99 protein-coding genes, 3 pseudogenes and 1 CRISPR repeat array (2 of these 103 only partly in view) are annotated in these 113144 nt (G+C 68.4%); of the genes and pseudogenes, 49 read left to right on the top strand and 53 right to left on the bottom strand.

Features of this window, described 5'->3' with window-relative positions:
- Position 1, top strand: a 1-nt sliver of a protein-coding gene (locus DTPSY_RS00740) for a LysR substrate-binding domain-containing protein (RefSeq protein WP_041838923.1). 914 nt of this gene lie to the left of the window's left edge; just 1 of its 915 coding nucleotides falls inside the window; its start codon lies off the left edge, out of view; its stop codon straddles the left edge of the window (only 1 of its three bases is visible, at position 1).
- Between the two features lie 76 nt (positions 2-77).
- Here the strand turns inward: DTPSY_RS00740 and DTPSY_RS00735 are convergent, their stop codons facing one another.
- From DTPSY_RS00735 to DTPSY_RS00680, 13 genes are all read right to left on the bottom strand, one after another.
- Entirely contained in the window at positions 78-500 is a 423-nt protein-coding gene (locus DTPSY_RS00735; protein ID WP_012655253.1) for a PaaI family thioesterase, read from the bottom strand.
- Positions 497-1654: an acyl-CoA dehydrogenase family protein gene (locus DTPSY_RS00730; protein ID WP_012655252.1), complete on the bottom strand. Its 1158-nt coding sequence runs from the start codon at positions 1652-1654 to the stop codon at positions 497-499. The genes DTPSY_RS00735 and DTPSY_RS00730 overlap by 4 nt, the downstream gene beginning before the upstream one ends.
- Before the next feature lie 26 nt (positions 1655-1680).
- Entirely contained in the window at positions 1681-2889 is a 1209-nt protein-coding gene (locus tag DTPSY_RS00725) for a thiolase family protein (RefSeq protein WP_012655251.1), read from the bottom strand.
- Positions 2886-3269, bottom strand: coding sequence for a Zn-ribbon domain-containing OB-fold protein (locus DTPSY_RS00720; protein ID WP_012655250.1), 384 nt, complete (start codon positions 3267-3269; stop codon positions 2886-2888). Before DTPSY_RS00720 ends, DTPSY_RS00725 begins: the two co-directional genes overlap by 4 nt.
- Positions 3270-3364: 95 nt before the next feature.
- Positions 3365-4342, bottom strand: a complete 978-nt coding sequence (locus DTPSY_RS00715) for a tripartite tricarboxylate transporter substrate binding protein (protein WP_012655249.1) — start codon at positions 4340-4342, stop codon at positions 3365-3367.
- Positions 4343-4360: 18 nt separating this feature from the next.
- Positions 4361-5875 (bottom strand): class I adenylate-forming enzyme family protein, encoded by a 1515-nt coding sequence (locus DTPSY_RS00710; RefSeq protein WP_012655248.1) that lies wholly within the window; start codon positions 5873-5875, stop codon positions 4361-4363.
- 1 nt (position 5876) lies between these two features.
- Positions 5877-6851 (bottom strand): Bug family tripartite tricarboxylate transporter substrate binding protein, encoded by a 975-nt coding sequence (locus DTPSY_RS00705; protein ID WP_012655247.1) that lies wholly within the window; start codon positions 6849-6851, stop codon positions 5877-5879.
- Between the two features lie 259 nt (positions 6852-7110).
- Positions 7111-8319 carry an acetyl-CoA C-acetyltransferase gene (locus DTPSY_RS00700; RefSeq protein WP_012655246.1) on the bottom strand — a complete coding sequence of 403 codons (1209 nt, stop codon included), beginning with the start codon at positions 8317-8319 and terminating at the stop codon, positions 7111-7113.
- Positions 8320-8385: 66 nt separating this feature from the next.
- Positions 8386-9666: an acetyl-CoA hydrolase/transferase family protein gene (locus DTPSY_RS00695; protein WP_012655245.1), complete on the bottom strand. Its 1281-nt coding sequence runs from the start codon at positions 9664-9666 to the stop codon at positions 8386-8388.
- 1 nt (position 9667) lies between these two features.
- Positions 9668-9841, bottom strand: coding sequence for a hypothetical protein (locus tag DTPSY_RS18500; protein ID WP_187148591.1), 174 nt, complete (start codon positions 9839-9841; stop codon positions 9668-9670).
- Positions 9838-10632 (bottom strand): enoyl-CoA hydratase/isomerase family protein, encoded by a 795-nt coding sequence (locus DTPSY_RS00690; RefSeq protein WP_012655244.1) that lies wholly within the window; start codon positions 10630-10632, stop codon positions 9838-9840. The genes DTPSY_RS18500 and DTPSY_RS00690 overlap by 4 nt, the downstream gene beginning before the upstream one ends.
- Before the next feature lie 78 nt (positions 10633-10710).
- Entirely contained in the window at positions 10711-11604 is an 894-nt protein-coding gene (locus DTPSY_RS00685) for a MaoC family dehydratase (RefSeq protein WP_012655243.1), read from the bottom strand.
- A 189-nt stretch (positions 11605-11793) separates the two neighbouring features.
- Positions 11794-12711, bottom strand: coding sequence for an SDR family NAD(P)-dependent oxidoreductase (locus DTPSY_RS00680; protein WP_012655242.1), 918 nt, complete (start codon positions 12709-12711; stop codon positions 11794-11796).
- A 193-nt stretch (positions 12712-12904) separates the two neighbouring features.
- Here DTPSY_RS00680 and DTPSY_RS00675 point away from each other — a divergent pair, with 193 nt between their 5' ends.
- From DTPSY_RS00675 to DTPSY_RS00640, 8 genes are all read left to right on the top strand, one after another.
- On the top strand, positions 12905-13810 hold the full coding sequence (locus DTPSY_RS00675) for an HTD2 family dehydratase (protein WP_012655241.1): 906 nt from the start codon (positions 12905-12907) through the stop codon (positions 13808-13810).
- 71 nt (positions 13811-13881) lie between these two features.
- Positions 13882-15042: an acyl-CoA dehydrogenase family protein gene (locus DTPSY_RS00670; RefSeq protein WP_011803587.1), complete on the top strand. Its 1161-nt coding sequence runs from the start codon at positions 13882-13884 to the stop codon at positions 15040-15042.
- Positions 15043-15210: 168 nt separating this feature from the next.
- Entirely contained in the window at positions 15211-16401 is a 1191-nt protein-coding gene (locus tag DTPSY_RS00665; RefSeq protein ID WP_012655240.1) for a CaiB/BaiF CoA transferase family protein, read from the top strand.
- A gap of 50 nt (positions 16402-16451) precedes the next feature.
- Positions 16452-17816: an MmgE/PrpD family protein gene (locus DTPSY_RS00660; protein WP_012655239.1), complete on the top strand. Its 1365-nt coding sequence runs from the start codon at positions 16452-16454 to the stop codon at positions 17814-17816.
- An 88-nt stretch (positions 17817-17904) separates the two neighbouring features.
- Positions 17905-18912: a tripartite tricarboxylate transporter substrate binding protein BugD gene (locus DTPSY_RS00655; RefSeq protein WP_012655238.1), complete on the top strand. Its 1008-nt coding sequence runs from the start codon at positions 17905-17907 to the stop codon at positions 18910-18912.
- A gap of 63 nt (positions 18913-18975) precedes the next feature.
- Positions 18976-19353 carry a VOC family protein gene (locus tag DTPSY_RS00650; RefSeq protein ID WP_012655237.1) on the top strand — a complete coding sequence of 126 codons (378 nt, stop codon included), beginning with the start codon at positions 18976-18978 and terminating at the stop codon, positions 19351-19353.
- A 29-nt stretch (positions 19354-19382) separates the two neighbouring features.
- Complete coding sequence (locus DTPSY_RS00645) at positions 19383-20252, top strand: HpcH/HpaI aldolase/citrate lyase family protein (protein WP_012655236.1); 870 nt, start codon at positions 19383-19385, stop codon at positions 20250-20252.
- Between the two features lie 82 nt (positions 20253-20334).
- The gene (locus tag DTPSY_RS00640; protein ID WP_012655235.1) at positions 20335-21558 is read left to right on the top strand and encodes an MFS transporter; all 1224 of its coding nucleotides are present in this window, start codon (positions 20335-20337) and stop codon (positions 21556-21558) included.
- Positions 21559-21594: 36 nt separating this feature from the next.
- On the opposite strand, the gene DTPSY_RS00635 is transcribed toward DTPSY_RS00640, so the two are convergent.
- From DTPSY_RS00635 to DTPSY_RS00600, 8 genes and pseudogenes are all read right to left on the bottom strand, one after another.
- On the bottom strand, positions 21595-22707 hold the full coding sequence (locus tag DTPSY_RS00635; protein WP_012655234.1) for a CaiB/BaiF CoA transferase family protein: 1113 nt from the start codon (positions 22705-22707) through the stop codon (positions 21595-21597).
- 43 nt (positions 22708-22750) lie between these two features.
- Positions 22751-23539, bottom strand: coding sequence for an IclR family transcriptional regulator (locus DTPSY_RS00630; protein WP_012655233.1), 789 nt, complete (start codon positions 23537-23539; stop codon positions 22751-22753).
- Between the two features lie 40 nt (positions 23540-23579).
- Positions 23580-24372 (bottom strand): annotated as a pseudogene (locus tag DTPSY_RS00625) (enoyl-CoA hydratase/isomerase family protein).
- Positions 24369-25175, bottom strand: coding sequence for an SDR family oxidoreductase (locus DTPSY_RS00620; protein WP_012655232.1), 807 nt, complete (start codon positions 25173-25175; stop codon positions 24369-24371). Before DTPSY_RS00620 ends, DTPSY_RS00625 begins: the two are co-directional and overlap by 4 nt.
- 12 nt (positions 25176-25187) lie before the next feature.
- Complete coding sequence (locus DTPSY_RS00615; RefSeq protein ID WP_012655231.1) at positions 25188-26186, bottom strand: Bug family tripartite tricarboxylate transporter substrate binding protein; 999 nt, start codon at positions 26184-26186, stop codon at positions 25188-25190.
- A 100-nt stretch (positions 26187-26286) separates the two neighbouring features.
- Positions 26287-27051 carry a crotonase/enoyl-CoA hydratase family protein gene (locus tag DTPSY_RS00610; RefSeq protein ID WP_012655230.1) on the bottom strand — a complete coding sequence of 255 codons (765 nt, stop codon included), beginning with the start codon at positions 27049-27051 and terminating at the stop codon, positions 26287-26289.
- A 173-nt stretch (positions 27052-27224) separates the two neighbouring features.
- Positions 27225-27992: an SDR family NAD(P)-dependent oxidoreductase gene (locus DTPSY_RS00605; RefSeq protein ID WP_012655229.1), complete on the bottom strand. Its 768-nt coding sequence runs from the start codon at positions 27990-27992 to the stop codon at positions 27225-27227.
- 63 nt (positions 27993-28055) lie between these two features.
- Complete coding sequence (locus tag DTPSY_RS00600; protein WP_012655228.1) at positions 28056-29234, bottom strand: thiolase family protein; 1179 nt, start codon at positions 29232-29234, stop codon at positions 28056-28058.
- A 208-nt stretch (positions 29235-29442) separates the two neighbouring features.
- Here DTPSY_RS00600 and DTPSY_RS00595 point away from each other — a divergent pair, with 208 nt between their 5' ends.
- The 4 genes from DTPSY_RS00595 (at position 29443) to DTPSY_RS00580 (ending at position 34508) form a co-directional block, all read left to right on the top strand.
- Positions 29443-31002: an AMP-binding protein gene (locus tag DTPSY_RS00595; protein ID WP_041838921.1), complete on the top strand. Its 1560-nt coding sequence runs from the start codon at positions 29443-29445 to the stop codon at positions 31000-31002.
- 72 nt (positions 31003-31074) lie between these two features.
- Positions 31075-32229, top strand: a complete 1155-nt coding sequence (locus tag DTPSY_RS00590) for an acyl-CoA dehydrogenase family protein (protein WP_012655226.1) — start codon at positions 31075-31077, stop codon at positions 32227-32229.
- A gap of 44 nt (positions 32230-32273) precedes the next feature.
- Positions 32274-33260 (top strand): Bug family tripartite tricarboxylate transporter substrate binding protein, encoded by a 987-nt coding sequence (locus DTPSY_RS00585; protein ID WP_012655225.1) that lies wholly within the window; start codon positions 32274-32276, stop codon positions 33258-33260.
- Positions 33261-33488: 228 nt separating this feature from the next.
- The gene (locus tag DTPSY_RS00580; RefSeq protein WP_012655224.1) at positions 33489-34508 is read left to right on the top strand and encodes a Bug family tripartite tricarboxylate transporter substrate binding protein; all 1020 of its coding nucleotides are present in this window, start codon (positions 33489-33491) and stop codon (positions 34506-34508) included.
- 16 nt (positions 34509-34524) lie between these two features.
- Here DTPSY_RS00580 and DTPSY_RS00575 read toward each other — a convergent pair whose 3' ends face one another.
- The 8 genes from DTPSY_RS00575 to norR all read right to left on the bottom strand — a co-directional run bounded on the left by DTPSY_RS00575 (position 34525) and on the right by norR (position 44476).
- Positions 34525-34992, bottom strand: coding sequence for a PaaI family thioesterase (locus DTPSY_RS00575; protein WP_012655223.1), 468 nt, complete (start codon positions 34990-34992; stop codon positions 34525-34527).
- Between the two features lie 163 nt (positions 34993-35155).
- Entirely contained in the window at positions 35156-36151 is a 996-nt protein-coding gene (locus DTPSY_RS00570; protein ID WP_012655222.1) for a Bug family tripartite tricarboxylate transporter substrate binding protein, read from the bottom strand.
- A gap of 27 nt (positions 36152-36178) precedes the next feature.
- On the bottom strand, positions 36179-37759 hold the full coding sequence (locus DTPSY_RS00565) for a class I adenylate-forming enzyme family protein (RefSeq protein WP_012655221.1): 1581 nt from the start codon (positions 37757-37759) through the stop codon (positions 36179-36181).
- A 45-nt stretch (positions 37760-37804) separates the two neighbouring features.
- Complete coding sequence (locus tag DTPSY_RS00560) at positions 37805-38755, bottom strand: Bug family tripartite tricarboxylate transporter substrate binding protein (RefSeq protein WP_012655220.1); 951 nt, start codon at positions 38753-38755, stop codon at positions 37805-37807.
- Between the two features lie 178 nt (positions 38756-38933).
- Positions 38934-40142: a pyridoxal phosphate-dependent aminotransferase gene (locus DTPSY_RS00555; protein ID WP_012655219.1), complete on the bottom strand. Its 1209-nt coding sequence runs from the start codon at positions 40140-40142 to the stop codon at positions 38934-38936.
- Positions 40143-40200: 58 nt separating this feature from the next.
- The gene (locus DTPSY_RS00550) at positions 40201-41589 is read right to left on the bottom strand and encodes an L-serine ammonia-lyase (RefSeq protein WP_012655218.1); all 1389 of its coding nucleotides are present in this window, start codon (positions 41587-41589) and stop codon (positions 40201-40203) included.
- Between the two features lie 82 nt (positions 41590-41671).
- Positions 41672-42721 carry a hypothetical protein gene (locus DTPSY_RS00545; RefSeq protein ID WP_012655217.1) on the bottom strand — a complete coding sequence of 350 codons (1050 nt, stop codon included), beginning with the start codon at positions 42719-42721 and terminating at the stop codon, positions 41672-41674.
- A 144-nt stretch (positions 42722-42865) separates the two neighbouring features.
- Positions 42866-44476, bottom strand: a complete 1611-nt coding sequence (gene norR, locus DTPSY_RS00540) for a nitric oxide reductase transcriptional regulator NorR (RefSeq protein ID WP_012655216.1) — start codon at positions 44474-44476, stop codon at positions 42866-42868.
- A 273-nt stretch (positions 44477-44749) separates the two neighbouring features.
- Here norR and DTPSY_RS00535 point away from each other — a divergent pair, with 273 nt between their 5' ends.
- The 7 genes and pseudogenes from DTPSY_RS00535 to DTPSY_RS00510 all read left to right on the top strand — a co-directional run bounded on the left by DTPSY_RS00535 (position 44750) and on the right by DTPSY_RS00510 (position 54528).
- Positions 44750-47056, top strand: coding sequence for a nitric-oxide reductase large subunit (locus DTPSY_RS00535; protein ID WP_012655215.1), 2307 nt, complete (start codon positions 44750-44752; stop codon positions 47054-47056).
- Between the two features lie 74 nt (positions 47057-47130).
- Complete coding sequence (locus DTPSY_RS00530) at positions 47131-47556, top strand: hemerythrin domain-containing protein (protein WP_012655214.1); 426 nt, start codon at positions 47131-47133, stop codon at positions 47554-47556.
- A gap of 277 nt (positions 47557-47833) precedes the next feature.
- Positions 47834-50221 (top strand): annotated as a pseudogene (locus DTPSY_RS00525) (MASE3 domain-containing protein); the annotation flags it as partial.
- Positions 50169-51164, top strand: a complete 996-nt coding sequence (locus tag DTPSY_RS18610; protein WP_350303891.1) for a putative bifunctional diguanylate cyclase/phosphodiesterase — start codon at positions 50169-50171, stop codon at positions 51162-51164. The pseudogene DTPSY_RS00525 and the gene DTPSY_RS18610, both read left to right, overlap by 53 nt.
- A gap of 294 nt (positions 51165-51458) precedes the next feature.
- Positions 51459-53486, top strand: a complete 2028-nt coding sequence (locus DTPSY_RS00520) for a ribonucleoside triphosphate reductase (RefSeq protein WP_012655213.1) — start codon at positions 51459-51461, stop codon at positions 53484-53486.
- 90 nt (positions 53487-53576) lie between these two features.
- Positions 53577-53768 (top strand): anaerobic ribonucleoside-triphosphate reductase, encoded by a 192-nt coding sequence (gene nrdD, locus DTPSY_RS00515; protein WP_011803556.1) that lies wholly within the window; start codon positions 53577-53579, stop codon positions 53766-53768.
- Positions 53758-54528, top strand: coding sequence for an anaerobic ribonucleoside-triphosphate reductase activating protein (locus tag DTPSY_RS00510; RefSeq protein ID WP_012655212.1), 771 nt, complete (start codon positions 53758-53760; stop codon positions 54526-54528). The genes nrdD and DTPSY_RS00510 overlap by 11 nt, the downstream gene beginning before the upstream one ends.
- Here DTPSY_RS00510 and recQ read toward each other — a convergent pair.
- Positions 54446-56317 carry a DNA helicase RecQ gene (recQ, locus tag DTPSY_RS00505; RefSeq protein ID WP_012655211.1) on the bottom strand — a complete coding sequence of 624 codons (1872 nt, stop codon included), beginning with the start codon at positions 56315-56317 and terminating at the stop codon, positions 54446-54448. The two genes, DTPSY_RS00510 and recQ, sit on opposite strands and share 83 nt — an antisense overlap.
- Positions 56318-56480: 163 nt before the next feature.
- Between recQ and DTPSY_RS00500 the strand changes: the two genes are divergently transcribed.
- The 6 genes from DTPSY_RS00500 (at position 56481) to DTPSY_RS00480 (ending at position 63819) form a co-directional block, all read left to right on the top strand.
- Positions 56481-57515 (top strand): homocysteine S-methyltransferase family protein, encoded by a 1035-nt coding sequence (locus DTPSY_RS00500; RefSeq protein ID WP_012655210.1) that lies wholly within the window; start codon positions 56481-56483, stop codon positions 57513-57515.
- Between the two features lie 47 nt (positions 57516-57562).
- Positions 57563-58225 (top strand): hypothetical protein, encoded by a 663-nt coding sequence (locus tag DTPSY_RS00495; protein ID WP_012655209.1) that lies wholly within the window; start codon positions 57563-57565, stop codon positions 58223-58225.
- A gap of 152 nt (positions 58226-58377) precedes the next feature.
- Entirely contained in the window at positions 58378-60033 is a 1656-nt protein-coding gene (locus tag DTPSY_RS00490; RefSeq protein WP_012655208.1) for an isovaleryl-CoA dehydrogenase, read from the top strand.
- Between the two features lie 111 nt (positions 60034-60144).
- Positions 60145-61344, top strand: coding sequence for a threonine ammonia-lyase (locus tag DTPSY_RS00485; RefSeq protein WP_011803550.1), 1200 nt, complete (start codon positions 60145-60147; stop codon positions 61342-61344).
- A gap of 107 nt (positions 61345-61451) precedes the next feature.
- Positions 61452-61613: a hypothetical protein gene (locus tag DTPSY_RS18495; RefSeq protein WP_012655207.1), complete on the top strand. Its 162-nt coding sequence runs from the start codon at positions 61452-61454 to the stop codon at positions 61611-61613.
- Positions 61614-61947: 334 nt separating this feature from the next.
- A complete protein-coding gene (locus DTPSY_RS00480; protein ID WP_012655206.1) occupies positions 61948-63819 on the top strand; it encodes a phosphoenolpyruvate carboxykinase (GTP) in 1872 nt (623 codons plus the stop codon).
- Positions 63820-63998: 179 nt separating this feature from the next.
- Here the strand turns inward: DTPSY_RS00480 and DTPSY_RS00475 are convergent, their stop codons facing one another.
- The gene (locus DTPSY_RS00475; protein WP_012655205.1) at positions 63999-64439 is read right to left on the bottom strand and encodes a hypothetical protein; all 441 of its coding nucleotides are present in this window, start codon (positions 64437-64439) and stop codon (positions 63999-64001) included.
- Between the two features lie 123 nt (positions 64440-64562).
- Between DTPSY_RS00475 and DTPSY_RS00470 the strand changes: the two genes are divergently transcribed.
- From DTPSY_RS00470 to DTPSY_RS00460, 3 genes are all read left to right on the top strand, one after another.
- Positions 64563-65534 (top strand): LysR family transcriptional regulator, encoded by a 972-nt coding sequence (locus DTPSY_RS00470; protein WP_012655204.1) that lies wholly within the window; start codon positions 64563-64565, stop codon positions 65532-65534.
- Between the two features lie 16 nt (positions 65535-65550).
- On the top strand, positions 65551-66396 hold the full coding sequence (locus DTPSY_RS00465; protein WP_012655203.1) for a metallophosphoesterase: 846 nt from the start codon (positions 65551-65553) through the stop codon (positions 66394-66396).
- Positions 66397-66508: 112 nt separating this feature from the next.
- On the top strand, positions 66509-66931 hold the full coding sequence (locus DTPSY_RS00460) for a universal stress protein (RefSeq protein ID WP_012655202.1): 423 nt from the start codon (positions 66509-66511) through the stop codon (positions 66929-66931).
- Here the strand turns inward: DTPSY_RS00460 and DTPSY_RS00455 are convergent, their stop codons facing one another.
- Complete coding sequence (locus DTPSY_RS00455) at positions 66932-67564, bottom strand: TetR/AcrR family transcriptional regulator (RefSeq protein ID WP_012655201.1); 633 nt, start codon at positions 67562-67564, stop codon at positions 66932-66934.
- Between the two features lie 70 nt (positions 67565-67634).
- Positions 67635-68546, bottom strand: coding sequence for a LysR family transcriptional regulator ArgP (locus DTPSY_RS00450; protein WP_011803542.1), 912 nt, complete (start codon positions 68544-68546; stop codon positions 67635-67637).
- 87 nt (positions 68547-68633) lie between these two features.
- Here DTPSY_RS00450 and DTPSY_RS00445 point away from each other — a divergent pair, with 87 nt between their 5' ends.
- Positions 68634-69974, top strand: a complete 1341-nt coding sequence (locus DTPSY_RS00445) for a D-amino acid dehydrogenase (RefSeq protein WP_012655200.1) — start codon at positions 68634-68636, stop codon at positions 69972-69974.
- Between the two features lie 12 nt (positions 69975-69986).
- Here DTPSY_RS00445 and DTPSY_RS00440 read toward each other — a convergent pair whose 3' ends face one another.
- Positions 69987-71177, bottom strand: a complete 1191-nt coding sequence (locus DTPSY_RS00440) for an ABC transporter substrate-binding protein (protein WP_012655199.1) — start codon at positions 71175-71177, stop codon at positions 69987-69989.
- Positions 71178-71315: 138 nt separating this feature from the next.
- The gene (locus DTPSY_RS00435; protein ID WP_012655198.1) at positions 71316-72098 is read right to left on the bottom strand and encodes an alpha/beta fold hydrolase; all 783 of its coding nucleotides are present in this window, start codon (positions 72096-72098) and stop codon (positions 71316-71318) included.
- A gap of 108 nt (positions 72099-72206) precedes the next feature.
- Between DTPSY_RS00435 and DTPSY_RS00430 the strand changes: the two genes are divergently transcribed.
- Positions 72207-72767: a flavin reductase family protein gene (locus tag DTPSY_RS00430; RefSeq protein WP_012655197.1), complete on the top strand. Its 561-nt coding sequence runs from the start codon at positions 72207-72209 to the stop codon at positions 72765-72767.
- Between the two features lie 76 nt (positions 72768-72843).
- Here the strand turns inward: DTPSY_RS00430 and minE are convergent, their stop codons facing one another.
- From minE to DTPSY_RS00400, 6 genes and pseudogenes are all read right to left on the bottom strand, one after another.
- A complete protein-coding gene (gene minE, locus DTPSY_RS00425; protein ID WP_011803537.1) occupies positions 72844-73110 on the bottom strand; it encodes a cell division topological specificity factor MinE in 267 nt (88 codons plus the stop codon).
- A gap of 5 nt (positions 73111-73115) precedes the next feature.
- The gene (gene minD / locus DTPSY_RS00420) at positions 73116-73931 is read right to left on the bottom strand and encodes a septum site-determining protein MinD (RefSeq protein ID WP_011803536.1); all 816 of its coding nucleotides are present in this window, start codon (positions 73929-73931) and stop codon (positions 73116-73118) included.
- Positions 73932-73984: 53 nt separating this feature from the next.
- Positions 73985-74752, bottom strand: a complete 768-nt coding sequence (minC, locus tag DTPSY_RS00415) for a septum site-determining protein MinC (protein WP_011803535.1) — start codon at positions 74750-74752, stop codon at positions 73985-73987.
- 229 nt (positions 74753-74981) lie between these two features.
- Positions 74982-75605 carry a CDP-diacylglycerol--serine O-phosphatidyltransferase gene (gene pssA / locus DTPSY_RS00410; protein WP_011803534.1) on the bottom strand — a complete coding sequence of 208 codons (624 nt, stop codon included), beginning with the start codon at positions 75603-75605 and terminating at the stop codon, positions 74982-74984.
- 57 nt (positions 75606-75662) lie between these two features.
- Positions 75663-76004, bottom strand: a pseudogene (locus DTPSY_RS00405) (enoyl-CoA hydratase-related protein); the annotation flags it as partial.
- A 68-nt stretch (positions 76005-76072) separates the two neighbouring features.
- Positions 76073-77053, bottom strand: coding sequence for a tripartite tricarboxylate transporter substrate binding protein (locus DTPSY_RS00400; RefSeq protein WP_012655196.1), 981 nt, complete (start codon positions 77051-77053; stop codon positions 76073-76075).
- Positions 77054-77258: 205 nt separating this feature from the next.
- Here DTPSY_RS00400 and DTPSY_RS00395 point away from each other — a divergent pair, with 205 nt between their 5' ends.
- The 5 genes from DTPSY_RS00395 to DTPSY_RS00375 are packed head-to-tail and all read left to right on the top strand — an operon-like array spanning position 77259 to position 82498.
- On the top strand, positions 77259-78059 hold the full coding sequence (locus DTPSY_RS00395) for a crotonase/enoyl-CoA hydratase family protein (RefSeq protein ID WP_012655195.1): 801 nt from the start codon (positions 77259-77261) through the stop codon (positions 78057-78059).
- Positions 78060-78068: 9 nt separating this feature from the next.
- The gene (locus tag DTPSY_RS00390) at positions 78069-79211 is read left to right on the top strand and encodes an acyl-CoA dehydrogenase family protein (RefSeq protein WP_012655194.1); all 1143 of its coding nucleotides are present in this window, start codon (positions 78069-78071) and stop codon (positions 79209-79211) included.
- Positions 79208-80299 (top strand): acyl-CoA dehydrogenase family protein, encoded by a 1092-nt coding sequence (locus DTPSY_RS00385; protein WP_012655193.1) that lies wholly within the window; start codon positions 79208-79210, stop codon positions 80297-80299. The genes DTPSY_RS00390 and DTPSY_RS00385 overlap by 4 nt, the downstream gene beginning before the upstream one ends.
- Before the next feature lie 12 nt (positions 80300-80311).
- The gene (locus DTPSY_RS00380; protein ID WP_012655192.1) at positions 80312-81541 is read left to right on the top strand and encodes a CaiB/BaiF CoA transferase family protein; all 1230 of its coding nucleotides are present in this window, start codon (positions 80312-80314) and stop codon (positions 81539-81541) included.
- A gap of 48 nt (positions 81542-81589) precedes the next feature.
- A complete protein-coding gene (locus DTPSY_RS00375; protein ID WP_012655191.1) occupies positions 81590-82498 on the top strand; it encodes a LysR family transcriptional regulator in 909 nt (302 codons plus the stop codon).
- 85 nt (positions 82499-82583) lie between these two features.
- Here DTPSY_RS00375 and DTPSY_RS18325 read toward each other — a convergent pair whose 3' ends face one another.
- The 3 genes from DTPSY_RS18325 to DTPSY_RS00365 all read right to left on the bottom strand — a co-directional run bounded on the left by DTPSY_RS18325 (position 82584) and on the right by DTPSY_RS00365 (position 85485).
- Entirely contained in the window at positions 82584-83027 is a 444-nt protein-coding gene (locus tag DTPSY_RS18325; RefSeq protein WP_148215354.1) for an SMP-30/gluconolactonase/LRE family protein, read from the bottom strand.
- The gene (locus DTPSY_RS00370; RefSeq protein WP_012655190.1) at positions 83017-85104 is read right to left on the bottom strand and encodes an acetoacetate--CoA ligase; all 2088 of its coding nucleotides are present in this window, start codon (positions 85102-85104) and stop codon (positions 83017-83019) included. The genes DTPSY_RS18325 and DTPSY_RS00370 overlap by 11 nt, the downstream gene beginning before the upstream one ends.
- Before the next feature lie 141 nt (positions 85105-85245).
- Positions 85246-85485, bottom strand: a complete 240-nt coding sequence (locus tag DTPSY_RS00365) for a DUF6139 family protein (protein WP_012655189.1) — start codon at positions 85483-85485, stop codon at positions 85246-85248.
- Positions 85486-85657: 172 nt separating this feature from the next.
- Between DTPSY_RS00365 and ubiM the strand changes: the two genes are divergently transcribed.
- The 5 genes from ubiM to DTPSY_RS00340 all read left to right on the top strand — a co-directional run bounded on the left by ubiM (position 85658) and on the right by DTPSY_RS00340 (position 92891).
- The gene (ubiM, locus tag DTPSY_RS00360) at positions 85658-86923 is read left to right on the top strand and encodes a 5-demethoxyubiquinol-8 5-hydroxylase UbiM (RefSeq protein ID WP_012655188.1); all 1266 of its coding nucleotides are present in this window, start codon (positions 85658-85660) and stop codon (positions 86921-86923) included.
- A gap of 87 nt (positions 86924-87010) precedes the next feature.
- Positions 87011-88021 (top strand): GGDEF domain-containing protein, encoded by a 1011-nt coding sequence (locus DTPSY_RS00355; RefSeq protein ID WP_012655187.1) that lies wholly within the window; start codon positions 87011-87013, stop codon positions 88019-88021.
- A gap of 78 nt (positions 88022-88099) precedes the next feature.
- Positions 88100-90007 carry a B12-binding domain-containing radical SAM protein gene (locus DTPSY_RS00350; RefSeq protein WP_012655186.1) on the top strand — a complete coding sequence of 636 codons (1908 nt, stop codon included), beginning with the start codon at positions 88100-88102 and terminating at the stop codon, positions 90005-90007.
- Between the two features lie 96 nt (positions 90008-90103).
- On the top strand, positions 90104-91402 hold the full coding sequence (locus DTPSY_RS00345) for a methyl-accepting chemotaxis protein (RefSeq protein WP_012655185.1): 1299 nt from the start codon (positions 90104-90106) through the stop codon (positions 91400-91402).
- 202 nt (positions 91403-91604) lie between these two features.
- Positions 91605-92891 (top strand): solute carrier family 23 protein, encoded by a 1287-nt coding sequence (locus DTPSY_RS00340; protein WP_012655184.1) that lies wholly within the window; start codon positions 91605-91607, stop codon positions 92889-92891.
- 135 nt (positions 92892-93026) lie between these two features.
- Here DTPSY_RS00340 and DTPSY_RS00335 read toward each other — a convergent pair whose 3' ends face one another.
- Complete coding sequence (locus DTPSY_RS00335) at positions 93027-93758, bottom strand: TFIIB-type zinc ribbon-containing protein (RefSeq protein WP_012655183.1); 732 nt, start codon at positions 93756-93758, stop codon at positions 93027-93029.
- Positions 93759-93957: 199 nt separating this feature from the next.
- On the opposite strand from DTPSY_RS00335, the gene scpC reads away from it, so the two are divergent.
- The gene (gene scpC, locus DTPSY_RS00330) at positions 93958-95478 is read left to right on the top strand and encodes a succinyl-CoA:acetate CoA-transferase ScpC (protein WP_012655182.1); all 1521 of its coding nucleotides are present in this window, start codon (positions 93958-93960) and stop codon (positions 95476-95478) included.
- 246 nt (positions 95479-95724) lie between these two features.
- Here scpC and DTPSY_RS00325 read toward each other — a convergent pair whose 3' ends face one another.
- A complete protein-coding gene (locus DTPSY_RS00325; protein ID WP_012655181.1) occupies positions 95725-96882 on the bottom strand; it encodes an ABC transporter substrate-binding protein in 1158 nt (385 codons plus the stop codon).
- A 223-nt stretch (positions 96883-97105) separates the two neighbouring features.
- Here DTPSY_RS00325 and DTPSY_RS00320 point away from each other — a divergent pair, with 223 nt between their 5' ends.
- A complete protein-coding gene (locus DTPSY_RS00320; RefSeq protein ID WP_012655180.1) occupies positions 97106-97528 on the top strand; it encodes a hotdog fold thioesterase in 423 nt (140 codons plus the stop codon).
- Positions 97529-97886: 358 nt separating this feature from the next.
- Here DTPSY_RS00320 and DTPSY_RS00315 read toward each other — a convergent pair whose 3' ends face one another.
- The gene (locus DTPSY_RS00315; RefSeq protein WP_012655179.1) at positions 97887-98459 is read right to left on the bottom strand and encodes a cob(I)yrinic acid a,c-diamide adenosyltransferase; all 573 of its coding nucleotides are present in this window, start codon (positions 98457-98459) and stop codon (positions 97887-97889) included.
- A gap of 155 nt (positions 98460-98614) precedes the next feature.
- Between DTPSY_RS00315 and DTPSY_RS00310 the strand changes: the two genes are divergently transcribed.
- From DTPSY_RS00310 to cas2, 5 genes are all read left to right on the top strand, one after another.
- Positions 98615-98995 (top strand): EF-hand domain-containing protein, encoded by a 381-nt coding sequence (locus DTPSY_RS00310; RefSeq protein ID WP_012655178.1) that lies wholly within the window; start codon positions 98615-98617, stop codon positions 98993-98995.
- Between the two features lie 251 nt (positions 98996-99246).
- Entirely contained in the window at positions 99247-100671 is a 1425-nt protein-coding gene (locus tag DTPSY_RS00305) for an FAD-binding oxidoreductase (protein WP_012655177.1), read from the top strand.
- Between the two features lie 195 nt (positions 100672-100866).
- Positions 100867-104262 (top strand): type II CRISPR RNA-guided endonuclease Cas9, encoded by a 3396-nt coding sequence (cas9, locus tag DTPSY_RS00300; protein ID WP_012655176.1) that lies wholly within the window; start codon positions 100867-100869, stop codon positions 104260-104262.
- Positions 104249-105157, top strand: a complete 909-nt coding sequence (cas1, locus tag DTPSY_RS00295; RefSeq protein ID WP_012655175.1) for a type II CRISPR-associated endonuclease Cas1 — start codon at positions 104249-104251, stop codon at positions 105155-105157. Before cas9 ends, cas1 begins: the two co-directional genes overlap by 14 nt.
- A 42-nt stretch (positions 105158-105199) precedes the next feature.
- Entirely contained in the window at positions 105200-105502 is a 303-nt protein-coding gene (gene cas2 / locus DTPSY_RS00290; RefSeq protein ID WP_238526554.1) for a CRISPR-associated endonuclease Cas2, read from the top strand.
- 64 nt (positions 105503-105566) lie between these two features.
- Positions 105567-106526: a CRISPR direct-repeat array (repeat unit 36 nt; unit sequence AGTGTAGCTATCCGGGGTGAGAGAGGGAGCTACAAC).
- 269 nt (positions 106527-106795) lie between these two features.
- Here the strand turns inward: cas2 and wrbA are convergent.
- From wrbA to DTPSY_RS00275, 3 genes are all read right to left on the bottom strand, one after another.
- The gene (gene wrbA, locus DTPSY_RS00285; RefSeq protein ID WP_012655173.1) at positions 106796-107398 is read right to left on the bottom strand and encodes an NAD(P)H:quinone oxidoreductase; all 603 of its coding nucleotides are present in this window, start codon (positions 107396-107398) and stop codon (positions 106796-106798) included.
- Between the two features lie 138 nt (positions 107399-107536).
- The gene (locus DTPSY_RS00280) at positions 107537-108280 is read right to left on the bottom strand and encodes a gamma-glutamylcyclotransferase (RefSeq protein WP_012655172.1); all 744 of its coding nucleotides are present in this window, start codon (positions 108278-108280) and stop codon (positions 107537-107539) included.
- Between the two features lie 315 nt (positions 108281-108595).
- Complete coding sequence (locus DTPSY_RS00275) at positions 108596-109843, bottom strand: MFS transporter (RefSeq protein WP_012655171.1); 1248 nt, start codon at positions 109841-109843, stop codon at positions 108596-108598.
- A gap of 59 nt (positions 109844-109902) precedes the next feature.
- Here DTPSY_RS00275 and DTPSY_RS00270 point away from each other — a divergent pair, with 59 nt between their 5' ends.
- Positions 109903-110823: an AraC family transcriptional regulator gene (locus tag DTPSY_RS00270; RefSeq protein ID WP_012655170.1), complete on the top strand. Its 921-nt coding sequence runs from the start codon at positions 109903-109905 to the stop codon at positions 110821-110823.
- 65 nt (positions 110824-110888) lie between these two features.
- Here DTPSY_RS00270 and DTPSY_RS00265 read toward each other — a convergent pair whose 3' ends face one another.
- The 3 genes from DTPSY_RS00265 to DTPSY_RS00255 form a co-directional block, all read right to left on the bottom strand.
- Positions 110889-111605 carry an N-acetyltransferase gene (locus tag DTPSY_RS00265; RefSeq protein ID WP_012655169.1) on the bottom strand — a complete coding sequence of 239 codons (717 nt, stop codon included), beginning with the start codon at positions 111603-111605 and terminating at the stop codon, positions 110889-110891.
- A 244-nt stretch (positions 111606-111849) separates the two neighbouring features.
- Positions 111850-112890, bottom strand: coding sequence for a peptidoglycan-binding domain-containing protein (locus DTPSY_RS00260; protein WP_012655168.1), 1041 nt, complete (start codon positions 112888-112890; stop codon positions 111850-111852).
- 165 nt (positions 112891-113055) lie between these two features.
- A protein-coding gene (locus tag DTPSY_RS00255) for a class I SAM-dependent methyltransferase (protein WP_012655167.1) crosses the window boundary here: on the bottom strand, positions 113056-113144 show its 3' portion. It continues 709 nt past the right edge of the window; the window shows 89 of its 798 coding nt (coding positions 710-798); its start codon lies beyond the right edge, outside the window; the stop codon is at positions 113056-113058.

Raw genomic sequence — 113144 nt, 5'->3', positions numbered from 1 at the left:
ACCGCCGCAGCGGCAGCGGCCCGTGCGATCTTTGAATGAAATTGGCCTCTAGCCCTTGCTAGACAAGCGCTAACAGCTCACTTTTTTGAATCAAGCGTGGTCGGCGCCAGCCAGTACTTGAAGGTGCCGTGTGCGGTGGCCACGAGCTGGCCGTCCTCGTCCAGCAGTTGGCCCGCGCAACTGCACAGGCTGCGCGTGGCATGCACCACCCAGCCTTCGGCCAGCAGCGCGCCGCGCCCCGGGCGGTGAAAGCGGCTGCTCATCTCCACCGTCACCGCGGTCTGCGAGGGCGCCTCGGGCAGCTCGCCCGCGGCGCGCGACATCACGGAATCCAGCAGCGCCATGACCACGCCGCCATGCGCAGCGGGTAACTGGTTGAGCAGTTCCTCGCGCAGGTGCGGCAGGCGCACCTGCACCTTGCCCGGCGGCGCCGGCACCTGCGCGGCGCCGATCAGGCGCAAGAAGGCGCTGCGGTCCACCAGCGGCGGAGCCCCGCTCATGCGGCGCGCGCCTCACGCACCATGTTGCGCGCGATGATGATCTGCTGGATCTGCGTCGTGCCTTCGTACAGGCGGAACAGGCGCACGTCGCGGTAAAAGCGCTCGATGCCGTACTCGGCCATGTAGCCTGCGCCGCCCAGGATCTGCACCGCGCGGTCGGCCACGCGGCCGCACATCTCGGTGGCAAACATCTTGGCGCACGAGGCCTCGGTGGAGACGTTGTGCCCGTCGTCGCGGCGGCGCGCGGCGTCGATGGTCATGCACTCGGCGGCGTACAGCTCGGCCTGGCTGTCGGCCAGCATGGCCTGCACCAGCTGGAAGTCGCAGATGGGCTGGCCGAACTGCTTGCGCTCCAGGGCATATGCGAGTGCGTCGCGCAGGATGCGCTGGGCCACGCCCACCGCTACCGCGGCGATGTGGATGCGGCCCTTTTCCAGCACCTTCATCGCGGTCTTGAAGCCGCGGCCCTCCTGCAGGCCGATGAGGTTGGCCGCCGGCACCTTGACGTTGTCGAAGATCACGTCGCAGGTGTGGGCGCCGCGCTGGCCCATCTTTTTGTCGTACTTGCCAAAGCTGATGCCGGGCGTCTTGGCGTCCACGATGAACGAGGACACGCCGCCCGCGCCCTTGTCGGCCGGGTTGGTGCGTGCCATCAGCGTGAACATGCCGGCGTGCGGCGCATTGGTGATGTAGCGCTTGGTGCCGTTGACGATGTAGTGGTCGCCGTCCTTGATGGCCGTGGTGCGCAGCGATGCGGCGTCCGATCCCGCCTCGGGTTCGGTCAGCGCGAACGACGCGATGACCTCGCCGGTGGCCAGCTTGGGCAGCCACTGGGCCTGCTGCTCGGGCGTGCCATCCATCAGGATGCCCTGCGAGCCGATGCCCACGGTGGTGCCGATGATCGAGCGGAAGGCCGGCGCCGTCTGGCACAGCTCGAACAGTACGCGGCACTCCTCCTCCATCGTCAGCTCCAGGCCGCCGAACTTCTCGGGAATGGTCATGCCGAACAGGCCCAGCTCGCGCATCTCCTGCACGATGGACTCGGGAATTTCATCGGTCTCGGCCACTTCGTTCTCGGCCGGCACCAGGCGTTCTCGCACAAAGCGGCGCACGCTGTCGAGCAGGGCTTCCAAGATGTCTGGGTCGCGGATCATGAGGGTTCTTTCTTCGGTATGCGGGTTCAGAGGGTGTCGGCGGTGCCGAGCACGGCGGTGGACTGGCTGGACAGCGTGCCGCCGTTGCCATGCACCACGGCGGTGTCATGACGCGATAGCTGGCGCGCGCCGGCCTCGCCGCGCAGCTGGCGCACGGCCTCGATCAGCGCAAAGATGCCGTACATGCCCGGGTGCACGCACGACAGGCCGCCGCCGTTGGTGTTCACGGCCAGGCGCCCGCCGGGCGCGATGCCGCCGTTCTGCACGAAGGCGCCGGCCTCGCCCTTGGCACAGAAGCCCAGGTCTTCCAGGAACAGCAGGGTGTTGATGGTGAAAGCGTCGTACACCTGGGCCATGTCCATGTCTTTGGCCTGCAAACCCGCCATCGCGAAGGCCTGGGCGCCCGACTGCGCTGCCGCGGTGGTCGTCAGGTCGGGCATGCAGGAGATCTGGCGGTTCCAGATGGCCGTGGCATTGCCCAGCACATAGACGGGCGGGTTGGGCAGGTCGCGCGCGCGCTCGGCGCGGGTGAGCACGAGAGCGCCGCCACCGTCCGTCACCAGGCAGCAGTCGCGCACGGTGAGCGGGCTGGCGATCGGCCGGGCCGCCAGCACATCCTCGATGGTGAGCGGGTCGCGCATGAACGCCTCGGGGTTCTGCTGCGCCCAGGCACGTGCGGCCACGGCCACCTCGGCCAGTTGTTCGCGCGTGGTGCCGAATTCGTGCATGTGGCGCGCGGCGGCCAGCGCATAGGCGGACACGGGCAGCACCGGCTCATACGGGAATTCGTACGGCTGCGGGTCCAGGAAGCGGCGTGCGGCCACGCTTTCCTTGCGCCCGAAGGTGGCCGAGCGCTGCGCGCTGCCGTAGCACACCAGCACGGCCTTGCACTGCCCGGCCTCCAGCGCGCGGATGGCGGGCAGCAGGTGGGCGATGAAGCTGGAGCCACCGATCATCGTGCCGTCCACATAGGTCGGGTTGATGCCGAGGTGTTCGATCACCGGCATGGTCCACATGCTGGCGTTCACACTGCAGGTGGCCAGGCCGTCGATGTCCTGCATGGTCAGCCCCGCGTCGGCCACGGCCGCGTGTGCTGCACGCACCAGCAGCGTCATGTCGTCCATGCCGGGCGCCTCGCCGCAGCCGTAGGTGGCGGCGCCGACGATGGCTGCGCGGCCGCGCAGCGGCCGGTTCACGGCGGCGGCGTCCAGGGGGGATTGCGGAACGCGGCTCATGCGGCACCCCCTTGCGCTGCGGGCTGGAACAGCACCAGGCCACGCCCGTCCTTCTGCGCCACGCGGGCCTGCACCCGCTGGCCGATGCGCACGTCTTCGGGCGCCACGCCCTCCACGCGGCTCATCATGCGCACGCCTTCATCCAGATCGATCAGCGCGACGTTGTAGTTGCCCCCCGCGTCCGCCTTGCGTGCGATGGTGGTGGCGGAATACACGGTGCCCAGGCCGCTGGCGCGCACCCAGCGCAGCGGGCTGGCGCCGCAATGCGGGCACAGCTCGCGCGGCGTGAATACGTGGTTCTTGCACTGCGGACAGTGCTGCAGGCAAAAGCGGCCGGCATCCAGCTCGGCCTGGTAGTGGGTCTGTGCGCTCAGGTGCATGGGATTCTTCGAGTCTTCGGAGGACGAGGCACAGCATGCCCCGGCCACCGCATCACTTCAATTCGACAATCTGAAAGGGCGTCTTCGCCGCGGCATCAACCCGGCGTGATCCCCGCCGTCTTGATCACCTTGGCCCACTTGTCCAGCTCGCCGCGCAGACGCTGGCGCATCTGCTCCTGCGTGCCGGGATCGGCCTCGGCGCCGGCGTCCAGCAGGCGCTGGCGCACGGCGGGGTCTTTCATCGCGGTGTTGAAGTCGGCGTTGATCTTGTCCAGCACGGCCTGGGGCGTCTTGGCGGGCGCGAACAGCGCGGCCCACGAATACGCCTCATAGCCCGGCAGACCCGATTCCACGCCCGTGGGCACGTCGGGCAGCATGGCCGAGCGCTGGCGGCTGGCCACGCCCAGCACCTTCACGCGGCCGCTCTTGATGTGCTGCAGCGCCGTGGGTGCGTCGCTGAACATGAGCTGCACCTGGCCGCCCAGCAGGTCGTTCATCGCGGGGGCGCTGCCCTTGTAGGGAATGTGCTGCAGCTTGGTCCCCGCCTCCATGTTGAACAGCTCGCCCGCCAGGTGCGTGCCGCCCCCGTTGCCCGACGAGCCATAGGCCAGCGGCGTGCCCTTCTTGGCCAGCGCGATCAGCTCCTGGATGGTGTTGGCCGGCACCGAGGGGTGCGCCACGATGAACACGGGGAACATGGCCGCGAAGCTGATGGGCGCGAAGTCCTTCTCGATGTCGTAGGGCAGCTTGCCCATCAACGAGGGGTTGACCGAGTGGTGGATGGCACCCACGAAGAGGCCGTAACCGTCGGGTGCCTCCTTGGCGGCGGCCGTGGCGCCCACCACGCCGCCCGCGCCGGCGCGGTTGTCGATGACGGTGGGCGTCTTCCAGATCTCGGACAGCCTGTGGCTGAAGACGCGGGCGGTGGTGTCCACCGGGCCGCCGGGCGGGAACGGCACGATGAAGCGCACGGGCTTGCTGGGCCAGGGGTCGGCCGCGAGCGCCGCCAGCGGATGGGCGGCGGCAAGCAGGCTGCCGGCGATGAAGCTGCGGCGGGAGGTGGTGGAATGCATTGGTGTGTCTCCTATCGTTCAGGTGGTCAGGCACAAGGCCTGGTCTTTCAAGGTGCGCTTGAGCACCTTGCCGTTGGTATTGGTGGGCAGTTCGCTCAGGGCGACGATGTGGGACGGGCGCTTGTAGGGCGCGAGCAGCTCGCGCAAATGGGACTGCATGGCATCGGCATCCAGCGCGGCGCCGGGGCGCAACTCCACAAAGGCCACGATCTCCTCGTTGCCGTCCTCCACCGTGCGGCCCACCACGGCCGAGCGCTGCACGCTGGGGTGGGTGTTGAGCGCGGTCTCCACCTCGGCCGGGTAGACGTTGAAGCCCGAGCGGATGATCATTTCCTTCAGACGCCCCACGACGAACAGCGCGCCGTCGGCATGCATCTCGCCCAGGTCGCCGCTGGCGTACCAGCCGCCCTCGCGCATCACCGCGGCCGTGGCCGCGGGGTCGCGGAAGTAGCCGGGCATCAGCCCCCGGCCGCGGATCCACAGCTCGCCGCGCTCGCCCAGCGGCAGCGGCTCGCCCGTGGCCGGGTCGGTCACACGCACCTCGGCCTCGGCCACGGCGTAGCCGGCACTGGTGTCGGTCCGCTGCTCGCCCAGGCGCGTGAGGTGCACCGAACCCGCGTATTCCGACAGGCCGTAGCCGTGGTGCAGCGCCTGGCCGAAGGCGGCCTCCACGCGCTGCTTGAGCGCCAGGTCCAGCGGGCCCGCTCCGGTGTAGAGGTAGCGCAGCGCTGGCGCCTCGGGCCGCTGGATGCCGCGCTCCTGCAGATGCGCCAGCAGGCGCGAGAACAGCGCGGGCGGCCCCTGCAGCTGCGACACGCCATGGTGGGCCAGCGCATCCAGCAGGTCGTCGGGATCGAACTGCGGGCGCATCACGAGCTGCGCACCGGCCAGCAGCGAGCTGATCAGCACCGTGCCCAGACCGAAGATGTGGGTCATGGGCACAAAGGCGTAGCTGCGGTCCTGCGGACCCAGCGCACGCGATGCCCCCGACACACGCGCGAAGTGGATCAGCGCATCGTGCGTGAGCATCACGCCCTTGGGCTGGCCCGTGGTGCCCGAGGTGAAGATCAGCGAGGCGACCGTATCGCGCAGCGCACCTGCCTCGGGCTGCGCGTCCTGGAGAACCGCGCCGTGCTGCATGCCCGGCAGCGCGGAATCGACCGCCGTGAAGCGCTGGGCATGCGCGGCGGCGCTGCGCGATGCCGCTGCCGTGAAGAACACCACGCGCGCATCGGCCTTGCCGACGAAGGCGTCGATCTCGGCGGGCGCCATGCGTGCGTTCACGCCACAGGACCAGGCGCCCACGCGGCTGCAGGCCAGGATCAGCGCAGCATGCTCGGGGCAGTTCTCGGCCACCACCAGGACGCGGTCGCCAGGGCGCACATCCAGGGCCCGCAGTTCGGCCTCGGCCGTGTCGGTGAGCGCGCCCAGGTCGGCAAAACTCAGGCTGCGGCCGTCCGGCAGATGAATGAAGGGCCGCGCGGGCGCCTCGGCCAGCCAGCGGTCCAGCAGGTGATGGATGCGCTCTGCCATCTCAATCCACGGTGATGCCCTGGGTCACCGTGGCCCACATGGCGCGCTCCTGGGCGCCGCGCTCGGCCAGCTTCTGCGGCGCGCCGGTCCACTCGTCGTAGCCCAGCTCCTTGTACCGCTTCTTCAGATCGGGTTGCTGCAACGCGGCATTGACGGCCTTGTTGAGCTTGGCCACCAGCTCGGGCGACATGCCCTTGGGACCATAGACGCCGTACCAACCACCCACGTCGAAGCCCTTGAGGCCGTCGATGCCCGACTCGGCGAACGTGGGCACGTCCGGCAGCGAGGCATTGCGCTGCGGCGAGGTGACGGCAATGGCGCGCACCTTGCCACTGTGGATGTAGGCGCTGGCGGTGCTGATGATGTCCAGCATCATGTTGAGCTGGCCGCCGATCACGTCCGTCATCGCCGGGGCGTTGCCCTTGTAGGGGATGTGGTTCATCTCGATGCCGCTGCGCTTGGCGAACAGCAGCGCGCCCAGATGGTTGGAGCCGCCCACACCGGCCGAGCCGTAGGCGAGCTTGCCCGGATTGGACTTGGCGGTGGCCACCAGCTCGCGCACGCTCTTGTAGGGCTCGTTGTTGTTCACCACCAGCACGTTGTAGTAGCTCAGGATGGGCGCCACGGGCGTCAGGTCCTTGGCCGGGTCGAACGGCATCTTGGTCATCACATTGGGGCTGATGGTGATGGTGGGGCTGGCGGCAAACCACAGCGTCATGCCATCGGGCTTGGACCGCACTACCTCGCTGCCGGCAATGGTGGCGTTGGCGCCGGTCTTGTTTTCCACCATGACCGGCATGCCCAGTTCCTTGGACAGCGCCGGTGCGAACAGGCGCGCCCCCTGGTCCACGGGGCCGCCCGCGGCATAGCCCACGATGAGGCGCACGGGCTGGCCGTCCTGCGCGGCGGCAGGCAGAGCGAAGGCGAAAGGCGCCAGGGCCAGGGCGGCCGTGGCGAGACGACGGGAAGCGGGCATGGTGTGTCTCCTGATGTTGTAGGTAACGCGGGCACCGCTGGGGCGGAGGGCCAGCACGTTGGCAGCAATGGTGCGGCCCGGTGCGCACGCTGGGAATCTGCTTTTGCCAAAGCCGGGGTTCAGGTGTCCTTAGGGCCTGGCCAACAACGCGCACGCTGGCGCACGCCTTGCACCGCAGCCGTGCAAGGCGTCAGGTCACGCAGTCACACACGGCGATCTGCGGCGGCGCAGATCCACCGCTCAGTGCAAGCGCCGCGCGTCAGACGCGCTCGAACACCGCGGCGATGCCCTGGCCGCCGCCGATGCACATGGTCTCCAGGCCGTAGCGGCCCTTGCGACGCTGCAGCTCGTGCAGCAGCGTCGCCAGGATGCGCACGCCCGTGGCGCCGATGGGGTGGCCCAGCGAGATGCCCGAGCCGTTGACGTTGAGCTTGTGCGCGATGGCATCCTGGTCCCGCCATTCCCAGCCCTTGAGCACGGCCAGCACCTGGCAGGCGAAGGCCTCGTTGAGCTCCACCAGATCCATGTCGTCGATGCGCAGGTTCAGCCGCGCGAGCAGCTTCTTCACGGCCGGCACCGGGCCGATGCCCATGTGCGAGGGCTCGCAGCCCGCGGCCGCCCAGCCCACCAGCGTGGCCATGGGCGTGAGGCCCAGCTCGGCCAACTTGTCCTCGGCCACGATCAGGCAGGCGGCCGAGGCATCGTTTTGCTGGCTGGCATTGCCGGCGGTCACGGTGCCGTTCGGCATCAGCACGCGCAGCTTGGCCAGGCTCTCGGGCGTGACGTCGGGGCGAAAGCCCTCATCGCGGGCAAACGTGACCGGCTCGCCCTTGCGCTGCGGCACCTGCACGGGAACGATTTCGTCGGCAAAGCGGCCCGCCTCCCAGGCGGCGGCCGCACGCTGGTGGCTGCGCAGCGCGAAGGCATCGGCCTCCTCGCGCGTAATGCCATAGTCGCGCGCCAGGTTCTCCGCCGTCTCGATCATTCCGGAGATCTTGCCGAAGCGCTCCACCGGCTGCGAGCGCTCGCGCCCGCGGTCCAGGCGGTCGTAGAAGCGCACGTTGCCCGAGCGCGCGCCCCAGCGCATGTCGGTGCTGTAGTACTCGATGTTGCTCATGCTCTCCACGCCGCCGGCGATCACCACGTCGGCGGCGCCGCTCTGCACCATCATCGACGCGGTGACGATGGCCTGCAGGCCGCCGCCGCAGCGCCGGTCCAACTGCATGCCCGGCACCGACACCGGCAGGCCCGCCTGCAGCGCGGCCCAGCGGCCCACGCAGGGCACCTCGCTGTTGGCGTACGACTGGGCCATGACCACGTCGTCGATGCGCGCGGGGTCGATGCCGCTTCTCTCGACCACGGCGCGCACCGTGGTGGCGGCCAGCTCCTCGACGGGCACGGGCCGCAGGCTGCCGCCAAAGGTGCCGACGGGGGTGCGGACGGGGGTGACGATGGCGGCTCTGCGCATGGTGTTGCTCCTTGAAATATGAATGAAAATGGCCGCTAGCGCTTATCTGACATGCGCTAATAGCTATCAAATTTGAAATACCGCGCCACAGCGGCGCAGCGTGTCGTGGGCCTGGCGCTCCAGGTCGGCGCGGTGTTCGGGGGCGGCGATGTCGATCAGCCGGCGCACGCGGCGCGACAGCGTCTGGCCGCGCAGGTCGGCCACGCCATGCTCGGTGACGATCAGGCCCGCGTCGCTACGCGGCGTGCTCACCGGGCCCGAGAGCTGCGCCACGATGCGCGTCTTGCCCTTGGCGGTGGCGGGCAGCGCCACGATGGGCAGGCCGCCTTTGCTGCGGGCAGCGCCGCGCAGGAAGTCCACCGCGCCGCCCACGGCGCCCACGTAGCAGCCGGCAGCCACCTCGGCGTTGATCTGGCCCGTGAGGTCTACCTCGATGGCCGCGTTGATGGCGGTGAGCTTGTGGCTGGCGGCCAGCACCGCGGGGTCGTGCGTGTAGTCGGTGCCGCGCAGCTCGATCTGTGGGTTGCGGTGCGCCCAGCGGCGCAGGCGCTCGCCGCCCATGAGGATGCCGCCGATACCCACGCCGGTGTCCAGGCTCTTCCTGGCGTTGGTGAGCACGCCGGCTTCGGCCAGAGCGGCAATGCCGTCGCCTACCGCGCCGCTGTGCAGGCCCAGGTCGCGGTGGCCGTGCAACGCGGCCAGCACGGCCTCGGGCAGGTTGCCGATGCCCAGCTGCAGCGTGGCGCCGTCCTCCACCCACCCCGCCACATGGCGCGCAATGGCCTGCTCCACCGGGCCGGGCGCGCTGCGGCTCTGGTCCAGCGGCGGGTGCTCGGCGTCGATGAGCAGCGCGAAGTCGCTGGCCTGCAGGTGCAGGCCGCCGTGCGTCCAGGGCACGTCGGGGTGCACCTCGGCGATCACCACACGCGCGCGCTCGATGGCGGCGGGCAGGTATTCCTGCACCAGCCCCAGGCTGTAGCGGCCCTGTGCATCGGGCGGCGACACCTGCAGCAGCACCACGTCGACCGGCAGCACCCCCGCGCGGATCAGACCCGGCAGATGGGAATAGTGGCTGGGCAGGATGTCCAGCACGCCGGCCTGGGCCAGGGCGCGATGCGGCCCGCCCGCGGCATAGCCGAAGAAATCGATGGCGTCGGCCTGCCCGGGCTGCAGCGTGTCCGACGCGCCGATGCCCACGAACACGCGCAGCCGCCCGCCCTGCGCCAGCGCGTGGCGCTGCTGCACCACGGCGCGCGTGAGCGTCAGCGGCTCGGCCGTGGCCTGGCCCCACCACAGCGTGTCGCCGGGGCGGATCAGTGCCTGCAAACGTTCGGCCAATACGCTCATATCAGCCATCCATGGCGCAGCGCGCCACCCGCAACTCATGAAACTGGCGCGCCGGCACCGGTCCGATGGCCGCGGAGCAGGCCATGCCAGCGGACGCCGTGGTGCGGGCTTTGCCCGGCCACTGGCGTCGTCCCCCTGGGGGGATGGCGCCGCAGGCGACACAGGGGGGAGTCATTTCCTGTCCCAGTCGAAGCGCAGCGGCTGCTTGTCCTTGAACCGTCGCACCGCGTCCTGGTGGTAGTCGGAGCCACGGCACACAGATTGCGCATAGGACTCCAGCTCGGCGATGGTGCGCGCGTCGCTCTCGAAGGACTGGTTCATGATGGTCTTGGCCATGCCGATGGCAGCGGTGGAGGCCTCGCCAAAACGCCGTGCCAGCGCCAACGCGGCCTCGGTCAACGCGGTGGCGTCGTCCACAATGTCGAACACCATGCCCAGTTGCTGGGCTTCTTCGGCATCGACGGTGCGCGCGGTGAAGACCAGCTCCTTGGCCTTTTGCTGGCCCACGATGCGCGGCAGCAGGTGCATCGCGCCCAGGTCGGGGATCAGGCCAATGCGGCCGAACACCGCGCAGAACTTGGCGCGGCGCGTGGCCAGCACGAAGTCGGCTGCCAGCGCCAGGCTCAGGCCCGCGCCGAAGGCTGGGCCGTCCACCGCGGCGATCACGGGCTTTTCCAGGTTCACGAGTTCGGGGAACCACTGGTGCAGCTCGCGCATGCCCTTGCGAAAGGCCAGGCCGGTGCGGCTGGTGTCCAGCATGGCAGAGATGTCGCCGCCCGAGCAGAACGCGCCGCCCGCGCCGGTGAGGATGACCGCGTGCACCTGCGCGTCGTCGCGCATCTGCGCGATGGCGGCGGCCAGGGCCGGGCGCATGGCCTGGTTGAGCGCGTTGCGTGCCTCGGGGCGGTTCAGGGTGATGGTGCCGATGCCGTCCTGCACGGAGGTCAACACGGGGGATGCGCTCATGGCGTGCTCCAGGGTATTTGATTCAGAACGAGCTCCAGCGCTTACCTATGAAGCGCCGACAGCTCACTTTTTGATAGCTCACGCCAGTTCGGCGAAGCCGTGGCTCAGCACCACCTTGTCGCGTTCGAGCACACGGGCGCGCAGCTGCACCTGCGCCGGTTGGCCGGGCACGCGCCAGATCTCGGTCACCAACGTCTCGCCCGGGTACACCGGGGCGGCGAAGCGGATGTCCATCGCCTTGAGGCGCGCGGGATCGCCGGCGCAGCACTGGCGCAACACCGCATGCGCCACCAGGCCGTAGCTGGCCAGCCCGTGCAGGATGGGGCGCTCGAAGCCGGCCTTGGCGGCCACGGCCGGGTCGGCGTGCAGCGGGTTGTAGTCGCCCATCAGGCGGTAGAGCAGCGCCGCCTCGGGGCGGGTGGGCTGGGTGTCGGTGAAGTCGGGCGCGCGGTCCTGCGGCGTGGGCTGCAGCGCGGGCAGCGGTGCGTCGCTGGGCTGGCCGCCGCCCTGCTGGCTGTAGCCGCCATCCCCGCGCAGAAAGGTCACCTGCTGCACGGTGGCCAGCAGCTCGCCGGCGGCGGTTTCCAGGCGCCGCTCGGTCACCATGATGGCGCCCTTGCCCTCGCCCTTGTCGGTCAGGTGCGTGATGCGGTTGTGGCCCACGACCTCGCCGCTCGCGGGCAGCGGGCGGTGCAGGCGCATGCGCTGCTCGCCGTGCAGGAGCTTGACCCAGTCGATGCCCGTGTCCGGCTCGCGCGCCCAGAAGCCCGGGTAGCCCAGCACCACGGCCTGCGACGGCAGGGCGCGCAGGCCGCCTTCCAGCCCCTCGTAGACGAAGGGCAGCGCGCTGGCGTTCAGCGGATCGTTGCCCAGCCCGAGGCTGAGCGCGTAAAGCATGGTGTCGCGCTCGGTGTACGTCTGGCGGATCACGCCAAAATCGCGCGCCTTCAGGTGGTGATAGTCAATGGCCATCTCAGTTGTCCATAAGGTTGTGATTGCCAGCGCGCCATGCAACTGGCGCGTCCCCAGGCCAGCGGCCACCGCGCAAGGGCCTGGGCTGGCCGCGCCGCCCCGCCGCGCTGGTGGCGTCCCCCTTCCCGTAGCGCGCAGCGCGCAGAGAGAAGGGGGGAAGGCGCGCAGCGCCTCAGGGGGTTGTCTCTGTCACACAGGATCCCAGGAGAACACGTCGCCCGAGCGCTCCATGGGCACGAACGAGGCCTTGAGCGCGGGCATGCCGTGCTCAGCGATGAACTCGGGCGTCCAGCCTTCGCTGCGGTGCACCGAGCGCAGGGGGCGCGGCTGGCTCATCAGGAAGATCTCGTTGTTGCGCACGGCGAAGACCTGGGCGTTCACGTCCTTGGCCTGGTCCGACAGCAGGTACACGGCCAGCGGAGCGATCTTGTTGGGCGTCATCTGCTGGATCTTGGCCACGCGCGCCTGCTGCTCGGGCGTGTCGGTGGGGATCGAGCCGATCATGCGGCTCCACGCAAAGGGCGCGATGCAGTTGGAGCGCACGTGGAACTGCTGCATGTCCAGCGCGATGGACTTGGACAGCGCCACCAGCCCCAGCTTGGCCGCGCTGTAGTTGGCTTGGCCGAAGTTGCCGATCAGGCCCGAGGTGGAGGTCATGTGCACGAAGGCGCCGCTCTCCTGCTCCTTGAAATGGTTGGCGGCCGCGCGGCTCATGTAGTAACTGCCGTACAGGTGCACCTTGAGCACGGCGTCCCACTCGTCCAGGCTCATCTTGTGGAAGAACCGGTCGCGCAGGATGCCCGCGTTGTTGACCACGCCGTCGATGCGGCCGAAGTGGTCCAGCGCGCACTGGATGATGCGGCCCGCCGCGGCGGCCTCGGCCACGCTGTCCATGTTGGCCACGGCCTGGCCGCCGGCGGCCTTGATCTCCTCGACCACCTTCTGCGCGGGGCCGGCGTCGGTGCCTTCGCCCGTGGTGGAGGTGCCGATGTCGTTCACCACCACCTTGGCCCCGGCGGCGGCCAGCGCCAGCGCCATGTCGCGCCCGATGCCGCCGCCAGCCCCCGTCACCACCACCACCTTGTCCTGCACCATCTTCTGCGCCATGTCTGTCGTCCTTTGTTTGCGATAGGAAATCAATGGCTGCGAGCATGACGGCAAAGGGCCGCCTGCGCTATTCGGCAATCGCAAGGGCGGGCTTCGGCCCCATGAAAGCGGCGCGAAGACCCCGGGGGCTTCATGGGCGCCGAAGAGGCGCTTTCACAAACGCGGATTGCGCGGGTGTCGGCCAGACCGCACGATGGCGACCATGACCGAACCCACCATCGACACCGCCCAGCTCGCGCACCTGCAGACCTGGCAGGGCCAAAGCGAAACCCTGAGCGACACCCTCACGGCCACGCCCATCGCGGCGCTGTCGGCCACGCTGGACCGCGACGACCCCGCGCCCGCCCCCGGCACCACCGTGCCGCCGCTGTGGCACTGGCTGTACTTCCTGCCGCATGCGCGCCAGAGCGAGATCGGCCCGGACGGGCACCCCAAGCGCGGGGGTTTTCTGCCGCCCGTGCCGCTGCCGCGCCGCATGTGGGCGGGCGGGCGCCTGCGCTGGGAAATGCAGGGGGATGGTGCCAACCCGCTGCAGGTGGGCCAGCAGGTGCAGCGCACCTCCACCATCCAGTCCGTCAAGCACAAGGCCGGGCGCTCGGGTGAGCTGCTCTTCGTGCTGGTGGAGCACCAGTACCGCAACGCGCAGGGCCTGGCGCTCACCGAGGAGCACGACATCGTCTACCGCAGCGCCGCCCAGCCCGGCGACCCGGCGCCCACGCCGCAAAAGCCGCCGCTGGAGGGCCAGGCCGCCTGGTCGCGCACCATCGTGCCCGACGACGTGCTGCTGTTTCGCTACTCGGCGCTCACCTTCAACGGCCACCGCATCCATTACGACCGCAAGTACGTGACAGAGGTCGAGGGCTACCCCGGCCTGATCGTGCACGGCCCGTTGATCGCCACGCTGCTGCTGGACCTGCTGCGCCGCAGCCTGCCCGGTGCGCAGGTGCTCACGTTCGACTTCCGCGCCGTGCGACCGACGTTCGACCTGCACCCGTTCAGCGTGCACGGCAGGCCCTCCAGCGACGGCAAGTCCGTGGAGCTGTGGGCCCAGGACCACGAGGGCTGGCTGACCATGCAGGGCACCGCCACGCTGGCCTGAACACTACTAAATTCATAGCTACTAGCGCTTGCTGCATCAGCGCTAAAGAGCAAAAACACTTGAAATCCACCATGATCCACCAGCCCGACCAGTACCAGGAAATCCGCGACGCCGTGCGCGCTCTGTGTGCCCAGTACCCTGACGAATACTTCCGCAAGGTCGATGAGGCCCGCGCCTACCCCGAGGCCTTTGTCGATGCCCTGACCCAGGCCGGCTGGATGGCCGCGCTGATTCCGCAGGAGTACGGCGGCTCGGGCCTGACCATGGCCGAGGCCTCGGTCATCATGGAAGAGATCAACCGCAGCGGCGGCAACTCCGGCGCCTGCCACGGCCAGATGTACGTGATGAACGCCATCGTGCGCAGCGGCAGCGAAGCGCAAAAGCAGAAATACCTGCCCAAGATTGCCTCGGGCGAGCTGCGCATCCAGTCCATGGGCGTGACCGAGCCCACCACGGGTAGCGACACCACCAAGCTCAAGACCAGCGCCGTCAAGAAGGACGGCCGCTGGGTCATCAACGGCCAGAAGGTCTGGATCTCGCGCATCCAGCACAGCGATCTGATGATTTTGCTGGCGCGCACCACGCCCGCCGACCAGGTGAAAAAGCGCTCCGACGGCCTGTCGTGCTTCCTGATCGACCTGCACCAGGCGATTGGCAACGGCCTCACCGTGCGCCCCATCCTGAACATGGTCAACCACGAGACCAACGAACTGTTCTTCGACAACCTCGAGATCCCCGAGGACGCGCTGCTGGGCGAAGAAGGCAAGGGCTTCAAGACCCTGCTGGACGGCCTGAACGCCGAGCGCACGCTGATCGCCGCCGAGTGCATTGGCGATGGTTACTGGTTCATCGACCGGGCCAGCAAATACGCCAAGGAGCGCGTGGTGTTCAACCGCCCCATCGGCCAGAACCAGGGCGTGCAGTTCCCGATTGCTGACGCTTTCATCGAGCTGGAAGCCGCCAACCTGATGCGCTGGAAGGCCTGCGAGAAGATTGACGCCCACCAGAACGCGGGCGCCGAGGCCAACATGGCCAAGTACCTGGCGGCCAAGGCCAGCTGGGAAGCGGCCAACGTCTGCCTGCAGACCCACGGCGGCTTTGGCTTCGCGTGCGAGTACGACATCGAGCGCAAATTCCGCGAGACGCGCCTGTACCAGGTGGCGCCGATTTCGACCAACATGATCTACAGCTACGTGGCCGAGCACATCCTGGGCTTGCCCCGTTCTTTCTGAGATGAACAACCCCCTGAGCGGCTGCGCCGCTTCCCCCTTCTCTCGCGCTTCGCGCGGGAAGGGGGACGACGCCAGCGCGGCGGGGCGGCCCTTGCGCGGCGTCTGCTGGCTTGGGTTGCGCCGATCGCAAGCGCCGCTCACCGCGCTCATGCAGGGAACGACTGACCCATGACAAAAACCATCCGCCCCCTCGACGGCCTCACCGTCGTCTCGCTGGAACACGCGGTGGCCGCGCCGTTCTGCACGCGCCAGCTGGCCGACCTGGGCGCGCGCGTCATCAAGGTAGAGCGCCCCGGCAGCGGCGACTTCGCGCGCGGCTACGACCAGCGCGTGAAGGGCCAGTCGTCGCACTTCACCTGGATCAACCGCAGCAAGGAGAGCCTGGCGCTCGATGTGAAGCAGCCCCAGGCCAAGGCCGCGCTGCTGCAACTGCTCAAGACCGCCGACGTGCTGGTGCAGAACCTCGCGCCCGGCGCCGCCGCACGCATGGGCCTGTCGTATGAAGCGCTCAAGGCGCACAACCCCAAGCTCATCGTGTGCGACATCAGCGGCTACGGCGCCGACGGGCCGTACCGCGACAAGAAGGCCTACGACCTGCTGATCCAGAGCGAGGCGGGGTTCCTGTCCGTCACGGGCACGCCCGAGACGCCATCCAAGTCCGGCATCTCGGTGGCCGACATTGCCGCGGGCATGTATGCCTACACCAACATCCTGTCGGCCCTGCTGCTGCGCGGCAAGACGGGCGAGGGCAGCCACATCGACGTGTCCATGCTCGAAGCCATGGGCGAGTGGATGGGCTATCCGATGTACTACGCCTTCGACGGCGCGCCGCCACCGCCGCGCACCGGCGCATCGCACGCCAGCATCTACCCCTATGGCCCGTTCGTGGCGGGCGATGGCAAGACGGTGATGCTGGGCCTGCAGAACGAGCGCGAATGGAAGGCCTTTTGCGACGCCGTGCTGCAGCGCCCCGAAGTGGCCTCGGACGCGCGTTTTGACAGCAACGGCCAGCGCAACGCCCACCGCGACGCGCTGCAGGCGCTGATCCTGCAAGAGTTCTCCACGCTCAGCGCCGCCCAGGTCGTCGAGCGGCTGGACCAGGCGGGCATCGCCAACGCCCGCGTGAACGACATGGCCGACCTGTGGGCGCACCCGCAGCTGGCCGCACGCCAGCGCTGGAGCGACGTGGATTCCCCCGTGGGCCGCATCCCGGCGCTGCTGCCGCCCGGCGTGAACAGCGCGTTCGATTACCGCATGGACGCCGTGCCCGCCGTGGGCCAGCACAACGCCGCCATCCTGGCCGAGCTGGGCTGGAGCGCCGAGCAGATCGACGCCCTGCAGGCCCCGCAACCTCTTTGACGCAAAAACCATAGCTGCTAGCGCTTGATACGCCTGCCCGGGAGCCCGAAATGAAGCAAGAAACCCAAGTCACCATCCATCCCCTGGCCCAGTTTGCCGCCACGCTGCAATGGAGCGACGTGCCCGCACCCGTGCAGCGCCGCACCGAAGACCTGTGGGTGGACTGGTTCGGCTCCGTGCTGGCCGGCTGCCGCGCGCGGCCCGTGGCCAGCATCACGCGCTTTGCCCTGTCGCAAGGCCCTGCCAGCGGCCCGGCCGAGGTGATCGGCCACGGCGCCACCAGCAGCCCCATGATGGCAGCGCTGGCCAATGCCGCAGCCAGCCATGTGGCCGAGCAGGACGATGTGCACAACGGCTCGGTGTTCCACCCGGCGGCCGTGGTCTTTCCGCCCGCGCTGGCCGTGGCGCAAAGCATCGGCGCCAGCGGCGCGCAGCTCATGGCGGCCTGCGTGGCGGGCTATGAGGTCGGCATCCGCGTGGGCGAATTCTTGGGCCGCAGCCATTACAAGGTGTTCCACACCACGGCCACGGCCGGCACGCTGGCGGCGGCCGCTGCCGTGGGGCGCCTGCTGGATCTCACGCCCGCGCAGATGCAGCACGCCTTTGGCTCGGCCGGCACGCAGTCGGCGGGGCTGTGGGAATTTTTGCGCACCGCGGCCGACAGCAAGCAGCTGCACACGGCCCACGCCGCCGCGGCCGGCCTGATGTCCGCCTACCTGGCCCAGGACGGCTTCACCGGCGCGCAGGACATCTTCACCGGGCCGCAGGGCCTGGCCGCGGGCATGTCCAGCGATGCCAACCCGGCCAAGCTCACCGAGGGCCTGGGCACCCGCTGGGCCACGGCCGAGACATCGTTCAAGTGGCATGCCTCGTGCCGCCATACGCACCCTGCCGCCGACGCGCTGCAGCAGGTGATGCGCGAGCACGGCCTGGCGCCCGCCGACATCGCACAGGTGACCTGCCATGTGCACCAGGGTGCCATCGACGTGCTGGGGCCGGTGGTCTCGCCCACCACGGTGCACCAGTCCAAGTTCTCCATGGGCACGGTGCTGGCATTGGCCGCACGCTTTGGCCATGCGGGTTTGACCGAATTCGACGAGCAGTTCCTGGCCCCGGACACTGTGACCTTGCGCGAGAAGGTGCGCATGGTGCTGGACCCCGAGGTGGACGCCGCTTACCCGCAGCGCTGGATCGGCAAAGTCACCGTGCAGACGACCGACGGCCGCACGCTGGCCGGGCGCGTGGAAGAGCCCAAGGGCGACCCCGGCAACACCCTCTCGCGCGAGGAACTCACGGCCAAGGCCCTGCGCCTGGCCGCCTACGGCGGCGCGGTGTCCGACGCGCAGGCCCGGGCGGCCGTGCAGCGCCTGTGGCAAGTGCAGGAGTGGCCGCGCACGCAGCATCTGCTGGGCTGACCAGTGGTCCCGTCTGCGCCGCGGCCCATGATCCCCCCAGGGGCGCAGAAGACGCCCTCTTCACCACCACCGACAAGGAGACATACGCATGACCGCACGCTTCATCCCGATTTCCCGGCGCACCACCTTCGGCGCCATCGCCGCGGCCTGCGCGGCGCTGGCCTTGGGCGGCCCTGCCGCCGCCAACACCTGGCCTGAAAAGAACGTCACCCTGGTCGTGCCCTACAGCGCAGGCGGGCCCACCGACGTGGTGGCGCGCCTGCTGGCCGTGCCCATGGGCCAGTCGCTGGGCCAGACCGTGGTGGTGGAAAACACCGTGGGCGCGGGCGGCACCATTGCGCCCAACCGCGTGGCCAAGTCCAAGAACGACGGCTACACCATCCTGATCCACCACATGGGCATGGCCACCGCGCCCGCGCTCTACAAGAAGCTGCCCTACGACCCGCTGAAGGACTTCGAGTACATCGGCCAGGTGCTCGACGTACCCATGACCCTGCTGTCGCGCAAGGACTTCCCCGCCAACACCTTCCCCGAGCTGCTGGACTACGTGAAGAAGAACCAGGACAAGGTGTCGCTGGCCAACGCGGGCGTGGGTGCCGTGTCGCAGCTGTGCGGCATGCTGTTCATGCACCAGGTGGGCGTGAAGCTGACCACCGTGCCCTACAAGGGCGCCGGCCCGGCCATGAACGACCTGATGGGCGGCCAGGTGGACCTGCTGTGCGACCAGACCACGCAGACCGCACCCGTGATCCAGGACGGCAAGCGCGCCAAGGTGTTCGGCGTGACCACGCCGCAGCGCCTGGCATCCATGCCCAACATTCCCACGCTGGACGAGCAGGGCCTCAAGGGCTTCGACGTGAAGGTGTGGCACGGCATGTACGCCCCCAAGGGCACGCCCAAGGACGTGATCGAGAAGCTCAACAAGGCATTGAACGTGGCGATCAAGGACGAGAACGTGAAAAAGCGCATCGCCGAGCTGAGCTCCGACCTGGTCTCACCCGAGAAGGCCACGCCCGAAGGCCTGCGCAAGCACCTGGCGGCCGAAGTGGCGCGCTGGGACAAGGTCATCAAGGCCGCCGGCGTGAGCGCCGAGTAATCTCGCCCGTTTTGCCCCGGCTGGCACGCTGCCGGCCGGGGCGCTTGCACCACAAGGCACCCCATGATCGACCGGCTGGACCACCTCGTGCTCACCACCGCCCATGAAGCGCAGTGCGTGCACTTCTACTGCACCGTGCTGGGCATGGCGCTGCAGACCTTTGGCGAAGGCCGCAAGGCCTTTGTGTTCAACGGGCAGAAGATCAACCTGCACATCCAGGGCCGCGAGTTCGAGCCCAAGGCCCAGCACCCGATGCCGGGCGCGCTGGACCTGTGCTTCATTGCGTCCATCCCGCTGGCGCAGGTGCAGCAGCGCCTGGCCGAGTACGGCATTGCCATCGAGTGCGGCCCGGTGCAGCGCACCGGCGCGCGCGGCCCCATCCTCTCGGTCTACGTGCGCGACCCGGACCACAACCTGATCGAAATCGCCGAATACGCCTGACCCGCGCTGTTCCCGCCTCCCTGCTTCCCATGACCGACTCCGTGCGCCACGCCTGCTCCTTCCTCTTCGTTCCCGCCACCCAGCCCGAGCGGCTGCCCAAGGCCCTGGCCAGCGGCGCCGACCTGGTGATTGCCGACTGGGAGGACGCCGTGGCCCCCGCCGACAAGGAGCGCGCCCGCACCGCCCTGGCCGACGCGCTGGCCACCCTGCCGGCCCCGCAGCGCGCGCGGCTGCTGGTGCGCATCAACAGCGAGGCAACCCCCTGGTTTACGGCCGATCTGCAGGCGTTGGCACAACTCACCGCCCAGGGGCTGGCCGGCGCCGTGGTGCCCAAGGCCGAGCGCGCGCAGACCCTGCAGGCCGTGGCCCAGGCCGCCGGGCTGCACGCCGCGCTGGTGCCGCTGGTGGAAAGCGTGGCGGGCCTGGCGGCCGCCGACGCGCTGGCTACCGCGCCCCAGGTAGCGCGGCTGGCCTTCGGACACCTCGACTTCCAGGTGGACGCCGGCATGGCCTGCGCCGAAGACGAACAGGAGTTGCTGCCCGTGCGCATGGCCCTGGTGCTGGCCTCGCGCCGCGCGGGGCTGGCCGCGCCCATCGACGGCGTGACGGTGGACACGCGCAACCCCGAGCGCATGGGCCGCGATGCCGAGCGCGCGCGGCGCATGGGCTTTGGCGGCAAGCTGTGCATCCACCCGGCGCAGGTGCCAGTGCTGCATGCCGCATTCGACCCCGATGAGGCTGCCGTGACCCATGCGCAGCGCGTGCGGCAGGCGCTGGAGCAGGCGGGCGGCGGCGTGTGCGTGCTGGACGGCCGCATGGTCGATGCACCAGTGCTGGCGCAGGCCGAGCAGACCTTGCTGCGCCACGCGCGGGCGCTGCAGCGCCTGGCGAGGGTCTGAAGGCCCGCTCCGGTTTCGTGCCTGCAGCTCTGCCGCGCGCCGGCACAATCACCGGCGTGCCCCTACCGTCATTCCTCCCTTGATGAGACTCTTCCGTACACAACCGCTGTGGGTCATGCTGCTCACGCTGCTGTCGGGCTTTGCGCTGAGCCAGGCTTACCGCACCACCACCGCCATCGTGGCCCAGGGCCTGCAGGCAGATTTCGGCCTGCAGGCTTCCTCGTTGGGGGCGTTTGCCGGACTGTTTGGTTTGTCGTTCGGCATTGCGCAACTGCTGATGGGCATCGCACTGGACCGCTACGGCCTGCGCCGTACGGTGCTGGTGGCTGCGCCCCTGGGCATCGCTGGCGCGGCCCTGTCTGCGCTGGCGCCCAGCTATGGCTGGCTGATGGTCGGTCAGGTGCTGATCGGGGTGGGCTATTCACCCGCCTTCGTGGCCTGCACGCTGTTCATTGCGCGCTATTTCGCGGCCGACCGGTTTGCCTTTTTCTCGGGCCTGAGCATGGGCCTGGGCGGGCTGGGGTTGCTGTTCACCGGCACACCGCTGGCCTGGGTGGTGCAGCACTGGGGCTGGCGTGCCGGCTTTGGCCTGCTGGCTGGCCTGAGCCTGCTGTCGTGGCTGTTGATTTATGCGCTGGTGCATGAACCGGTACGTGCCGATACCGCACACCGTCCAGCCAGCAGCTGGGGGGAGGCGCTGACGGGCATGGGACGGCTCTTTACCGTGCCACACACCTGGGGCATCGTGATCCTCGGCATGTCGTGCTATGCGGCCTTTTTGTCGCTGCGCGGCCTGTGGCTGGGGCCTCTGCTGATCGACCGCTACGGTTTTTCGCTGGTGGACAGTGGCAACGTGGCGCTGGTGCTGTCGCTGATTGCGCTGTTCACCCCCGCCGCTTTCGGCCGCATGGACCCGGGCCCCGCCCGGCGCCGCACCTGGGTGGGCCGCGCTTCGCTGTCGATGGCCGGCCTGTTCGCCATCATGGCCTGGGTCAACAACGCCCAGGCCACGGTGGCGCTGATGATCGCGATGGGGCTGCTGTCAGGCTACAGCATCTTGCAATATGCCGACGTGCGCTCGTCCTACCCCAACGAACAGACGGGACGCGCCCTGTCGCTCTACACCATGGCCATGTTTCTGGGGGTGGCGCTGATGCAATCGCTGACCGGCGCCGTGGCCGCCTGGGCCACCAGCGCCGGGCTGGAGCCCTACCGCGCGGTGTTGCTGTGCATCGCCGCCTGGCTGGCGCTGGCGTCGCTGGCCTTCAGGCTGCTGCCAGCGTCCGCGCTGCTCCAGCAACGGTAACCAGGGCCGCGCGGGAGACTGCCCCGCGCAACGTGCTCAGCGCTGGCGCCACACGGCCCGCGCGCCGGACTGGCCCAGGCCTTCCATGACCGACTGCGTATGCGCGCCGGGCGCGCAGGCCTCGCCCGGCTCGTAGGCTGCACCATCAAAGCGGGGCGCGGGTGCCGCCTGTAGCACCCCCTGGCGTTCGGAATACACATCCCGCGCACGCATGTGCGGGTGCTGCGCCGCCTCGACGGGGCTGAGCACGACGCCAAAACAGGCGTCGGTGGGCTCCAGCAGCGCCTGCCAGTGCGCACGCGGCTGCGCCAGGAACAGCGCGGCCAGCCGCGCGCGCCGCACCGGCCAGGCGGCCTTGTCCCATTGCGACCCGGTGAAATCGGGGTCCTCGGCCAGCCCCAGCACCTGCAGCAGCAGGGTGTAGAACTGCGGCTCGATAGCGCCCACGGTGACGTAATGGCCGTCGGCGCAGACATAGGTGTCGTAGAAGGGCGCGCTGTCGTGGATGCTCTGGCCGCGCACATCGGCCACCAGGCCGCTCTGGCGCGCACTCAGCATCAGGTTCAGCATATGGGCCGAGCCGTCCACGATGGCTGCGTCCACCACCGTGCCGCGGCCCGTGGCGCGCGCCTGCACGATGCCCGACAGCAGCCCCGTCATCAGGTACATGGCACCGCCGCCGATGTCGCCAAGCACGGCGAAAGGCGAGACGGGCCGCGCGCCCACCGGACTGCAGCCCCACAGCGCGCCGCTGACGGCGGCATAGTTCGTGTCGTGCCCCGCACGCGGTGCCAACGGTCCGCTCTGGCCCCAGCCCGTCATGCGCCCGTACACCAGGCGCGGGTTGACCGCCATGCACTCCTCGGGGCCCAGACCCAGGCGCTCCATCACGCCAGGGCGCATGCCCTCGATGAGCGCATCGGCCTCGGCCACCAGGGCCAGCACCAACTGGCGCCCCTCCTCGGTCTTGAGGTCGGCAAACACCGAGCGCTTGCCGCGATTGAGCAAGGCGCCGGTCGTCTCGCGGCCCTTCGTCTCGCGCACTACGGAAATGACGTCCGCACCCAGGTCGGCCAGGTGCATCGCACAAAACGGCCCCGGCCCCAGGCCGCCAATCTCCAGTACGCGCACGCTGTCCAGAACCTTCACGATGTCTCCTTGGTAGATGTTGTATGGGTGGCGGGCGCGGGTATCAGGTGAGGCCGGAGGCCCCAAGCACGCTCTCCACCGAGCGCACCAGCGTGCGCAGGCGCGGGCCCAGGTCTGTCTCCAGCCGGGCGTACATGGGGCTGAACACCGGCACCGAGACGGCGAACACCCAGAGCTCCCCGTCCTGCGGCTGCGACATGGGCACGGCGATGGATTCGATCTCGCGGTGCAGGTCGCCGTGGCTGCGGCAGAAGCCGTGGCGCGCGAAGTCGTCGCGCGCGTCCGTCAGGCGCTGCTCCAGCCACGCGGCGCGCTGCGGGTCGTTGCGCTGCAGGTCCTGCAGGTAGGCCTTGCGATCGTCCTCGGCCATGCCCAGCAGATAGGCGCGGCCCGTGGCCGTGCGCGACAGCGAGATGGGCACACCGATTTCCTGGCGGAACACGGTGTTGCCCATGCCGTTGGCCAGCTCCACCATGCACAGCCGGCGCTTGTGGCCCACGGCCAGCTGCACCTGCCCCTCGGTCAGGTCGGCCAGCGCCTGCATGTGCGGCCGGGCGAACTGGCGCAGGGCCATGCGCGTGAGCACGGGCGAGGACAACTGCAGCAGGCCCAGGCCCGGCACGTACTTGGACAGCCGCTCCGAATAGCGCAGCAGGCCCAGCTCGCACAGCGTGTCCGTCAGGCGAAACAGCGTGGGCTTGGGCAGGCCGGTCAGGTCCATCAGCTCCTTGGCGCTGAGTTCCTGGCACTTGCTGGAGAAGCACCGCAATATGGAAACGCCACGCACCAGGGCGCTGACCAGTTTGCCGTCCGGATCTGCGTTCACGTTCACATTGACCTCAAAAAGCTTGAGATTTTCACCTGTTTCAAAGTCAGGTCTGCGGCCACTGGAAGGGCATCGGCCTTTTCTCCAGGAAGCAGCGCACGGCCTCGCGGTGCTCGGGCGTGCCCATGGCCAGGGCCTGGGCGTTGGCCTCCTGCTCCAGCAACGACGGCAGGTCGCTCGCGGCCAGCGCGAGCGAGCGCTTGATCAGGCTCAGCGCCACGGGCGATGCGCCCACGAAGCTGCGCGCAATCGCCTGGGCGCGGACCTGCAGCGCATCGGGCTCTACCAGTTCGGTGGCAATGCCCAGGCGCAGCGCCTCGTCGGCCTGCACCTCGCGGCCCGACAGCATGAGCTCGCGCGCGCTGCACGCCCACCACGCGCGGCAGGGTGTAGAAGGCCGCGCAGTCCGGCACCACGCCCACGCGGATGAACGACATGGCAAAGCGCGCGCGGGTGCTGGCGATGATGAAGTCCGCCGCCAGCGCCAGGCTGAAGCCCGCGCCATAGGCCGCGCCATCGACGGCAGCAATCACCGGCTTGTCCAGCAGCACCAGGTCCTTGAGCCAGTCGTGCAGGCTGGTCAGGCGCTGGCGCCAGCCGCCGTTGTCCAGCCCGCTGGCGGCGATGTTGGAGAGGTCGCCGCCCGAGCAGAAATGCGCGCCCGCGCCCGTCAGCACCAGCGCGCGGATGGCCGGGTCGGCCTGCACCTGGCGCACCACCGCGGCCATCTCCCCGCGCATGGCGGGGTCGAAGGCGTTGCGCTTGGCGGGGTTGCTCAGGGTCAGCGTGGCCACGCCGTCCTGCACCTCGAAAACGATGCGCTCGTATACCTGGCTCATGCCGCGCTCCGCGGCACGTACGACGCGCGCATGTCGCGCCCGCCGCGTAGCGACGAGCCACCGTCCACGGGAATCACGGCGCCCGTCACGTAGCCCGCCTGTGGCGACGAGAGGAACAGCGCCATGTTCGCAATGTCATCGAGCGTGCCCATGCGCTGCAGCGGCACGGTGGCGACCGCGTTGGCCAGTGCCTCGGGCGTGGGCGCCAGGCGCCGCATGCCCTCGGTGTCGCCAATCGGGCCGGGCGCGATGGCGTTCACGCGCACGCCCACCTCGCCCCATTCCATGGCCAGCACGCGCGTCATCATGTCGATGCCGGCCTTGGCGGCGCAGGCATGCACCTGGTACATGGTGGGGTTCACGCCCTGCGGCGCCGAGATGTTGATGACGCTGGCGCCCGGTTTCTTGAGCATCGGGTACGCCAGGCGCAGCACGTGGAAGCTGCCGTTCAGGTCGATGTCGATCACGGTCTTGAAGCCGTTGGGCGACAGGTCGGCCGCGGGCGCGATGAAGTTGCCCGCTGCGCCGGAGATCAGCACGTCGATGTCACCGAACTGCGCATGCGCCTGGCGCAGCGCGGCGTCCACCGCAGCGGGGTCGCGCACGTCGGCACTGATACCCAGCGCCTGCGCACCCAGCGCGCGCAGGCCTTCGGCCGCCTGCTGCACCTTGTCGGGCGAGCGGCTCATGACCACCACGTGGGCGCCCGCGCGTGCAAACGCCTGGGCGATGCCGAGGTTGATGCCGCTGGTGCCGCCGGCCACGAAGACGTGGCGGCCTGCGAAGGAGGAGAACTCAGCCATGGCGCCCTCCTTTCAGTCCAGCTGCAGCTTCTGGCTGCGGATCAGCGCGCCCCAGTCCTGCCGGTCGCGCTCCACCATCTGCGAAAACTGCTCGGGCGCCATGCCGCCGGGGCGGCCGCCCAGCTCGCGGTAGCGCTTGACCACGGCCGGGTCCTGCAGCACGGCGATGAGGTTGTCGGTGAGCTTCTTCACGACGGCCGGCGGCGTCTTGGCGGGCACGAAGAAGCCCATCCAGCCCACCTTGTCGAAGTCCTTCATGCCCAGTTCGGTCATGGTGGGCACGTCGGGCAGCTCGGGCTCGCGCGTGGCGCCGGTCACGGCCAGCGCACGCAGCTTGCCATCCTTCACATGGCCCAGCGACCCCGTGAGGTTGTCGAACATGAACTGGGTCTCGCCGGCCACGATGGCCATGGTGGCGGGGGCGGAGCCCTTGTAGGGCACGTGCACCACGTCCACCCCCGCGCTCTGGCGCAGCAGCTCGCCCATGAGGTGCGTGGTCTGGCCCACGCCCGCGGACGAGAACGCGAGCTTTCCGGGCTCGCGCTTGGCGGCGGCGACGAGTTCCTTCAGGCTCTTGATGGGGGACTTCACCGGCACGACCAGCACGTTGGCGAACGAGATCATGTCGGTCAGCGGAGTGAAGTCTTCGGCCTTGTAGGGGAGCTTCTGGTAGGCGGTGTAGTTGATGGCGTTGGAGCCGGTGTTGCCCACCAGCACGTTGTAGCCGTCCGGCTGCGCGCGCGCTACGAGGCTGCTGCCCAGCGAGCCGCCCGCGCCGGGCTTGTTGTCCACCACGATGGGCTGGCCCAGCCGCTCGCTGAGCTTTTGCGCCATGAAGCGCACGGGCGTGTCGGTGGTGCCGCCAGCCGCGCCGGGCACGACGAAGGTGATGGGGCGTGTGGGCCAGGTGGCGTCGGCCCGTGCGGGCTGCGATGCACCCAGGGCAGCCAGGCCCAGCAGGGCGGTGGCGCCTGCCAGGCGCAGCGCGTGGCGGCGGTGAGGGAACGGCATGGTTGTGTCTCCTGGGGTCCTTGCGGCACTGCGGCCGCTTTTGCTATGAATTAACTAGCTAATGGCGCCTGATAGGTGAGCGTTAGCGCCCCTTTTCCGATCAAACGCCCTTCCAGACCGGCGGGCGCTTCTCGGCAAAGGCCGCGGCGCCCTCGCGCGCATCCAGCGAGGCGAACACCGGCGCGGTGATGACGGCCTGGCGCTCGAACATCTCGGCCTGCGTCCAGTCGGCCGACTCCTGCGCCACGCGCTTGCTGGCGATCAGCGCGAGCGGGCCGTTGGCGGCCACAGCCTGGGCCAGTTCCAGGGCGCTGTCCAGCGCCTGGCCGGGCTCAACCAGGCGGTTGACCAGGCCATGGGCCTGCGCGCGCTCGGCGCTGAACATGTCGCCCGTGAGGATGGCTTCCATCGCCAGGTGGTAGGGCAGGCGCCTGGGCAGGCGCAGCAGCCCGCCAGCCGCGGCGGCCAAGCCACGCTTGACCTCGGGAAGGCCGAATTGGGCCGTCTTGGCGGCGACGATCAGGTCGCAGGCCAGCACGGTTTCAAAGCCGCCGGCGAGGGCGTAGCCTTCCACGGCCGCAATCAGCGGCTTGCGCGGCGGCTGCTGCGTGAGGCCCAGGAACCCCCGCCCCGGCAGGCTGGGGCGCTTGCCCTGCAAAAAGCCCTTCAGGTCCATGCCCGCGCAGAAGGTGCCGCCCGCGCCGGTGATGACGCCCACCTGCAGGGCGGGGTTGCGGTCCAGCTCGTCCAGCGCTGCCGCCATGGCCTCGGCCATCTCCAGCGTGGCGGCATTGCGCGCCTCGGGGTTGCTCAGCGTCATGATCAGCACGTTGCCGCGCACTTCGACCAGTACCGTGGATGCCATAAAAAAAGTCCTTGCAGTTCTGCGCCGCGTTACGCGGCCCGCGACCTATGAAACTGGCGCTGCCTGAGACCAGGGCGGCCGCGCAAGGGCCGCCCCGCAGCGAGGGCTGCGTCCCCCTGCCCGCGTAGCGCAGCGACGCGAGAGCGGGGGGGGCGCAGCGCCTCAGGGGGGCGTCATCTAGGCGCCATGCGAATGGCCCCATCCAGGCGGATGGTCTCGCCATTGAGCATGGGGTTCTCCAGGATGTGCAGCGCGGTCATGGCGTACTCCGAGGGGTAGCCCAGGCGTGCAGGGTGGGGCACCGAGGCCGACAGCGACTGGCGCACGTTCTCGGGCAGCTTGGCCAGGATGGGCGTATCGAACAGGCCCGGCGCGATGGTGCACACGCGGATGAACTTGGACGCCAGGTCGCGTGCGGCCACGAGGGTCAGGCCGATCACGCCCGCCTTGGAGGAGGCGTACGGAATCTGGCCGATCTGCCCCTCATAGCCCGCCACCGATGCGGTGAGCACGCAGGCGCCGCGCTCGCCATCGATGGGCTCGTTCCCCGCCATGCTCACGGCCGCCAGGCGCAGCACGTTGAACGTGCCGATGAGGTTGACGCGGATGATGTTGACGTATTTTTCCAGCGAGCCGGGGCTGCCGTCCTTCTCGATCAGGCGCAGCGGGCCGCCGATGCCGGCGCAGTGCACCAGCGCGCGGAAGTTGCCGAAGGCCTGGGCCGCGGCGATGGCCGGGGCCATCTGCTCGGCGTCCGATACATCGGCCTTCACATAGCGCAGCCGGCCGGCGTACTGCTGTTCCATGGCCTGGCCGCGCTCGTCGTTCAGGTCCACGACCACCACGTTCAGGCCGCGCTCCAGCAGCTGGAGGGCCGTGGCCTCGCCCAGGCCCGAGACCCCGCCGGTGACGAGGGCGGTCATTCCTTGTTGCAGCTTCATGTTTCTGTCCTTTTTGCCCTCAAGTGCGCAATCACAGGGCGTTTTTTGCTATTAAATTGATAGTTACAAACGTTCGATGATGGTGGCGTTGGCCATGCCGCCGGCCTCGCACATGGACTGCAGGCCGTAGCGCTGGCCGCTGTCTTCCAGGGCGTGCAGCATCGTGGTCATGAGGCGGATGCCCGAGGCGCCCAGCGGGTGGCCCAGGGCGATGGCGCCGCCGCGCGGGTTCAGGCGCTCGCCATCGGCCTTCAGTTCCTTCTGCCAGGCCAGGGGCACGGAGGCGAAGGCCTCGTTGATCTCGTAGTGGTGGATGTCGTCCAGCTTCATCTTGGCCTTGGCCAGCACGCGCTGCGTGGCCGGGATGGGGGCGGTGAGCATGTACAGCGGGTCGTCGCCCACCACGTCGAAGGCCACGAAACGCGCACGGGGACGCAGGCCCAGCTGCTGGGCACGCTGCTCGCTCATGATGAGCATGGCGCTGGCGCCGTCGGTCATCTGCGAGGCATTGCCCGCCGTGGTGGCCCACTGGATCTGCGGGAAGCGCGCGGACAGCTCCTCGTTCTCGAACACGGCCTTCAGGCCGGCGAGCTTTTCCACCGTGGTGCCGGCGCGGATGGTCTCGTCTGCCGTCACGCGGCCGGCAGGGGTGTCGATGCCCACGATCTCGCGCGCAAAGCCTCCGCTGGACTGCGCCGCGTGGGCACGCTGGTGCGAGCGCGCGGCATAGGTGTCCAGCGCGGTGCGGTCCAGGCCCCATTGGGCGGCCACCAGGTCGGCCGAGACACCCTGCCCCACCAGGCCGGGGGCGTAGCGCGCGTCGAACCGTGCGCCGGTGGTGTTCTGGCCCATGCGCGAGCTGCCCATGGGCACGCGGCTCATGGACTCCACGCCGCAGGCGATCACGATGTCCTGCGTGCCGGCCATGATGGCCTGGGCCGCGAAGTGCACGGCCTGCTGGCTGGAGCCGCACTTGCGGTCGATGGTGGTGGAGGGCACGTGCGCAGGCAGGCCCGCAGCCAGCCAGGCCAGGCGCCCGGGCGTGCCGGCCTGCTCGCCAGCCTGGCTCACGCAGCCGCAGATCACGTCATCCACCTGGCCGGGGTCGATCTGGTTGCGCTCCACCAGCTGCTCCAGCACCTGCGAGAGCAGATCCACGGGGTGCACTTGGGCCAGCGCGCCGTCGGGCTTGGCCCGGGCCATGGGACTGCGGATGGCGTCGACGATGACGGGGTTTTTCATGCTTGCTCCATACGTTTTGTGGAACCAATGATCCATTAAAAACAATTTCTCATGGGTTAGTTTGTGCTGAAGGCCGTGTTTACCCGGTGCTTTTTGCGCGTTGCTGCTGAAAAAATCCAGAAAGACATTTGTTTTATGAGACAAGCATTCCGCATTTGGTGGTGTATCGCTGCCGCTGCGGAGCACCGAGGAGCGACGGGTGACAGGCATGCAGGACTTCTTTGGCCGCGCGGCAGCGGCTCCTGAACGGGTGGTATTGGCCATGGCAGAGACCGGGGTGCAGTACCGCGCCGGCGAGGTGGCGCGCAGCGCCCTGGGCATGGCGCAGTGGCTCCATGCCCAGGGGCTGCAGCCGGGCGAGCGCTTCGCGGTGGTGCTGGAAAACCGCGTCGAGATCCTGGCGCTGGCGCTGGCGGCCCGGCAGGCGGGCCTGTATGCCGCCGTGCTCAGCACCCACCTGACGCCGGCCGAGGTGGCCTACATCGTGCGCGACTGCGGTGCACGGCTCGTGGTGGCTTCTGACAAGACCCTGCCGCAGCTCGGCGGGCTGCAGGACGGCCCGCCGCTGCCCTGCTGGACGGTGGATGCGGCCACGCCGCAGGCCGCGTCGCTGCCCGCCGCGCTGGCCGCCCAGCAGGGGCCGGCGGCGGACTTCGCCGACCGCCCGCTGGGGCGCGATCTGCTGTATTCCTCGGGCACCACGGGCCGGCCCAAGGGCGTGCTCAAGCCCCTGTGGCCCGCCCATCTGCGCGGCCAGACCGACCCCGAGGCGCTGGGCACGGCGCGCATCATGGGCATGGGCGAAGACACCGTGTACCTCTCGCCCGCGCCGCTGTACCACGCTGCGCCGCTGCGCTACACGCTGCGCGTGCTGGAGCTGGGCGGGCAGGCCGTGATCATGGAGCGCTTTGACGCCGAGACCGCCCTGGCCCTCATCGAGCGCTACCGCGTCACCCACAGCCAGTGGGTGCCCACCATGTTCGGCCGCATGCTCAAGCTGCCCGAGACCGTGCGCCAGCGCTACGACCTGTCCAGCCACCGCGTGGCCATCCACGCCGCCGCGCCCTGCCCCGTGGATGTGAAGCACGCCATGCTCGACTGGTGGGGCGACATCCTCATGGAGTACTACGCGGGCTCCGAGGGCTGCGGCACGACGATGATCAATTCCGCCGAGTGGCGCCGGCGCCCCGGCTCGGTAGGCCGCCCCACCACGGGCCGGTTGCACATCGTGGGCGACGACGGGCAGGAGTTGCCCGCGGGCGAGATCGGACAGGTGTACTTCTCGGGCGGCGGACAGTTCAGCTACCTCAACGACGAGGAGAAGACGCGCCAGGCCATCAACGAGCGTGGCTGGATCACCTATGGCGACATCGGCCATGTGGATGCCGAGGGCTACCTTTACTTAAGCGACCGGCGCGCAGACCTGATCCTCTCGGGGGGCGTCAACCTGTACCCGCAGGAGATCGAGAACGCCCTGATGCGCCACCCCGACGTGTACGAGGTGGCCGTGGTGGGCGTACCCCACCCCGACTTTGGCGAGCAGCCCCTGGCAGCCGTGGTGCTGCGCCACGGCGCGCAGGCCTCGCTGGACACGGCACGCGCCATTGCCGCCCAGGCGGCCGAGGTGTTGGCGCGCATGAAGCTGCCCCAGCGCGTGGTGTTCGTCGATGCGCTGCCGCGCCTGGAGACCGGCAAGCTGCTGCGCCGCAAGCTGAAGGAGCGCTTTCGTGACGAGCCGCAGGCGGGGTTTGCCCTGCGAGACTCCTGAAATCATAGCTACTAGCGCTTACCAGATAAGCGCTAAAGCCCATTTAGACATTTAGACCCTGAGACACCGACCATGCAAGACCTGATCCAGCGCACCGTTTTCCGTGAAGACCATGAACAGTTCCGTGACGCCGTGCGCCACTTCTTCGACAAGGAAATCGTGCCGCACCTGGCCGACTGGGAGCGCAACGGCATCGTGCCCAAGGAAGTGTGGCGCAAGGCCGGTCGCGAAGGGCTGCTCAACACCATGCTGCCCGAGCCCTACGGCAGCGGCGGAGACTTCGGCCATGCGGCCGTGTTGATCGAGGAGGTAGGCCGCACCAACGCCACGGCGCTGGGCTTTCCGCTGCACTCGGACATCGTGGCGCCCTACATCTACGCCTACGGCAACCAGGAGCAGCACGACCGCTGGCTGCCCAAGATGGCCGCCGGCGAAATGATCGGCGCCATTGCCATGACCGAGCCCGGCGCGGGCAGCGACCTGAAGTCCGTGCGCACCACCGCCAAACTGGTCAAGAGCAGCGAAGGCGACCACTACGTCATCAACGGTGCCAAGACCTTCATCACCAACGGCATCAATTCCGAGATCGTGATCGTGGTCTGCAAGACCGCGCCCGACCTGGGCGCCAAGGGCGTGTCGCTGATCGTGGTGGAAGACGGCACGCCGGGTTTCAGCAAGGGCCGCAAGCTGGAAAAGATCGGCCTGATGGGGCAGGACACCTCGGAGCTGTTCTTTGACAACGTGAAGGTGCCCGTGGGCAACCTGCTGGGCGAGGAGAACATGGGCTTCAAGTACCTGATGCAGGAGCTGGCCCAGGAGCGCCTGGTGGTGGCGGTGCGCGCGGCCCGCTGCATCGAGTCCTTCCTGCAAAAGACCATCGACTACACGCGCGAGCGCAAGGCCTTCGGCCAGACCGTGTTCGAGTTCCAGAACACGCGCTTCAAGCTGGCCGAGGCCAAGGCGCAGGCCACCATGCTGCGCACCTTCGTCGACGAATGCATGAAGCTGCACATGCAGCGCAAGCTGACGCCCGAGCGCGCCGCCATGGTCAAGCTCAACGCCACGGCGCTGCAGAACAAGCTGCTCGACGAGTTCCTGCAACTGCACGGCGGCTACGGCTACATGACCGAATACCAGGTGGGCCGCGCCTGGACCGATGCCCGCATCGGCCGCATCTACGGCGGCAGCGACGAGATCATGAAGGAAATCATCGCCCGCACGCTGTAGCACGAGCCATTCCCTTTCCACATAAAACCCAAGGAGACAACACCATGGCATTCACCCGGCGCAAGACCCTGGGCCAATGGCTGCCCCTGATCGCCCTGGCCGCCACGTGCGGCGTGGGCGCCGCACAGGCGCAGGACCATTACCCGAGCAAACCCATCCGCGTCATCGTGCCCTATCCGGCCGGCGGAGGCACGGACATCATTGCCCGCCTGATCGGCACGCAGCTGTCACAGCGCCTGGGCCAGGCCGTGGTGGTGGAAAACAAGCCCGGGGCCAGTGGCATCCTGGGCAACGACACCGTGGCCAAGGCGCCCGGCGACGGCTACACGGTGCTCATGGGCATCACCACCGTGGTGCAGATCCCGGCGCTGTACAAGAAGGTGCCCTACAAGCTCAGCGACCTGGCCCCGGTGTCGCAGGTGGCCAAGTCGGCCGACCTGCTGATGGTGCCGCGCAGCTCGGGCGTGACCACGCTGCAGCAGTTCGTGGACAAGGCCAAGGCAGCCCCCGGCACGCTCAACTTCGGCAGCTACGGCAACGCCACCTCGTCGCACATGAACGGCGAGCGCTTCAAGCAAAAGGCCGGCATCGACATCACGCACATTCCCTACCAGGGCTCGGGCCCCGAGATGGCGGCCATGCTGGGCGGGCAACTGTCGCTGGCCTTCGTGGACGCCACGGCCGCCTACCCGCACATCAAGTCGGACAAGATCAACATCCTGGCCATCACCGGCGCACAGCGCCACCCGGCCCTGCCCCAGGTGCCCACCATGACCGAAGCCGGCTACCCCGGCCTGGAAGCCAACGGCTGGTTCGGCATGTTCGTACCCGCCACCACGCCCAAGGCCATCGTGGACAAGCTGGGCAGCGAGGTGAGTTCCATCGTCAAGTCGCCCGAGCTGAACAAGCGCCTGACCGAGATGGGCCTGATCCCCGTGGGGTCCCTGCCCGACGACTTCAAGGCCCAGATCGACAAGGACGCTGCCCACTGGAAGGCCGTGGCCGAGGCCGCCAAGATCTCGATGGACTGAGATGAAACGACGCCCCCCGAGTCGCTTCGCGCCTGCCCCCGCTCTCGCATTGCTGCCATGCGGGCAGGGGACGCAGCCCTCGCTGCGGGGCGGAGCGGCGCGGGCCTAGGCCGGCATAGGCCCTTGCTTGGTGGCGGCCCTGGCTTGGGGTGCGCCGGTTGCGTGGGCTGCGGGCGGTGCGTAGCGCTATGGATAACTGAGAGGCCATACAGGCAAAGGAGACGCGCGATGAAACACGAAGCCCACCCCCTTGGATGGAACCGGCGCCACCTGCTGGCCCTGGCCGCCGCAACCGCGGCGGCAGGCCCGCTCGGCGCACGGGCGCAGGCCGCGCCCACCGGCTTCGCCACCCGCCCCGTGCGGGTGGTGGTGCCCTTTGCCGCCGGCGGCGCCACCGACGTGATCGCCCGCATACTGGGCGAGCGCATGGCGCAGCGCTTTGGCCAGTCGGTGGTGGTGGACAACAAGCCCGGCGCGGCCGGCCTGATCGCCGGCGAGATGGTCGCCAAGGCGCCGCCCGACGGCATGACGGCGCTGCTGGGCACCACCTCGTCGATGCTGACCAACAAGTACCTGTACAAGAAAACGCCCTACGACCCGCTGACCGAGCTGACCCCGCTGGTGCGCGTGTGCCTGGCGCCGATCGCCCTGGTGGTCACCGCCGACACGCCGGCGCAGAACCTGCAGGACTTCATGGCCTGGATCCGCTCCCAGAAGGGCAAGCTGACCTATGGCTCCTACGGCATCGGATCGCACGGCCAACTGGCCTGCACCACGCTCAGCGAGGTGGCCGGCGCCGACATGACGCATGTGGCCTACAAAGGTGAGGCGCCGATGGTGCAGGACCTGCTGGGCGGACAGATCAAGATCGGCATGGGCAGCCTGCTGTCGCTCAAGGCGCACGTCGACGCGGGCAAGCTGCGCGCGCTGGCCGTGACCGGCCCGCGTCGCGTGCCGCTGCTGCCCGAGGTGCCCACCTTCACCGAGGCCGGCTACCCACAGGATGCGCTGTCGATTGTGGGTTGGTTGGCGATTGCCGGCCCCAAAGCCATGCCGGCCGACGTGGCGCGGCAATGGGCCCAGGCTGCCAACCACGCCGTGGCCAGCCGCGAGGGCCTGGCGCGCATCATCGCCGCCGGCTTCGTACCGGTGGACGACGACACGCCCGAGAAGTTCGCCCGCCTGTGGGCCCAGGAAGCCCCTGTCTGGGGCCGCCTGCTGCAAGCTGCAGGCGTCCAACCCAGCTGAGCAGCCCCGCTGGCGCCTAGGCGCTGGCGGATGCAGTGGAGCGGGCGATCAGCTTGAAGCTGCCCGTCGCCATGGCCACCAGCGTGCCGTCCTCGGCGCGCACTTCGCCGCGCACGAAGCTGATGGAGCGGCCGCGCCGCTCGCAGCGCGCGGTGGCAATCAGATCGCCCGTGCCCGCGGCGACGTAATGCAGCGTCAGGTCGATGGTGGCCACGCCATAGGCAGCCGGGTCGTGCGCGCGCGCCGCCGCGGCCAGCGTGCAGTCCAGCAGCGTAGCGATCGATCCGCCATGGACCTCGCCACGGCTGTTGGCCTGGTCCGCCTGGAAACGCATGCGCACCTGGGCCATGTCGTGGCCGATGCGTTCACCGCGCAGCGCCATGGCGCGGGCCATGGCCATGGGCAGGCCAAAGAACATGTCGGGGGCTTCGCCGGCGAAGGGGCTCAGGGGAATGTCGGCGGTGATGGAAGACGGTTGTTGCATGAAGGGGATTGTCAGTGGTTCATGGTGCGCCCGCACGGCAGGGCCCAGGCACGGGCGGCCGCGCAAGGGCCTATGCCGGCCTATGCCGGCCGCGCCGCCGCGCTGGCTGCGTCCTGCCCGGCGCAGCCGCGAGGGGGGAAGCGGCGCAGCGGCTCAGGGGGTGTCAATCCACTCTTGCCCCCGTGGACTTGACCACGGCGGCCCAGCGCGTGATCTCGCGCTCGATGTGCGCCTGCAGCGCCTCGGGGGTGGAGCCCACGGGCTCGTAGCCGCCGGCGGCCAGTTGGGATTGCAGCTGGGGCTGGCGCAGCGCGGCGGCGATCTCGCGGCTCAGGCGCTGGGTAATCTCGGGTGGCGTGCCGGCTGGCGCGATCAGCGCATACCAGCCGGTCACGTCAAAGCCGGCCATGCCCTGCTCCTGCACCGTCGGCACCTCGGGCGCCAGGGCCGAGCGCTGCGGGCTGGTGACGGCCAGCGCATGCATGCGCCCGCCGCGGATGTGCGGCATGGAGGTGGAGATGCTGTCGAACGTGAGGTCGATGTCACCCGCCAGCATGGCATTGACCACGCCGGCGCTGCCTTTGTAGGGCACGTGCGTCATCTTGACCCCGGCAATGCTGCTGAAGTATTCCGCCGCGAGGTGCCCGGTGTTGCCGTTGCCGGCCGAGCCAAAGGTGAGCTTGCCCGGCGCCGCCTTGGCGGCCTGGATCAGTTCATGGATGTTTTTTGCAGGCAGCTTGCCGCTGGCCGCCACCACCATGGGCAGGTTGGCCACCAGCGACACGGGGGCGAAGTCCTTGCGCGTGTCGTAGGGCAGCTTGGGGTAGAGGCTGTCGTTGATGGCATGCGCGGCCAGCACCATGAACACGGTGTAGCCATCGGGCTTGGCCCGCGCCACATACTGCGAGGCCAGCGTGCCGCCCGCCCCGGGTTTGTACTCCAGCACCACGGGCTGGCCCAGCTGCTGCTGCAACTGCATCGCCAAGGGGCGCCCCAGCAGGTCGGCGCTGCCACCAGGCGGGTAGGGAATCACGAGCTGGATCGGCTTGGCGGGCCAGGCGTCCGCGGCGTAGGCAACGGGCGCCAGCAGGGCGCTGGCGGTCAGGGCCATGCTGGCGAGCAAGGCGCGGCGCAGCCGCGAGGGACGAGGCAGTGACATGGCAGTCTCCGGGTGGTGAGAGGAAAGTCAGCCGGCGATGGGCGCCGCTTGCAGGTACTGCTCGCGCAGCGTGCGCTTGAGCACCTTGCCGATCTCGCTGCGCGGCAGGCGTTCGACCAGCCGCAGGTCGGCCACGCGCTGGGTCTTGCCCACGCGGGTGTTGAGCCATTCGCGCAATTCTTCTGCGGTGGGCTGTGAGCCCGAGCGCCCCACCACATAGGCCACGGGTGTCTCGCCCCACTGCTCGGAGGGCACGCCGACCACGGCGCACTCGGCCACCTGCGGGTGCTGGCACAGCACAGCCTCGATGTCGCTCGGGTAGACGTTGAAGCCGCCCGTGATGATCATGTCCTTCTTGCGGTCGCCCAGCACGATGAAGCCGTCCGCGTCCAGCCGGCCCACGTCGCCGCTGCGGATGTAGCGCCGGCCTTCCGCATCGAACCACTCGGCCTCGCGCGTCTTGTCCGGCAGGCGGTAGTAGCCGCTCATCATCCCGGCCGAGCGGCCGACGATCTCGCCCTGCTCGCCCGCAGGCAGTTCGCGCCCCTGCTCGTCGATGAACCGGATGTCGGCGCCCTCGCCCGGGCGGCCCACGGTGTGCAGCTTGTGCGGAAAGTCATGGCAGTGCAGCTCGCAGCGCACGCCGCCTTCGGTCATGCCGTAGTACTCGATGAGCCGGCCCGGCCAGCGCCGCAGCACCTCGGCCTTGAGCGCGGCACTGAAGGGCGCGCTGGTGCAGAACTTGTGTTGCAGCCGGCTCAAGTCCGTGCGGTCGAAATCCGAGCAGGCCATCAGGCGCTGGTACTGCACGGGCACCAGCATGGTGTGGGTAGCGCCGTGCTGCTGGGCCAGCGCCAGATAGCGCGTGGCATCGAACTTGCGCATCAGCACCAGCGTGCCGCCCAGCGCCAGCGTGGGCAACGCCGCCACCAGCGTGGTGTTGGAGTACAGCGGCGTGGCGCACAGCGAGACGGCATCGGGCCCATAGCCATTGGTGACTGCGCGCCGCACATGCGCCCAGCGCATGGCCCAGGACTGCACGATGCCCTTGGGCACGCCCGTGGTGCCCGAGGAATAGATCACGTTGAACGGCCAGTCGGGCTCGGGCGTTATCGGTGCCGGTGTCGTTGCCGGTGCGCCATCACCCTGGGCCAGCCATTGCGACCAGGGCTCGCCCGCTTCGGCCGCATCGTCCAGGGCCACGCAGCGCAGCGCAGCGCCGGCATGCAGCGGCCATTGCGCGGCCACCTCGCGGTCGCGCAGCACCAGGCGCGCGCCGCAGTTGTCCAGCATGGCGCTCAGGTGCTCGGCAGTGGCCGAAGGCGCCAGCGGCGCCACGGCCACGCCGGCGCGCAGAGCGCCCAGGTAGGCCAGCACATATTCGACCGAGGTGCCTGCGCAGATGGCCACCACATCGCCGGGTTGCATGCCGTCACGCTGCAGGCTGCGCGCCACGCGGTCCATGCCGGCGTGCAGCGCGGCGTAGTCCAGGCGCCGGTCCTCCAGGACCAGGGCAGTGTGGCCGGGGCGGTGCGCGGCCTGGCGTTCTATCAGTTCGGGCAGCGAGCCGAAGGGCTGGGCCAGCAGGTGTTCGATGTCTGGATGCATGGAATCGGGAGAGAGTGAAAGACGGAGGCGCACGCCCCGCCCGGGTTATTCGAGGGACAGGCCCGCCGCCTTGACGATCTGTGCCCAGCTCTTGCGTTCCTGGGCGATGAAGGCGTCGTACTCGGCAGGCGTCTCGCCACCGGGCACGCCGCCCAGTTCGGCAAAACGCTGGCGCACCTCGGGCGTTTGCATGGCCTTGCGCGCCGATTGCTGCAGGCGCTCGACCACCGCATCGGGCGTGCCGGTCGGCGCCAGCAGGCCGAACCAGGCCGTGACCTGCATGGGCACGCCAGCCTCGGCCATGGTCGGCACATCAGGCAGTTGCGCCGAGCGCTCGGCGCTGGTGATGGCCAGCGCGCGGAACTTGCCGGCCTTGATGTGCGGCATGGAGCTGGGCAGGTTGTCGATCATGAAATCCACCTGCTGCCCCAGCAGCGCCGTGACGGCAGGCGCCGCGCCGGGATAAGGCACCAGGGTCACTTCGATGCCTGACTTCTGGCGGAACATCTCCGAGGACATGTGGGGGGACTGCCCCACGCCCGAGGTGGACACATTGAGGCGGCGCGTCTTCGCCAGGCTGACCAGCTCCTGCGCACTGCGCACGGGGGAGTCGGCATGGACCACGAGGATGTTGGGTACGGAGATCACGTTGGTGATGCCGCGCAGGTCGCTTTCCTTGTAGCTGAGCTGCTTGTAGAGGCTGAAGTTGATCGCCACCGGGCCGATGTTGCCCATGAGCAGCGTGTAGCCGTCGGGCTTCGCGCGCGCCACCTGCGCGGTGCCGATGCTGCCGCCGCCGCCACCCTTGTTCTCCACGACGATGGAAGTGCCCAGGTCCTTGGCCATCTTCTCGGCCAGCACGCGCGCCGCGATGTCGGTGGTGCCGCCCGCAGCAGCTGGCACGACGATGGTGATGGGACGCTCGGGCCAGGCAGCCCAGGTGGCCAGCGGAAGGGCGGTCAGGCAGAGGGCAAGCAGATGGCGGCGCAGGGGCATGTCGTGTCCTTGTCGTGTGCAATGGGTTCACCACACGATAAGGGCAGGCTGACGGCGACGGCTCAGGGTTTCATGGGAGACACGCTTCGTGATTCAGCAACCCATGCTTAGGCAGGTTGAAAGGACGGCGGGGACGCGTGTACACGTGGTGACTGCGGCCGCCGGCCGCACACGCCTGTCAAGCCGTGGCACGCTGCACGAATCGCGCAAGACGCTCCACGCCCTCACGCAGTCTGGCCCCGTCGGACACCGCGTGGCACCAGCGCAGCCAGCCTTCACCCTCGGGGCCGAAGGCCGCGCCCGGCGCCAGGCCCAAGCCGACCTCGCTCACCAGATGTTTGGCAAGCGCCAGGGAGTCGTCAAAGCCCGCCAGGCGGAAGAACACGTACATCGCCCCGCCGGCATCGGGCACTTCCACACCCGGCACGGCACGCAGCGCTTGCACCAGCAGCCGGCGGCTTTCCACGAGGCCCGCGCGCAGCTGCGCCACATGCGCCTCGCCCTGCTGTAAAGCCACCGTTGCGGCGCGCTGCACGGGCTCGAAGATGCACGAGAAGTTGTATTCAATGACCTTGCCCAGGTCGGCCTCCAGCGCCTCGGGCACCACCATCCAACCCGCGCGCCAACCCGTCATGCACCACGCCTTGGAACAACTGTTGACCGAGATGATGCGGTCGCCCGGTGCGTAGTGGCGCAGGAAAGAAGGTGCGCTGGCCAGCTGCGGGTCGTATACCAGACGCTCGTACACGTCGTCGCTCAGAATCCAGATGCCATGGCGGCGGCAGTGCGCGAGGATCGCCACCAGGCTTTCCTCATCGATGGTCCAGCCTGTGGGGTTGTTGGGTGAATTGAGGATGAGCATGCGCGTGCCCGGCGTGAGCGCATCCAGCAGCCGATCCAGCGCAAGCGTCCAGCGCCCGCCCCGCACCGCCAGTGGCACGCGTTCAACCTGCGCGCCCAGAATGCGCGGCATCTCCAGCAGGTTGGGCCACAGCGGCGTGACGGCCACCACGCGGTCGCCCGGCGACAGCAGCATCTGGCAGGTAAGCATCAGCCCGGCATCGCCCGAGGCCACAGCGCCGATGCGCTGGGCGGACACCTCGCGTCCGTGCAGGTCCGACAGATATTGCGCGATGGCCTCGCGCAGGTAGGGCCGGCCCAGATTCTGCGAATAGAAGGTCTCGCCCGAACCGAGCGACTGCGCCGCCGCATCCCGGATGAACTGCGGCGTGGGCTGATCGGACTCGCCAAACCAGAAGGGCAGCACGTCCGCGCGCCCCATGCCGGTGTTGGCGACTTCGCGGATCAGCGATCCGCCCAGGCTCTGGATGGCGGGCCGCGCCAGGGCGGGCAGGAGGGTATCGGTGGGCGAAGCGGGGTTGTGCATGCGGGCCAGATGGAAAGCGAAAAGGTATGGGAAACAGGGCGCTAAGGGTCGTACCGCGTCAGCACTCCACGATGTTCACCGCGAGGCCGCCGCGCGAAGTCTCCTTGTACTTGGTCATCATGTCCGCGCCGGTCTCGCGCATGGTCTTGATGACCTGGTCCAGGCTCACATGGTGCGTTCCGTCGCCATGCAGCGCCATGCGCGCGGCGTTGATGGCCTTCACCGAAGCCAGGGCGTTGCGCTCGATGCACGGGATCTGCACCAGCCCGCCCACCGGGTCGCAGGTCAGGCCCAGGTGGTGCTCCATGCCGATCTCGGCGGCGTTCTCCACCTGCGCGGGCGTGCCGCCCAGCACGGCGCACAGGCCCGCCGCAGCCATGGAGCAGGCCACCCCCACCTCGCCCTGGCAGCCCACCTCGGCGCCCGAGATGGAGGCGTTCTCCTTGTACAAGATGCCGATGGCGCCAGCCGTGAGCAGGAAGTCGACCACGCCAGCCTCGGTAGCGCCGGGAATGAAGCGCCAGTAGTAATGCAGCACTGCCGGCACGATGCCCGCCGCGCCATTGGTGGGGGCCGTGACCACGCGCCCGCCGGCGGCGTTCTCCTCGTTCACGGCCAGGGCGAACAGGTTCACCCAGTCGATCACCTGCAGCGGGTCCTGCTGGGTGTCGGGCGCGTTCTGCAGCGCCTGGTGCAGCGCGGGCGCACGCCGGCGCACCTGGAAGCCGCCGGGCAGCACGCCGCCCACGCTGCAGCCGCGCGCCACGCAGTCCTGCATGGCGCGCCAGATGGCGAGCAGGCCGGCGTCGATCTCGGCGTCGGTGCGCCAGTGGCGTTCGTTCAGGCGCATCACCTGCGCGATCGATCCGCCCTGCGCCGCGGCCTGCGCCAGCAGCTGTTCCCCACTGTGAAAGGGCAGCGGCAGCACCTCGGTGTCGGGCGCGATGGCGGCCTGGCGCTGTGCGTCAGCGGCTGCCTCCTCGCTCACGATGAAGCCGCCGCCCACCGAGTAGTACACCTGTGCGGCCAGCGTGCCGCCCGCCGCATCGAAAGCCTCGAAACGCATGCCGTTGGCGTGCAGTGGCAGCGTGACGTCGGGTACCAGCAGCAGGTCGGCCGCCTCGGCGAATGCCACTTCGGGGCCGTCGGCCAGCGGCAGGCGGCGCCGGCTGCGGATGCGGGCGATGAGCGGCTCGATGGCGTCCACCTCCACGGTGTCCGGCGCATGGCCGGCCAGGCCCAGCAGCACGGCGCGGTCGCTCGCGTGCCCGCGCCCCGTGGCGCCCAGCGAGCCGTAGAGCGTGCTGCGCACGCGCGCCACCTGCGCCAGCACCCCCTCGCGCGCCAGCCGCTGCGCGAACAGCCGCGCAGCGCGCATGGGCCCCACGGTGTGCGAACTGGACGGCCCGATGCCGATCTTGAACAAGTCGAAAACGCTGACGGCCATGGGCAAGACTCCAGAGGGCAAGGGTTACGGTCGTGCGCCATGCTGGCGCGGTCGCGATGGCAAGGGAATCGGGTGTTTCGCCCTAGCCAGGCCCCGTCGGTGCCGCAAGCGGCGCCGGCTGCACGCGCAGCGCCAGGCAGAAGGGCTGCACGCAGGGTGCGCGGCCTTCGTAGGGGCAGCCGGGCGCGCTGCAGGGGGGCTCGGCCGCACGGTCGTGTTCTTGCACACGCGACTGGCCGCTGGCCTGCAGCGCGGCCAGGGCCAGCCAGGGGTCGGTGCGCGCCTGCAGCGGGTCGCGCCCGTACACCACGGCGGCCGCACCGGGTGCCGGCGCCAGGTCCAGCGACAGCCACCCGCTGGTGCGCTGGCCCGCGGCGCCCGGGCCTTGCAGCACCAGCGCGAACAGTCCGGGCGCCAGCGTCTGCGGCGGTCCGGCAAAGCCCACCGACAGGGCCGCTGGCGCGGTGGGCGCAGACGGCAGCGCAGGCATTGCGGCAGCAGGCAGGCGCAGCGTGAGCGTGAAGCCGCGCGCACCGTCGGGCGTGTACACCATGCCTTGCGCCACGCGCGCAATCTGCAAAGCCGGCAGTCCGGTGCCGCCGGCCGCCGGGTCGGTGCCGGCGGGCCACGGCTGGGCCGCCAGCACACGCGGCGCCGCGCCGCCTGCCGGGCCGAGTTGCTGCACCAGCGTATTCAACAGCCGCAGCAGCGGCGCCCCCACACCCTGGGCAGGCCACGGCGCAGGGATGGCCGCGGCGCGCGCAAAAGCGCCCTCGTCCGCCACGGCATCGGCGGAAAGAGCCGCCGGCCCGTGGGATGCGGCCGGTGCCCTGGACGGTGCAACCGCGCCGCCAGCCATCGCCTGCAGGCCCTGGCGTGCCTGATCGGAAAGGCTTACCCGCTCACGGCCTGCCTGCACGGCAGGCATGGGGGGCAGCGCCGGCGGCAGCAGGTTTGGCGAAAACGTCACAGGGGGAGCGTCGGTCGGCGCGGAGCCTGCTGGCGCGGCGCCCGCCGGGGTGGGCGCTGCCGGCGCGGCCAGCAGCCAGTTCTGCCGCTGCAGCGCAGCCTCGGCCAGCACGCGCACGGCGGGTGCCAGCGGCGGACGGGGCGGGTCGATGGAGGAGGCCATGGCGCCCCAGTGTCGCAGAGCGCCAGCCCCGCGCCAACGGTGGCGGCCTCCCGAGGGGAGGCTTTTTGCTACTCAATTAATAGCTTCTACCGCTTTCTGGATAAGCGCTAGAGGCGATTTTGTTTCAAAACCCTGCGCGGAGCCTCATCCCTTGAGGCCCAGCCGCCGCGCGAGCTTGTGCAGGTTGCTGGGGTCCACGTCCAGCGTGCGCGCAGCCTGCGCCCAGTTGCCGCCATGCGCCACCAGAGCGGCATTCAGGACCTGGCGCTGGCAGGCATCCACCGCGTCGCGCAGCGTGCCCGTGGGCGCGGCCAACGACAAGGCGCCGCCTGCCGCGGGTGCCATGGGGGCATCGCTGCGGGGCGTGGCCACGGGTTCGTCCAGCGCGTCCAGGTCCAGCAGGCCGGCCTCCAGGGTGACGATCTCGTTGCGGTCCACGCCGCGGCTCAAGGCCTTGAGCGCGGCGCGGCTGATCACGTGTTCCAACTCGCGCACGTTGCCCGGCCAGCGGTAGCGGCGCAGCGCGGCCTGCGCGTCAGGCGACAGGCGCAGGCTGCGCAGCCCCAGGCGGGCGCGGTTGAGCTCCAAAAAACGCCCGGCCAGCACCAGCACGTCGTTGCCCCGCTCGCGCAGCGGGGGAATGGGCACGGGGTAGACCGAGAGGCGGTGGTACAGGTCGGCGCGGAAGGCCCCGCTGGCCACCTGCTCGCGCAGGTTGCGGTTGGTCGCCGCAATCACGCGCACGTGCACGCTGCGCGGGCGGTCGGCGCCCAGGCGCTGGATCTCGCCGTTTTGCAGCGTGCGCAACAGCTTGGCCTGCACGGACAGGGGCAGCTCCCCCACCTCGTCCAGAAACAGCGTGCCGCCCTCGGCGGCCTCAAAGCGGCCCGCGCGGTCACTCACCGCGCCCGAGAACGCGCCGCGCACGTGGCCGAACAGCTCGCTCTCGGCCAGCGACTCGGGCAACGCCGCGCAGTTCACGTGCACCAGCGGTCGCGCGCGCCGCGGCGACTGGTGGTGCAGCAGCCGCGCGAACAGCTCCTTGCCCACGCCGGTCTCGCCCAGCAGCAGCACGGGCAGCTCGGACGCGGCCACCACGCTCAGCTCATGCAGCAGCCGCTTGAGGGCCGGGCTTTCGCCCACGATCTCCAGCTCGCCGGCGCCGCCGCGCTCGGGCGTCGCCAGCGCCAGGTCGCCTTCGGCCGGGCCGGTGGCGGCCATGCGCAGGGTGCGCAGTTCCTGCTCCAGCCGCGCCACGCGCACCACGGCCTCCACCAGCGGCACCCACTGGCCCAGCCGCTGGCGCGCGGCGGGTCCGAAAGTGCCGGTGGCCAGGGCATCCAGCGTGAGCACGCCCCAGGGCCGCCCCTCCACGTGCAGGGCCACGCCCATGCAGTCGTGCACGGGCAGCGGCTCGCCCACCAGGGTGTCGAGCAGGCCGTCGTAGGGGTCGGGCAACTGGCTGTCGTGCTCGAAGCAGGTCACCTCGCGCCGCGTGAGGATGGCCGCCAGCCGTGGGTGCTGGCCTACGGCAAAACGCCGGCCCAGGGCGTCGCTCACCAGCCCGGTGACGGCCACGGGGCGCAGGCGCTCCTCCTCCAGCCGCAGCAGGGCCACGGCCCCGCAGCCGAACTGCGTGCGCAGCAGGTCCACCAGGCGCTGCAGGCGCACGGCCTGGGGCAGCTCGGCCCCCAGGTCGGCGCACAGCAGCAGGGCGGAGGTGGCGGCCGCAGGCGATGCCTCAACAATGGTCATAAAAACCCTTTAAAGGTGTTTTCTACCCAAATTGACATGGGTCTATTTTACCCACGATGGTGTAAACCCTTGATTTTTCATGGCAGAGCCGCTGGCCCAGGGATTGCGAGAGGGGAGGCATCTGTTACCGCGACTGTTCGACCATGCATCGTTACTCCCCCTCCCCCACGGTGTGCCGGGCCCGGCCCGCGCACCCTTGCGAGGGCGCAAGGAAAGTCCCCCCACCCTTCGCCCCGCTGCACCGCTTGATAAACACAATGACGGAGGCCCAACATGGGTAAGTACGCCAAGTATTGGTACACGCTGATAGGCGTGTTGATTGTCACCTTCAGCCTGCTGGGCTTCTACGGCGCAGAGGTCTACCGCACCGCGCCGCCGATCCCGGGGCAGGTGCTGGTGCAGGGCAGCGACAAGCCGCTCTACACCAAGGACGGCATCCTCGACGGCCAGACCGCTTGGCAGTCGGTGGGCGGCATGCAGCTCGGCTCGATCCTGGGCCACGGTGCCTACCAGGCGCCCGACTGGACGGCCGACTGGCTGCACCGCGAGCTGACAGCCTGGCTCGAACTGGCCGCGCAGAAGGACCATGGCAAGGCGTTTGCCGATCTGGACGTGGGCCAGCAGGCAGTGCTGCGTGACCGGCTCAAGACCGAGTACCGCACCAACACCTACGACAAGGCCAAGGACACGATGGTGATCTCGCCGCTGCGCGCCGAGGCCATCGCCATGACCGCCCAGTACTACGACAAGCTGTTCAGCAACGACCCCTCGTTGCAGAAGACGCGCGAGAGCTACGCCATGAAGGAGAACACCCTGCCCAGCGCCGAGCGCCGCGCGCAGATGGCCGGCTTCTTCTTCTGGACCTCCTGGGCCGCCTCCACCGAGCGTCCCGCCGACAACGGCGGCACCGGCGCCACCTACACCAACAACTGGCCGCACGAGCCCCTGGTCGGCAACCAGCCCACCGGTGAGAACCTGGTCTGGTCGGTGATGAGCGTGGTGGTCATGATGGCCGGCGTGGGCTTCCTCGTGTGGGGCTGGGCCTTCCTGCGCAAGCACGACGAGCAGGACCCCACCCCTCCCCAGCACGACCCGCTTTCCCGCGTGGCCCTGACGCCTTCGCAGCGCGCCCTGGGCAAGTACCTGTTCCTGGTGGTGGCGCTGTTCACCGCACAGGTGCTGCTGGGTGGCTTCACCGCGCACTACACGGTGGAAGGCCAGACGTTCTACGGCGTGGAAATCTCCCAGTACCTGCCCTACTCGCTGGTGCGTACGTGGCACTTGCAGGCCGCACTGTTCTGGATCGCCACCGGCTTCCTCGCCGCAGGCCTGTTCCTTGCGCCCGTGATCAACGGCGGCAAGGATCCCAAGTACCAGAAGCTCGGCGTGGACGTGCTGTTCTGGGCACTGGTCGTGGTCTGCGTGGGCTCGTTCATCGGCAACTACTTCGCCATCGCGCAGATCATGCCGGCCGAGTGGAACTTCTGGCTGGGCCACCAGGGCTATGAGTACGTGGACCTGGGCCGCCTCTGGCAGATCGGCAAGTTCGCCGGCATCGCCTTCTGGCTGGTGCTGATGGCCCGCGCCATCTTCCCCGCCCTGCTGGCCCCCAACGGCCAGGACAAGAACCTGCTGGCACTGCTGACCTCCTCGGTGGTGTGTATCGGCCTGTTCTACGGCACCGGCCTGTTCTACGGCGAGCGCACCCACATCTCGGTGATGGAGTACTGGCGCTGGTGGGTGGTGCACCTGTGGGTGGAAGGCTTCTTTGAAGTGTTCGCCACCACGGCACTGGCCTTCATCTTCTCGACCCTGGGCCTGGTGTCCTACCGCATGGCCACGGCTGCCAGCCTGGCATCTGCCTCGCTGTTCATGCTGGGCGGCGTGCCCGGTACCTTCCACCACCTGTACTTCTCGGGCACCACCACTCCGGTGATGGCCGTGGGTGCCTCCTTCAGCGCGCTGGAAGTGGTGCCGCTGGTGGTGCTGGGCCATGAAGCCTGGGAACACTGGAGCCTGCAGCACAAGGCCACCTGGATGAAGAACCTGAAGTGGCCGCTGATGTGCTTCGTCGCCGTGGCCTTCTGGAACATGCTGGGCGCCGGTGTGTTCGGCTTCATGATCAACCCGCCGATCTCGCTGTACTACATCCAGGGTCTGAACACCACGCCGGTGCACGCCCACGCCGCACTGTTCGGGGTGTATGGCTTCCTGGCCCTGGGCTTCACGCTGCTGGTGCTGCGCTACGTGCGTCCCCAGATGGTGTTCAACGAGCGGCTGATGAAGACCGGCTTCTGGTGGCTCAACGCCGGCCTGGTGCTGATGATCGCGACCAGCCTGCTGCCGATCGGCCTGTTCCAGTTCCACGCCAGCGTGGCCCACGGCACGTGGTATGCCCGCAGTGAGGAATTCCTGCAACAGCCGTTCCTGGAGACCCTGCGCTGGGTGCGTACCTTCGGTGACCTGGTGTTCATCACCGGCGCCCTGTGCGTGACCTGGCAGGTGGTGAGCGGCGTGCTGTTCGCCCCCCGCGCCCCGGCCGCCCCGAGCACCGGAGCCCTGGCAGGCGCCAACCGCTGACGCACCGCGGATGCCGGGTGCGCCGCCCCGCGCGGCGCGCCCGGTCCCGCCCTCGGACCTTTTGAAGAACCGCCATGAACATCGACCGCTTCAAGCACGAGCACCGGGACATCCTGGGCCAGATCGCCACCCTGCGCCAGCTGGCACACAGCGGCGGGGAGCACAACGCGACGGCGATTGCACAGGGCATCGTGGCCATGAGTTCCACCATCAAGCTGCACCTGGCCGTCGAGGACCGCCTGCTGTACCCCGCGCTGCGCCAAGGCGCCGACGCGGAACTGGCACGCCTGGGCGAACAGTTCCAGCGCGAGATGGGGGCGATTGCCGCGGCGTACATGGACTTCGCACGGCGCTGGAACACGCCGGAGCGCGTGCGCACCGACGCCGAGGGTTTCCGTGCAGATGCCAACACCGTACTGCGCCATGTGTACGAACGCATGCAGCGCGAAAACCGCGACTTCTACCCGCGCATCGAGGCCGAGGAGGCCCTGGCGCATTAAGGTTCGCTCTATTTTTCATAGCTGCAAGCGCTTACCTGTAGAGCGCTGCAGCTCGAAAACGTTTCCATCGGCAAGGCCTTAGGGGCACCTTGCTTTTCAGCCGGCCTTGTGCCGGCTTTTTTTTTGCGCCGCGCGGGCCCCTCCGCGGCTGCCGGCGGGCTTGTCGTTTTTGTGGGGCGATCGCCCGCACAATCACTGCCGTGATGTAACGTCTGCCTACATTTGCACGGGTACCGCGTCCACGCGCCCCTGGCATCGACCCACCACCACGCCGCACATGATGCACCCCGCCCACCGCCAGGAGTTCCGCCAGTCCCTCATCTGGTTCGCCGTGCTGCTGGTCAGCCTGTGGCTGTTGACGACCCTGCCAGCGCCGGATGCCGCGCGCGGCATGGCGGGCTACTTGCCGCTGCACACCGCGATGGAGGTCGTGTCCATCGGCGTGGCGGCAATGGTGTTCAGCATCAGTTGGGCCACGCAAAAGTACCGGCCCAATGGGCGGGTGCTGGTCCTCGGCCTGGGGCTGCTGGGCGTGGCGGTGCTGGACCTGACCCACAGCCTGTCCTACGCCGGCATGCCGGACTTCGTGACCCCCAGCGCCCCGGAAAAGGCCATCAACTTTTGGCTGGCCGCGCGCGCGCTGGCGGCGCTGGCCCTGCTGTGGGCCGCGTTATGGCCCCACCGCTGGAATGAATGGCTGGGCCGCCGCTCGCGCTACGCGGGGCTGTTGTGGGTGGCGCTGCTGGTGGGCGCGGTGCACTACGTGCTGCTGGGGCATCCGCAGTGGCTGCCCCGCACCTTCACGCCCGAGGCAGGGCTCACGCCCTTCAAGGTCCGTTTTGAATACGCGCTGGCAACCGCGTACGTGCTGGCGGGCGTGGGCTTTCTCACGCAACTGCGCCATGCGCGCGAGTTCGGTCTGTCGCACCTGGCGCTGGCATCGTTCACCATGGCCATGAGCGAGATCTTCTTCACGCTCTACGCCAACGTGACCGATGTGTACAACGTCGCCGGCCACTTCTACAAGATCCTGGCCTATGGCTTCCTGTACCGCGGCCTGTTCGTGGAAACGGTGCAGATCCCGTACCTGGACCTGCGCGCCGCCGAGGCCCGGCAGCGGGCCACGCTGAACACGCTGCCCGACCTGCTGTTCGAGGTGGACCGCAAGGGGGTGTACCTCGCGGTGCACGCCAACGAGACCGGCAAGCTCATGACCCCGCTTCCCCAGCTGCTGGGGAAAACGCTGGACGAGGTGCTGCCGCCGCCGGCGGCCGCGCAGTGTTTCGAGGCACTGGCGGAGGCTGAACGCACGGGCATGAGCCGCGGCCAGCGCATCACGTTGCCGCTGCCCCTGGGCGAGCGGCATTTCGAGCTGTCCGTCTCCCGCAAATCCGCGGTCGCGGGCCAGCCAGACACCTTCCTGATGCTGTCGCGCGACATCACGCCCACCGTGGAGAACGAGGAGCGCATTCGCTCCGAGGCCGGCCTGAACGCCGTCCTGCTGGACCTGCAGCAGCACGACATCCACCAGCCCGAGGCAGACCTGCTGCGCCGCGGCCTGGCGCATGCCCAGACCCTGACCGGCAGCGCGCTGGCCGTGCTGTACTTCGTGCACGACGACGCTCGCGGCACCTCGCTGGCCGCCTGCTCGCACGAGAACGCCCCGCCCGACATGCCACCATGGGAAACCGCCCTGCGCGAACGCCGCGCCGTGGTGACGAACGCGCCGCACGATGCGGCGGCTGGGCGCGCACCGGGCGGCGCGACGGCCCGCTGGGCTTGCGTGCCCGTAGTGGAAGGCGGCAGGCCGCGCCTGCTGCTGGGCGTGGCCGGCAAGGCGCAGGACTATCACCCACGCGACGCACAGGCGCTGCAGACCGTGGCCGACGCCCTCTGGAAGCACACGGCCCAGCGCCGCCAGGAGGCCGTCATCCACCGCCTGTCGGAGGCGCTGGACCAGAGCCCCAGTCCGGTGGTCATCACCGACATCGACGCCAGCATCGTCTACGTCAACAAGGCCTTCAGCGAAGTCAGCGGCTACGGCGCACAAGAGGTGCTGGGCCGCAACCCGCGCGTGCTGCAGTCGGGACTGACACCCCGGACCACCTATGCCGATATGTGGACCAAGCTGCCGCGCGGCCTGCCCTGGCAGGGGGAACTCATCAACCGCCGCAAGAACGGACAGGTCTACACGGAAAACGCCTCGCTTTACCCCGTTCGCGACGTGTTCGGCGAAGTGACGCATTACGTCGCGCACATGGAGGACATCACGCAGCGGCGCGAGGCGGAGGAGCGCATCCGCGCCCTCTCCAACTACGACACGCTGACCGGCCTGCTCAACAAGAAAGCCTTCGACGAACAGTTGACGCAAGCCATCGACCGCGCCGACGCAAGCCACGAACGGGTGTCGGTGCTGTGGTTCGACCTGGACAACTTCAAGCTGGTGAACGAAACCCTGGGCCACGCGGCCGGTGACGAACTGCTGTTGGAGATGGGCAACCGGCTGCGCGCCTGCCTGGCGCCGCACATTCCCGTGGCGCGCTATTCGGGCGACGCGTTCACGGCCATCGTGCCCCTGGCGGACCAGGCGGCGGTGGCGCTGCTGGCGCAGGATGCGCTGGCGCAGCTGCAGACCACACTGCAGATCCACGGCCATGCCGTGTCGGTCAGCGCGTCGACCGGCATCGCCGTCTACCCCGACGACGCGCGGACCGCCCAGCACCTTGGCGTCCGCCGCGGAAGTGGCGATGTACCGCGTCAAGCAGGACGGGCGCAACGGGCTGCGCTTCTTCGCACCCGAGATGCAGGCGCACACGCAGCGTTCGCTGGAGCTGGCCGCCGGCCTCAAGGACGCGGCGCACCGCGGCGAGCTGTTCCTGGTGTTCCAGCCCCAGCGCAAGCTGGGCAGCGGCGCACTGGCGGGCGCCGAGGCGCTGCTGCGCTGGCGGCATCCGCGCTGGGGGCTGGTGTCTCCGGCCGAGTTCATCCCGATCGCCGAGCAAAGCGGCTCCATCGTGGCCATCGATTTCTGGGTGGTGGAGCAGGTGGCGCAGCAGTTGCGCGCCTGGGATGCCGCGGGCCTGCCGCCGCTGGTGGTGGCGGTGAACGTATCGGCTGCGCAGTTCGCGCGGCCGCACTTCGTCGAGGAGCTGGTGCGCATCCTGCAGCGCATGGACGTTTCACCCCAGCGCATCGAGGTGGAGCTGACCGAGGCCGTCGCGCTGAAAAACCCGGAACAGGCCGAGACCACCATCCGCCGCCTGCATGAGGTGGGCTTTCGCGTGGCGCTGGACGACTTCGGCACAGGCTATTCCTCCATGAGCTACCTCAAGCGCTACGCCATCGACAAACTCAAGATCGACCAGTCCTTCGTGCGCGAACTCGCCCACCAGGCCAGCGACCAGGCCATCGTGACGGCCATCATCAAGATGGCCCACAGCCTGCGCATGGCCACCATTGCCGAAGGCGTGGAGACGGCCGAGCAGGCCGCGTTGCTGCAGGCCTGCGGCTGCGACGAAATGCAAGGCTACTGGTACAGCCGGCCGCTGGAGCCCGCCGCGTTCGAGGCCGTTGTGCGCAATGCGCAGGCCGGCGTCGAGTTGGCCTGACACGCGTCGCGCCGCACGCAACCCGGTTGCTACTTTTTTTATAGCTACCAGCGCTCACCCTTCAAGCGCCAGAAGGCCAAACGGCGTCAAACCCTCCACGGCGCCCCGATCCCCCGCCCAGCCTCTCGGGCGCGGGCCTGCTGCGGCCCCACCCCGTGGCACGCGGGCCACAAGCCGCGCACCGCCCCCCCCTCTGCACAGGCCCTTTTCTGCCCTGCGGTTTGTGCCTGATCAAACTACCTATAGTGTTTGATAGGTATGGTGAACACTATATGTAGTGTTTTAAGGGTTGCCATGACACCACCATCTCCGATCGTCGCCAGCCTGCCGCGCGACGTCATCCAACGCAACGGCGAGCGCACGCCTTTCGATGCTGTGCGCATCCAGTCGGCCATCGCCCGGGCCGGCCAGGCCACGGGCGAGTTCGGCGAGGACGAGGCCCGTCTGCTCACGGCGCAGGCCACCAAGGTGCTGATCCACCGCTTCCATGGCGAGGCGCCGGCCATCGAGCAGATCCAGGACGTGGTGGAGCAGACGCTGATCGCCGCCAACCATCTGCAGACCGCGCGCGCCTACATGGCCTACCGCCAGCGCCACGCCACCCTGCGCGCCGACCGGCAGACGCTGGTGCATGTGGAAAGCTCCATCAACGAGTACCTCACGCGCGCCGATTGGCGTGTGAACGCCAACGCCAACCAGGGCTACTCGCTGGGCGGGCTGATCCTGAACGTGGCAGGCAAGGTGACGGCGAACTACTGGCTCTCGCACGTCTACGCACCCGAGATCGGCGAGGCGCACCGCAATGGCGACATCCACATCCACGACCTCGACATGCTCAGCGGCTACTGCGCGGGCTGGTCGCTGCGTACGCTGCTGCACGAGGGGCTCAACGGCGTGCCGGGCAAGGTGGAGGCGGGGCCCCCGAAGCACATGAGCTCCGCCGTGGGGCAGATCGTGAACTTCCTCGGCACGCTGCAGAACGAGTGGGCGGGTGCGCAGGCGTTCTCGTCGTTCGACACCTACATGGCGCCCTTCGTGCGCAAGGACGGCATGGACTACGCCGCCGTGCGCCAGTGCATCCAGGAGCTGGTCTACAACCTCAACGTGCCCTCGCGCTGGGGCACACAGACGCCGTTCACCAACCTCACCTTCGACTGGACCTGCCCCGAGGATCTGCGCGAGCAGGTGCCGGTGATCGGCGGCGTGGAGATGCCGTTTTGCTACGGCGAGCTGCAGGCCGAGATGGACGTCATCAACCGCGCCTACATCGACGTGATGACCACGGGCGATGCCAAGGGCCGCGTGTTCACCTTCCCGATTCCCACGTACAACATCACGCCCGACTTCCCGTGGGAGAGCGAGAACGCCGTCGCCCTGTTCGACATGACGGCCAAGTACGGCCTGCCGTACTTCCAGAACTTCATCAATTCCGAGCTGTCGCCCAACATGGTGCGCTCCATGTGCTGCCGCCTGCAGCTCGACCTGCGCGAGCTCTTGAAGCGCGGCAATGGCCTGTTCGGCAGCGCCGAGCAGACCGGCAGCCTGGGCGTGGTCACCGTCAACTGCGCGCGGCTGGGCTACCTGCACGCGGGCGATGAGGCGAGCCTGTTCGCCGCCCTGGATCGCCTGCTGGAGCTGGGCAAGCAGAGCCTGGAAGTCAAGCGCAAGCTCATCCAGCGCCTCATGGACCAGGGCCTGTTCCCGTACACCAAGCGCTACCTGGGCACGCTGCGCAACCACTTCAGCACGCTGGGCGTGAACGGCATCAACGAGATGGTGCGCAACTTCACGCACGACGCGCACGACATCACCAGCGACTGGGGCCACCAGTTCGCGCTGCGCCTGCTGGACCATGTGCGCGCGCGCATGACGGCTTTCCAGGAAGAAACCGGCCACCTCTACAACCTGGAAGCCACGCCCGCTGAGGGCACGACCTACCGCTTCGCCAAGGAAGACAAGAAGCGCTGGCCCGCCATCCTGCAGGCCGGTACGGCCGAGCAGCCCTACTACACCAACAGCTCGCAGTTGCCCGTGGGCTTCACCGACGACCCGTTCGAGGCGCTGCAGCGGCAAGAGGCGCTGCAGGGCAAGTACACCGGCGGCACGGTGCTGCACCTGTACATGGGCGAGCGCATCTCCAGCGGCGCGGCCTGCCGCGAGCTGGTGAAACGGGCGCTCACCCACTTCCGCCTGCCCTACATCACCGTCACGCCCACCTTCTCCATCTGCCCCACGCACGGCTACTTGGCGGGCGAACACCCGTTCTGCCCGCGCTGCGACGAGGAGCGCCTGGCCGCCAAGCGCGCGCGGCTGGCGGCGTGACTTGAATGAAATTAGCCTCTAGCGCTTATGCAGCAATCGCCAACAGCTATTGTTTTTGAAGTTCTTCCACCACCAACCCAGGAGTTTGTCATGACCCACTTTTCCGCCACCGAGAACACCGCCCTGGCCACCGCCGTGCAGTTGACCGATGCCGAGCGCCAGCCCTGCGAGGTCTGGACGCGCGTCATGGGCTACCACCGCCCCGTAGCCAGCTTCAACACCGGCAAGCAGGGCGAACACAACGAACGCCAGTTCTTCGCCGAGCCGGGCCGTGCCTGCTAGGACCAGCCACACCGCCGCCCAGGCGCTGCGCATCGGCGGCATCACGCCGCTGACCACCATCGACTTTCCCGGCAGGCTGGCCGCCGTGGTGTTCTGCCAGGGCTGCCCCTGGCGCTGCGGCTATTGCCACAACGCCGGGCTGCTGGACGCGGCCGCGCCCGCGCCGCACCGCTGGAGCGAAGTGGAGCAACTGCTGCACACGCGCCGCGGCCTGCTGGACGGCGTGGTGTTCTCGGGCGGCGAGCCCACGCTGCAGGCCGCCCTGCCCGACGCCCTCGCGCGCGTACGCGCCCTGGGCTTTGCCACCGGCCTGCACACGGCCGGCATGTACCCCGAGCGGCTGCAGGCCCTGCTGCCGCTGCTGGACTGGGTGGGCCTGGACATCAAGGGGCCCTTGGCGCACTACGACGCCATCACCCGCACGCCGGGCAGTGGCGACCGCGCTTGGGAGTCGCTGCGCTGCGTGCAGGCCAGCGGTGTGAATTACGAGTGCCGCACCACCTGGCACGCGGGACTGTTCGACACGGCGGCCCTGCGGGCGCTGGCCGAAGACCTGGCCGCACAAGGCGTGCGCCAATGGGTGCTGCAGGAATGCAGCACGCCCGCCAGCGTGCCCTGGTGCCGTACGGCGCCGCCCCACGCAGTGGCCGCTGCCCACCAGCCTGCGGTGCGCCTGATCAGCCGGCCGCGGCCCCGGCGCCGCACACCCGCAGCACTTCGGCGCCGTACGCCTCCAGCTTTTTCGCACCCATGCCGCTGATGCCCTGCAGATCCTCCAGCGTGGCCGGGTTGCGCTCGGCAATAGCGGCCAGCGTGGCGTCGTGGAAGATCACGTAGGCCGGCAGGTTGTGCTCGCGCGCCACCTCGGCGCGCCAGGCCTTGAGGTTGATGAAGCGCACCTGGGCGTCCTGTCCCAGGTTGGCCGCTGCCACCGGCGGGGCGCTGGCGCGGCGCGGCTTCTTGGGGCCGGCCGCGGCCGTGGCCTCGCGCAGCAGCACGCTCTGCTCGCCGCGCAGCACGGGGCGCGATCCCTCGGTCAGCGCCAGCGTGTCAAAGCTGTGGCCGCCCTCGGTCGTGACCTTGTGCAGCCCCACGGCGCCGGCGGCCAGCAACTGGCGCAGCACGCCGCGCAGCTGCGCCTCGGAATACTGTGCGCCCAGGCCGAAGGTGGAGAGTTTTTCATGGCCGAACTGCTGGACCTTGTCCGTGGCCTTGCCGCGCAGGATGTCCATGATGTGGCCCGTGCCGAAGGTCAGGCCGCTGGCCTCGTGCACGCGATAGATGGTGGACAGGAGCTTGCGCGCGGCATCCGTGCCGTCCCACACGGCCGGCGGATTCAGGCAGTTGTCGCAATTGCCGCAGGGTTCGGACGCCTCGCCGAAGTAGCCCAGCAGCCGCACGCGCCGGCAGTCCGTGGCCTCGGCCAGGGCCAGCAGCGCATCGAGCTTGCCGCGCATCACGGCCTTGAACTCCTCGCCCGCGGGGCTCTCGTCGATCATGCGGCGCTGGTTCACCACGTCCTGCAGGCCGTAGGCCATCCACGCGTCGGCGGGCAGACCGTCGCGGCCCGCGCGGCCCGTCTCCTGGTAGTAGCCCTCAATGTTCTTGGGCATGTCCACATGGGCCACAAAGCGCACGTCGGGCTTGTCGATGCCCATGCCGAAGGCGATGGTGGCCACCATCACGATGCCGTCCTCGCGCAGGAAGCGGTCCTGGTTCTGCTGGCGCACCTCGGCGGGCAGGCCCGCGTGGTAGGGCAGCGCCGTCAGGCCCGCATCGCACAGCGCCTGGGCCAGTTCCTCCACGCGCTTGCGGGACTGGCAATAGACCACGCCGGCCTCGCCCAGGTGCTCGCGGTCGATGAAGCGCATGAGCTGCGTGAGCGGCTCCTTCTTTTCCTCGATGCGGTAGCGGATGTTGGGCCGGTCGAAGCTGCTGACGAACTGCCGCGCCTGCTGCAGCCGCAGGCCCTGCACGATGTCCTCGCGCGTGAGCGCGTCCGCCGTGGCCGTGAGGGCAATGCGCGGCACGCCCGCATAGCGCTCGTGCAGCACCGCGAGCTGGCGGTATTCGGGGCGGAAGTCGTGGCCCCACTGGCTCACGCAGTGCGCCTCGTCGATGGCGAACAGCCCGAGCTGCCCGCGCGCATGCAGACCGTCCAGCAGCGTGAGAAAGCGGTCGGTGGTCACGCGCTCGGGCGCGGCGTACAGCAGCGTGATCTCGCCGCGCGCCAGGCGCCTCTCCACGTCCTGCGTCTGCTGCCAGTCCAGCGTGGAGTTGAGGAAGGCCGCCTCCACCCCCGCCTCGTGCAGCGCGCCCACCTGGTCGTGCATCAGCGCGATCAGCGGCGAAACCACCACCGTCACGCCCAGCCCCGCATCGCGCCGCACGATGGCCGGCACCTGGTAGCACAGGCTCTTGCCGCCGCCCGTGGGCATCAGCACCAGCGCGTCGCCGCCGGCGATCACATGGTCGATGATGGCCTGCTGCGGGCCACGGAACTGCTCGTAGCCAAAGACGTCGTGCAGGACGAAATGCGCGGGGGACAAATCGGTAGACTCTCTTTTTAATAGCTGTTAGCGCTTGCTGGATAAGCGCTAGAGGCACTTTTGGCCTGTGAAACGCAGTCCTGCAGACCGACCGGCCATGGCGCAAAGCCCGTTATTGTGCGCCCGCCACCGCGGGCGGCGCCGGCTTCCTACAATCGGCCCCATGACCCTGCCCCACTACACCCGCGCGCAAGCGCTGCCCGCCATCCTGGAACAACGCATCGCCATCCTCGACGGCGCCATGGGCACGATGATCCAGCGCTTCAAGCTGACCGAGGCGCAGTACCGGGGCGAGCGCTTCAAGGACTTTGCGCGCGACGTGAAGGGCAACAACGAGCTGCTGAGCCTCACGCGCCCCGACGTGATCCGCGACATCCATGAAGGGTATCTCGCGGCCGGCGCCGATCTGATCGAGACCAACACCTTCGGCGCGACCTCGATCGCGCAGGACGACTATGGGCTAGCCGAGCTGGCCTACGAGATGAACCTGGAGAGCGCCAAGCTCGCGCGCGCGGCCTGCGACAAATTCAGCACGCCCGACAAGCCGCGCTTCGTCGCCGGCGCCCTCGGCCCCACGCCCAAGACGGCCAGCATCAGCCCCGACGTGAACGACCCCGGCGCGCGCAACATCACCTTCGAGCAACTGCGCGCGGCCTACCACGAGCAGGCGCGCGGCCTGATCGAGGGCGGCGCCGACGTGCTGCTGGTCGAGACCATCTTCGACACGCTGAACGCCAAGGCCGCGCTGTTCGCCATCGACGAGGTGTTCGAGGAAACCGGCGAGTGCCTGCCCATCATGATCAGCGGCACGGTGACGGATGCGTCCGGCCGCATCCTCTCGGGCCAGACGGTGACGGCTTTCTGGCACAGCGTGCGCCACGCGCGGCCGCTGTCCATCGGCCTGAACTGCGCGCTGGGCGCGGCGCTGATGCGCCCCTACATCCAGGAGCTCAACCGCGCCGCGCCCGACACCTTCATCAGTTGCTACCCCAACGCCGGCCTGCCCAACCCGATGAGCGACACGGGTTTCGACGAGACGCCCGAGGTCACCAGCCGCCTGGTGCACGAATTCGCCGCCGAGGGCCTGGTCAACATCGTGGGCGGCTGCTGCGGCACCACGCCGGACCACATCGGCGCCATTGCGCGCGCCGTGGCGCCGGTGGGTACGCGCCGGCTGTTCCAGACCGAAGCCGCCTAGAGCGCACGCCGCATGCGCCCAGCCACCGACTGAGAGGACCCGGCGACATGCAACCTAGCCCCCGCACTTCTTTCCCGGCAACTCCCCGCCGGGCCACCGCCACGCTGGCCCTGTGCGTGGCCGCGTGCCTTGCCGTCACCGGCTGCGCCACGCCACCCCCGCCCCCGGTGGCGCCCGACCCCGCCCTCGATGCGCGCGCCCGTTACGACGCCGACCTGCAGGACTGCCGCGACCGCGCGCAGCAGGTGGGCGTGCTCAGCGAGACGCTGGACGCCGTGGTCCAGGGCGCGCTGGTGGCGGCGTTTCTCGCCTGGGGACTCGGGCGCAGCGACACCGGCGTGCGCGACTGGGCTCTCACGGGCGGCGCACTCGCGGGCGGCTCGCAGGGACTGCAGGCGCTGGAGCGGCGGCGCCAGCTGGTCGCGCACTGCATGGCCGTGCGGGGCCACCGCATCAGCCCGCTGGCAGTGGCCGGGCCGCAGCCGGGCGCCGCGCCGTCCGTGCCCGTGGCACCGGCGGCGCCGCCGCGCCCCTCGGGCGCCGATGCCTACAGCGCCGAGCGCCTGGCACGCGAGCAAGCCTGCCATGCCCAGCCCGTGGCCGCGCTCGCCGCCAAGGGGCCGGGCTTTGAGACCTACAGCGTGCCGTGCAGCAACGGCGACGCGCTGGCGATCCGCTGCGAGTTCGGCAACTGCCGCGTGCTGCGCTGAGAACACTCCTGTTTTCATAGCTGTTCGCGCTTGCCAGTTGGGCGCTATGGGCCTATTTGGCTTTGAACGTCGCCCTCCTCCGCGCTCACCCTCTTACCCGGGCGGCGCAAGGCTCCTAGACTGGACCCACGACAACACGGAGGCCACGCACCATGGACTGGACCACCCACCAGGTCTTCAACCAATACCCCGAGCTGAACGACTACCACCCGCTGGCCACCGACGCAGCGCTGTGCGAGGCGGTGGAGCGTGCAGGCGCCGACTGGGCGCGCCCGGCGCTGGACACCTACGCCGCACGGCTGGGCATGGCCGAGACCTACGCCCTGGCCGAGCAGGCCAACCGCCACACGCCGCAGTTGCAGCGCTTTGACACGCGCGGGCGGCGCATCGACGCGCTGGAGTTCCACCCCGCGTGGCACCAGCTCATGGCGCTGTACCGCGGCGAGGGGCTGATCTCCCGGCCCTTCCAGGACGAGCGACCGGGCCGCTGGGCCGCATGGGCGGCGGGCTTTTACCTGCACGGCCAGGTGGAGCAGGGCACGCTGTGCCCCGCCACGATGACGCAGGCCGCCATCCCGCTGCTGCGCAAAGAGCCCGCGCTGTGGCAATCGCTGCAGTCCCGGCTCTACAGCACCGTTTACGACCCGCGCGACCTGCCCGTGGCGGACAAGGCCAGCATCTGGCTGGGCATGGGCATGACCGAGAAGCAGGGCGGATCGGACGTGCGCGCCAACACCACCGTGGCTGCACCCATCGGCACGGGCGGGCGCGGCGGCGAATACCGGCTGCGCGGACACAAGTGGTTCTTCTCGGCGCCGCAGTGCGATGCGCACCTGGTGGTGGCGCGCACCGGCGAGGGCGGCCCGTTCGCCTGCTTCTACGTGCCGCGCTGGCGCCCGGACGGCAGCCGCAACGCCGTGCGCGTGCAGCGCCTGAAGGACAAGGTGGGCAACCGCAGCAACGCCAGCAGCGAGGTGGAGTTCGAGGATGCCTGGGGCCTGCTCATGGGCGAGGAAGGCCGTGGCATCCCCACCATCATCGAGATGGCCAGCTACACGCGCCTGAACTGCGTGGTGGGCAGCGCCGCCATCCTGCGCCAGGCCACCGTGCAGGCCATCCATTACGCGCACCGGCGCCACGCCTTCGGCAAGGCCCTGGCCGAGCAGCCGTTGATGCGCGCGGTGCTGGCCGACCTGGCGCTGGAGAGCGAGGCCGCGCTGCACCTGGCCATGCGCCTGGCCCAGGCGTACGAGGACGACGACGCGCCCGCCCAGCGTGCCTGGAAGCGCGTGATGACGCCGGCCGCCAAGTTCTGGGTCTGCAAGCGCGCGGTGGAGCTGACCGGCGAGGCCATGGAGGTGCTGGGCGGTAATGGCTACGTGGAGGACGGCGTGATGGCGCGCCTGTTCCGCGAGGCGCCCGTCAACTCCATCTGGGAAGGCTCGGGCAACGTGATGTGCCTGGACGTGCTGCGCGCCCTGCAGCGCGAGCCCGAAGCAGCACACGCTTTGCTGACCGAGCTGCACGCCGCGGCGCAGGGCGAGCCGCGCATTGCCGCCGCCGCACGCGAGCTGCAGGCCCTGTTGGCCACACCGGCTGAGCAGTTGGAAGGCCTGGGCCGCGTGCTGACCCAGCGCCTGGTGCTGCTGGCCCAGGCCTGCCTGCTGCGCCAGCAGGCCCCCGCGGCCGTGGCCGATGCGTTCATCGCCACGCGGCTGGCGGACAGCGGGGCCGGCCGCGTGGCGGGCGCCATCGACACACGCGGTCTGGATGTGGCGGCGGTTCTGGCGCGCGCATTTCCGGGATAGTGGACGGGTCTTCAGAGCAAAAACGGCTTCTAGCACTCGTCCACCAAGCGCGACCAGCTATTTTTACAATAGCAAAACTGCTTCACCTGGCGCGCTGCGCCACAATGCACCATGCTGACCTTCCAAGACATCCAGCACGCCGCTGAGCGCCTGCGCGGCCAGGTGCTGGAAACCCCCTGCGTCGAATCGCGCACGCTCTCGCAGATCGTGGGCGCGCAGGTGTTCCTCAAGTTCGAGAACCTGCAGTTCACCGCCTCGTTCAAGGAACGCGGCGCCTGCAACAAGCTGAGCCAGCTCACTCCCCAAGAACGCGAGCGCGGCGTGGTGGCGATGAGCGCGGGCAACCATGCCCAGGGCGTGGCCTACCACGCGCAGCGCCTGGGCCTGCGCGCCGTGATCGTCATGCCGCGCTTCACCCCCGGTGTGAAAGTGGAGCGCACGCGCGGCTTTGGTGCCGAGGTGGTGCTGCACGGCGACACGCTGGAGGAAGCCCGCCAGCACGCCTACCAGCTGGCCGAACAGCAGGGCCTGACCTTCGTGCACCCCTACGACGACGAGGCCGTGGCCGCCGGCCAGGGCACGCTGGTGCTGGAGATGCTGGCCGCCCAGCCCGACCTGGACGCGCTGGTGGTTTCGGTGGGCGGCGGCGGGCTGCTGGCCGGCATGGCAACGGCCGCGCGGGCCATCAAGCCGAACCTGGAGATCATCGGCGTGCAGACGGCGCGCTTCCCGGCCATGGTGAATGCCATCAAGGGCACGCACCACGCGCAGGGCGCGTCAACCATCGCCGAGGGCATCGCCGTGGGCCAGCCCGGAAAGATGACGCAGGAGGTCATTGGCCGGCTGGTGGATGACCTGCTGCTGGTGGACGAAGGCGACATCGAGCAGGCGGTGCTGATGCTGCTGGAGATCGAGAAGACGCTGGTGGAAGGCGCGGGGGCCGCCGGGCTGGCCGCGCTGGTGCGCCACCCCGAGCGCTTTCGCGGCAAGAAGGTGGGGCTGGTGCTCAGCGGCGGCAACATCGACCCGCTGCTGCTGGCGGCCATCATCGAGCGCGGCATGGTGCGCTCCGGCCGGTTGGCGCGCATCATGGTCAGCGCACGCGACGTGCCCGGCGTGCTCGCCCGCATCACTGCCCTCGTGGCCGAAGCGGGCGCTAACATCGAAGAGGTGCACCATCAGCGCGCCTTCACCGTGCTGGCCGCGCAAAACGTGGAGATCGAACTGGTGCTGCAAACGCGCGGCAAGGCGCACATCCAGCAGGTGCTGGACCTGCTGCGCGCCGCGCAGATGGAGGCCGAGCTGCGCTGAGAGCGCCGTGCCGCACGCGCGTGCGGGTAAGGCCCGTGCACGCGCGGGGGCGTTGTGGCTACACTTGTCCCCCATCAAGGCACCAGACCCCACAGGAGACCGAACCCATGGCCCATGACCACCCCATCGCCCCCAACGCCGCCGACGTCGAGGCCGCCACGGCCACCGATGCCGCCGAGTCCGTGGTGCATCTGATTCCCGTCGTGATCCCTGCGGTGGGTGCGGCCATGATCTTCCTGCTGGCCTTCATTGCGGTGTACATGGCCTGAACGCACCGCCCGCTCGCCACCCAGCCCCGCCTCTGCGGGGCTTTGTTTTTGGTGATCGCGTTTTGCACCGACGCCATGACGCGCATAACGTCATGTGTTTTTTGCATGATTTAACCCCCTGTCCGACAGACAAATCGGGGGCGTCTTCATAAAATCGTCACCCCAGCCGACCTGTGCAGGGGTGCCACCGCGGTACCCCCGTTTCGCCAGCCGACTGAGTCCCAGCGGTTTTTTCAAAGGCAGCGCGCAGATCGGTTCAGCGCGGGCCTGTGCGTCGTGACCCGGTTCGCTTCCTTTGAAAAGACTGTTTTTCAACTTCAAAGAAGCCTTCCCGATGAACGCACCCACCATGCCCGTCCTGGACATTCAGGCGCCCGCATACGTCAAGAACGCCAAGCTGATCGCCTGGGTGGCCGAAATGGCCGCGCTGTGCAAGCCCGCCCGCATCCACTGGTGCGACGGTTCGCAGCAGGAGTACGAGCAGTTGTGTCAGCAACTGGTGGACGCCGGCACGTTCAAGAAGCTGAACCCCGCCAAGCGCCCGGGCAGCTACCTCGCGTGGTCCGACCCGTCGGACGTCGCGCGCGTGGAAGACCGCACCTATATTTGCTCGGAGAAAAAGGAAGACGCCGGCCCGACCAACAACTGGATGGCCCCGGCCGAGATGCGCGCCACGCTGCAGCCGCTGTTTGACGGCTGCATGGCCGGCCGCACCATGTACGTGGTGCCCTTCTCCATGGGCCCTCTGGGCTCGCACATCGCCCACATTGGCATCGAACTGACCGACAGCGCCTACGTGGCCGTGAACCAGAAGCTGATGACCCGCATGGGCAAGGCCGTCTATGACGTGCTCGGCACCGACGGCGAGTTCGTGCCCTGCATGCACACCGTGGGCGCCCCGCTGGCCGCAGGCCAGAAGGACACCACGTCCTGGCCCTGCAACCCCCAGGTCAAGTACATCGTCCACTACCCCGAGACCCGCGAGATCTGGTCGTACGGCTCAGGCTACGGCGGCAACGCACTGCTGGGCAAGAAGTGCCTGGCGCTGCGCATTGCCTCGACCATGGGCCGCGACCAGGGCTGGCTGGCCGAGCACATGCTGATCCTGGGCGTGACCAACCCCGAGGGCAAGAAGTACCACGTGGCCGCCGCCTTCCCCAGCGCCTGCGGCAAGACCAACTTCTCCATGCTGGTGCCGCCGGAAGCCGGCTTCGCCGGCTGGAAGGTCACGACCATCGGTGACGACATTGCCTGGATCAAGCCCCATGCCGACGGCAAGATGTACGCCATCAACCCCGAGGCCGGTTACTTCGGCGTGGCCCCCGGCACCAACATGCACACCAACCCGAACTGCATGCGTTCGCTGGACAAGGACGTGATCTTCACCAACGTCGCCCTCACCGACGATGGCGATGTGTGGTGGGAAGGCATGGAGAAGGACACCGGCAAACTCCCGGACCACCTCATCGACTGGCAGGGCAAGGACTGGACACCGCAGATCGCCAAGGAAACCGGCGCCAAGGCCGCGCACCCCAATTCGCGCTTCACGGTGGCCGCCACCAACAACCCGGCCCTGGACCCCGAGTGGGACAACCCTGCCGGCGTGGCCATCGACGCCTTCATCTTCGGCGGCCGCCGCTCCACCACCGTGCCGCTGGTGACCGAGGCCCGCAGCTGGATGGAAGGCGTTTACATGGCCGCGACCATGGGCTCTGAGACCACCGCCGCCGCCTTTGGTGCGCAGGGCGTCGTGCGCCGCGACCCGTTCGCCATGCTGCCGTTCTGCGGCTACAACATGAGCGACTACTTCCAGCACTGGCTCGACATGGAACACAAGCTGGAGGAGTCCGGCCACCAGCTGCCCAAGATCTTCTGCGTCAACTGGTTCCGCAAGGGCGAGGACGGCAAGTTCGTCTGGCCCGGCTATGGCGACAACATGCGCGTGCTCAAGTGGATGCTGGACCGCATCGAGGGCACGGCGCAAGGCGAGCCGACCATGTTCGGCATTGCTCCGCAGTACGCCGAGATCAACTGGACCGGCCTGGACTTCAGCACCGAGCAGTTCAAGATGGTGACCAGCATCGACAAGGCTGCCTGGGCCGAAGAACTGAAGCTGCACACCGAGCATTTCGACAAGCTGGCCTACCACCTGCCTCAGGAACTGCTGGCCACCAAGGCCGCGCTGGAGAAGCGTCTGGCGGCCTGACCGCCCTGCCTCGGCTCGGCGCGTGTAATTCAGCCGGGCCTACACCACAACCCCGCGACCACGTCTGTGGCGCGGGGTTTTTTCATGAATGCGCCCCATAGGAAGCTGCCGCGCACATAGCAAAAAGGGCACCCGAAGGTGCCCTGTTGTCGGTTGGCGCGGTGTCGCCGGGCGGCCGTTCAGCGGTAACGGCGCAGGTCGTCCACCGCGATCCCGTTCATCGCACGGCTCAGGTCGGCCATGATGCGGGCGTCGCGCAGTGCAGCATTCCAGGTGCGCTCGTCCTCTGCCGCACGCCGGTGCGCATCCGACCAAGCCTTGGCAGCGGCACGCAGGCCTAGCACCGCGCTGCGCGCAGGTGCCGCCAGCAACGCCATTCCCGCGAAAGCGATCACCCACATCACCATCCAGCCGGCCAGCATGTGGCCATCGTTCCAGGTGTCCATGACCTGGTTGGCCACGACAAGCAGCGCGGCGACCAGCGCCGCCAGCAGCAGCGACGTTGCGCCGCGGGTGCCGTCAAAGCGGGCAACGGTTTGCTTCAGATGGCTTGCGGCCTCTTCAATGCGTGCAATGCCGTGGTGCTGGACAGGAACATCGATGTGTACAAACTTCGTCATGATGCGACTCGTACGCCACTGTTGGCGAAATTGCCGGGCGTTGCAGCAATACTAGGGTTTACCCTGGTTTGTGTCTAATTTATATGTTGAATCACCCATATTCATCCGTGTGATGATTGCGGCATGCAGCCATTGAACTTTCGCACGCTGGATCTCAATCTGCTGCGCGTCTTTGACGAGGTCATGGCCGAGCGCAACCTGACCCGCGCCGCCGAGAAACTGGCCATCACACAGCCCGCCGTGAGCAACGCACTGCGCCGGTTGCGCGAGGTGCTGGGCGACGAGCTGGTCACGCGGCGCGGCCACGGCGTGGAGCCCACGCCGCGGGCACTGGCCCTGTGGCCCGCCGTACGGCACGCATTGGCACAGTTGCAGGAGACACTTTCCCCCGGGCGCTTTGACCCGGCGTCCGCTCAGACGACCTTCGTTCTGGCGATGGCCGACGCCACGGGTGCCACGCTGATCCCGCCACTCATCGAGATCGTGGAACGCGAGGCCCCCGGCGTCTCGCTGCGCGTGGTGCCGCTGACCACGCGCGACCCGCGCCGCCTGCTGGACGACGAGAGCGCCGACATGGCCGTGGGCTACTTCCCCTCCGTGCTGGCCGACCTCACGGCGCGGGCGCAGTCGGACAACGTGGTGGCGCACGAAAGCACCCGCCTCTACGATGGCCAGTACGTGTGCGTGATGCGCGCGGACCACCCGCTGGCCGCCGTGCCGATGACGCTGGACCTGTACTGCGCCGCGCGCCACCTGCTGGTGAGCTTCTCGGGCAAGCCCTTCGGCTTCATCGACGGGGCATTGGCCGCGTTGGGACGTGAACGCCGCATCGTGCTTACCGTGAACCAGTTCTTCACCGCGGGACGGGTGGTGGCCACCACGGACCTGCTCACCGTGCTGCCGCGCCACTTCGTCGGCGTGGCCAGCGTGCGCGACGAACTGGTGTGGCGCCCGCTGCCCATGACGCTGCCGCCCGTGCACGTGGACGCACTGTGGCACCGCCGGCGCAACCACGACCCCGCCCACCGCTGGCTGCGCGAGGCGATTGCGCGCGCCGCGCGCAACACGCCCGCCCCCATCCACCGCCAGGATTGACCCGTCCCACTCACCCATGAAGCTGCAACTGCTGTCCGACCTGCACCTGGAAGCCCACCCGCATTTCACCCCCAGCCCCGCCGTTGGCGCGGATGTCCTGGTGTTGGCCGGCGACATCGGCTCTTACCAGGCCGGCTCGCTGCTGTCGGACGACGACTTCGGCCTGGCGCGCTTCTCCCCTCTGCCGCAGTACGCCGGATGGCCCACGCCAGTGGTCTTCGTCCCTGGCAACCATGAATACGACATGCAGGACTTCGACGCCGCGCATGCGCGCCTGCGCCGCATCTGCGACCGGCTGGGGCTGATCTGGCTGGAGCGTGAGAGCATGGTGCTGCAGGGGGTCCGCTTCGTTGGAACGACGCTGTGGAGCGACTTCGACGCGCTGGCCGACCACGCGGGGATCACCGACCCGGGCCAGCGACTGCAGCGGCGCGAGAAGGCGTTCCGCGCGGCCAATTTCTATCTCTCCAAGACTGGCAGCACCCGCCAGGGTGTGCCCTTCCTGGCCGCCGAGGTGCGCGAACAGGCCCTGGTTTGCCAGGCCTGGCTACGCAACGCGCTCGCACAGCCCTTTGCGGGCACGACGGTGGCCGTCACGCACTTCGCGCCCAGTCTGCTCAGCGCCGATCCGCGCTACGGCCTGGTGCCGGGCACAGCGGGGTTTTGCAATGCGCTGGACGACTGCCTGCCCCACGCCCAGCTGTGGCTGCACGGCCATCTGCATGCGCCCAGCGACTACCTGGTGCGCGGGGCCCGCGCGGACGGCGCGCCCTGGAGCTGCCGCATAGTGGCCAACCCGCTGGGCTATGCCCGCAAGGGGGAGCAGGCAACCTTTCAGCCGCACTGCGTGCTCACCGTATGATGCGTGCGGGCCCTGCGCCCGCCACCGCGTACCGCATCAAAAATATGACTGAAGTCAAGACAACAGGCGCCGGCGCGGATTAGTCTGAATTCTCGTTTCCGGAGCACTTCGAATGAACATCCTGCTTGCTGTCGACGGCAGCACCTACACCAAGAAAATGCTGGCCTACCTGGCCGCTCACGACGAGATGCTGGGCAGCTCGCACACCTACACGGCCATCACCGTGCAGCCCCAGTTGCCTCCCCGCGCGCGCGCCGCGCTCGGCAAGGAAGTCGTGGACAAGTACCACGCTGAGGAAGGCGAAAAGGTGCTGTCGCCCGTCGTGAAGTTCATGGCGCGTCAGGGCGTGCAGCTCAAGACCATGACCAAGGTGGGCCCGGCGGGCGAGACCATCGCCAAGGTGGCCGAGTCTGGCAAGTACGACCTGGTCGTCATGGGCACGCACGGCCACGGCTCGCTGGGCAAGCTGGTGATGGGCTCGGTCAGCACGCAGGTGCTGGCCAACTGCCAGGTGCCGGTACTGCTGGTGCGCTGATCAGGCCGCCCGCATGGCGGGGCCGCTCGCCAGCCCGCTCAGGCAGGTGTCCGCGGCCCAGTCGATGATGCACTCGTCCGCATAGCCGCGGTCGCGCAGCATGCCGAGCATGGGATCGGAATTGCGCGCCAGCAGCGCACACAAGATCACATCGGGCGGCAACTCGCGCCGCAGCTGTCCCTGGGCCTGCGCCTCGACGATCCAGCCGAGGATGCAGGCATGCACCTCCTGCATCGATGCCTGGTAGGCGTCGCAGGCGCGCAGCGCCTGGGCCAGCGCGGAGTTGCGGCTGGGCAGCAGCGGCACCTCGTCGGCCAGTTGCAGTTGCAGCGTCCAGCACAGCAGCGCGTGCAGGCGCTGCATGGCGCCCAGTTCGGCCGGCAGCGCCGCCAGAAAGCGCTGCAGGCGCTCCACCACATGCACCATGGCGGCCGAGCACAGGTCGTCCTTGCCGGCAAAGTGTTTGTATAGGCTGGCCTTGGCAATGCCCACGGCCGCGGCGACCTCGTCCACGGTCATGGTCTCGAAGCCTTTTTCGCCCAGCAGGCGGCTCGCGGCCTCCACGATGGCATCCTCGCGCGCCCGGAGCATCTGCTCCTTGAAGGACGGACGGGGCGGCTGCAACGTGTTCATGCGAGCGATGTTAGCGAGCCTTCACCCCGCGCAGGCCGATAACCCTAAAGACCCCCATCCGCGTGTGCCGTCAGGCCGACAGGTACTGCGCCGCCGCGCTGGTGAGCGCATCGGCCAGCGCATCCAGCACTTCCGACTCCAGGTTCCATGAGTGCCAGTACAGCTGGATGGGCAGCGTATGGCCTGGCGCCAGGTCCACCAGCCGGCCTTGCTGCAGCCAGGGGCGCGCGAGCAGTTCGGGCACCACGCTCACGCCCCAGCCCGCGGCCACGGCGCGCACCTGGCCCTCCGAGCTGGGCACGAACACGCGGCTGAGAGACACGCGTTTCAGGCCAAAGGTGCGCGTGACGAACTCGGCCTGCATATCGTCCTTGCGGTTGAACGAGACGAAAGGCACGTCGCGGAAGTTGTGCGCCGTGAGCCCTTGCGGCAGTTGTCGGCGCGCCAGCTCCGGCGCGGCCACGGCGACGTACTGCATGGCGCCCAGGGGCACCATGCGGCAGCCGCGCAGCGCGCTCTTCAACGTCGTCACGCAGCCCATCACCTGGCCCGAGCGCAGCCACTCCTGCGTGAAGTCCTGGTCGTCGGCAATGATCTCCAGCGGCAACCGCTGGCGCACCAGATCGCCGAGCGCGTCCACCGCCCAGGTCGCGATGCTGTCGGCGTTGATGGCGATGGCGATGCGCTCTTCCTCGCGGCCGCCGCCGCGCCCGCTGGGCATGAGGTCCTGCAGATCGCGCTCCAGGTCGGCGCGCAGCAGGCGCAGCTGCTTGGTGTGCTTGAGCAACAACTGCCCGGCCGAAGTGGGCTTGAGCGGCCGGCTGCGCACGATGAGCACCGAGCCCACCTGCGCCTCCAGCGCACGCAGGCGCTGCGACACGGCGGACTGGGTGATGTTCAGGCGGCGCGCGGCGCGCTCGAAACCGCCCTCTTCGACGATGGCGGCCAGGCATTCCAATGCGGCGGGGTCAAATGTGCTCACGGTCGGTATCCATTAGTCATTCTGATGAATTCCGAAGAAGTTTAATCACGCTTTTGTTTTTCATTGGGCCGCAGCACACTGCGCGCCATGAAAACCATCGTCCTGGGCGCCGGCATCATCGGCATTAGCACCGCCTGGCATCTACGCGAGCGCGGGCATGAAGTCACTGTGGTCGACCGCCAGCCCGACGCGGCGCTGGAGACCAGTTTTGCCAACGCGGCGCAGATCTCGGTGAGCTACTGTGAGCCCTGGGCCAACCGCGAGGCGCCATGGAAGGCCCTCAAGTGGATGTTCGACAAGGAAGCGCCGCTGCTGTTTCGCCCCCAGCTCGACTGGGAGCAATGGCGCTGGTGCCTGAAGTTCCTGGCGCAGTGCAACGACACGGCCTTCGCACGCAACGTGCAGCAGATCGTGGCGCTGGGCGCGTACAGCCATGCCGCACTCAAGGACATAGTGCGCGCCACGGGCATCGAGTACCACCGGCTGGAACGCGGCATCGCGCACTTCTACACCGACCAGAAGTCCTTTGACGACGCGGCCCACGCCGTGGAACTGATGCGCCGCTTCGGCGTGCAGCGGCGCGTGGTCAGTCGCGACGAGCTGCTCGCCATCGAGCCGGCCTTCCACGCTTACGGCGACCGCATCACCGGCGGCACCTACACCAGCACCGACGAGAGCGGCGACGCGCGCGTATTCACCCAGGCACTGGCCCGCCGCTGCGCCGAGCGCGGCGTGCAGTTCCTCTACGGTCACGACGTGCTGCGCCTGAACCGCTCCGGCGACGCTATTGAATCAATAGCTATTCGCGCTCGCCAGGAAAGCGCTACGGGCCAAAAAGACCAAATACTGAAAGCCGATGCCGTGGTCGTTGCATGCGGCAGCTACAGCGCACCGCTGCTGCGGGGCGTGGGCGTGCACCTGCCCATCTACCCCGGCAAGGGCTACAGCGCCACATTCCCGCTGCTCAAACCGGAGGGCGCGCCCATGGTTTCCACCATCGACGACGGCAAGAAGATCGCCATGAGCCGCCTGGGCAACGTGCTGCGCGTGGCCGGCACCATCGAGCTGGGCGGCTACGACCTGTCGCTGGACAGCCCTGTGGCGCGCGCACGCTGCCACATGCTGTCGCGCCGCATTGAGACCATCCTGCCCGGCGTGTGCGACACGCGCACGCCCGAGGAAGGCGGAGATCCGCAGTACTGGACCGGCCTGCGCCCCGCCACGCCCACCAACATCCCGTTCATCGGCCGTACGCCGCTGCACGGCCTGTGGGTGAACGCCGGCCACGGCACGCTGGGCTGGACGCATGGCGCCGGCTCGGGCAAGGCGATGGCCGAGCTGCTGAGCGGCGAGCGGCCAGCCATGGACTTCGCCTTTCTGGGCGACGACACGCCCGCTGCCGCCTACGGGGCGCCGCGCCTGGCCTGAGCGGCTCGCACCTCAGCGTTTGCGCTGCACCAGCAGGTTGCGCTTGGCATCCTCGGGGTAGGCGAAGGTCACCGCGCCGGCCTGCACCTTGCCCATCACCAGCATGTTGGGGGTGATGGCTTCTTTCTCCTCGGCCGAGAAGGGCCGCTCGTAGGTCGCCACCACGCCGTAATACACGCGCTGCAGGTTCTCCAGCGAATGCTTGAGGGCCGGGCCGTTGACCTGCCCGTCGCGGATGCCCAGCAGCGCATACATCAGCAGGTAGGCCGCGTCGTACCCTTGCGCCGCCGCCATCGGCACGGCCGGGCGGCCCTTGAAGGCGCGCGCGTAGGTGCTCAGGAACGAGGCGCGGCGTTCGTTGCTGGGCTCGGCGATGAAGGTCTGCGCCGTCAGCGCTCCCTCGGCGGCGTCCTTGCCGCCCTGGATGAAGAACGGGAACGACAGCGTCCAGCCGCCGACCTGCGGCACCTTCCAGCCCAGCTCCTTGCGGCCTTGGGCAATGACAGCGTTCTCCGGCCCTACGGTGTAGCTGAAGATGACCTGTGCGCCCGCATCGCGCGCGGCCTGCAACTGGGGCGCCAGGCTCTTCACGCCCAGAGGGAAGTTGGTCGCGTACACGGGCGTAAGCTGGTGCGCGGCGAGCGCCGCTTCCACGTCCTTGCGCCCGGCCTGGCCGTAGCCGGTGTCGTCGGCAAAGAGAGCGACCCGCGTCCAGCCGCGGCGCAGGATGTCCTCCACCACGAAGGGCGCCTGGATGTTGTCGGGGGCCGAGGTGCGGAAGATGAAGCTCTGCGCCGCCGGATAGGTGCGTGTCACGGGGGTGCCCGTGGCGCACGGCACGATCAAGGGCAGCTTCGCCTGCTGGAACACGTCCAGCGATTTCATCGCCACGCCGGTGTTGCAAAAGCCCAGGGCAGCCACCACGCCTTCTTTGGCCAGTTCCTGCGAGCGTTGACGGCCGGTGTCGGGCGAGCCCTGGTCGTCCTTGACCACCAGCTCCACGGGTCGGCCCAGGTAGCCTCCCACGGCGTTGAACTGCTCCACCGCGAGCTGGATGCCCTGCAGCATGGGCGTGCCGAAGTCCGACGACGGCCCCGAAAAGGGGCCGATGACCCCCACCTTCACGGGCTGGGCGCCCGCCATGCCTGCCAACGCCCACAGCGCCAGCGCCCCTGCCCAGTGTCTGGGTCTCATGGCCATCATCGTGTCTCCGCAATGTTGTGAAAAACACTCCAGCCTAACCAAAAGCGCGGGCGCGCGATGTGGTTTATTGCGCAGCGGTGCGCGGTCGCGGTCAGGGGCGGGTAAGCGATTTGCGGTGAGGGATCACCGCGCACGCGTTCAGTGCAGCACCGGCGCCGGGCCGGCCAGGAAGTCCAGCAGCGCCGCCTCGAAACCCTCGGGGTCTTCAAGCTGCGGCCAGTGGCCCACGCCGGGCAGCAGCACGGCGCGCGCATCGGGCAGCACATGGGCCAGGGCGAGCAGTGCCTCGGGCGGAGTGCAGCGGTCGTACTCACCCCCGACGAGCAGCGCGGGCACCTGCAGGCGCACAAGTTCCGGCGCACGCCGCGCGAAAGCCGTCAGGGCTTCCAACGCACGGCGGTAGGTGGCGGGCGGCACGCGGCCCATGGCGTGCCGTGCAAGCTGCAGCCCCTCGGGCAGCGCGCCGGGGCCGGCGTCGCGCGCCACGGTAGGGTCGGCCAGCCGGGCCATGTCCCGTCCATCGTCCAAGCCCGCAAGGCGCGGCGCCACCCACACGGCGGTGGCGGCCTCGTCCAGCGCCGGGCCGCCGGCACACAGCACCAGCCGCCGCACGCGCAGCGGTGCCCGCACGGCGATCTCCAGCGCCAGCATCGCCCCCAGGCCGTGGCCGACCAGCACCACCTGCTCGCACCGCAGGGCATCGAGCAACAGCAGCGCACGCTGGGCCAGGCCCTTGAAGTTGTAGGGCTCCACCGGCGCACTGCCGCCATAGCCCGGCATGTCCCATGCCACGGCGCGGTAGCCCGCGGCGGCCAAGGTTTCCAGCGTCGGGGCAAAGCCCAGGTGATCGCCGTCGGCATCGTGCAGCAGCAACACGGTAGGGCCGGAGCCGAGCAGGGAAAAGCGTGGAAGAAGAGACATCGCAGGGTCCAGGGCCGCAGGGCATGCGCGCTGCAGGCGCGCTGGTGCAGACTGATAATAGCCCTCCCATTGCCCTACGCGGCGCGCCCAGGGCGCCGCCCCCCCTTCGTGAACAGCCGCCTGCCCCACCCGCCCTCCAGCCAACCTCCCGTCTTCACGCCACGCGAGTTCCGCGACGCGCTGGGCATGTTCGCCACAGGCGTGACCATCGTCACGGCGCGCGGGGAAGGCGGAGCGCTGATCGGCATGACGGCAAACTCGTTCAACTCGGTGTCGCTGGAGCCGCCGCTGGTGCTTTGGAGCCTGGGGCACAAGACGTCGTCGCTGCCCGCTTTTTCCCGTGCCACGCACTACGCCATCAATGTGCTGACGGTGGAACAGCGCGCCCTGGCCGAGCAGTTCGCCACGCGCGGCATCGACCGCTTCGCCGGCGTGGCCTACCGTCTGGGACGGAGCGGCGTGCCGGTGCTGGACGGCGCGGCGGCCGTGTTCGAGTGCTTCAACCGCAGCCAGTACGTGGAGGGCGACCACACGATCTTCGTCGGCCAGGTGGAGCGTTGCAGCCACCGGGAAGGCGCTTCGCCTCTGCTCTACCACGGGGGGGTGTTCTATACGGAGCATCCGCTGGGAAGCCTTTCGGCCACCGTAGCCCGCCCGATGGAGAAATAGCCGCCCCGGCTTGCGCCAGGGCGCGGGCACGCCCGGCCGCTTCGGGGCTGGGCGGAACGGGCCGGATATCTGCCCGTTACTTGGCTGTCGCCTCGGGCAGTTCGATCTTCACTTCCAGCACTTCCAGGTCGTCCTGGCGCTCGAAGTGGACCTTCAGGTCGTCGGCGTTGATCTTCACGTACTTGGAGATCACCGCCACCAGCTCGCGCTGCAGCGCGGGCAGATAGTCGGGCTGGCCGGCGCTGCGGCCGCTGCGCTCGTGCGCCAGGATGATCTGCAGGCGCTCCTTGGCCACCGAGGCCGTCTTTTTCTTCTCGCCGAGCAGGAAGGACAGCAGGGACATCTCGCTTACCTCCCGCCGAAGATGCGCTTGAAGAAGCCGGGCTTGGCCGCCTCGATGAAACGCAGGGGCTTGTCCTCGCCCAGGAAGCGCGCAACCACGTCCTTGTAGGCCTCGGACACATCGGTGCCCGACAGGTGGATGGCGGGCAGGCCCTGGTTGGAGGCCTGCAGCACGCTCTCGGACTCGGGGATCACGCCGATGAGCTTGATGCGCAGGATGTCTTGGATGTCCTCCAGGCTCAGCATCTGGCCGTCTTCCACACGATGGGGGTTGTAGCGCGTGATCAGCAGGTGTTCCTTGACGGGCTCGCCGCCTTCGATGGCGCGCTTGGTCTTGCTGCTGAGCATGCCCAGGATGCGGTCGGAGTCGCGCACGCTGGAGACTTCGGGGTTGGTGACCAGCAGCGCCTCGTCGGCGAAGTGCATGGCCATCAGCGCACCGCTTTCGATGCCGGCGGGCGAGTCGCAGACGATGTAGTCAAAGCCCATGTCGGCGAGGTCCTTGAGCACCTTGCCCACGCCGTCCTGCGTGAGCGCGTCCTTGTCGCGCGTCTGGCTGGCGGCCAGCACGAACAGGTTCTCGCACTGCTTGTCCTTGATGAGGGCCTGGTTCAGGTTGGCTTCGCCCTGGATCACGTTGATCAGGTCATACACCACGCGGCGCTCGCAGCCCATGATGAGGTCCAGGTTGCGCAGGCCGACGTCAAAGTCGATGACGGCGGTCTTGTGGCCGGCGAGCGCCAGGCCCGATGCGAAGGCGGCACTGGTGGTGGTCTTGCCCACGCCCCCCTTGCCGGAGGTCACGACGACGATTTTGGCCATGTTCTGAGAGGTCCTTGCGTTGCGGTCTGTGGAGTAAGAAAGGGTGGGGACAGTCACAGCGGCTCGATGAGCAGCTTCTCACCGTCCAGCCGCACCTGGGCCGGCTTGCCGCGCACGTTGTCGGGCAGCTCGGTCTCGGTGGTGCGGTAGATGCCTGCCACGGAGACCAGTTGCGGCTCCATGCAGGTGCTGAAAATCCGGGCGCTGGTGTCGCCACGCGCGCCGGCGATGGCGCGCCCGCGCAGCGGCGCGTACACGTGGATGTTGCCGTCGGCGATCACCTCGGCGCCAAAGCTGACCACGGCCATCACCACCAGGTCCGAGCCGCGGGCATACACCTGCTGGCCCGAGCGCAGCGGCTTGTCCACCACCACGGTCCCCGGCGCCGGCGCGGGCACGGGGACCTCGCGCACGACCTCCACCTCGCGGATGACTTCGTGGACCACCTCGCGGGGAGTGTTCTCACGCGGCGCCTGCATGCGCGGGGGCGGCGCGTCGGGGGCGGCAATCAGGCCCGCGTCGTGCGCGTCCTGCCTCTGCGCGCTGCTGCCGCCGCGCACGGCCACGGGCTGCGTGCGGTGGCTGCGCAGCGTCTTGACCAGCGCGGCGAAGTCGATGGGCTGTGGCTCGTCCTGCACGGCCGAGAGGTCGATCAGCACCGGGTCGTTGTCGAAAAATTCGGGGTCGTCGGCCCTGCGGGCAGCCAGCTCGGCGGCGATGCTGGCCACGTCGGTGGTCTTGAGCACCATGGCCACCACGGGCAGCTGGGCGCTCTTGAGGTCTAGGTGGGTGCGGGCCTGGCCCGCCGTATCAACGGCCATGAAGCGGTTCGGATGGGAAAAAAGACGCCGCGCACGGGCGCCGCCTCGAAGCCGCAAAGTGTACCTGCGCTGCGCCGCTGCCACCGTATCAGGACGTGCGGCGAACCCGGGCGCACCCCAGGCCTGGGCGCCGCGGATCTGGCTTCACGAGTCCACCGGCTGCGCCCCCTTCCCGCCGCGCAGCGCGGCGAGAGAAGGGGAAAGGTGCGCCAGCGCCGCGGGGGGATGCTCAGAACTTCGGAATGCGGATGCGGCTGATCATCAGCGAGCCCGACAGTGCAAACAGCAGCACCAGCGGGTGCAGCGTGAAGCCGCCGATCGTCACCGACCCCAGCCACAGCTGGCCGCGCACCGCGCCCACGCTGGCGGCCACGGCCATCAGGCCCACGAGCACGATGGAGGTGGGGATCGGCGTGCCCTCGAAGTACTTGACCTTGCCCGACGGGCCCTCGGCCAGCGTTTCGGCCGTGATGTTGAAGCGCGCCAGGCGCGACACGCCGCAGGCCACGAAAAAGGCCAGCACCACGCGGTCGTACAGCCCCTGCATGCCGCAGGCGTAGGCGATGATGGCGGGCGCCACGCCAAAGGAGATCACGTCGGCCAGCGAATCCAGTTCGCGCCCCATGGCCGAGCTTTTCTGCCGCCAGCGCGCGATGCGCCCGTCCAGCACGTCGAACACCAGCGCCGCAAGCACCAGCGCACAGGCGAAGTACACATGGCGCACGTCCGACGTTTCCAGATAGGTCATCGACGAGAACAGCGCCCCGACGCCGCACACCGCGTTGCCCAGCGTGAACCAGTCCGCGAGGTGGAACTCGCGGATCATCGAAAAGCGTTTGTGGGGAGAAGCCATGGCGGCATTATCGAACGGCCGCCGGGCCTTTCCTTGTCCGCCGATGGCTGATTCGGTCTACTGGAAACGCGGGGCGCGCTTCTCGATGAAGGCGGTGACCGCCTCGCGGTGGTCGGCCGTCTTGTGGGCGATGGCCTGGTAGCCGGCGGAGATCTCCAGCAGCGAGGCCAGCGAGGCGTGCTCGCCCTCGCGCAGCAGCCGCTTGGTCATGCGCATCACGGCACCGGGGTTGGCGGCGATCTTCTCGGCCAGCGCACGCGCGGTGGGCAGGAGCTGGTCGGCCGGCACCACGCGGCTGACCAGGCCGCAGGCCAGCGCTTCCTGCGCGTTGATGGCCTCGCCGGTAAAGGCCATTTCGGAGACCTTGGCCATGCCCACGGCGCGCGGCAATAGCCAGGCCGATGTCCGCGCGCACGAAGCAACGGCACATGAGCCGATACCTGCGTAGCGCGACCCATGAGTTCCGTTTATTCCTTGGGCAGCGTTCGCGCGATCGGCTCGTAGGCTTTTTGTGCCTGTTCGACTGCCTTGGCCCATTCGGCGCCACCGAGGAAGGACAGGAAAGGCGCATCGTTGCGAGCCGTCTTGACGTACTCGGGATCCTTGAGGGCGGCTTCAATGGCTTTCTCGAGCCGGGCGCGAATCGCGGCCGGAACGCCGTTGGGCGCGGCGATGCCACGCTCGGCCGTCATCTCAACCGGAAATCCCACTTCGAACGTGGTAGGCGTGCTGGCGATGCGCTGCACCTTGTCCTTGGTGAACTGGGCCAGCAGACGTACGGGCGTGGCTTCGTTCTCGGGATCCGGCACCTCCGAAGCGGCCAGAAACGCGATGTCGAGCGTGCTGGTGGTGAGGGCAGCCTTCTGCTGCGCCGAGCCGTTGAACGGGATGGAGTTGAACTTCACGCTGGCGGCGTTTTCCAGTTGGGCCATCGCCAAGTGTCCGTTAGTGCCCAGGCCGTTGTGGCCGGCCGAATAGGACGACGGATCGGTTTTCAGCTGGCTCACGACCTGCCGCAGATCAATCAACTTGCTGTCCTTGCGGGTCACCATGATCGTGGGGTCGCCGACGAGGCGCGCGACCAGGGTCAGGTCCTTGGTTGTGTACGACGACTTGCGATACATCGGTACAAAAAAATAACCCGGCAGATTGACCACCACCAGGGAATAGCCGTCCGGCTTGGCGCGCATCACCGAATTGATGGCGATCTCGCCCGACGCTCCCGGCCGGTTCTGGATGACGAAGGATGCGTTGTCGCCGAGATGCTTGGCGATGAAGGGCGCGAGGTTGCGCACCATGACATCGGTGGTGCCGCCGGCGGCGAACCCAACGGTGATGTTGATCGGCGCGTCCGAGGGCCAAGCGGCGTGCGCCGGCGTCGCCGCGAGGCCGGCCAGGAGGGCAGCGGCGGCCGCGAGGATCGAGCGATGGATGGAGGTTCTGAACATCACGATGTCTCCGAAGTTGTAGTAGGGCGCCGAATCTTGAATCCTTCCACAAAGTAGTGAAAGCGATATTTATTCAATAGAAGACAGTCGTTTTAGGATACCAATGATTATTTAAAAAACGACTTTCAAATTATTCATAAATATCACTTTTCAGACTGATTGAGGCTTCCTACACTGCTCCCCCAGGAGACAACCAGGAGCGTCAATGAGCGGATTTCTAAGCATCGACAGGAGGGACGGAGTGGTGGTAGCCACCATGAATCGGCCCGACGAGCGCAACGCGCTGACCGAGGAGCACCAGATGCTCGAATTCGTCGAGCTGTGCGCGCAGATTCGGCGCGATCCGGGCGTGACGGCACTGGTGCTGACCGGCGCGGGATCGGCCTTTTCCGCGGGCGGCAATCTCAAGAACATGCGGGACAAAAAGGGCTTTTCCGCCGGCTCTCCTGCCGACATCCGCGATGCCTACCGCAACGGTATCCAGCAGATCCCGCTGGCGTTGTACGAAGTGGACGTGCCGACCATCGCTGCGGTAAATGGCCCGGCCATCGGCGCCGGCCTGGATCTGGCGTGCATGTGCGACATTCGCCTCGCGTCCGAGCAGGCCACCTTCGCCAGCAGTTTCGTCAAGCTGGGTATCGTTCCAGGCGACGGAGGGGCGTGGCTGCTGGCGCGCACCATCGGCCAGCCGAAGGCGATGGAAATGATGCTGACCGGCGACACCTTCGACGCCGCCCGTGCGCTGGCGCTGGGGCTGGTCTCGCGCGTGATCCCACCGGAGGAACTGATGCCGCAGGCGCTCGATCTGGCTGCGCGTATCAGCGCCAATCCGTCGCGCACGGTGCGCCTCACCAAGCGGCTGCTGCGCGAGAGTGACTCCGTGTCGCTGGCTTCGTCGCTAGAGATGGCGGCGGCCTACCAGGCGCTGGCGCACTACACCTCGGACCACGACGAAGCGGTACGGGCCTTCCTGGAAAAGCGCAAGCCCGTGTTCACGGGCCGTTGAGGAGAGGCGATGTTCGAGTTCAATCAACCGCCGGACCTCTCGGTCTGCGAGCCCACGCGACAGCGGGTGCGGGCATTTCTCGCCGCCGAGGTGGAGCGGGGCAGCTTCAAGCCCTGGGAAGTGACGTGGACCACCTTCGACCGCGGCTTCAGCCGCCGGGCCGGGACCGCGGGCCTGATTGGCATGACCTGGCCGCGCGCCTATGGCGGGCAGGACGCCACGGCGCTGGAGCGCTATGTGGTGGTGGAGGAGATGCTAGCCGCTGGTGCGCCTTGCGGGGCGCACTGGATCGCCGACCGGCAGTCCGGCCCGCAGATTCTCCGGCATGGGTCGGAGCGCGCCAAACAGGACATCCTTCCACGCATCGCGCGCGGCGAATGCGCCTTCGGCATTGGCATGAGCGAACCCGACTCAGGTTCCGACCTGGCGGCGGTGCGCACCAGGGCTACCCGGGTCGAGGGGGGCTGGCGCATCAATGGCACCAAGGTGTGGACGACCAATGCCCACCAGGTGGACTACCTCATCACCCTGGTGCGCACGGCCGAGCCGGGCGCCGGCAAGCATGAGGGGCTGACGCAGATGATCACGGCCACCGGCCAGCCCGGCATCACCGTGCGGCCGATCCGGGACCTGTCAGGGCACCACGAATTCAACGAGGTGCACTTCGAGGACTACTTCGTTCCTGACGACATGCTGATCGGCGAGCCCGGTTCCGGCTGGCGCATGGTAACCGCCGAGCTGGCCTACGAGCGCAGCGGCCCGGACCGGTTCCTGAGCGCGTGGCAACTGCTGGCCGCCTTGGTGGATGCCGTCGGCCACGAGCCCGACGCACAGCAGGCCGTACAGATCGGGCGCCTGGTGGCCCACGCGGCGACGCTGCGGCGTATGTCCACCGGCATCGCTGGCCTGCTGGAGCGGGGCGCTAACCCCCAGGTGGAAGCAGCGCTGGTGAAGCACGTGGGCACAGGCTTCGAGCGCGAGATTCCAGAAATCGCCCGCTTGCTGGTGGATGCGGGCCAGCAGAGCGAGGCCGGGCAGCGTTTCGCCGACGCGTTGCGGCACGTGACCCTGGCCGCGCCCAGCTTCACTTTGCGCGGTGGCACGCGCGAAATTCTGCGTGGCGTGATCGCGCGAGGGATGGGGCTACGATGAGCGAACGAGACGAACTCACGGCGATGGTGAACGAGCAGGCGGATCGGCAGTTCCGCGAGCTCCTGACGCCCGAAGCCATGGAGCAGACCAGCACCGGCCAATGGCTGCCGGCTCTGTGGCAGCAGATGGAGGACGCCGGCTGGCCGTCGGCACTGGTCGCGGAAGCGCAGGGCGGTGTCGGCCTGCCTTCGAGCGCCGCGTTCGACGTCATCCGCCTGAGCGCGCATTGGGGCGTTCCGCTGCCGCTGGCCGAAACCATGGCGGGTCGCGGACTCTGGACGGCGGTGGGGGGCGATCCGGACTTGGTGGCGGATCGTCCGGTGCTCCTGGGTGTAGGCGCGCAGGCGCGTGCGCCTGCACTGCGGCTCGATGGTGAGTGCTCCCTGACTGGCGAGACAGGTTCCGTGAATTTCGGCGAAGCGCCTGGCGCGCTGCTGCTGGTGCAGGCCCATATGCGCGACGATGCCCATGCGCTCGTGCTGCTGGACGTGCAGAAGCTCGCACCGCGTTCGGTGCGCACTCTGTCGTTCGAGGCACAGTGCGCATTCAGCCTGGGCAGCGTTCCGGTCCCGACAGACTATTGCCAGCCATGGGACGTGCGCGATCCGCGCGCGCTTCAGGCCGTGGGTGCCGTGCTGCGATCGGTGCAGATGGTGGGCGCAATGCAGCGCTGCCTGGCGCTGGGGCTGCAATATTCGCAGGAGCGGGTGCAGTTCGGCCGGCCGATCTCGCGCTTCACGCCTGTGCAGGACATGTTGGTGGAAGCCGCAGCGGAAGTCTCCGCCGCCGTCAATGCCGCCAGCCTGGCGGTGGACCATTGGCAGCCGGCGCCGACGCCCGACGGCGTGTTCGCTGCCGCCGTGGCCAAGTCCCGCTGCGGCGAGGCTGCCGGAAAGGTGGCCGCATTTATCCACCAGGTGCACGGCGCCATGGGGTTCACGCAGGAGCATGTGCTGCACCAGTTCACACGCCGCCTCTGGGCCTGGCGCGACGAATTCGGCACGGAGGCGTACTGGAACCACCAGATCGGCACGCGCGTCTGCGCAGCCGACGGGCACAGCCTGTGGCCCCTACTCACGGCCCTTTGATACGCGACCCCCATGAAGACCGACCCTTCCTCCTTCAAGAACGGCCCCTTGCAGGGCGTGCGCATCATCGACGCGACCACGGTCGTCCTCGGACCCTACGCGACCCGCATCCTGGCAGACATGGGCGCCGAGGTGATCAAGATCGAAACCTCGTCGGGCGACCAGACCCGCCACTACAAGCCGCTGCGCCACGAGGGCATGGCGGGCTACTTCATCAATTTGAACCGCAACAAGCGTAGCGTCTCGCTGGACCTGAAGTCCCCCGAGGGCATGGAGGTGCTCAAGCGCCTGCTGAAGGGTGCCAATGCCTTCATCCACAACATGCGGCAGCAGGCGGCGGACCGCCTGGGCCTGGGCTACGAAGCGGTGCGCGCCCTCAACCCCGACATCGTGTACTGCGCCGCGGTGGGCTTCGGCTCGGCGGGCCCGTACTCGGGCCGGGCGGCGTACGACGACGTCATCCAGGCCGGCTCCGGCATTGCCGGGCTGTTCGCCCAGGTTCACGGCCAGCCCATGTTCGCACCCACCGTGCTGTGCGACAAGATCACCGGCCACACTGTGGCCTACGCGGTGGTCGCAGCATTGCTGCAACAGGCGAAGGGCGGCGGCGGCCAAGCGGTCGAGGTGCCGATGCTGGAAACCTCGGCGGAGTTCGCGCTGGTCGAGCACCTGCACGCCGCCACCTTCGATCCGCCGCTTGGGGAGATCGGTTTCAAGCGCGTCATGAGCAAGTTTCGTAAGCCCTACCGCACGCGCGACGGCTTCATGTGTATCCTGCCGTATTCCGACAGCAACTGGGCCGATTTCTTCCGCTTCACTGGGCGCACCGAACTGCTGGACGACGAGCGCTTTCGCGTGCTGGCCGACCGGGTGCAGCACATCGACGAACTCTATGCCGTGGTCGAGAAAGAAGCGCCGCGCTTCACCAACGCCGAGTGGGAGGCTTTCTGCAACCGCGTGAGCATCCCCTGCATGCCCGTGCGCGATCTGGAGGGCGTCCTGCAAGACGAGCATTTGCAGGCGGTGGGGATGTTCCAGCCCGCCACGCACCCGACCGAAGGCGACTACCGAGTGGTGCGCAGCCCTGTGCAGTTCGCCGAGCCGTTCCGGCTGCGCCACCACGCGCCGCGATTGGGGCAGGATACGATCAACGTGATGCGGGATGCGGGTTACTCAGACGCCGAGATCGACAGCCTCGTGGCCAAAGGGGCCGTGCTCGCGGCGCCGCCGGTGGCCGAATGAAGGGGCCGGGCGCCCCGCCATTGAAGCTGTAGCGCGAGGCCACCCCACATGACACTGAAGCAATTGGAGGCGTTCTACTGGGCGGCGAAGCTGGGCACCTTCGCCATCGCCGCACAACGCCTCCACGTGACACAGTCCTCACTGTCCAAGCGCATCGCCGAGCTGGAGTCAGACCTTGGCCAGCAGCTGTTCGACCGCACGGCGCGGCGCTCCATGCTCACGGCGGCCGGGGAAAAACTGCTGGACAAGGCGGCGGCCATGCTCGATCTGGAGCGCGAGATTCGCGCCGACTCGGGCCCGTCCCGCGACGAATTGCAGGGCGCTTGCCGCGTCGGCATCACCGAGCTGACCGCGACCACGTGGTTCCCGTCCCTGGTGGCGCGGGTAGAGCGCGACTTCCCGCTGCTGACGCTGGAGCCGCAGGTGGGTTTGTCGCGCCTGATCGAGAACGACGTGGTTCGGGGCGAGCTCGACGTGGCGATCCTTGCGGGCCCGGTGAATCGGCCGGAACTGCGCGGCCGGGCCGTGGCCGACATCGAGTTCATCTGGACCAGCGCGCCCGTGCGGCTGCCGCACCGTACCGTGCTGCAGACCGAGCATTTCGAGGCGCATCCGGTCATCAACAACCCCCACGACTCCGGCCTGTCCGCGACTTTCGAGAGCTGGGCCAACACCCACCGCATCCGCATCGGCAAGACGATCCAGTGCAACAGCCGTGCGGCAATCATCGCGCTGACCATCGCCGGTGTCGGCATCAGCTTTCAGCCGCGCCGCTACGTGCAGCCGCTGCTGGAGCGCGGCTTGCTGGTGCCGCTGGAGAGCGCCGCACCGCTGCCGCGCCAACCCTACAACCTCGTCTGGCGCGCAGACGACGACCGGCGCATCGTCGAAGCCATCGTGGCTCTGGTGCAGGAAGAGGCGGATTTCGACGCCGACAACTTGTTTTGGGGCAATTGAAGATGCTATCTCAATCCAATCGATAGCTGTCTGCTAGGGGCGAAAAGCGTGCGGCCGTCCAGCCCGCCAAACGCGCAGTTGGTGGTCATGCGGCCGACCGGCGAGACGATGCGCTACAACAGCGCGCCAAGCCGTCGGCGCCAACGCAGCCCGAGAGATTGATGAGCACACCAGCCTTGGAAACCCGGCCATCCAGCAGCAGCCGCAGCCGCCAGACTTGGTTGGCGCGAGTAACGGCCACCAGCAAGGCGCCGCCAGCAGGCTCCAGAATGGCGCCATTCGGGCTGGGGATGTCGTCCATCAGGCAGCGCAGCGTGCCGTCCGCTTGTTCGGGACCTTTACGTTGCCCTGGAAGAAGCCGTCCTCTGCGAACTGGATGGAGCGCTACGCACGGCCTGCGTGATGTGCTGGACTGGGTCGGCAGCGAGCGGCTCAGGGGCAAGCGGACCTTCACTTCGCCGTTCGTCTCGGCGGTGATGCGTGCCAACGCTCGCCACACGTGCACAAGCAGCCCCCATTCACGAAGCATGAGCCTGCCGCCACGCCGCGAATTCCACGTACCACGCCAGGCAGCCCGGGTTGGCCATCGCGTCCTTGTTGACCACCTTCTCGATCGGCTGGCCCAGCAGCAGCTTCTTGATGGGCAGCTCCTGCTTCTTGCCGCTGAGCGTGCGCGGCACCTCGGCGACCTGCACGATCTCGTCGGGCACGAAGCGCGGGCTCAAATGGCTGCGGATCGCGCCCTGGATGCGCGCGCGCAGGGCCTCGTCCAGCACGGCGCCGGCGCGCAGTACGACGAACAGCGGCATCCAGCTGGCGCGGCCCAGGTATTCCAGGTCCACGACCAGGCTGTCGAGCACCTCGGGCAGAGCCTCCACGGCGCTGTAGATCTCGCTCGTGCCCATGCGCAGCCCGTGGCGGTTGATGGTGGCGTCGCTGCGGCCGTAGATCACGCAGCCGGGGTGGGCGCTGGAGCCGATCTCGATCCAGTCGCCGTGGCGCCAGACGGCCCCGGCCTCGGGCCCCAGATCCCCGCCGCCGGGTCTGCGGCCATGGCCGGGCGGGTACATCTCGAAGTAGCTGGCGCGGTAGCGCGCGCCATCGGCGTCGCCCCACAGGAACAAGGGCATGGACGGGATGGGCTGGGTGCACACCAGCTCGCCCACGGCGTCCAGCACCGGGCGGCCCTGCTCGTCCCAGGCCTCGACGGCTGCGCCCAGCATGCGGCACTGCATGCGCCCGGGCGTTTGCGGCAGCTCGCGATTGCCGCCGATGAAGGCGCCCGCGAAGTCGGTGCCGCCGGAGATGTTGCACCACCAGACCTGAGGCACGCCCGCGCTGGCCAGGAGTTGCGATCCCCACCGCTGCACTTCGGCAGGCAGCGGCGACCCCGTGGAGCCCAGCACGCGGATCGCCGACAGATCGCCGCAGGCCGCAGGGGTGATCCCGGCCTTCATGCAGTGGCCGTAGAACGCGGCGCCAGCGCCGAAGAAGGTCACGCGCTCCTCTGCTGCCATGCGCCACAGCACCGTCCAGTCGGGCCGCTCCTTGCTGCCGCCGGGGTTGCCGTCGTACAGCACGCAGGTGGTGCCGCCCAGCAGGCCGCCGACCTGGGCGTTCCACATGATCCAGCCGGTGGAGCTGTACCAGTGGTAGCGCTCGCCCAGGGAGTTGGGCGCGTAGCTGCAGCCGATGTCGTTGTGCAGCACCGCCAGCTGCAGCATCACCAGCAACATGCCGCCATGGCCATGCACGATGGGCTTGGGCAGGCCGGTGGTGCCGCTGGAATAGACGATCCACAGCGGGTGGTCGAACGGCAGCCACGCCGGTTCAAAGGCCGCAGTTTCTGCATCATTTCGGGCGATAACGCTTGCGTAGCAAGCGGTATCAGCTACTGTTTTTGAAGCGTCCAGATTGCTCACCAGCACCACGTGGCGCAGCGTGGGCAGTTGCGCGCGCAGTTCCGCCAGCACGTCGCAACGGTCATGGTCGCGCCCCCCATAGGTGACGCCGTCCACGGCCAACAGCACCGTCGGTGCGATCTGGCGGAAGCGGTCCAGCACCGCGTGCGTGCCCATGTCGGGCGCGCACAGGCTCCACACCGCGCCGATGCTGGCGCAGGCCAGGAAGGCGACGATGGTCTCGGGGATGTTGGGCAGGTAGGCTGCCACGCGATCGCCGGGCTGTACGCCTTGGGCCCTCATGTGCAGCGCCAGCGCCGCCACCTGCCGGCGCAGCGCGGGCCAGGACAGCTCGCGGCGCTCGCCGCGTTCGTTGCGGCCGATGAGGGCCGGCTGGCCCGCGGCCTGTGCGGCGTCCACATGGCGCAGCACCTGGCGCGCGTAGTTCACCTGCGCGCCGGGGAACCACTGCGCGCCGGGCATCACGTTCTTTGCGAGTACCGCGCGGTGCGGCGTGGGTGACTGCAGGTCGAAGTAGTCCCAGACGCTCTGCCAGAAGGCGTCCAGATCGGTGGTGGACCAGCGCCAAAGCGCGTGGTAATCGTCAAAGCGCAGGCCGTGCTGCGCCTGCAGCCAATCCTGGTAGCGGCGTATCTGGGGCGTGTAAGGCGGGTGTGTTGGGGGGATGTTGTGGTGTGTCTCCATGCGCACAGCCTAGCGCGGTCGCGGTCGCCGTGCGCGCCACGCACGTGACAACTGGCCGGTCGCACCTGGCCGGTCGCACCTGGCCGGTCGCACCTCGCCGGTCGCACCTCGCCGGTCGCACCTGGCCGGCTGCACCTGGCCTCAGCGCCGCGGCTGCTCCGTCACGCTGGTGATGGCATAGCCCTTGTCACGCAGCTGCCGTCCGGGCTCGGGAATACCAAGGTCGTTCCAGTGCGCCTGGGTTTCGTCCCGTTCCACGGCGCGGTGCTCGCAGTTCCAATCGGTATTGATGGCCTCCTGCGGTATGGGCTTGCCCTCGGGCACGGCCAGATGGGAATAACGCCCCTCGGCTTCGGATCGGCGGTAGATGTCCACGCGCATGTCGGGTCCTTTGCTTGCTGGTTGCAGGGTTCTCCACTGTAGTGAGACCATCGCCCGCCCGGCGTAGGAAGCGGCCGCATGGCCGCCGTGCTTGACGCAAGGCAAGATCGCCGCTTTCTGCCCTGCCGACAATTGCCCGCTGTTGCCACTGCCGGCGGCCTGTTTCTGAATCATGACAACACAAGACGTTTCCTCTCAGCGCAGCGACGTGCTCATCGTGGGTGCGGGGCCTGCCGGGCTGTCGCTGGCGGCCTCGCTGGCCCAGGCCGGCATGCAGGTCACGGTGCTGGAGCAGCAACCCGCCTCCACGCTGGCCGCGCCCCTGGCCGACGGGCGCGAGATCGCACTCACCCACCCCAGCGTGGCCACGCTGCAGCGCATCGGCAGCTGGCAGCGCCTGGCCGCGCACGAGGTCGGCCTGCTGCGCGAGGCGCAGGTGCACGACGGCCCCGTGGGCCAGCGCGGGGCCATGCAGCTGCACGCAGGCGGCAGCGGCGTCCAGCATCTGGGCTGGATCGTGCCCAACCACGCGCTGCGCCGCACGGCCTACGAGGTAGCCGCGCACACGCCCGGCGTACGACTGGTCACCGAGGCGCGCGTCACGCGCGTGGCCGTCACGCCCGCGCATGCCGAGCTGGAATACACCGACACCCGCAACCTCGACGCAGCGCCCCTGCGTCTGCAGGCCCCGCTGCTGGTGGCGGCCGACAGCCGCTTTTCCGCCACGCGGCGCCAGTTGGGCATTGGCGCGGCCATGCACGACTTCGGCCGCACGGTCATCGTCTGCCGCCTGCGCCATGAGCTGCCCCACCACGAGGTCGCGCACGAGTGCTTCGGCTACGAGCAGACGCTGGCGATCCTGCCGCTGCCGGGCGACCTGGTCGATGGCGCGCCGATGTGCTCGGCCGTGGTCACCACCGGCGCGGCGCATGCGCAGGAGCTGCTGGCACTGCCTCCTGAGGCATTCGCCGCACGCGTGCAAGCCCAGTTCAAGGACCGCCTGGGCGCCATGCGGCTGGTGGGCGAGCGCCACGCCTACCCGCTGGTCGCCGTGTATGCGCACCGCTTCGCCGCCGCGCGCTGCGCGCTGCTGGGTGACGCGGCCGTCGGCATGCACCCGGTGACGGCGCACGGGTTCAACCTGGGGCTGGCGGGTGTGGACAGCCTCACGCGCGCACTCACCCAGGCACGCGAGCGCGGTGCGGACATCGGCGCCGCCAGCGTGCTGGAAGGCTACGCGCGCGGCCATCACCGCCACGCCTGGCCGCTGTACCAAGGCACGAATGCCATCGTGCGCCTGTACACCGACGACCGGCCGCTGCCCCGCCTGCTGCGCCAGGTGGTGCTGGCGGGCGCCAACCGGCTGCCGCCCCTCAAGGGCGCCATCGTGAGCCAGCTCACAGGTCGGCGCCCCGCCTGGCCCAGCGCCGCACCTTAGCGCGCACACCGCCATCCAACTGGAGGGGCGGGCACTCGCTGCCTGTCCCGGCCTGCGTCCTGCGGCACACCCATCCATAATGGCCGCATGGACAACCTGTTGGACCATCTCTGCGAGACCGTCACCCGCGCACGCACCGTCGAAGAGCTCACCCGGCCGCTGCTGGAGCTGCTGGAAGACATCACCGGGTTCGAATCCACCTACCTCACGGTGGTGGACCTGGAGCGGGGTGTGCAACGTGTGCTGTACGCGCGCAACACGCGCCAGATGCAGATCCCCGAGGGACTGAGCGTGCCCTGGCACGACACGTTGTGCAAACGCGCGCTGGACGAGGGGCGACCCTTCACCGCCGACGTGGGGCAATGCTGGGGCGATTCGCAGGCCGCCGCCGCGCTGGGCATCCAGACCTACGCCAGCACACCGGTGCGCATGGCCGACGGCCAGCTCTACGGCACGCTTTGCGCCGCCAGCGACGAGCGCCAGGAGCTCACTTCCCAGGCGCGCAACGCGCTGACGCTGTTCGCGCGGCTCATTGGCCAGCAGGTCGAGCGCGAGGAGCTGCTGCAGCAATTGCTGCAGGCCAATGCCCGGCTGGCGGCCTATGCGGCGACCGATGCCCTTACCGGCCTACCCAACCGCCGCTCGCTGCGCGAAATGCTGCACCAGCAACTGGCGCAAGGCGCGCGCCAGGGCACGGCGGTGCTGATCGCCTTCATGGACCTGGACGGTTTCAAGGCGATCAACGACACCTATGGCCACGAGGTGGGCGACCTCTTCCTGGCCGACATGGCCGATCGGCTGCGCGGCGCGGCGCGCGCGCAGGACTTCGTCGCACGCTACGGGGGCGATGAGTTCGTGGCCGTAGGCCCCGGCCCCGCGCCCGGCCCGGCGCTGGAGGCGGCCCGCCAGGGGTTCGGCCAGCGCCTGGCACAGGCCACGCGCGGGCGCTTTGGCGGGGCGGGCGCCCCCATCGACTACGCCGGCGCCAGCGTGGGTGTGATCGCCGTGCTCCCCAACGGCATGACGGCCGACGAGGCGCTGCGCGAGGCCGACCGCGCCATGTACGCCGCCAAGAAGGCGCGCCGCGCCGTGCGCTGAACAAGCCCCCGCACGGGCATGCGCGGCAGGGGGCCGGGATAATCCGCCGCTCTGCCAGCCCCCTCCACCCCTTTGCCCATGCCCGCAGCCCTGCCCCGCGTGCTGTCCGTCATCCCGCCGATGACGCAGCTCAACACGCCCTACCCCTCCACCGCCTACCTCACGGGCTTTCTGCGCTCGCGCGGCGTGCCGGCGTGGCAGGAGGACTTGGCGATCGCGCTGGTGTTGCGGCTGCTCTCGCGCGACGGTCTCGCGCAGGTCGCCGAAAGGGCGCGGGCCCTGCCCGCAAACGCGCAGAGCCCGGCGGTGCAGTCCTTTCTTGCACAGCAGGAGCGGTACCTGGCCACCATCGGCCCAGCCATGGCCTTTTTGCAGGGCCGCGACAGCACCCTCGCGCACCGCATCGTGGGCCGCCACTACCTGCCGGAAGGGCCGCGCTTCGCGGCGCTGGACGTGTACGAGGACGACGGCAGCGGCGACCCGCTGGGCTGGGCCTTCGGCGCCCTGGGCCTGACCGACAAGGCCAAGCATCTGGCCACGCTGTACCTCAACGACCTGGCGGACGTGCTGCAGGGCGCCGTGGACGCGCGTTTCGAGTTTGTGCGATACGCCGAACAGCTCGCCGGCAGCCAGCCCACGTTCGACCCGCTGGCCGACGCGCTGGCGCAGGCGCCGACCTTCGTGGACGAGGTGCTGCAGCAGCTCACCCATGAGGCCGTCGCGCGCCACCAGCCCGGCGTGGTGCTGCTCTCGGTGCCCTTCCCGGGCTCGGTGTACGGCGCGTTTCGCATTGCCCAGGCCATCAAGGCACGGCACCCGCACATCGTCACCGTGCTCGGCGGCGGCTTCGTCAACACCGAGCTGCGCGAGCTGGCCGACCCACGGGTGTTCGATTTCTTCGACTACGTGACGCTGGACGCCGGCGAGCGCCCGCTGCTCGCGCTGCTGGAGCACCTGCAAGGCCAGCGCGGGCGCCAGCGGCTGGTGCGCACCTTTGTGCGCAATGACGATGGTGCCGTGCAGTACGTCCACCTGGCGGAGCCCGACGTCGCCTTTGCCGAGATCGGCACGCCCACCTGGGACGGCCTGCCGCTTCAGCGCTATCTGTCGCTGCTGGACATGCTCAACCCCATGCACCGGCTGTGGAGCGACGGGCGCTGGAACAAGCTCACCGTGGCGCACGGCTGCTACTGGAAGAAGTGCAGCTTCTGCGACGTGAATCTGGACTACATCGGCCGCTACGAGGGCGCCAGCGCCCAGGTGCTGGCCGACCGCATCGCGGCCATCGTGGCCGAGACCGGGCAGACCGGTTTTCACTTCGTCGATGAAGCCGCGCCGCCCAAGGCCCTCAAGGCGCTCGCGCAGGAGCTGATCGCACGCGGCACCGGCATCTCCTGGTGGGGCAACGTGCGCTTTGAAAAGACCTTCACGCCCGAGCTGGCCGAGCTGCTGGCCGACGCGGGCTGCATCGCCATCTCGGGCGGGCTGGAGGTCGCCTCCGATCGGCTGCTGGGCCTGATGAAGAAGGGCGTCAGCGTGGACCAGGTGGCGCGCGTGACCCGCGCATTCAGCGACGCGGGCATCCTGGTGCATGCCTACCTGATGTACGGCTTTCCCACGCAAACCGTGCAGGACACGGTGGACGCGCTGGAATACGTGCGCCAGCTGTTCGAGAACGGCTGCATCCAGAGCGGCTTCTTCCACCGCTTTGCCTGCACCGTGCATTCGCCCGTGGGACAGAACCCCGAGGAATACGGCGTGACCCTGGCCCCGCTGCCGCCGGGCGGTTTTGCCAAGAACGATGTGGCGTTCATCGACCCCACGGGGGTGGACCACGACGCGCTGGGCGCCGGGCTGAAGAAGGCCATCTACAACTACATGCACGGCATCGGGCTGGAGCAGGACGTGCGCATGTGGTTCCCCTTCCACGTGCCCAAGACCACGGTGCGGCCAGGCCGCATCGCGCGCGCCCTGGCGGCGCGATAGCTATTGTTTTAATAGCCTCTCGCGCTTTCCCCGCAAAGCGTTGCGCTCACCGCACGTACACTACGTGCCCGGTATTTCTGAGCAACGAGGTGTCCTATGTGGTGGCAGCAGCAACGTTTTTCGGCACAAGGGCGCTGGCAGGCCATTGCAGAGCAGGCGGCCGTGGTCGAAGTGGATGTCCAAGGCGTGGTGCGCGAAGTGAACGCGCGGTTTTGTGACCTGCTGGGCTACCAGCGTGCCGAATTGATCGGCCAGCCCCAAACGATTTTCTATCCACCGGAATACGTTGCCAGCCCTGCCTTTCAGGCCAATTGGCGGCGCCTGTGCGGCGGCGAATTCGTGCAAGGCACGGCGCAGCGCCGCTGCAAAAACGGCACCGTGGTCTGGGTGCAGGGCATGTTCTACCCCGTGCGCGATGCCCGCGGCCGGGTGGAGCGCATCGTGGGGCTGGTTTACGACGTGACCGCCACGCAGGAGCAGACGCAACGCGCCCATGCCATCCTGGAGGCCATCGAACGCTCCATGGCAGTGATCGAGTTCGACCTGCAAGGCCATGTGCTGCGCGCCAACGACCACTTTCTGCACACCATGGGCTACACCCGCCAGAACCTGGTGGGCCAGCACCATCGCATCTTGTGCCCGCCCGCATTCGCGCAAAGCAGCGACTACCCACGCTTTTGGGACGATTTGCGCGCGGGCGTGTATTCCAAGGGCAAGATCGAGCGCGTCGATGCGCGGGGGCGCACGGTGTGGCTGGAGGCGACGTACAACCCGGTGCTCGACCCTGACGGCGTGGTGAGCCACATCGTCAAGTTCGCCACCGACATCACCGCGCGTGTGCAGCAGGCGCAGGCGCGCGAGCAGGGCGTGAACACGGCGTTTGCCGTGGCGCAGGAGACGCAGCAGCTCTCCGAAGAAGGCACGCAAACCATCGTCGACGCCACGGCGCGCATCCAGTCGATCGCCCAGCTGTTCGAGGACACCGCGGCCCGCGTGCACGAACTCGGGCGCAAGACCGAGAGCATCGCCGCCAGCGTGCAGGGCATACGCCGCGTGGCCGACCAGACCAACCTGCTGGCCCTCAACGCGGCGGTGGAGGCCGCGCGCGCCGGCGTGGCCGGGCGCGGCTTTGCCGTGGTGGCCGAGGAGGTGCGCAAACTCGCCGGCGACAGCCGCACCGCCACCAACGACATCCACCAGACCATCCAGGCCGTGCTGCAGGAGATGCGGGCGATGATCGACCACATCCAGGGCGGCGTGGCGGCGGTGGAGCAGGGCGCCCAGCTGTCACGCCAGGCGCGCGACGCCATCGAGCGCATCCGCGAGGACGCACACAAGGTGGTTGACGTGGTGCAGGAGCTGCACGCGCTCGAGACCGGCAAGCCGGGGCGCTGAGGGCCTGGCAAACCTGGGCCCCGTGACGGCAGAAAACGGCCCCGCCACGCTCGGCAGGCCGGCGGCGATGGGCCCGTCTGGCACCCCTGGGTGATAGCGCACTCCGGCACACTCCTGATTTGATAGCTGTTTGCGCTTGCTACACAAGCGCCAGAGGCCCATCTAACCTCTAAAATCAGCGCTTTCACACAAGGAGAGCCCCATGGCCCTTTTGCAATGGAATGAGCGCCCGGCGCAGGTGCTGCAGGGTGGCGGCGTGATCGGACCGGATGAGCGGCTGCCCTGGGCGCAGACCGGGCTGATGGGCATCCAGCACGTCATCGCCATGTTCGGCGCCACGGTACTGGCGCCCATCCTGATGGGGTTCGACCCCAACGTGGCGGTGCTGATGAGCGGCATCGGCACGCTGATTTTCTTCCTCATCACCGGCGGCAAGGTCCCGAGCTACCTGGGCTCGTCGTTCGCCTTCATCGGCGTGGTGATCGCGGCCACGGCCTATGCAGGCAAAGGGCCCAACGCCAACATCGGCGTGGCGCTGGGCGGCATCATCGCCTGCGGCCTGGTGTACACGCTGGTGGGCGTGGTGGTGCACCTGGTGGGCACGGGCTGGATCGAGCGCTTCATGCCCCCGGTGGTCACCGGCGCGGTGGTGGCCGTGATCGGGCTGAACCTGGCCGGCATCCCCATCAAGAACATGGCGGCCAACAACTTCGAGGCCTGGATGCAGGCCCTGACCTTCGTGTGTGTGGCGCTGGTGGCGGTATTCACCAGCGGCATGCTGCAGCGCCTGCTGATCCTGGTGGGACTGATCATCGCCAGCCTGCTGTACGCGCTGCTGACCAACGGCATGGGCCTGGGCAAGCCGATCGACGTGTCGGGCATCGCCAACGCCGCCTGGTTTGGCCTGCCGCAGTTCCATACACCGGTGTTCGAAGCCAACGCCCTGCTGCTCATCGTGCCCGTGGTCATCATCCTGGTGGCCGAGAACCTGGGCCACATCAAGGCCGTGACGGCCATGACCGGCAAGAACCTGGACCAGTACATGGGCCGCGCCTTCATCGGCGACGGCGTGGCGACGATGGTGAGCGGCGCGGCCGGCGGCACGGGCGTGACGACGTACGCCGAGAACATCGGCGTGATGGCCGCCACGCGCATCTACTCCACGGCGGTGTTCCTGGTCGCGGCGCTGCTGGCGGTGCTGCTGGGCTTCTCGCCCAAGTTCGGCGCGCTGATCCAGGCGATCCCGCTGCCGGTCATGGGCGGCGTGTCCATCGTGGTGTTCGGCCTGATTGCGATTGCCGGCGCCAAGATCTGGGTGGACAACCGGGTGGACTTCTCGCAGAACAAGAACCTCATCGTGGCGGCGATCACGCTGATCCTGGGCACGGGCGAATTCACGCTGAAGTTCGGCGACTTCGCGCTGGGCGGCATCGGCACCGCGACCTTCGGCGCCATCGTGCTCTACGCGGCCCTGAACCGCGGCAAGTAAGGCTGGGCGGGAGCGCCCAGGCGCGCTCCCATATCCATAGCTGCTAGCGCTTATCCTGAAACGATTCAAGGCACTTTCTGCCTTGAAAATCAATCGTAATAAGCGCCAGCAGCTCTTTTTTTAGTAGCAGACAGATCAACGCCGCAGCAGTGACCACACCATCTCGATGCCCGCGGTGAGCAGGTCGAACTCATCGCTGCGCGTGCCCTCCAGCCGTTCGCGCTGGCGTGCACGCTCCTCCCGCGCACGGTTGCGCTCCAGCGCCACCAGCGCGTCGGCCAGGGCGTCGGGCGAGGCGGCGTCCGCCGGCGCGGTCTGACGGGCGGCGCTGCCGTGGCGCGCCAGGGCCTTGTCCACCGCCTGCGGGTCCAGCAGCGACAGGGCCGAGCGGCAGTAGGGGCAGGCGTGGTCGTGGCGGATGTCCACCGTGCCGCCGCAGCTTGTGCAGTTGATGGTGCCCACACGCTCGGCCAGCGCCTCGATCTCCATCGTGGACAGGTGCCGCACGAAGCCCTTCTCGACCATGAACGAACCAAAGGTCGAAAAGCGCCCGTGGCGCGCCGCGCAGCGGTAGGTGACGTAGCGCCCGCCCTGCGCCACGTCGTAGCCCTTGGCCAGCGCCTGGCTGCAGCGCGGGCAGCGCAGCCGGTCGGCCAGCGGGTGGTGTGCATCGCCACGGTGCTGGTGCAGCAGCTCGAACAGCTCCAGCACGGCCGCCGGCGCCAGGCGCGTGTTCTCCTGCGGGTCGAACCACATGCCCTGGCAGGCAAAGCACAGGTCCAGCTCCAGCGTGCCTCCGGTGCTGGCGGCAAAGCGCCGGATCTCGGTGGGCTGGCGGCACGAGGGGCAAAGCGGTGTGAACGGCATGGTGGACGCGATCGTACTGCCTGCCCGGCCGGTGCCGCGACGCGGCCGTACCTGCGCGGGCGGCCTGCGTCAGCGCGGTGTAAGGCCAGGGTTATCCCTAGCCGCGCACGGAGCGGCTGCTAAGATTTACGCTCTTTTTTGCGCCCCGCGCCAGCTGCCCGCCAGGCCTGCACGGGGCGCTTGTCCGTCTGGAGTTAGCGTGCCCACCTCGTCGTCCCCCCGTATCCAGCACCCCGGTCTGGCCCAGAAAATCATGAGTGCGGCCGAAGCCGCGGCCCTGATCCCGGCCGGCGCCAATATCGGCATGAGCGGCTTCACCGGCGCGGGCTATCCCAAGCAGGTGCCCCAGGCGCTGGCCGCGCGCATCGAGGCCGAGCATGCAGCAGGCCGGCCGTTCCAGGTCAACGTGTGGACGGGCGCCTCCACCGCGCCCGAGCTGGACGGCGCGCTGGCCAAGGTGAACGGCATCCACCAGCGCCTGCCCTTCCAGTCGGACCCGATTTGCCGCGACAAGATCAACGCGGGCGAGGTGCACTACCTGGACATCCACCTCTCGCACGTGGCGCAGCACGCCTGGTTCGGCTTCCTGGGCCCCATGCAGGTGGCTGTGGTGGAGGTGCTGGGCATCCTGCCCGACGGCCGGCTGATCCCCTCGGCCGCCGTGGGCAACAACAAGACCTGGCTGGAGATCGCCGACAAGGTGATCCTCGAGGTGAACTCGCTGCCCCCGATCGAGATGGAGGGCATGCACGACATCTACTACGGCACGGCCATCCCGCCGCGCCGCCAGCCCATTCACCTGACGCAGGCCACCGAGCGCATCGGCGAGCCCTACCTGCGCGTGGACCCGTCCAAGGTGATCGCGGTGGTCCAGACGCACCAGCGCGACCGCGACACGGCCTTCGCCAAGCCCGACGCAGTCTCCAACCAGATCGCGGCGCACATCATCGACTTCCTGGCCCACGAGGTGAAGGTGGGCCGACTGCCCAAGAACATGCTGCCGCTGCAGTCGGGCGTGGGCAACGTGGCCAACGCGGTGCTGACCGGGCTGCTGGACGGCCCGTTCGACGAACTGCTGGGCTTCACCGAGGTGCTGCAGGACGGCATGCTGGAGCTGATCAAGCGCGGCAAGATGACCGCGGCGTCGGCCACCGCGATCTCGCTGAGCAGCGAGGCGCTGAAGGACTTCAACGAACACATCGCCTTCTACCGCGACCGCATCGTGCTGCGCCCGCAGGAGATCAGCAACCACCCCGAGCTGGTGCGGCGCCTGGGCGTGATCGCCATGAACGCCATGATCGAGGCCGACATCTACGGCAACATCAATTCCACGCACGTGATGGGCTCGGCCATGATGAACGGCATCGGCGGCTCGGGCGACTATGCGCGCAACGGCTACCTGTCGTTCTTCGTCACGCCCTCGGTGGCCAAGGGCGGCAAGGTGAGCTGCATCGTGCCCATGGTCTCGCACGTGGACCACACCGAGCACGACACGCAGATCATCGTCACCGAGCAGGGCCTGGCCGACCTGCGCGGCCTGTCGCCACGCCAGCGCGCGCAGGTCATCATCGACAAGTGCGCGCACCCGGACTTCCGCCCGCTGCTGCAGGACTATTTCGACCGCGCGCGCAGCAAGGGCGCGCAGCACACGCCCCACATCCTGGGCGAGGCCTTGTCCTGGCACGAGCGCTGCCTGGCCACGGGCAGCATGCTGCCCTGAAGGCCCAGCCGTCCCTGGCGCCCCGGGGCCTACACAAAGAACGGAGAACTGGCGCGCCCCAGGCAAGGGCCTGGACCGGCCGCGCCGCCCCATGGCCGTGGGGCGCGCCCCCTGCCCGCATCGCGCAGCAAATACGAGAGCGGGACTGCGGCGCGCACTAGCTGCCTGCGCAGGCTTGGACGTTCCCGAAGGGCTGCCGCCTTGGGCAGCTGCACCGAGGCGCAAAGCGCCTCAGCGGTGCCGCTTTCAGGCGATGAAGCGGCCCGTGCTGCCCAGCACGCCCAGGTCGATGAAGCGCGAGCCCACGTAGGGCGCCTGGCCGCTGTAGTCCACCACGAAGCCGCCCAGGTCCAGGTTGCGGATGCCCGCCAGCGCCGCGCGCAGCTTGGGCTGGGTCACGTCCTTGCCGGCACGGTCCAGGCCTTCGATGAGCACGCGCGCGTTCACGTAGGCCTCCAGGCTGCCTTGCGAGAACTCGCTCTTGACCTGCGCGCGCATGGCGGACTGGTAGTCGCGCACCAGCTGCAGCTTGGCGCGGTTGGGGTCGGGCACGATCATGGACAGCGCGAGGCCGCTGCCGTCCTCGCCCAGCTGGCCCACGCTGGCGCTGGGCAGCGTCACGCTCAGGCCGGCCATGAGCACGCCGGGCGATTCCTTCTTGATGCCGCGCACCAGGCCCACGGACACCGTGCCCGCGGTCGCCAGCAGCACGGCCGAGGGGCGCGCCGCGGCCACGGCCTGCAGCACCTGGGGAAGGTTCTTGCCGTCGGTGGCCACGGCCACCTGCACGGCGGGCTTCATGTTCAGCGCCGCCAGGGCGCGCGTGGCGTCCTCCAGCATTTCGCGGCCGTAGCCGTTGTCCAGGTACACCACGCCGATGCCCTTCAGGCCCATGCCCGCCAGGCGCTGGATGAGGCGCTGCACCTCGTCGGTGTAGCTGGCGCGCACATGGAACACGTTGCGCGTGCTCTTGCGCAGCGACGACGCGCCCGTGATCGGCGCCACGTAGGGAATACCGGCCTCTTCCACCAGCGGCACGATGGCCGTGTTGTTGGGCGTGCCCACGCACGACAGCAGCGCCAGTGCGCTGCCCTGGCCGATGATCTGCTTGACGTTGGCCAGCGTGCGCTCGGGGTCATAGGCGTCGTCCACCATCTGCAGCTGCAGCGTGCGCCCATGCACACCGCCGCGCGCGTTGGCCTGCGCGAAAGCAGCGCCCGCGCCCAGCTGGATGTCGGTGCCAAAGCCCAGCAGCGGGCCGCTCATGGCGGCCGAGCAGCCGATCGAGAGGGCCTTGGCGGACACGCCTGGCGCGTCCTGCGCACGGGCCGGGAGCACGAAGGCCGGCGCGGCCGCGAGGGCGGCGGCCCGGCCGGCTTGGAGGACAAACTGGCGGCGTTGCATGGTCAAAGGAATGTGTGGGTTGGATGGGAAGGCTGCCCCGCGGCGCCCCGGCCCGCTGATGGGCCACGCAAAGCACTGCGCACGGGAAACGGATAAGCTCCAAACGAGCAAACCGGTCGATTCTGGGCGTGTGGAGGTTGCAACTTCCGCCACCGAGCCCACCAATCGTGCCAAAGCCCGGAGCCGCTGCCGGGCGCAGCCCTGATGTGAGACCCCTCAGACCATGACCCTCTGGAAAAAACCCACCACCCTCGCGCTGATCACCGCCTCCAGCGCCAACACCGCCGTGAGCCACCTGGGCATCGAGTTCACCGAAGTCGGCGACGACTTCCTGCGCGCGCGCGTGCCCGTGGACGAGCGCACGCGCCAGCCCTTCGGCCTGCTGCACGGCGGCGTGAGCGTGGTGCTGGCCGAGACACTGGGCTCGGTGGGCGCCTACCACGCCAGCCCCGAGGGCTGGCTGGCCGTGGGCCTGGACATCAACGCCAACCACCTGCGCGCCGCCAGGAGCGGATGGGTCACGGGCACGGCCCGGCCGGTGCACATCGGCAAGACCACACAGGTCTGGCAGATCGACATGGTGAACGACGCGGGCGAGCTGACCTGCGTGTCGCGCATCACCATGGCGATGCTGGCGCCGAAATAAAGGCATCCCCCTGAGGCGCTGCGCGGCGTCTGCTGGCGTGGCCTGCTCCGCGGACTTCGGAAGGGCAGCATGACGAGGGATCGCGCGCCGGCACCGTTCCGGGCCGCAGTGGGACAATGGGTCCAATCGGGGTGTAGCGCTTGATGGATAAGCGCGAGCAGCTACTTTTTTAATAGTAACACCACCCCACTCGCGCCCAAAGACAGCGCCTGCGGCCTGCGCTGCGGCTTTCGGAAGGTTGGAGCGGGGTGATGGATTGCGCGCCGGCGCACCTGCCGCGTTGCGGAGACTTATGCGCCCCATCGTGTTATGCGCCCCATCGTGCCGCAGCGCTTGACCAGTCTGCGCTGTCAGCTACTTATTCAGTAGCATCGTTCTGGCGTGCCAGGCGCTCGCTCTTCCAGTAGACCTCGCTGCCGCCGTCCATGCGGTTGAGCGCGCGCGAGAGCACGAACAGCAGGTCGGACAGACGGTTCAGGTACTGGCGCGGCGCGGCGCGCATGGTCTCGTGCTGCTGCAGCGCCACCACGGCGCGCTCGGCACGGCGGGCCACCGTGCGGCACACATGGGCCTGGCAGGCGGCGCGCGTACCCGCGGGCAGGATGAATTCCAGCAGCCGCGGCAGCTCGGCGTTGTAGCGCGCGAGCGCGTTGTCCAGCTGCAGCAGCGCATCGTCCTTGAGCAGCTCGTAGCCGGGCATGGACAGCTCGCCGCCCAGGTTGAACAGCTGGTGCTGCACGTCGATCAGCAGCTCGCGCATGTCCGCGGGCAGCGGCTCGCACAGGAGCAGGCCGATGTGGGAGTTGAGCTCGTCCACGTCGCCCATGGCCTGCGGGCGGCCGCTGGCCTTGGACACGCGGGTGTTGTCGCCCAGGCCCGTGGACCCGTCGTCGCCGGTGCGCGTGGCGATTTGTGTCAGTCTGTTTCCCATGGCGCGTTTCCTCCTCATTCGGGGCCGGGGCGACGATTGTGCGTTACATCCGCCGGGCCATTGTGGAGACGGGCAACAGCGGGCAAAAGTGCTGGCTGCGGCATCCATGCTGAGGTGCAATGAAGGCCTGTTCAACTTCCACCGGAGCCGAATCGATGCCTCACACACCGCAACGACGCACCCTACCCTCCTTCGATGCCCGCAGCGTGATGCTGTTTGCGGCGCTGACCGTGGGCGGTGCGGCGGCGCAGGCCCAGACGCCCAGCGCCCCCTCCGCACAACCGCAGTACCAGACGGGGCCGGGCCCAGCCACAACGCAGCCCAAAGCGACCTTTGGCGGCAGCAGCACGGCCACGCCCAGCGGCAGCAGCGCCAGCGCCAGCGCCTTTGAACGCGCCGATGCCAACCGCGACGGCCAGCTGAGCAGCGCCGAGGCGGGCCAGCTACCCGCCATCGCCAACCGCTTCCAGGCGCTGGACAAGGACAAGAACGGCAGTCTGTCCCGCACCGAATTCGAGGCCGGCAGCCGGTCTTGACGCTTAAAGGGACGGGCATGGTCAAGCATTGATTACGCACCCTTCGAGCGCAACGCCATACCCGTCCTGGGCGGCCCGTCTGGGCGACCCCGTCCTCTCGGGCCGCCACCACCCCCGCCTGCACTGTCCTCCAGGGTGCGGGCGGGGTTTTTCCATGGATACACGCTAGATCGGCCTCAACACTCGGCCCGCAGGCCGCAGCCCGGACTTCTAGAATGGCCGCCACCCACGCGCCTTGAAGGAAGCCCGCCATGAACGCCCCCGCAACCACCGCCCATCTGCAACCCCTGACCACGCCGCGCCCCGTGCCACAGGCGATGCTGGATGCGCTGGCCGCACGCTTTGGCGCGCAGTACTCGGCGGCGCAGGCGGTGTGCGAGCAGCATGGGCGCGACGAGGGCTCGCTACAGGCGCCCCCGCCGGCGGCCGTGGTCTTTGCCGAGAACACGCAGGACGTGCAGGACGCCGTGCGCCTGGCCGCGCAGTACGGCGTGCCAGTGATCCCCTACGGCGCGGGCTCGTCGCTCGAAGGGCACTTGCTGGCCGTTCAGGGCGGCATCAGCATCGACATGGGCCGCATGAACCGGGTGCTGTCCGTTGACGCCGACGACCTCACCGTGACCGTGCAGCCCGGCATCACACGCAAGCAGCTCAATGAGGCGATCAAGGACACGGGCCTGTTCTTCCCCATCGACCCCGGCGCCGACGCCAGCATCGGCGGCATGGCTGCCACGCGCGCCAGCGGCACCAACGCCGTGCGCTACGGCACCATGCGCGAGAACGTGCTGGCGCTGGAGGTGGTCACCGCCAGTGGCGAGGTGATCCGCACCGGCACGCGCGCCAAGAAGAGCAGCGCCGGCTACGACCTCACGCGCCTGATGGTGGGCAGCGAGGGCACGCTGGGCCTGTTCACCGAGGTCACCGTGCGCCTGTACCCGCTGCCCGAGGCGGTGAGCGCGGCGATCTGCTCGTTTCCCACCATCGAGGCCGCCGTGCGCACGGTGATCCAGACCATCCAGCTCGGTGTGCCGATCGCGCGCGTGGAGCTCATCGACGCCAACAGCGTGCGCATGGTCAACGCCCACAGCAAGCTCCGTCTGCGCGAGGAGCCGCTGCTGCTGATGGAATTCCATGGCTCGCCCGCCGGCGTGCAGGAACAGGCCGAGGTGGTCCAGGACATTGCACGCGAATGGGACGGCAACGCGTTTGAATGGGCCACCACGCCCGAGGAGCGCACGCGCCTGTGGACCGCGCGGCACAACGCCTACTTTGCCGCCGTACAGAGCCGCCCCGGCTGCAAGGCCATCAGCACCGACACCTGCGTGCCCATCAGCCGCCTGGCCGACTGCCTGCTCGACTCCGTGGCCGAGGCCGACGCGAGCGGCATCCCCTACTTCCTGGTGGGCCACGTGGGCGACGGCAACTTCCACTTCGGCTACCTGCTGGACCCGGCCGTCACCGCCGAGCGCGAGACAGCCGAGCGGCTCAACCACCAGCTCGTGGCGCGCGCGCTGCGCCTGGGCGGCACCTGCACCGGCGAGCACGGCGTGGGCGTGCACAAGATGGGCTTTCTGGTGGACGAGGCCGGCGAGGGCGCGGTGGAGATGATGCGCGCCATCAAGCGCGCGCTGGACCCGCAGAACATCCTCAATCCGGGCAAGATCTTCGCGCTGTAGTTCTACTGGCGTCCATCACCCCCGTACATCGTTGCGTTTTGACAAACTCCGTTACGCGTCGACAATAAAAAAGCCTGACAGGTTTCCCTGCCAGGCTTTTGGGTACGGACGGGGTCTTGCGACCCCTCCTTATTGCAGCAACGGCTCTCACCCCGGATAACCACAATCGGGGCCGAGTATAGCAAGGGAGGTTTCATGGCGCAGCACGTATTTGGCCTGGATATTGGGATCGCGTCCGTTGGCTGGGCTATATTGGGCGAGCAACGCATCATTGACCTCGGTGTGCGCTGCTTCGACAAGGCCGAAACCGCCAAGGAAGGCGACCCTCTCAATCTCACCCGCCGTCAAGCACGCCTGCTGCGCCGCCGCCTGTACCGCCGCGCCTGGCGCCTGACGCAACTGTCGCGCCTCCTCAAGCGCAAAGGGCTGATCGCCGACGCCAAGCTGTTTGCCAAAGCTCCCAGTTACGGCGACAGCGCCTGGGAACTGCGCCGCCAGGGGCTTGATCGCCTGCTCACTCCACTGGAATGGGCGCGCGTCATCTATCACCAGTGCAAACACCGGGGCTTTCATTGGACGAGCAAGGCCGAGGAAGCCAAGGCCGACAGTGACGCCGAGGGCGGGCGCGTCAAGCAGGGACTCGCTCATACCAAAGCGCTGATGCAGGCCAAGAACTACCGCAGCGCCGCCGAAATGGTGTTGGCGGAATTCCCCGACGCGCAACGCAACAAGCGCGGGCAATACGACAAGGCCTTGTCGCGCGTGCTGCTGGGTGAGGAACTGGCGCTACTCTTTGCCACTCAGCGTCGCTTGGGCAATCCGCACGCCAGTGACTTCTTTGAGAAATTGATCCTCGGCGATGGCGACCGCAAGAGCGGCCTGTTCTGGCAACAAAAGCCTGCGCTGTCGGGTGCCGACCTGCTCAAGATGCTGGGCAAATGCACCTTCGAGAAAGGCGAGTATCGCGCACCCAAGGCCAGTTTCTCGGTGGAGCGCCATGTCTGGCTCACGCGGCTGAACAACCTGCGCATCGTCGTCGATGGCCGCTCACGCCCGTTGAACGAAGCAGAGCGCCAAGCCGCGCTGCTGCTGCCCTACCAGACCGAAACCTCCAAATACAAGACACTGAAAAACGCCTTCATCAAAGCCGGACTGTGGGGCGATGGCGTGCGCTTTGGTGGCTTGGCCTACCCCAGCCAGGCGCAAATCGACGCCGAGAAGACGAAAGACCCGGAGGATCAGTTCCTGGTCAAGCTGCCTGCCTGGCATGAGCTACGCAAGGCCTTCAAGGCAGCGGGGCACGAAGCCCTGTGGCAGCAAATCAGCACCCCTGCGCTCGATGGCGACCCTACGCTGCTCGACCAGATCGCCACCGTGCTCAGCGTATACAAAGATGGTGCCGAAGTCGTGCAGCAACTGCGCCAGCTTGCCCTGCCCGAGCCGGCCGCCAGTATTGCCGTACTGGAGAAAATCAGTTTCGACAAGTTCTCCAGCCTCTCGCTCAAGGCCTTGCGCCGCATCGTGCCGCTGATGCAAAGCGGCCTGCGCTACGACGAGGCCGTGGCGCAAATCCCCGAATATGGGCATCACAGCCAGCGCATTGAACCAGGCGCCGCCAAGCACCTGTACCTGCCGCCGTTCTACGAGGCGCAGCGCAAATACGCGGGCAAAGGCGACCACATCGGCTCCATGCAGTTCCGTGACGACGCCGACATCCCGCGCAACCCCGTGGTGCTGCGCGCGCTCAACCAGGCGCGCAAGGTCGTCAACGCGCTGATCCGCGAATATGGCAGCCCCATCGCTGTGAACATCGAAATGGCGCGTGATCTGTCGCGCCCCCTGGATGAGCGCAACAAGGTAAAAAGGGCGCAGGAGGAATTCCGCGACCGCAACGACAGGGCGCGCTCCGAATTCGAGCGAGATTTTGGCTACAAACCGAAGGCCGCAGCCTTTGAAAAATGGATGCTCTACCGTGAGCAGCTCGGCCAGTGCGCCTACAGCCAGCAGCCGCTGGACATCCAACGTGTACTGGACGACCACAACTACGCGCAGGTCGATCACGCCCTGCCCTACTCGCGCAGCTACGACGACAGCAAGAACAATAAGGTGCTGGTGCTCACGCACGAGAACCAGAACAAGGGCAACCGCACCGCATTCGAATACCTCACCAGCTTTCCTGACGGCGAGGATGGCGAACGCTGGCGCACCTTTGTCGCCTGGGTGCAGGGCAACAAAGCCTACCGTATGGCCAAGCGAAACCGGCTGCTGCGCAAGAACTACGGCGTCGACGAATCCAAGGGATTTATCGACCGCAACCTAAACGACACGCGCTACATCTGCAAATTCTTCAAGAACTACGTCGAAGAACACCTGCAACTGGCTGCGCGCGCCGATGGCGACACGGCGCGCCGCTGTGTGGTTGTCAACGGCCAGCTCACCGCCTTCCTGCGCGCGCGCTGGGGCTTGACCAAAGTGCGTGGCGACAGCGACCGCCACCACGCGCTGGACGCCGCTGTGGTCGCCGCCTGCACGCATGGCATGGTCAAGGCGCTGGCGGACTACTCGCGCCGCAAGGAAATCTCCTTTCTGCAGGAAGGTTTCCCCGACCCGGAGACAGGCGAAATTCTCAACCCAGCCGCGTTCGACCGCGCGCGCCAGCACTTCCCCGAACCCTGGACGCACTTTGCCCACGAACTGAAGGCGCGCCTGTTCACCGACGACCTGGCCGCACTACGCGAGGATATGCAGCGCCTGGGCAGTTACACCACAGAAGACCTGGGCCGACTGCGCACGTTGTTCGTCTCGCGTGCGCCACAGCGGCGCAGCGGCGGCGCCGTGCACAAGGAGACTATCTACGCCCAGCCTGAAAGCCTGAAACAACAAGGTGGCGTGATTGAAAAAATCTTGCTCACCAGCTTGAAGCTGCAAGACTTTGACAAGTTGCTCAACCCGGAGAGCAACGATCATTTTGTCGAACCGCACCGCAACGAAAGGCTGTACGCAGCCATTCGCCAGCGACTGGAGCAATTCGGCGGCAGGGCTGACAAGGCCTTCGGCCCCGACAACCTGTTTCACAAGCCCGACAAGAACAACCAGCCCACCGGCCCCGTCGTGCGCAGCATCAAGCTGGTACGTGGCAAGCAAACCGGCATACCGATCCGGGGCGGTCTGGCCAAGAACGACAGCATGCTGCGCGTGGACATTTTCACCAAGGCGGGCAAGTTCCATCTGGTACCGGTGTATGTGCATCACCGGGTGACGGGCTTGCCGAATCGGGCCATCGTGGCGTTCAAGGATGAAGATGAGTGGACGCTGATTGACGAGAGCTTTGCATTCTTGTTCTCGGTTTATCCAAATGACTATGTCAAGGTGACCTTGAAAAAGGAGCAACAGTCAGGTTATTACTCAGGTGCGGATCGCTCGACCGGTGCCATGAACCTTTGGGCTCACGACCGCGCCGCATCGGTTGGCAAGGACGGTCTGATTCGCGGCATAGGCGTCAAGACCGCCCTCTCTGTTGAAAAATTCAACGTCGATGTGCTGGGCCGTATCTACCTAGCGCCACCGGAGACGCGCAGTGGTCTGGCGTAGCATCGTCATCAACCGTCCGGCCAAACTCAAGCGCGAGCATTTCGCGCTGGTGGTAGAGCAGGAGCAAAGCGCGCGCGTGCCGTTCGAGGACATCGCCGTCATTGTGCTCAACCACCGCGAGATCACGCTGACGCACCCCGTGCTGTCGGCTTGCGGCGAATACGGCATCGGCCTGTACAGCACGGGCGACAACCACCAGCCCAACGGCGTGTTCATGCCCTTTCTGCAGCACAGCCGCGCCACACGCATGCAGCGCCTGCAGCTCGACCTGGACAAACCCAGCGCCAAGCGCGCCTGGGCGCACATCGTGCAGGTGAAGATCGGCAATCAGGCGCGCTGCATGGAGTTGCTGGGCACGGTGGGCACCGACCGCCTAGCCTCCTACGCGCGCCGCGTGCGCTCCGGCGATGGCGGCAACCTGGAAGCGCAGGCGAGCGCCTACTACTTTCCGCAGGTGTTTGGCCGCAGCTTTCACCGCAGCCAAACGGGGTGGAGCAACGCCGCGCTGGACTATGGCTACGCCGTGATGCGCGGTGCCTGCGCTCGCGCCCTGGTGGCACACGGCATGCTGCCCAGCCTTGGACTGTTTCACCGCAGCGAGCAAAACGCCTTTAACCTGGCCGATGACCTGATCGAGCCTTATCGGCCCGTGGTAGACCTGCATGTGGCGCAGCACCGGCCCGCCGATGAAGACGCTGAACTGCAGCCCAGCGACAAAGTCGCCCTGGTGGGCCTGCTGAACGTGGACGTGGCCATGCCGCGCGGCCAAATGAGCGTGCTGGCCTCGATCGAGCAGGCGGCCGAGTCGCTGGCGCGCTTGTACGACGGTGGCAGCGAGCAGGTGCTGGAGTTGCCGCGCCTGATCGGCCTGCGGCAGCATGTGTTCGAGATATAGCGGCACCTCACCATGGGCCAGGACACGAGGCGATTTATGCGCATGTTGGTGTTCTTCGATCTGCCCGTAGTCAGCAAGGCCGACCGACGCGCCTACACGGTGTTCCGCCGATTCCTGCTCAACGACGGCTACGACATGATTCAGTTTTCGGTCTATGGCCGCATCCTCAACGGCACCGATGCTGCGCAAAAGCACATGCAACGCCTATTGGCCAACCTGCCATCCGAGGGTTCGGTGCGCGTGCTCACGGTGACCGAAAAGCAATTTGCCAGCATGAAATTGCTAGTCGGGTTGCCATTATTTCAAGAAAAAAAGGTCAACGCGGCACAAATAGCACTGTTTTGAAAAGCATTTTTGATGAACGAAAACCCACGCTCCGCTAAGCGGGGCGCGGGTTTCGCTAAGACCAAGTGTAGCTATCCGGGGTGAGAGAGGGAGCTACAACTCTCGCTCATGCTGTTGTCCCTCCGTCCAGAGTGTAGCTATCCGGGGTGAGAGAGGGAGCTACAACAGCGATGGCCTCTTCGCGCCGGGCGTAGCCAGTGTAGCTATCCGGGGTGAGAGAGGGAGCTACAACGGACGCCCAAAAGGCCGCTGGGAACGTGTTAGTGTAGCTATCCGGGGTGAGAGAGGGAGCTACAACTAACGTCGTTCGCATTACCCACGGCGATCCAGTGTAGCTATCCGGGGTGAGAGAGGGAGCTACAACGCCGCCGTCGCAGGCCATCCAAGTGGTTATAGTGTAGCTATCCGGGGTGAGAGAGGGAGCTACAACCTGGCTTCCGCGCAGTAGACGAACTGCTCAAGTGTAGCTATCCGGGGTGAGAGAGGGAGCTACAACGCTAGAAAAGGCAGGGGTGACTTACATCGAAGTGTAGCTATCCGGGGTGAGAGAGGGAGCTACAACAATGCGAAATTACGAGCCACGGGGGGAATGAGTGTAGCTATCCGGGGTGAGAGAGGGAGCTACAACGAGGAAGCCTCTGCAAAGGCTCAGGCTGATAGTGTAGCTATCCGGGGTGAGAGAGGGAGCTACAACTGTCGCGCGTAGCTTGCCGGACCTGCTTTCAGTGTAGCTATCCGGGGTGAGAGAGGGAGCTACAACTGTCGCGCGTAGCTTGCCGGACCTGCTTTCAGTGTAGCTATCCGGGGTGAGAGAGGGAGCTACAACATGCAGCATATGCCCTGCGCTGCATAGCTGAGTGTAGCTATCCGGGGTGAGAGAGGGAGCTACAACAAATTTAATCGCCTCCCCCAAACCCTGCCGAGTGTAGCTATCCGGGGTGAGAGAGGGAGCTACAACGAATATCGCTCAGTGGGCCGATATGGGCGTAGTGTAGCTATCCGGGGTGAGAGAGGGAGCTATGACCGTATTCAAGCGGGATAAACCCGCCTGAATACGGTCAGCGCTTCGCGCACGTCGATCAAGAAGAAAGCAGCGCAGTGACCACAACGAACTCTGCCTTGAGCAGCCAGTCTCTGTCGCGCCACCATCAGCAACCGTTGACTGCTTCCTATTTGGCCGCATCGTCGATGCCCCACCCGCACGCAGCTGCGCTTGTGCTTTACCGCGAGGCTTGCTCCCGCTGGTGTACGGCCACGCAAGGCGCACGCCCTGCGGGACTCTGGCGTAACGACTCAGCCCCCGAACAGCTTGTTGGCCGTCTCGGCCACCAGACGGCCCTGGAAGCGTGCGCCGTCCAGCTCGGTCGCGCTGGGCTGGCGCTGGCCCTGGCCGCCGGCGATGGTGGTCGCACCGTAGGGGGCGCCGCCCACCACTTCGTCCAGCGTCATCTGGCCCTGGAAGCTGTAGGGCAGCCCCACGATCACCATGCCGAAGTGCAGCAGGTTGGTGATGATGGAAAACAGCGTCGTCTCCTGCCCGCCGTGCTGCGTGGCGGTGGAGGTGAACGCCGCGCCCACCTTGCCGTTGAGGGCGCCGCGCGCCCACAGGCCGCCCGCCTGGTCGAGGAAGCTGCCCATCTGCGAGGGCATGCGGCCAAAGCGCGTGGGCGCGCCGACGATGATCGCGTCGTAGTTTTCCAGCTCGGTCACGGTGGCGACGGGTGCGGACTGGTCCAGCTTGAAGTGCGCGGACCGGGCGATCTCCTGCGGCACCGTTTCGGGAACGCGCTTCACGTCCACCGTGGCACCGGCAGAGCGCGCGCCTTCGGCGACGGCCTGCGCCATGGTTTCGAGATGGCCGTAAGTCGAGTAGTAGAGAACGAGTACCTTGGACATGACTTTCCCTTTTCAAGAACGCTTGTGCAGCCACAAGCAGCATGGCTGGCAGCGCGCGCAGCACCCCGCCGCCTTCATGGGCCAGCACACAGAGGCACCCCGCTCCAGCAGGCGCCACCGGCGCTGGTTCGATCTCACTTAACCACCCCGGTTCGGCGCCGCGCGGTGCGCGCGCACCCGGGCAGCCAGGCAGCGCACGTAGTCATCGCGGATGCCCAAGAGGTCGAGTTGGCACGCCAGCTGGTCCAGGTAGTCGCGGTTGCTGCCCACGCTGCCCTGCGCGCTGGCGATGATGGCCGCGGTGTCGTCCAGCGACAGCCCGCCGCGGTGCAGCGGGTGCGCGGTGTTGGCGGACAGCACCAGCGCGCGCACACCGCCCTGCGGCGTGTGCAGCGGTTGAAAGCCCGGGCAGTAGCTGCCGTGGATCATTTCGCGCCGCCACAGCATGCGCGACTCCCGCTCCAGCAGCGCCTGGGGAATGCGGAATGCCAACCCCTCGCAGTCACCCACGCCGCGCTGCAGCGTGAGTACCAGGCCCGGGCTGTCGGGTGTACCGCGGCCGATCGTGGTGGCCAGCGCGAAGCGGCGCGCATGGTCCGCGAGCCGGGCGCGGCGCACCTCGTCAAAGTGGATGGCGGGGTTCCACATCAGCGAGCCGTAGGCAAACACCCAGAGGTCGCACCCCTCGCTCTGCGCCAGCACGGCCTGGCGTGAGCGCTCGACCACGTCATCGGGCAGCCGCCAGTCGGCGGACAGGCCCTGCTGGCGCGCCTGTGCATCCCAGGCGGCGAGCACCTCGTCGGTCAGGCGCAGCCCGCTGGCCTGGGGCGGCGTGAGCCGTCCTTGCAGTTCGGGCAGGTGCCTGAAGGCGTGGGGTTCCATGGGTGGGGTCGATGCAGAACCGGGGGGAAGGAGCGGGTCCGTACGCTGGAGAACGGCGCGGCGGCGCGCCGCTCTTCACTGCGGTTCACTGTATTTCGCATCCACCGCTTGATCAATGGGCCAGAGCGCATCACACCGTCCTGCATAACGGCCGAATGCAGGCTGCGACGAACGCTTGCCGCCCCGCGCCCGGCGGCAGGGGAACCGCCAAGCCGGTATGCGCGGCGCAGGGCTTGCCCTGGAGGGCGCGCCAGCGCTCCTGTTTCAATAGCTGTTAGCGCTTGCTACGTAAGCGCTGGAAGCCCCCGGCACCTGTCACGCAGCCTGCGCCTGGCGTCGTGCCACGCCACCGCCCACCAGGGCCGCCGAGACCACACTCAGCACCAGCGCCAGGGCCGAGCCGTAGAAGATGTCGGCGGTTTGCCCCCGGTCCAGCAGCACGCCAAACAACGGCGCCGCGACGGAAAAGCCCAGGTCCAGCCCCGAATACACCGTGCCGTACACGCGGCCCGTGGCGCCGGGGGGCGCGGCGCGCTTGATGAGCATGTCGCGCGACGGGCCGGCAATGCCCACGCCCATGCCCGCCAGCGCCGCCACGGCCAGCGCCACCGTGCCGGGAAGTGCGCCCAGCCCCACCAGCACCAGCAGCGCGGCGGAGGCCATCAGGCAGATGCTGATGGTCTTTTCCAGCCGCACCACGCGGCCCACGAGGAAGCCCCCGATCACCATGCCCACGGCGCTGCACAGCATGTAGCCCGTGACCACCATGGAGGTCAGCGACAGCGGCATGTCGTACATCCGCTGCAGCGCCGGGGCGGCAAAGCTCTGGATGGCGCTGAGCGAGCAGGTGCTCCAGAAGAAGAACGAGAAGCACAGCCACACGGCCGGGAGCTTGAGGAAGGCCATGGGGTGTTCCTGCGCGTGCGCGCTGCCCGTGGCGCCCTTGGCCGGCGCATGCGCCCAGGTGCCCTGGCGATCGTCCAGCGCGTCGCGGTTCCACACCATGATGGCCAGTATCACCAAGGCCAGCGCACCGCCGCTCAGGCAGGCCATGCGCCACGATCCCGTGGCCGTGGCGATGCCCGCCATGAACAGCGGCGCGGTGGCCCAGCCCAGGTTGCCCGAGATGCCGTGCACCGAGAAGCCGTGGCCCAGCCGCGCGGGCGACACGCGCTTGTTGAGGATGGTGAAGTCCACCGGGTGGAACGGCGCATTGCCCAGGCCCGCCAGCACCGACGCCACCACCAGGCCCAGGTAGCCGCTGGCGCTGCCCGCGGTGAGGCCCGCCAGCGCAAAGCTGGCCAGCGCGGCGAACAGCACCGGGCGTGCGCCCACGCGGTCCACCAGGAAGCCCGACAGCGCCTGGCCCACGCCGGAGACCACGAAGAACACCGAGACCAGCAGCCCCAATTCGGAATAGCTGTAGCCGAACTCCGCGATCAGGAACGGGAACAGCGGCGGCAGCAGCAGGTGAAAGAAGTGCGAGGAGCCGTGCGCAAGGCCGATCAGGCCAATGGTGCGCGCGTCCTGGCGCAGGGTGGGGGCAGCAGTCGTCATGGGCATGATCTTAGGCAAGGCAGCCGCGGCCGATATACGATAGTCGGCCAATTGCTGTCGCGATCATGCCAAGCCCGTCCCTTCCCCGCCCTGCCCCGCCGCCTGCCGAGCCCGCCGCGGCCAGCACCGCCGGCCGCGCCGCGCGGCCGGCGCGCGTGCTGTCGTATGTGGAGTCGCTCACGCCGCACCTGTTCGTGCCCAGCCGGGAGCGCCCCGTGCGCGCCAAGCACCGCGAGCTGCGCGCCGACACGCAGGTGCGCCCGCACAGCCACCCCTGGGCGCAGGTGGCCATTTCCACCACGGGCGTGCTGCGCCTGACCGTGCCGCGCGGCACCTACATCGTGCCGCCCTCGCGCGCGCTGTGGATCCCCCCGGGCGTGGAGCACGCCGTGACCATGGTGGAGGACGCCGACCTGCGCACGCTGTACTTCTACCAGCCGCCCGGGCGCTGCGGCCCCGCCGTCGCGCGCGCGCAGGAAGAGCCCTGGCGCCAGTGCCGCGTGCTGGAGGTGTCCGAGCTGCTGCGCGCCGTGGTGCGCGAGATGCCCACCGACCCCGACGACGGCGCCCCGCCGCCGCCCGAGCTGCTGCACCGCGAGCGCCACCTGAGCGCGCTGATCCTGGACGAGTTGCGCCGTGCCAGCAGCGTGCGCCTGGGCGTGGACCTGCCGCGCGACAAGCGCCTGCGCCACCTGTGCGAGGCGGTGCTGGCCGATCCCACGCGCCACGACACGCTGGCCGACTGGGCGCGCGACACCGGCGCCAGCCCGCGCACGGTGGCGCGCCTCTTTCGCCAGGAGCTGGGCAGCACCTTCACGCAGTGGCGCCAGCAGGTGATCCTGGCGCGCGCCGTGGCGCTGGCCGCGGGGCGCAAGCCCATCAACCAGATCGCGGCGGAACTGGGCTACAACAGCCCCAGCGCCTTCAGCGCCATGGTGCGGCGGGCCGTGGGGCTGGCGCCGGGGCGCTTCCTGGGGTCGCCGTAGATCTCAAGGCAAATAGGGCTCCAGCGCTTATCCCATAAGCGCAAGCAGCTCTTTTTTCAGGAGCACTACGCAGACAGCATGCCCGTGGCGGCGGCCAGGCGGGCCAGCGTCCAGCCCCGGCCCAGCAGCAGGCGGCGCGTGGCCAGGGCTTCCTGCACGCGCGCATCCACCTGGCGGCCCAGGTAGCGCGGTGTCTTGTGCTGCAGGCAGACATAGCCCTGCGGGTAATCACGCCCCAGGCGCTGCCACAGCGCATGGGCCCCTGCGGACTGGCGCGCGCCGGACACCAGGCACTGCCCGCCGTCCAGCGCCCAGCGGTACACGGCCGTGGCAAGGCCCCGGCGCTGGTAGGCGGGCGCGTAGCGCGAATGCGGCGCGCGCAGGTGGCGGTCGGCGCGGCGGTTCAGTTCGACGAGGCGGTTGAAGACCGTGGTGCCTGCCAGGCACTGGCGCAGCGGGTCTTCGATGTAGACGTACAGCTCGCCATCGGCCACGCGGCTGCGCACGAAAAGGCCGGGGTGCCCCGGCAGGGGCGTGGAGGGCAGGCCATGCAGGGCGTCACCGGGAGAGTGCAGCCGCTGGTGCAGGGCCGAGAGTTCCTGCTCGATCGTGGCGTCGGGCGGGTCCACGTCGATGCGCAGCTCGGCGGGCTGCGCGAGGCGGCGCGCCTGGCGCCGGGAGACATCAAGAAAGGAGGAAAAAACGCCAGAAGCGTCGGGGGCGGGCGGCGGCTTGGGCCACGCCAGCCATGACGACCAGAACGGCGGCAGGGACAGGTACATGGAACTGCGGCAATAACAATGCGGCGCGCATGCTAGGCCACCGCGCGCCTGCAGGCCAGCCCCGCCAGCGATACCGCACCCCGCGGGTGCGATACCGTGTCGTTCATGGCGTTTTCGGGCTATGACCCTTGCGAGAAAGACGCTGGCAGCTATGAATAACGAAGCACTTTCCCCATAAAGCGCCCACGAAAAAGCGGCCCGAAGGCCGCTTGCTTGCCGAGGGGCGAAGCCCCTTGCACCCCGCTCAGCGCGACAGCGCGCCGGCCGTGGCCGAGTCCAGGCGGCCGGTGACGGGCAGGCCCTGGGCCTGCTGGAACTCGCGCAGCGCACGCGCCGTCTTGGGACCGGCGGAGCCGTCGGGCGTGCCCACGTTGTAGCCCATGGCGTTCAGGCGTTCCTGCGCCTCGCGCACCGACATGGCCGCGCCCGCGCGGGTCTGCGAGGGAGCCGCGCCGCCATCCACGCCCAGGCGACCGCCGCCGCCCAGGCCCTGGCCCTGCACCGACTGCGCCTTGTAGCTGCGCAGCGCCACAACCATCTGGTTGTAGGCATCCATGAACGCAGCGGTGATCACCTTGCCTTGCGCGGTGTTCTGGTAGCCCCCCAGGCCACCGCCGGCCGAGCCGCCGAACAGGCTGCCGAAGCCGGCAAAGTCGCTCTTGGAGGCGCTGCCTTCGGAGGCCGCCACCTGCACGCCCGAGCGGTTGTCCACCAGGGTCAGCATGGCGCTGGCCTCGCGCGTCTTCAGCCCGCCGCCGACGGCCGCCAGCGCACGGCCGCTACCGCCGCCGATCAGGCCGCCCAGCACGCCGCCGATGGCGCCTGCGTCGTTGTTCGAGAAGATGATCTCGGGCGACATGCCGTAGTCGGACGCCACCATCTGGCCCCGGCCAAAGTTGCTGCCACCGCGCATCTCGCCGGAGCCCATGAGCTGGCGCTCGCGGTCCATGGCACGCATGCCGGCTGCGCCGCGCTCCACCACGATGAAGCAGTTGGACTGCTGGATCAGCAGGCGCAGCAGGTTGGCCGTGGGGGGCAGCTTGTACTCGTTGCGCAAGATGGTGTACCAGCCGGCGTCCTGGTTCTCGACCAGCGACACGGTGCCCAGGGGCGACTGGCAGCGTTCCAGCTGGCCGCTCTCGTTGGCGGCGCTGCCGCCGGCGGCAGCGCCGGTGGCCACGGTCTTGGACTCGGCGCTGCCCATCCGCATGTTGGTGGTTTCGCAGCCGGTCAGGGCCAGGGCGGCGCAGGCGGCCGCCAGCAGCGTCAGTGGTTTACGGGACATAGCTTTCCTTCCTCTCTCTCTTCTTGCATTCCGGGGTGTGTGGGACACGTCTCAACCGAGGCGTTGCGGTCTGCGCACCCGGTACGGGACCGACGTGGCCGACGTGAATGCAAAATCATACCAATTCGGCAGTTTTTGCAACCGATGTTTGCAAGTTGTTTCGTTTTAGTGTGGCGCAGCACTGTCCGCCGGCAAAGGCAATTGGTAGATCCACACCGCATGGCCGGCGAAGGAATCCAGCCGCGCGCTGGGGC

The organism is [Acidovorax] ebreus TPSY (assembly GCF_000022305.1).
GTDB lineage: Bacteria > Pseudomonadota > Gammaproteobacteria > Burkholderiales > Burkholderiaceae_C > Diaphorobacter > Diaphorobacter nitroreducens.
This window is presented reverse-complemented; position numbering and strand designations above follow the sequence as displayed.

Bases quoted from the DNA above. Each gene is read 5' to 3' on its own strand.
- DTPSY_RS00735 (WP_012655253.1), bottom strand. From the start codon at position 500: ATGAGCGGGGCTCCGCCGCTGGTGGACCGCAGCGCCTTCTTGCGCCTG.
- DTPSY_RS00730 (WP_012655252.1), bottom strand. From the start codon at position 1,654: ATGATCCGCGACCCAGACATCTTGGAAGCCCTGCTCGACAGCGTGCGC.
- DTPSY_RS00725 (WP_012655251.1), bottom strand. From the start codon at position 2,889: ATGAGCCGCGTTCCGCAATCCCCCCTGGACGCCGCCGCCGTGAACCGG.
- DTPSY_RS00720 (WP_012655250.1), bottom strand. From the start codon at position 3,269: ATGCACCTGAGCGCACAGACCCACTACCAGGCCGAGCTGGATGCCGGC.
- DTPSY_RS00715 (WP_012655249.1), bottom strand. From the start codon at position 4,342: ATGCATTCCACCACCTCCCGCCGCAGCTTCATCGCCGGCAGCCTGCTT.
- DTPSY_RS00710 (WP_012655248.1), bottom strand. From the start codon at position 5,875: ATGGCAGAGCGCATCCATCACCTGCTGGACCGCTGGCTGGCCGAGGCG.
- DTPSY_RS00705 (WP_012655247.1), bottom strand. From the start codon at position 6,851: ATGCCCGCTTCCCGTCGTCTCGCCACGGCCGCCCTGGCCCTGGCGCCT.
- DTPSY_RS00700 (WP_012655246.1), bottom strand. From the start codon at position 8,319: ATGCGCAGAGCCGCCATCGTCACCCCCGTCCGCACCCCCGTCGGCACC.
- DTPSY_RS00695 (WP_012655245.1), bottom strand. From the start codon at position 9,666: ATGAGCGTATTGGCCGAACGTTTGCAGGCACTGATCCGCCCCGGCGAC.
- DTPSY_RS18500 (WP_187148591.1), bottom strand. From the start codon at position 9,841: ATGACTCCCCCCTGTGTCGCCTGCGGCGCCATCCCCCCAGGGGGACGA.
- DTPSY_RS00690 (WP_012655244.1), bottom strand. From the start codon at position 10,632: ATGAGCGCATCCCCCGTGTTGACCTCCGTGCAGGACGGCATCGGCACC.
- DTPSY_RS00685 (WP_012655243.1), bottom strand. From the start codon at position 11,604: ATGGCCATTGACTATCACCACCTGAAGGCGCGCGATTTTGGCGTGATC.
- DTPSY_RS00680 (WP_012655242.1), bottom strand. From the start codon at position 12,711: ATGGCGCAGAAGATGGTGCAGGACAAGGTGGTGGTGGTGACGGGGGCT.
- DTPSY_RS00675 (WP_012655241.1), top strand. From the start codon at position 12,905: ATGGCGACCATGACCGAACCCACCATCGACACCGCCCAGCTCGCGCAC.
- DTPSY_RS00670 (WP_011803587.1), top strand. From the start codon at position 13,882: ATGATCCACCAGCCCGACCAGTACCAGGAAATCCGCGACGCCGTGCGC.
- DTPSY_RS00665 (WP_012655240.1), top strand. From the start codon at position 15,211: ATGACAAAAACCATCCGCCCCCTCGACGGCCTCACCGTCGTCTCGCTG.
- DTPSY_RS00660 (WP_012655239.1), top strand. From the start codon at position 16,452: ATGAAGCAAGAAACCCAAGTCACCATCCATCCCCTGGCCCAGTTTGCC.
- DTPSY_RS00655 (WP_012655238.1), top strand. From the start codon at position 17,905: ATGACCGCACGCTTCATCCCGATTTCCCGGCGCACCACCTTCGGCGCC.
- DTPSY_RS00650 (WP_012655237.1), top strand. From the start codon at position 18,976: ATGATCGACCGGCTGGACCACCTCGTGCTCACCACCGCCCATGAAGCG.
- DTPSY_RS00645 (WP_012655236.1), top strand. From the start codon at position 19,383: ATGACCGACTCCGTGCGCCACGCCTGCTCCTTCCTCTTCGTTCCCGCC.
- DTPSY_RS00640 (WP_012655235.1), top strand. From the start codon at position 20,335: ATGAGACTCTTCCGTACACAACCGCTGTGGGTCATGCTGCTCACGCTG.
- DTPSY_RS00620 (WP_012655232.1), bottom strand. From the start codon at position 25,175: ATGGCTGAGTTCTCCTCCTTCGCAGGCCGCCACGTCTTCGTGGCCGGC.
- DTPSY_RS00615 (WP_012655231.1), bottom strand. From the start codon at position 26,186: ATGCCGTTCCCTCACCGCCGCCACGCGCTGCGCCTGGCAGGCGCCACC.
- DTPSY_RS00610 (WP_012655230.1), bottom strand. From the start codon at position 27,051: ATGGCATCCACGGTACTGGTCGAAGTGCGCGGCAACGTGCTGATCATG.
- DTPSY_RS00605 (WP_012655229.1), bottom strand. From the start codon at position 27,992: ATGAAGCTGCAACAAGGAATGACCGCCCTCGTCACCGGCGGGGTCTCG.
- DTPSY_RS00600 (WP_012655228.1), bottom strand. From the start codon at position 29,234: ATGAAAAACCCCGTCATCGTCGACGCCATCCGCAGTCCCATGGCCCGG.
- DTPSY_RS00595 (WP_041838921.1), top strand. From the start codon at position 29,443: ATGCAGGACTTCTTTGGCCGCGCGGCAGCGGCTCCTGAACGGGTGGTA.
- DTPSY_RS00590 (WP_012655226.1), top strand. From the start codon at position 31,075: ATGCAAGACCTGATCCAGCGCACCGTTTTCCGTGAAGACCATGAACAG.
- DTPSY_RS00585 (WP_012655225.1), top strand. From the start codon at position 32,274: ATGGCATTCACCCGGCGCAAGACCCTGGGCCAATGGCTGCCCCTGATC.
- DTPSY_RS00580 (WP_012655224.1), top strand. From the start codon at position 33,489: ATGAAACACGAAGCCCACCCCCTTGGATGGAACCGGCGCCACCTGCTG.
- DTPSY_RS00575 (WP_012655223.1), bottom strand. From the start codon at position 34,992: ATGCAACAACCGTCTTCCATCACCGCCGACATTCCCCTGAGCCCCTTC.
- DTPSY_RS00570 (WP_012655222.1), bottom strand. From the start codon at position 36,151: ATGTCACTGCCTCGTCCCTCGCGGCTGCGCCGCGCCTTGCTCGCCAGC.
- DTPSY_RS00565 (WP_012655221.1), bottom strand. From the start codon at position 37,759: ATGCATCCAGACATCGAACACCTGCTGGCCCAGCCCTTCGGCTCGCTG.
- DTPSY_RS00560 (WP_012655220.1), bottom strand. From the start codon at position 38,755: ATGCCCCTGCGCCGCCATCTGCTTGCCCTCTGCCTGACCGCCCTTCCG.
- DTPSY_RS00555 (WP_012655219.1), bottom strand. From the start codon at position 40,142: ATGCACAACCCCGCTTCGCCCACCGATACCCTCCTGCCCGCCCTGGCG.
- DTPSY_RS00550 (WP_012655218.1), bottom strand. From the start codon at position 41,589: ATGGCCGTCAGCGTTTTCGACTTGTTCAAGATCGGCATCGGGCCGTCC.
- DTPSY_RS00545 (WP_012655217.1), bottom strand. From the start codon at position 42,721: ATGGCCTCCTCCATCGACCCGCCCCGTCCGCCGCTGGCACCCGCCGTG.
- norR (WP_012655216.1), bottom strand. From the start codon at position 44,476: ATGACCATTGTTGAGGCATCGCCTGCGGCCGCCACCTCCGCCCTGCTG.
- DTPSY_RS00535 (WP_012655215.1), top strand. From the start codon at position 44,750: ATGGGTAAGTACGCCAAGTATTGGTACACGCTGATAGGCGTGTTGATT.
- DTPSY_RS00530 (WP_012655214.1), top strand. From the start codon at position 47,131: ATGAACATCGACCGCTTCAAGCACGAGCACCGGGACATCCTGGGCCAG.
- DTPSY_RS18610 (WP_350303891.1), top strand. From the start codon at position 50,169: ATGCGCTGGCGCAGCTGCAGACCACACTGCAGATCCACGGCCATGCCG.
- DTPSY_RS00520 (WP_012655213.1), top strand. From the start codon at position 51,459: ATGACACCACCATCTCCGATCGTCGCCAGCCTGCCGCGCGACGTCATC.
- nrdD (WP_011803556.1), top strand. From the start codon at position 53,577: ATGACCCACTTTTCCGCCACCGAGAACACCGCCCTGGCCACCGCCGTG.
- DTPSY_RS00500 (WP_012655210.1), top strand. From the start codon at position 56,481: ATGACCCTGCCCCACTACACCCGCGCGCAAGCGCTGCCCGCCATCCTG.
- DTPSY_RS00495 (WP_012655209.1), top strand. From the start codon at position 57,563: ATGCAACCTAGCCCCCGCACTTCTTTCCCGGCAACTCCCCGCCGGGCC.
- DTPSY_RS00490 (WP_012655208.1), top strand. From the start codon at position 58,378: ATGGACTGGACCACCCACCAGGTCTTCAACCAATACCCCGAGCTGAAC.
- DTPSY_RS00485 (WP_011803550.1), top strand. From the start codon at position 60,145: ATGCTGACCTTCCAAGACATCCAGCACGCCGCTGAGCGCCTGCGCGGC.
- DTPSY_RS18495 (WP_012655207.1), top strand. From the start codon at position 61,452: ATGGCCCATGACCACCCCATCGCCCCCAACGCCGCCGACGTCGAGGCC.
- DTPSY_RS00480 (WP_012655206.1), top strand. From the start codon at position 61,948: ATGAACGCACCCACCATGCCCGTCCTGGACATTCAGGCGCCCGCATAC.
- DTPSY_RS00475 (WP_012655205.1), bottom strand. From the start codon at position 64,439: ATGACGAAGTTTGTACACATCGATGTTCCTGTCCAGCACCACGGCATT.
- DTPSY_RS00470 (WP_012655204.1), top strand. From the start codon at position 64,563: ATGCAGCCATTGAACTTTCGCACGCTGGATCTCAATCTGCTGCGCGTC.
- DTPSY_RS00465 (WP_012655203.1), top strand. From the start codon at position 65,551: ATGAAGCTGCAACTGCTGTCCGACCTGCACCTGGAAGCCCACCCGCAT.
- DTPSY_RS00460 (WP_012655202.1), top strand. From the start codon at position 66,509: ATGAACATCCTGCTTGCTGTCGACGGCAGCACCTACACCAAGAAAATG.
- DTPSY_RS00455 (WP_012655201.1), bottom strand. From the start codon at position 67,564: ATGAACACGTTGCAGCCGCCCCGTCCGTCCTTCAAGGAGCAGATGCTC.
- DTPSY_RS00445 (WP_012655200.1), top strand. From the start codon at position 68,634: ATGAAAACCATCGTCCTGGGCGCCGGCATCATCGGCATTAGCACCGCC.
- DTPSY_RS00440 (WP_012655199.1), bottom strand. From the start codon at position 71,177: ATGATGGCCATGAGACCCAGACACTGGGCAGGGGCGCTGGCGCTGTGG.
- DTPSY_RS00435 (WP_012655198.1), bottom strand. From the start codon at position 72,098: ATGTCTCTTCTTCCACGCTTTTCCCTGCTCGGCTCCGGCCCTACCGTG.
- minE (WP_011803537.1), bottom strand. From the start codon at position 73,110: ATGTCCCTGCTGTCCTTCCTGCTCGGCGAGAAGAAAAAGACGGCCTCG.
- minD (WP_011803536.1), bottom strand. From the start codon at position 73,931: ATGGCCAAAATCGTCGTCGTGACCTCCGGCAAGGGGGGCGTGGGCAAG.
- minC (WP_011803535.1), bottom strand. From the start codon at position 74,752: ATGGCCGTTGATACGGCGGGCCAGGCCCGCACCCACCTAGACCTCAAG.
- pssA (WP_011803534.1), bottom strand. From the start codon at position 75,605: ATGGCTTCTCCCCACAAACGCTTTTCGATGATCCGCGAGTTCCACCTC.
- DTPSY_RS00400 (WP_012655196.1), bottom strand. From the start codon at position 77,053: ATGTTCAGAACCTCCATCCATCGCTCGATCCTCGCGGCCGCCGCTGCC.
- DTPSY_RS00395 (WP_012655195.1), top strand. From the start codon at position 77,259: ATGAGCGGATTTCTAAGCATCGACAGGAGGGACGGAGTGGTGGTAGCC.
- DTPSY_RS00390 (WP_012655194.1), top strand. From the start codon at position 78,069: ATGTTCGAGTTCAATCAACCGCCGGACCTCTCGGTCTGCGAGCCCACG.
- DTPSY_RS00385 (WP_012655193.1), top strand. From the start codon at position 79,208: ATGAGCGAACGAGACGAACTCACGGCGATGGTGAACGAGCAGGCGGAT.
- DTPSY_RS00380 (WP_012655192.1), top strand. From the start codon at position 80,312: ATGAAGACCGACCCTTCCTCCTTCAAGAACGGCCCCTTGCAGGGCGTG.
- DTPSY_RS00375 (WP_012655191.1), top strand. From the start codon at position 81,590: ATGACACTGAAGCAATTGGAGGCGTTCTACTGGGCGGCGAAGCTGGGC.
- DTPSY_RS18325 (WP_148215354.1), bottom strand. From the start codon at position 83,027: ATGCTTCGTGAATGGGGGCTGCTTGTGCACGTGTGGCGAGCGTTGGCA.
- DTPSY_RS00370 (WP_012655190.1), bottom strand. From the start codon at position 85,104: ATGGAGACACACCACAACATCCCCCCAACACACCCGCCTTACACGCCC.
- DTPSY_RS00365 (WP_012655189.1), bottom strand. From the start codon at position 85,485: ATGCGCGTGGACATCTACCGCCGATCCGAAGCCGAGGGGCGTTATTCC.
- ubiM (WP_012655188.1), top strand. From the start codon at position 85,658: ATGACAACACAAGACGTTTCCTCTCAGCGCAGCGACGTGCTCATCGTG.
- DTPSY_RS00355 (WP_012655187.1), top strand. From the start codon at position 87,011: ATGGACAACCTGTTGGACCATCTCTGCGAGACCGTCACCCGCGCACGC.
- DTPSY_RS00350 (WP_012655186.1), top strand. From the start codon at position 88,100: ATGCCCGCAGCCCTGCCCCGCGTGCTGTCCGTCATCCCGCCGATGACG.
- DTPSY_RS00345 (WP_012655185.1), top strand. From the start codon at position 90,104: ATGTGGTGGCAGCAGCAACGTTTTTCGGCACAAGGGCGCTGGCAGGCC.
- DTPSY_RS00340 (WP_012655184.1), top strand. From the start codon at position 91,605: ATGGCCCTTTTGCAATGGAATGAGCGCCCGGCGCAGGTGCTGCAGGGT.
- DTPSY_RS00335 (WP_012655183.1), bottom strand. From the start codon at position 93,758: ATGCCGTTCACACCGCTTTGCCCCTCGTGCCGCCAGCCCACCGAGATC.
- DTPSY_RS00325 (WP_012655181.1), bottom strand. From the start codon at position 96,882: ATGCAACGCCGCCAGTTTGTCCTCCAAGCCGGCCGGGCCGCCGCCCTC.
- DTPSY_RS00320 (WP_012655180.1), top strand. From the start codon at position 97,106: ATGACCCTCTGGAAAAAACCCACCACCCTCGCGCTGATCACCGCCTCC.
- DTPSY_RS00315 (WP_012655179.1), bottom strand. From the start codon at position 98,459: ATGGGAAACAGACTGACACAAATCGCCACGCGCACCGGCGACGACGGG.
- DTPSY_RS00310 (WP_012655178.1), top strand. From the start codon at position 98,615: ATGCCTCACACACCGCAACGACGCACCCTACCCTCCTTCGATGCCCGC.
- DTPSY_RS00305 (WP_012655177.1), top strand. From the start codon at position 99,247: ATGAACGCCCCCGCAACCACCGCCCATCTGCAACCCCTGACCACGCCG.
- cas9 (WP_012655176.1), top strand. From the start codon at position 100,867: ATGGCGCAGCACGTATTTGGCCTGGATATTGGGATCGCGTCCGTTGGC.
- cas2 (WP_238526554.1), top strand. From the start codon at position 105,200: ATGTTGGTGTTCTTCGATCTGCCCGTAGTCAGCAAGGCCGACCGACGC.
- wrbA (WP_012655173.1), bottom strand. From the start codon at position 107,398: ATGTCCAAGGTACTCGTTCTCTACTACTCGACTTACGGCCATCTCGAA.
- DTPSY_RS00280 (WP_012655172.1), bottom strand. From the start codon at position 108,280: ATGGAACCCCACGCCTTCAGGCACCTGCCCGAACTGCAAGGACGGCTC.
- DTPSY_RS00275 (WP_012655171.1), bottom strand. From the start codon at position 109,843: ATGCCCATGACGACTGCTGCCCCCACCCTGCGCCAGGACGCGCGCACC.
- DTPSY_RS00270 (WP_012655170.1), top strand. From the start codon at position 109,903: ATGCCAAGCCCGTCCCTTCCCCGCCCTGCCCCGCCGCCTGCCGAGCCC.
- DTPSY_RS00265 (WP_012655169.1), bottom strand. From the start codon at position 111,605: ATGTACCTGTCCCTGCCGCCGTTCTGGTCGTCATGGCTGGCGTGGCCC.
- DTPSY_RS00260 (WP_012655168.1), bottom strand. From the start codon at position 112,890: ATGTCCCGTAAACCACTGACGCTGCTGGCGGCCGCCTGCGCCGCCCTG.